Origin of the sequence: Campylobacter sp. 19-13652, from assembly GCF_019702925.1 — a bacterium.
Lineage (GTDB): Bacteria > Campylobacterota > Campylobacteria > Campylobacterales > Campylobacteraceae > Campylobacter_A.
In genome coordinates, this window is sequence record NZ_AP024713.1 from 230,687 (window position 1) to 346,029 (window position 115,343).

Consider the following 115,343-nt stretch of genomic DNA (forward strand, 5'->3'; position numbering starts at 1 on the left):
ATCTGCGATACGCACTCTATATCCTCGGTGTCTTTTATGCTGATTATATTGTAGTTTTTGCCTGAGTTTGAGCCAGTTGATACCTCTATATTTAGTGCATTTGTGATAACAGGCAGTAGGAAAAATAGGGCGGCTATAATCTTTTTCATTGCAAGATTATAGCAAATTCGCCTTAAAATTCGAATACTTCAGTAGATGTTATTATGAAGTTAAAGACTGTGAGTATGCCGTCTGTAAAGGCAAGCCCACAAGCGACCATTATACAAGCTACCCCTATACTGATTTTTTGAGCTAGACTTAGTGATATTTCTATAGCTTTTTCGTTTGGCTTTAAAAACATTGCTACAACAGGCTTTAGATAATAAGCCACCGCTATGGCCGAGTTTATTATCATTATTATGCCAAGTGCTAGCTCAGAGTGGCTTATGGCTGTGGATATGAGTAGTGCTTTTGCCCAAAAAAGCCCAAGTGGCGGTATACCAGCTAGAGTAAATGCAAATAGTCCAAAGCATAGCGCAAAGGCTGGGTTTGTCTTTATGGCGCCATTAAATTTATCTGCTGTATGGGTGTAGCGCTCACCTTCATCTATCTTGACTGCACTCAGTAACCCAAAGGCTCCAAGGTTTGCAAAGAGTAAAATCGTCCAGTAGAAAAATAGTGCCGTAATAGAATCAGCCGATCCTATAAGCACTCCAACTAGGATAAAACCAGCATGAGAAACAGAGCTATATGAGAGCATCGAGCGTAGGTCTTTTGAGGCTAGGGCGGCTATATTTGCCACGCTCATGGTAGCTATAGCTAGCACGCTTAAGGCTAGGCTAATATAGCTAACTCCAGCGTCATTTAATAGCTTAAACACCCTAATGGCTACAACTGAAGCAGCGACTTTAGGCACTACTGAGATAAAGCCAGCAAGCTCTAGGCTAGCCCCCTCATACACATCACGCACCCATGTGTGAAACGGCACAAGTGATAGCTTAAAGCCCATAGCAGCTATTAAAAAGCTAGCCCCTAAAAGTACTATCATATTTTTACTTAGGTCATTTTGTGAGATATTTTGGCTAATAGTGGCTATGTCTAGGCTACCTGAGGCTAGATATAGCATGGCTGCCCCAAAGGTAAATAAGCCAGCGCTTAATGCGCCAAGGCTAAAGTATTTAATCGCAGCTTCAGTTGCTTTTATGTTTGAGCTTATGGCTATTAGGCTATAAAGTGCTAGTGAGCTAGTCTCAAGTGCAATAAAGATAAATATAAGATTAAAAGAGCTCACCATAAACAAAAGCGCGCCTACCATAAATAAAAATAGCGCATAAAACTCCCCAGGCTTTTTATCGTCAAGGCGTAAGAATAAAAGTAGATATAAAATACTAGCAAGCATGATAATGGATTTTGCGATAATGCTAAAGCCGTCTTGATTAAACAGCCCATAAAAGCCGCTGCCAGCTAGGGGATATAGATTATTTGCCAGTATTATGCCAAGGATTGAAAACGGCACAAAAAATCTTGCGTTTAAATTCTTAATAAAAGCGCTAACTAAGAGCATAACCCCAGCAAAGCCAAATAACACTAATGAGGAGGTTATTATCTCTAAATTTATCTCATTTAAATCGATAAAGCTCATTCTGCCGCTCCTTCATTTAGGTTTTTAATCAGCTCTTTGGTGCTTTGGCTTGAGTTTTTAAGCATCTTAAAAATACTATCTTTAGCCGCTATATTTATATCATCTAATAATATGGCTGGATATACCCCAAGAACCAAAACTACCGCACAAAGTGGAAGTAAGATAAGCTTTTTAACATAGCAAATATCTTTAAATTTAAAGCCGCTTTCCTCGTTAAAAATAACCTCTCTGAATAAATTTAGCATATAAGCTGCACCCACAATAATTGCAATCGCACCAAATAAACCGTAATAAAAGCTAAGCTTAAATGCTGCTAGAAGGGCTAAAAACTCTCCAACAAAGCCAGCAGTAAGCGGTAGTCCGATATATGAGAGCATCATAAGGGCAAACACACTAGCAAAGATTGGCATGCTCTTTGCGACTGCTCCAAAGTCTTTTATCTTTCTACTACCTCTTTGATCTGCTAGTATGCCTATTAGCATAAATAGCACAGTAGCCACTAATCCATGAGCTAGCATGAGATAAACTGCCCCAGCAATACCTTCGTAACTAAGCGCAAATATACTAAGTACGACTAAGCCAGAGTGTGAAAATGTCGAATAGGCGATTGTCATTTTTATATCATCTTGAGCAAAAGCGACAAATGCGCCGTAGATTATGGTGATTATAGCAAGTACTGCTATAACTGGATAAAAATATGCAGCCGCATCTGGAAAAAGCGGTAGAGAAAAGCGGATAAATCCGTAAGTTCCCATTTTTAAAGCTAGAAGCATAGACGCTACTGTTGGGGCTACTTTGTGAGCAGTTGGCAGCCAAGTGTGAAATGGAAATAGCGGACTTTTAACGGCAAATGATATACCAAAGGCTAAAAATAGCCAAATTTGAGCGTTTGTCGGTATGTCAAGCTCAGTCCAGTCAAGCAGACTAAAGCTAAAGTTACCATTTTGCTCCATACATAGGTATGCCATGTAGATTATGCCAAGGAGTAAAAATACAGACCCCGCAAAGCCGTAAACGAAAAATTTAAACGCCGCTTTACTTGCGTCTTTTGATTTTGTATAAAAGCCGATGAGGTAGAAAGTAGGGATTAAATTTAGCTCCCAAAACATATAAAAAAGTATCCCATCAAGGCTAGAAAACGCCCCTATCATGCTTGCCTCAAAAGCCAAAACGCAAACTGCAATCATCTTAGAACTAGGTGCAGCTAAAAGCGAGATAAGCACAACAAGTGAGGCTAAAAGTATAAGTGAGTAGCTAATGCCATCAACTCCAACTAGATAATTTACCCCAATTGATGAGACTAGCTCAGAGCTTTGCATTAGCGCATAGCCTTGAGTAAAATCGCCTGCACCAAAGCCCCAAAGCACAAAGACAAACTCAAGCAAAGCCGCTAAAACGCCGTAAGTCTTTGCATTTTTATCGTCTATAAAAAAGCCTAAGAGTGCAGCCAGGGCTGGAAAAAATATAATTAAACTAAGCACTTACTCTCCTTAAACGATAAATATAAAGCCAAGCAAAATTGCAAGAGCTAGCACAACAAGTCTAAGCATTAGGCTTAGGTTGTTATTAAGGGCTGAATTTATAGCCGAACCTAGGCATTTTGTGCCTTTTGCCACCGCCATTACTATGCCATCTATGAAAAACTCATCTACTATTTTTGTTACTACTCCAAGGGCTTTAAAGCCGCCTACAAAGACAAAGTTATAAATTTGTGGTATATAATAGGCGTTTGCTAGGAGCTTATAAATGCCAGTATTTGCAAGCTTTGGTGGGAAAATTTCTTTTTTGTAGGCAAAAATGGCAAATAATATGGAAGCAATCACAAGCCCACTGGTAATTAATACAAGCTTTATCGCCTCATCGTGAGCTAAGTCTATGCTTAGCTTTGGTAGGCTGAGCATAATAAAATGCTCAAAGCTATGCTCGAAAAATCCAGCAAATATAGCTAGTCCAGCTAGTGGAATGAGTGCAACTAGCATAAAATTTGGAGCCTCGTGCGGAGTAAAGCTAAACTTAGACTTGCCAAAAAATACAAGCATAATAAGCCTAAAGCTATAAAATGCAGTTAGCACAGCGCCTGCTAAAAGCACAGCCCAGATAAAACTATGCCCGCTAGCAAAGGCGACTTCGAGAATTTTATCCTTTGAGAAAAAGCCAGCAAATGGATAAATCCCACAAAGCGCAACTGAGCCAATCGCCATTAAAATCGCAGTTGGACGCATAAATTTAAACAGCCCGCCCATTTTGTGGATATTAAGCTCATCGTGCATTGCGTGCATTACGTTTCCAGCACCTAAGAACAGCAGGGATTTAAAAAACGCATGGGTAACTAAATGGAATAGCGCCACCCAGTAAGCCCCAAGCCCAGCTGCGACAAACATATATCCAAGCTGACTAAGCGTAGAGTAGGCGATTATACGTTTTAAGTCCTTTTCAACGACAGCCATAGATGCCGCAAAAATCGCTACAAAAGCCCCAAGGCAGGCTATAAATGTACTAACTTCAGGTGCAAGTTCAAAGATAGGGTGTGCGCGCAATACGAGATAAACCCCAGCTGTAACCATAGTCGCAGCGTGAATGAGCGCTGATACAGGAGTGGGTCCCTCCATCGCATCAGCTAGCCATGTGTGAAATGGAAACTGCGCTGACTTTCCCATAGCACCGATGAAAAGAAGTGCTGCTATGAGGGTTAGAGTTGGTGCGTCTATGCTGCTTAAAGAGGCAAAAATTTCCTCATATCTAAGCGAACCAGTCTGAGTAAATGCAAGAAAAATTCCAAGAAGCATGGCAAGATCTGCTACACGGTTTGCCAAAAATGCCTCATTTGCCGCCCAGCTTGCGCTTTTTTTCTCATACCAAAAGCCAATAAGCAACCACGAGCAAACGCCCACACCCTCCCAGCCTATAAATAGTCCAAGTAAATTATCGCTACTTACAAGCACAAGCATAGAAAAGACAAATAGTCCAAGGTAGCTAAAAAAGCGGTTAAAACCAGCGTCATGGCTCATGTAGCCTATGGAGTAAATATGCACTACACTAGCCACCACTCCAACAACGCACATCATGGTTACGCTTAGGCTGTCTATGATAAAGCCGTAGTTTATATCCACTGAGCCAACGCTTATAAATTTAAACAAGCCAACGCTCTCCTCAAAGCCACTATAAACGTGTGCAAGGAGCAATAACGAAGCTACTGCGCTTATAGCTACAAGCACGCTAGATACCACCCCAAGGGCTAGATAGCGTCTGTTAGCACCAAAAGCTCCAGAAATTATGGCGCTAACAAGAGGTGCAAAAAGTGCAGTGAAAAAAAGCGTATTCATGCGTCATTCCTTAAAAATTTCATCGATGAAATCTCTATGCTGCCAGTTTTTTTATACCAAAGTGCAAGTAGCCCAAGCCCCACTGCAACCTCTGCAGCTGCGACTGCTATAATAAAAAAGGCAAATATCTCACCACTTGTATCTCCTGTATAGGCTGAAATAGCCACCAAGGCTATATTTACAGCGTTTAGAAGTATCTCTGCTGAGAAAAATAGCGTGATTAAATTCTGTCTTTTCATCACGCCTACAAGACCTAGGGTAAACATAATTCCAGATACTATTAGGTAGTGATTAATCCCTATCACGCACTCTCCTTTTTTGATTTTGATATTAGCACTATGCCAGCAACCATCGCAATAAGAAGCAGCACGGCAGTTAGCTCAAAGGCCAGCAGGTACTTACTAAATAGCAATATGCCTACCATTTGAATGTTGCTAAACTCCCCAGTGCTTGTTATTTCGCTCTTTGCTAGAGTAGGGGCTATGAATATGGCTGTGATAAGTATGCTTATAAAGATTGCTATTAGGTATATGCTGTACTCTTTTTTCTCTTTTAGCTTGCTTGAGACGTTAAAAAACATCATGCTAAAAGCATATAGTACCATGACTGCACCCGTGTAGACGATTATCTGCACCACTCCTAAAAACTCAGCCCCAAGCAGGAAAAACAGGGCAGAGATAAATATCATTCCAGCTGCTAGTGCGCTTAGGGCCAGTAGGATATTTTTACTAAATACGCTAACGCTCACACAGCCAAGTGCTAGTGCGCTAAAAATATAAAATGCGATTACTTCATACATTTGACGGCTCCGTTGTTGGCTTGTTTACACAAGAGATTCCATTTTCTAGCTCTGGTGTGCTACTAGGGGTCTGCTCTATTTTTACGTAGGCATTTGGTGTTTTTTTAACCGTCCTATCTGCAAACTCAGGAAGGCTACCATATCCTGGGAATTCGTGCTGAGACTTTAGCTTATCAAGTGGGGTTAAAAGATCATCTTTATACCCAAAATACGCCCTTTGCTCACTAGCAAACTCATACTCTCTGCCATGTACTATCGCTAGCTCTGGACATACGTCAGCGCAGTCTCCGCAGTATACGCAGCGACCGTAGTTTATGGAGTAGTTTATGACCTTTTTTCGTCCGTCATCACCGAGTGCGGTTTGCATGCTTATGCAGTTGCTAACGCAGATTTTCTCACATAGCCCACATCCTATGCAGCGTTCGTTTTCACTCTCAATAAAGCGCATAAGCCTATGCACCGAGCGATACCTAGGACTTAGCTCTAATTTTTCAAATGGATAATTTAGAGTGTGTCGCTTTTTAAACATCTCTCTTAAAACGACCCAAAGTCCCACAAAAAGCTCGCCTTTAAAGGTGCGCTTTATTAGGCGAAAAAAACGCTCGCTATTTGAGCTATTTTCGTAATTTGGATTAATAAATTTATACATCAGCCTCTCCTAAATAAGCACAAAACCAGTTACTAACACATTAGCCAAAGCAAGTGGCAATAATACCTTATAGCAAAAGCCCATGAGCTGGTCTGCTCTTAGGTGTGGCCACGCTGCCCTAGTCCAAAGGAAAAAGAAAAATATCACGCTAGCTTTTAATATTAGCGCAAGTGCACCAGGGATTATCCAAAGGGGATTAAATCCACCTAAAAATATAAGCACTATAACTATACTAGAAGCTAGCATACTGGTGTATTCTCCGATAAAAAACATCCCCCAGCGCATACCGCTATACTCCGTACCAAAGCCAGCGACTAGCTCAGTTTCATTTTCGGTTAGCGAAAATGGCGTTCGGTTACACTCTACAAATGTAGCCATCCAAAATAACAAAAAAGCAAGCGGCTGCTTAAATACCAGCCAGCCCTCGCTTTGGTAGTTGTTTATATCAATTAATGAAAGCGAGCCAACCATCATAATGACTGAAAGCAGGCTAATGCCGCTAATTATCTCAAAGCTAACAAGACTCATAACAGCCCTTGCAGCAGCGATTAGAGAGTATTTATTATAGCTTGCTAGGCCTGCTAAAAGCGGAGAGTACACACACACGCTAGCTACTCCCAAAAAGTACAAAAGCCCCACGTTTATATCAGCCAAAATAGGACGCACAGTGTGTCCAAAAAGTTCAAACTCAGGTAAAAACGGCACAGGCGCAAGGCTAGCAAAAGCTCCGACAGCAGCAATTAGCGGTGCTATTAAAAAAATAAATTTATTAGCGTGTTGTGGGACTATGTCCTCTTTTGTAAAGAGCTTTATCATATCGGCCACTATCTGAAGTATCCCAGCAGGCCCTACCATAGATGGCCCCACGCGTCGTTGCATAGCGGCTAGCACCTTGCGCTCAGCATACGTAGCAAGCCCAGCCAGCGAGGCTAGCACTGCTACTATGAGCAGGGATTTTATCACAGTTTCTACTATGTAAAAAGTGCTATCACTCATTGCTCTCTCCTTTTATGCTTACTGTGGCAAATCTACTTTTGCTAAATATCAAGCTAGGGTCTATTTTATCGTCAAAATCGCCTAGATATGCGTATGAATTTTTGATATTTTTATCCTCTTTTAAGCTTAAGCTAAGGCTTGCATTAGCCCCAGTAATGGTAACTGGCGTGCCAGCTTTTAAGCCGTGTTTTTCGATAAATTCAGGGCTTGCAAATAGCGCACCGACTTCACCTAGCTGGCTTGTTCTAGCCGTGGTTTTATAAAACTGCTCTATAGGATTTGCCCTGTATATTAAAGCGCCCTCTAGCTCATTTTTGCTAGCCATAAACTCACTAGCAGCTTGCTTAATGCTTGCTTTATTGTCCACCCATTCCACGCCAAAGCTCTCTAGCTTATAGCCACGTCTGTTCTCTCCACCTGTTGTGTAAAAGTTGCTCAAATCATCAAATTTAATGCCCTTATAGCCCTTATTTGCTGGTAGCTTGTCTGTGTAGTCTATGGTGTGGTTTGCCATTATACCAAGCGCATTTGCTAGGTCGTTTAAGAAATAGCCATTGTGCGGCAGTGCTGCGTTTGTAGGGACTAATCTTTGTTCTATATTTGTAAAACTTCCCTCTTGTTGATTTAATGCCCCAGCATCTACATCTGCGCCAAATACACCAAATTTAAACTCACCTTTTTCATTATAGCCTAGCGTTGTGCCAGATTTTGGCTGCTCGCTTAGGCTACATATTTTTGCCACACCTAGGCTATTAGTGCGCGGTGGGATTAGCATTATTTTAAAGCCGCCATCTTTTTGTAAAAGTCCAGCTATGCTGGCTAAGGTTTTAGCATGCTCTGAAGTATAAAAATCCTCTCCTATGATTAGGACTTTGTTTGTCTTAGCGCCTAAAAGCTCGTCAAATCTATCCTCATCTAGCCCAAGTCGCCTTGCAAATTCGCTCCTTAGCACCTGAATAGTCTCTATCTCTTCGTACGCCTCTTCTTTGCTTATATCTTCACTTATTTGCATGCTCTCGCCGTCTGCGCCGTTTATGGTTTTGCTGACAGTTTCGGTAACAGTGCGGGTTTTTTTGGTTTTTATCTCTTTGTCTTGTTTAAATTTAAACTCATCAAGCTCTAAAACTCCGCTTTTTTGCGCTAAAAATAGCATAAGCGCCAGCTCATCGCCTGCCTTGTGGCTAATGGCGTCAAAGTTTTTGCTTATACCCTCTATCACGCCGTCTTTTAGGGGGTGAAAATAAAATCCACTAGCCTTATTTATCTTAAGCGCATTTGTGAGTTTATAGGCGGTATTTGGGCTATCATAGCGCAAAAGGCTACCAGCGCAGATGATAAAATCAGCCTGCCTAATGTCGCTATAATCAGCACTATATGCGCTATTTGCCGCATTTTGGCTAAAGGCGTTAAGAAATTCACTATAGCTTCTTGCTTCATCATTTATAAGCGCTAAGTCATATTTTTTGGCGATTTGCTCTAGGATTAGGGCTTCTTCGTTTGTGATTAGGCTATTAAATTTAATATTTTTTATCTCGCCTGATTTTATCGCATTTACTATTTGACTAAATTTATCCTCATCTTTTTTGGCGTATTCGTTGTGAAAATCATACCCCCAGCGTGCTGCTGCGTGTATCTCGCCAAAGTGAAAATCATTGCTTACACGATAAATTTTTGGTGCCCTATCAGCGATACCTGCTGGCTTTACGTCATAATAGATTAGCTCGCAGTCGCTTGAGTGCGGATTTGAGGCTGGCACACGAGATAGCTCCCAAGCGTTTGAGGTGTATTGAAATTTACTCCCCACAAGCGCACCCACAGGGCACACGCTCGTACACTCTCCACAAAATGAGCAATCAAGCATCTCGCCAGCACTCGGAGCGATTAGGCTTTTTTGAAATTTGCTCCATATGGCGTGGGCGTCTTTTGGCATGGTGTCTTTTAGCTCTTTTGGCACCTGATCGCCGCCGCGCGCAGTCGTTTTTAGGGCACTTTCGCCTATTTTATCCGCACAGACTGTGATACAGCGCTCACAGACTATACAAAGGGCTGGATCATACTGGATAAGCCCCCATTTTTGGTGTGGTTTGTGGGTATCTTTGATTGCGTAGTTTTGAGCATTTACCTTCATCATTGTAGTGAAGTTTTGCAACTCGCACTCGCCACTTTTATCGCATACGCCGCACTCAAGTGGATGATTTATGCAGTAAGTTTGCATTATGGCATTGCGCTCAGCCTCTATTTCTGGGGTGCTTGTAATGACTTGCATGCCATCTTTTACCTTTGCGTTACAGCCATATACACGCTTTCCGTCAGCCTCTACCATACAAAGGCGGCACGCAAGCGTTGGCGAACAGCCATTTAGGTAGCAAATAGCAGGTATAAATATCCCCTCTCGTCTGGCTGCTTGGAGTATGCTCTCGCCCTCTTTTGCCTCAATGAGCTTTGAATTTATCGTGATTTTCATGCCTTATCTACCTTTACAAGCTTAAAATTATATCCTGTGATATTTTTTGTAGCTAGCATCGCCACAGTGCCTTTTATACTATTATCCATCTTTACTTTTACTGTTTTGTTAAAGCCGTCTTTTGCGCTTAGTGTTAGCTCGTTTTCATTTGCGACTTTTGCCACGCTTAGCCAACTTTGATTTGCCCTTAAAAGCTCAGCGTCCTCGCTGGCATATAGATACACCACAGATCCGTCAAAGCTCTCTAGCTCAGCTGGTTCTGCCACCTCGTCGCTGCTAAGCTCATTAGCCAAGGCTTGCGATTTATCATCAGCCCCTCCAGCTAACACCACACTAAGCCCAAGCTTAGATAAAATAGAAAAGATAAATTTACTATCATGATGAGCAAAAAAGCTTTTATCTATTATTATCTGGGCTTCATTACCTGTTTCAAACACCCACTTAGCCAGCCTTTGCGCCTCTTCCTCGCCTATGTTTGACTCGCCACTTAAATGCCCTATATCGTAGCTTTTAAATGGCTCCATTTGGTCAAATTTATAAGCTGCCAGCATGGCTAAAGCGTAGCTAGCTGCGCCTATCTCGCTTTTTATATGCCTGCTTGCATCAAGCGCATTATCATCTAGGTATGATAGATAGTAATAATCTGCCTTTAAAAGCTCATTTGCTAGAGCAAAATCATCAGCACTTAATAAATTTGCTAGGCTTAGGGCTTTTTTGCCTTTAAATTTATCAAACTTCATCACTAGCCTTTTTAAGCACTAAAGTCCAGTCGGTTTGATTAAATTTGAGCGAATTCATAAGCTCATAGCCCCTATCATTAGCATGAGCTATGGCGTTTTCTACTGGGCTAAAATCACCTATTTCAAAGATAAATATTACCACTTCGCCAGCTACGGCTTCGTTCATATATTCATCAAGCTTTCCTAAAAAGTCGCTACCAAAGCCCCTTAAGTCAACTCGCCTCATCTATCTATCTCCCCAAGAATGATATTTGAGCTTCCCACCACTGTAACAACGTCAGCTATGTAATGCCCCACTAGCACCTCCTCATAAGAAGCGCAGTGGAAAAAGCTAGGAGTGCGAAACTTCACACGATACGGCTTGCCTTCACCGATTGAGTTTATGTATACTCCAAGCTCACCTTTTGGGCTCTCAGAAGCAAAGTAAACCTCCCCAGCTGGAGCTTTTAGCCCCTGGGTAACCAGCACAAAATGCTGCATGAGTGAGTAGTTTTGTGTCATTATCTGCTCTTTGCTAGCGCTTACATATTCTGGCGAGTCAGCTAGCAGGCGTGGCTCGCTCTGCTCATAAAGTGGCACGCACTGGCGCAGGATTTTTAGGCTCTGTCTCATCTCCTCCATATATAGCAGGTATCTTGCGTAGCTATCGCCCTTATCAGAGTAAGGCACGTCAAAGTCAAGCTCATCATAGATTAAGTAAGGCTGCTCTTTTCTTAAGTCCCACTTAACCCCACTAGCTCGCAGCATAACCCCACTACAGCCCATGCTAAGAGCATCATCTCGGCTTATAGTGCCGACATTTTCTAGTCTCATACGCCAAATTCTATTTTCTGTTAGGAGGTTTTCATAATCTTTTATATCGTTTGGAAATTTATCACAAAATGCTAAAAGCTGCTCACACCAGCCTTGCGGCAAGTCCACAAAAACGCCACCTATTTTTATGCTATTGTGCGTTAGTCTCGCCCCACAGTAGCTCTCAAGCAGATCAAGTAAGTACTCTCGCTCACGAAAAGCGTACAAAAATACAGTCATAGCCCCTACATCAAGTGCGTGCGTAGCAAGAAATAGCAGGTGAGAGCAAATTCGGTTTATCTCAAGTAGCATAGTGCGGATTATCTGCGCACGGCGTGGCACTTCTATGCCGCAGAGCTTTTCGACCGCTGCGCAAAAGGCGAAGTTATTCGCACTACTTGCTACATAATCCATTCTATCAGTAACGGGCACAAACTCCTGATACGTCATATTTTCAGCCATTTTCTCCATGCCGCGGTGCATAAAGCCCACCTCTGGCATAGCACGCACCACGCGCTCACCGTCAAGTTCTAGTACTAGCTTAAGCTGCCCGTGTGCGCTAGGGTGCTGAGGACCCATGTTTAGGATCATCTTGCCGTCATTTTCCTCAAAGGTAATATTCTCAAAAAACGGCTTTAAGCGATTTGGATTTTGCATCATGGGCGCTCCTTTAGTATCTTTGCACTGCCACGTTTTGGATGCTTTACTAGCTTTACGCCACCCTCTTCTTGGTACTCTTGCAAGTACTTCTCACTCCTTGCTTCTGCGCCTTTTTCGACCTCTGCACCCTTGCGTGAGAAGTTAAAAGTATCCTTATCATCAGCGTACGCACTATCTCTATTTTCAGCCCCAATAACCTCTCTATACTCTTTGCCAAAAATTCTATCTACCTCATACCAGCGTGCATGCTCATCGCCATGCAGTGGGTAGGTTTTTAGCAGAGGATTACCCACCCAATCATCTGGCATTAGTATGCGTTTTAAATTCCTATGCCCCTTAAATAAAATCCCAAACATATCATAAGTCTCTCGCTCACTCCAGTTTGCGCTTTTATAAATTTCGCTCACGCTATTTACCATCTGCTTTGGCACTACATCACAGACCACTCTTACTCGTGAGTTTTTAGAGTACGAAAGCAGCTGATAAAACAGCCTAAAACTACCGTTTTGCGCCAAAAAATCAACAGCACTTAGCTCACTTAGCTGCTCGTATCCACTCTGTTTTAGGGCTTTTAGGGCTTTTAGATTATCATCTGTGTTTACTTTTACTACTAAATCCCCGAGCTCCTCGTACGTCTCTTTTATGCTTACCTCTGCTAGTTCTAGCGCTTTTAGCTCAGCCTTAAATTTATCACTCGGACTTAGCTTTTGGGTCTGCTTTGGTACGTAAAATCTATCGTGCTTATAGTATGGCTCTTTTGTAGGACGCGTTTTTAAATACTCTCTCATATCGCGCCTCCTTGCTCATTTTTGCTAGGCGGCAGTTTTTTGGCTACTCTGGCTCTAAATGCACTTTGTTTTCTTATTTTCTTTTGCAGTATCATTAAGGCGTACTGTAACGTCTCTGGGCGTGGAGCACAGCCTGGCAAGTAAATATCGACTGGGATTATCCTATCCACGCCTTGTACGGTTGAGTAGGTATTAAACATACCGCCAGTATTTGCACAGCTTCCCATGGAGATGACCCACTTTGGCTCAGCCATCTGATCATATAGTCTGCGAGTAAATTCGGCGTGTTTTTTAGTAAGCGTCCCAGCTATTATCATCACTTCAGAATGTCTAGGACTAGCCCTAAAAATCGTCCCAAACCTATCAAAATCATAGCGACTCGCACCAGCTGCCATCATCTCTATAGCGCAACAGGCTAGTCCATAGCTTAAAGCCCAAAGTGAGTTACTTCGCCCCCACTGTACCAGTTTGTCCACAGTGGTTAAAACCACTGGAAGTCCGCCATTTTGTGCGTAATTTATCTGATGTTTTGCCACTCAAACGCTCCTTTTTTCCACGCATATATAAAGCCTACCATTAAAAGTCCGATAAAAAGCACCATCTCAATCAGTCCAAATGCTCCAAGCATCTTAAAATCCACAGCCCAAGGGTACATAAATATGACCTCTACGTCAAAAAGTATAAATAAAATTCCGTAAATTAAATAGTGGATATTTATGCGGTTTGGCTGCTTTACGACCTGTGGACCACACTCATAAATGCTTAATTTTAGCCTTTCTGTATTTCGGTTTGCCATCATTTTTCCGACTTTTGATGAGAGAAATACTATCAGGCTAAAGGATATAGTTGATGAAAGAAGTATTACAAAAGCACCAAAATATGGGTGCGCAAACTCTGAATGGGACATAATTTATCCTTAGACTGGTATTTGAAAAAACCTTGAATTTTATACAAATTTAATTTAAGTTTGGTTGAAGTGGCAAGCTTAATTTTAAATTTACTGTTTTAAATAAATTTAAGCTAAAATAAATGAAACTTTTTTTATAATCACAATCTTTAAAATTTGGTCCCGTAGCTCAGCTGGTAGAGCACCACCTTGACATGGTGGTGGTCGATGGTTCAAGTCCATTCGGGGCCACCATTCTTACTTTTGTAAATTTACGCCTCAATATTAAAGCTTTCGAGATTATAATAAAATATTTAGAATTTAAACCGTCGTCTTTTGGATTATGCAAAGGCAAAAGCCCTTGCAATAAATTTAAAGCACTAAAGCGCCAATCACGCCCATTATTAAAAGCGGTATATTAAAGAATATAAAAGTTGGCACGCAGGTATCGTAGATGTGATTATGCTCGCCATCTGCGTTTAGTCCGCTTGTAGGCCCTAGTGTGCTATCGCTTGCCGGGCTGCCAGCGTCTCCTAGGGCTGCGGCAATGCCGACTAATAATATCGTCGCAGCTGGGCTAAAGTCAAGCGAAACGCAAAGTGGCACATAAATAGCTGCTATAATAGGTATAGTGCCAAAGGACGTGCCTATGCCAATCGTTACTAAAAGCCCAATAGCAAGCATTATGATAGCTCCACCTAGCTGTCCGCCGCTTACTGAGCTTGCAAATGCGATAAGTTCTGCTATGCCACCACTCTCTCTTAGGACGTTTCCAAAGCCAGCAGCTACAAGCATCACAAATGCTATAAAGCCCATCATGCCAAGCCCTTTGTCGACTATGGTGTCCATTTTACCATACTCTATCCCACCAAGTGCTATCATGCTAATAAGCCCCAAAAGCCCACCAAGTGGAATGGAGTCTGAGTAAAGCTGCACGCTAAAAGCGACTATCGCCCCAACTAATACACCCCACTCTTTGCGCCCCATTTTAGGGCTATTTTGGCTTTGGTTTAGCTCGGCTTTTTCTGCGCTAGTTTGGCTGTATTCGCGTGGCTTACGGTAGAAAAATATAGCCAGCAGTAGTCCTACTAGCATAGCCGCACCACCAAGCCACATCACCGATGAAATTTGTCCTAGGCTTACTTCTACGCCGTTATTTGCTAGCTCTTTTTTTAATATATTATGAAAAAGTAGTCCAAAGCCTACGCTAATGCTTACATATGGTGCCTCAAGCCCAAATGTAAGTGCGCACGCCACGGCTCGGCGGTCGATTTTTAGCTTGTTAAAAAGTGCTAAAAGTGGTGGTATGAGGATAGGAATAAATGCTATGTGAACTGGGATTAAATTCTGCGAAAAGCACGCTATAAAGGCGATTGCTAGGATTATCATTGCCTTTTTTTGTCCGAGCAATTTTGCGCTTTGGTGGATTAAAATTGCTGTTAGTTGCGTCTTTGCAATAGCAGCCGCGAGCGCGCCTAGGAGTATGTAGCTTAGTGCGGTTTCTAGGTTTCCTTGCATGCCGTCTATTAATAAATTTGTAGTTTCGATTAAATTTTTACCGCTTAAAAGCCCTGCTGCTAGCCCTGATACCAGTATGCTTAATAAAATATTAAACCTAAGTAGGCATAGTGCCGTCATTAAGATTACGCTTAGTAAGACCGGATTTGTTAACATTCCTCTCCTTCTTTTAATGAAAAGCTAATGCTACCCAAAACAAACCAAATTTTATATTAAATTTGATACAATTTCTGCCTTAAATCTAATAGGAGAATATTATGAAAATAATCCCATTTTTTCTAGCTTTTTTACTATCTGGTTGTGCTAGTTTTGCTGGATTAGGCGGCGATGCAGAGCCAGAGATAAATCAGCAATCATCAAAACACTGCTCATGCTCTGCCCCTACATTGACAAAGCCTAATGCCACGCCTACAAGTAAGTCGTCCGTGGTTAAAAAGGCAAATGAGATAAGCTTTTGCTCGGCTGATGGATTAAGGCTAAAGCTGCGTTCATATGATGAATTTGATACGGCTGTTTTAAGTATTTCTGAGGGTGAGTATAAAGCGCTTAAAAGAGCAGTAAGTGCGAGCGGAGTGCTACTAGTGGGCGATGGGGTGCAGGTACATTTTAAATCCGATGAAGGAATTTATAGTGCCTCTGGCAAGGATACGCCGCTTAAAAAATGTGAATAAATTTAAAATTTGCAGAATTAGGCAAGGAATTTGTACTAATTTTCTAACCCTTGTTTTAAAAGCTAGGCTATAATTGGCAAAATTTAAAGGAGTCTTTATGACAAATAGCGAAAAACAGGGGCTTTCCCTCGCTCTTTTTGCTTTTATTACGTGGGGTTTTGTGGTCATTTTTTATAAATTTATGACTCACATTAGCCCATATGAGATTATAGCTCATCGTGTGATATGGTCTTTTTTATTTTTGTTCATTTTGCTTATCTTATTTCGCCGTTTTGATGCAGTAATAAATATACTAAAAACACCGCAGATACGCTATTTACTGCTATTTAGTGGTCTGCTTATTGTATCTAGTTGGTGTGTTTTTGTTTATGCGATTAATAGTAGCAATATAGTCGAGGCGGCTTTGGGTAATTTCTCGGCACCTATTTTTCAGATGGTGGGTGGGTTTTTGTTCTTTGGTGAGCGGCTTAGCAGAGCTGGGAAGATCGCCTTTGCACTCGTTGTTGCGGCTGTTGCGGTGCAGTTTATTGAGCTAGGAAGTCTGCCTTTTGTCTCTGTTTTTATTGCCATTAGCGTAGCAGCTTATGCTTTGGTTCGTAAAAAGGTGGGCGTTGGTGCATATGAGGGGCTTTTTACTGAGACGATGTTTACTCTGCCACTTGCTATTGTTTATATAATGATAATGCCTAGCCATTTTGGTATGAATTTAGACGGGCTTATGCTTTCTCTTAATGGTGTGGTTACAGTTGTGCCCTTACTTGCTTTTACCGCAGCTACTGTGCGTGTGCGCATGAGCACTTTAAGCTTGCTTCAATATATCACGCCTACTATCGCGCTTTTTATTGCAGTTTTGCTATACGGCGAACCTTTGCCTATGTACAAGGTCGTATCGTTTTCGCTAATATGGCTTGCTATTTTTATAGTAAGCGTTGATAGCGTCGCGAAAAACAGCTCCAAGAGACAGCTTGATAAGTTTAATAAAATATAAATTTCAACAACTCCTAAATTTAATTATGCTAAATTCTTAGCTTTAATTTAAAATATCAAGGATAATGCCGTGTTTTCGTTTTTCAAAGCAAAAGCTCCAAGCGAGCATAAAGTGCCAACTAACGAAGTCGATAGCACCTATCGTCGCCTTCGCTGGCAGGTCTTTGCAGGCGTGTTTATAGGCTACGCAGCCTACTACCTAATCCGCAAAAACTTCTCCCTAGCCATACCGCACCTAATCGAAGAGTATGGCTTTACCAAGGCCCAGCTAGGCAGCGTTGGCGTCGCGCTTAGCATAGCTTATGGGCTTAGTAAATTTTTAATGGGCAACGTCTCAGACAGGAGCAATCCTAAGTATTTCCTAGTCGCTGGGCTTCTTGGCTCGGCTGGGATAAGCCTTATTTTCGGGCTTGTGCCAGCAGTTATGGCTAGCATTAGCGTGATGGTGATATTAGCTGCGCTTAACGGCTGGTTTCAGGGTATGGGCTATCCGCCTGGGGCAAAGACGATGACGAACTGGTTTAGCACGTCTGAGCGGGGCGTGTGGTGGAGCTGGTGGAACGTCAGCCACAACCTAGGCGGCGGGCTTATCGGGCCCTTAGCCATACTTGGCGTCGCACTTTTTGGCACGTGGCACTCGCTGTTTTACCTGCCAGCGCTCATTGCCATAAGCCTAGCTTTTGTCTGCTTTTTTCTTATGCGTGATACGCCTGAAAGCTGTGGGCTGCCATCAGTTGAGGAGTATAAGGGCGAAGTGCGAAAGCACGACAAGCACGCGCACGAGCTAAGCGCAAAGGAGATATTTTTTAAATACGTCTTTAATAATAAATTTCTCTGGTCGATTGCCATTGCCAACGCCTTTGTCTATTTTATCCGCTACGGCATCATCGACTGGGCGCCGACATATTTAAAGGAAGTAAAGCACTTTAGCTTTGATAAGCAAAGCTGGGCCTATTTTCTTTACGAGTATGCGGGCATTTTTGGTATGCTAGCAAGTGGCTATATGAGCGATAAAATTTTCAAAGGCCACCGCGCGCCGCCTATGCTTTTGTTTTTAGTAGGCGTATTTATCGCAGTCATTGTCTATTGGAAAAACCCAGCTGGCAATCCGCTAGTGGATAACATCTGCCTTGTTGCTATTGGCTTTTTGATTTATGGTCCTGTGATGATGATAGGGCTGCAAGCGGCTGATTTAGTCCCACGCATAGCCACTGGCACGGCGTGCGGACTAACAGGGCTTTTTGGCTACTTTTTAGGCTCGGCAAGCGCTGGGTATGTGATGGGTAAGGTGGTCGATATTTACGGCTGGGATGGGGGCTTTTACACGCTAATGCTCTCTTGCGTGCTGGCTTTTGTTTTTATTGCTTTTACGCTGTTGCATAAGCCAAGCAGGGGGTGATGCGACACCAACTACTTTTTATATAAAAAAGTAGTTGGTTTATTTTAATTTGCATTTATTTCTTTATAGGGCTTATAATATTTTCTTTTTCTAAAGTATGAATTAACATTTTTGTCCTTTTATCTCTTGCTTCTGGGAGAACGTGAAACCAGGTATCCATAGTATGACTTTTGTCAAAAAAGCTATCTTGGTAATTACCTATAAATTTAAAACCATTATTTGTTATATATTTTTTTATACTACTTAAAAAATTTTTAAATTCTTTTCCGTTTTTGTTATCAAAATTATAACAATCATCTGCTCCTGCAACTACTGGATATGTAAATACAAATTCGGCTCCTGTTTTATTTTTTATATTTTTAAGCAGTTCTATATTGTCTTTAAATATCGGATTTATAATATTATTTTTATCTATAATTGATTTTGTAAATATATATTCTTGGCAAGGAATTTTTAGATCATCTTTTTCTGCAAGTGGTTCTTTGAAATCAAAATCTCCATTGTCGGCTACATAAAGTTTTCCTTGTTCTTTTATTCCGTTTGGTTGAATGTTTTTAAATTTTGCCAATATGTAGTCTTTTATATATTTTTTATTTATAATTTTTATAGTAGCTTTAATGGTTGATTTGATAGGTGTGTTTAGAATAAAAATTATTTTTTCTTTAAATGGTAAAGCTTTGAAATAATGAGAGTATCCAAAAAATATTCCATCATAGAACATATCTATAGTAGTATCTCCTAAATAGTATCTATATTCCAAAGGAAGTATGATGACGTCACCTTTTTTTATCGCATTTGATAGTCTATATAATTTCAATTTTAATGGCACCCCAGCAAATTCAGCTAAATTTATTGTCTTTTTTTTAAAATGTTTTTCTATTAAGCTGGAGTTAATCCCATGAAAGCTGTTTGAGCCACTTTCTATAATTATTTTTTCTATGTTTTTATTTGTTAAAAGTAGAGTATTTTTATAAGATTGAAATTGTACCGAGCCAATATCAACTAAAAGCATAAAAGCTATTATATAAAGTGACAGAACAATTATTATTGATGTTATCAGCTTTGGTATAAAGGATATATATTTGTTCATGATTTTTACCTAGAAATTGAAATATAAAAAAGGAGATAGCTTTGCACTAAGACTAGATATATATGTAATTACTATTAATGTAGCTATAAAAAATGCTGCTTTGTATCTAAAGCTTGAATTTTGTGTTAGTTCATTTGAATTTTTCATAAAAATACATATGATAAAACATATAATTATGCTTATTATTTCATATTTTTTATCTAAAAAATTTCCAATATTTGCATTTATACCAAACATTGTTTTTATAATATGTGTAGCAGTTGCAAAATCTTTAGCTCTAAAAAACACCCATGTAGTATTTATAAATAAAAAAGTAATTAACCAAGATATTATTTTTGGTATTTTTATTATATTTATACTTGATCTATAAAATATTTGCGCTAATCCGTGCAAAGTACCCCATATTATGAAACCCCATCCAGCTCCGTGCCATATTCCACCTAGTAAAAATACCGCAAATAGATTAAAATATGTATTTGGCGTCTTTTTCTTATTCCCTCCTAATGGCATATATACATAGTCTTTTAAAAATTTACCAAGACTTATGTGCCATCTTCTCCAAAATTCTTGTATATTTAATGATTTATATGGAGAATTAAAATTTATAGGAAGTTTTATATTAAAAAGTAATGCTGCACCAATTGCCATGTCGCAATATCCGCTAAAATCAAAGTATAATTCAAATGTATAACTAAGGCTAGTTGTCCAAGCTGCAATGACGCTGTCTACTTGTGTGTTATCAAAACCATTTATTGCAATAATTGCCAAATTATCTGCTATAACTACTTTTTTAAATAATCCTATTGAAAATATATAAATAGCCTTGCTTATGTTTTCATAATTTATTTTTAAATTATTTTTATTTAAGAACTGCGGCATCATTTCTTTATGATGAACTATTGGACCTGCTATTAATTGTGGAAAAAAACTTATAAATAATGTATAATCAAAAAAATTATATCTTTTTTTATTGTGATAATTATCTATTAGAAAAGCTATTTGTTGAAAAGTAAAAAATGAGATTGCCAGTGGTAGAGCTATATTTACAAGCTGGATATTTTGATCCAAAATATAATTTATATTTTGGATCAAAAAATTTGTATACTTAAAATACCCAAGCAATAATAAATTTGCTGTGATCCCTAAAAATAATATTTTTTTATTTTTATTTATTATATTTGATATTGCATAATTAAATATAATGGAGCCTAAAATTATAGGTAAATATAGTACATTGTAGTAACTGTAAAATATTAATGACGCAAATGCTAAAAATAGTATACTTAGTTTTGAGAATCTTAGTTTTATTAGTCCAAAATATACAAAAAATACAGATGGTAAAAAGATAAAAATAAACTCAAAAGAATTAAATAGCATAAATTCCTCATAAATACATAGTTAAATTTTCTATTTTACTTAAAAGTGTATGAATTTAACCTTTTGTTGCAATAAATAAAGCTGGCAAGATTTACCTTACCAGCTTAAAATTCCTAATACCTCCTATCCTCATCGCTCCATTTGCCTACTGGTGGGTGTTTTACGTCGTGCAGTATCTTGCCTAGGCTCTCATGCCCCACGCTTTTGTGGCAGCTGACGCAGGCTAGCTTTTTGCCGTTTTCGCTGCTTGAATTTTCACCCAAAAAGACTATTTTCACCCCGCCTATCTCGCCACTTAGCCCATTTGAGCTTACGTAGGCTGCGTGCATATCGGCAGCATTTTTATTCTCGCCATGCTCAGCGCCCAACACCTTTGCATGGCAGCTTATACAGCCACTGTCATAGACATACTCAGCGCGCCTTGCCCTGTTTGCCTGCCAGTCCATATCCTTTGCGTCGTGCGTTAACATATGGGTTACCTCGCTTACGCCGTTAGCGGCCTTTTTTAGCAAGTAGGCTAGCTTTGCGCTATCTTGTGGCAGGTGGCAGGTGGTACATTCTACCCCTGCGTGAGAGCCCATTTTGTAGGCATTTACAGATGTGTCCATCCACTCATGGCAGCTTACGCAAAAGGCCGCATCGCTTGTTTTATGCACCGCCAAATTTGTGCCAAAATACCCCACTGCTAGCAAAATTACAACAAAAATTACCTTTTTCACTCTCTCTCCTTATGGCACGATTAAATTTTTTAAGCTCTCTTGGCTGTGGCACATCACGCAGTAGTTTTGGCTCTTTTTGTGGCTGGCGTGACAGAGCTTGCAGTCCATATCTGGGTAGTGCGGACTTGCATGCGGGTTATCATCATAGCCTAGGTGTGCGCTTAAGCTAGCTAATTGCTCGTAGCTTTTGTGGCAGCTTAGACACGTAGCCGTGCTTGCCTTGCCTACTAGATTTGCCTCCTTTTGGCTCATATCGTGGCAGTTTTCGCACTTTATCCCCACTTGCTTATGGTGGCTTTTTATCTGATATTCGCTCTCATTTATTGGCTTTTCTAAGCGGTAAAAGCCCTCGCTTGCGTCTAAATTTATCGCCAAAAATAGGGCGATACAGGCTAAAATTACTTTTCTCATCACTCCTCCTTTACGCCCTAAGCTCTCTTGATCTCTTAGCCGCATTTGCCCCAGCAATACGCCCAAAGACTAGACAATCAGGTATGGCAGCTGATCCTAGCCTACTAGCTCCATGCGGTCCGCCCACGGCTTCGCCAGCTGCGTATAGCCCAGCTATACTGCCTCCGCTTTGGCTTTGCACTTGAGCCTGAGTGTCTATCACCACTCCGCCCATGGTGTGATGCACCTTTGGTAGTGCGCGCCAGGCGTAAAATGGCGGTTTTGAGATATTTACGCTTATGCCATTTAGCTTAAATAGCGGCTTATTAAATTCCAAATCCTTGCCATTTGCGACGTAGCTATTATAGTCATCCACGCTTTTTTTAAGTCCTTCATAAGGTATGCCATAATGCAAGGCTAGCTCTTTAATCGTATCAAAGCGCTTTATCACGCCCTTTTCTAGCCCACGGTAAACGTTTGCCTTTGTCGTGCCAGTGGCGGCTACGGAGTCGCAGATGACGACTGGATGGCTTAAGCTGCCGTCAGGATTTTTGTGGATTTTAATTATGGCGTCGCTTCTTTCTTTGCGATCAGCTAGCTCGTTCATAAATCGCTTGCCAGTGCGGACATCGACAGCTATGCCGTAGCTAAAGGCTGGAATTGCAAAGACAGGGGCTATGCCAAAGCCACGCTCATCAGGGCTACCCCATGGGCCTAGCTGAATTTGATCTAAATGCCGTGTCGCTACGCCATTTTTCATCAGGGCTTTTAGTGCGTATGCGGTCGCGCCGTAGTGGTTGGTGCAGTCTAGATCTGGGGTGATGTTAGCTACTAGCTCTTGGCGAAATTTCACATCATAGCTAAAGCCACCGCTAGCCATCACCACGCCGCCATAGACGCGGTAGTATTTGCTCTGCCCGCTTTTATTTTCGCTCTCGTCGATATTTGGATCAAATTTAAACTCATAATCGTGTCTGATTTTTGCGCCGATTACTTCGCCTTTTGCGTTTAGGATTAGATCGTCAAATATCGTATTTGTGCGGATTATCGCACCTTTGTTTTTGGCGTAGCGTTGCAGTGGGATTGTGATTTTTGAGCCGCTGTTTATCTCAGGCCAAATGGTGCGTGGCACGCTGTGTCCGCCAAACTGCCCTAGGGCGTCTCTGTAGATCACGCCCTTATCTACGCTAAATTTATACGCTGCGTAGCCGTTTTTGGCGATGACTTCAAGCAAGCTTACATCATTCATCCCTCGCCCTGCTTTTAGCAAGTCAGCCACGTAGCTCTCATAGTTATCAGCGACGTTTCTAGCCTTTTGCTGTGGGCTTCCCACTATGGCAAAGGCTCCGCCGTTTATTGCGGAGTTGCCCCCAAGGACTGGCATTTTATCTATCATTATGGTTTTTGCCCCAGCGTCAATTGCCTCGCACGCTGCGGCACAGCCTGCAAAACCGCTTCCTACAACTAGCACGTCGCAGTACTCATCCCAGCGTATATCCTCCGCTCCCAAACGCTCGCCACTGCCTAGCAAGATAGCCCCACCAAGCAAGCTAGCATCACGTAAAAATTTTCGTCTAGCACTTTGCATTTTTATCCTTTGTAGCTTTTAATAAACTCATACGCACGCCTAAAATCTGGCGTCATCACTCTATCTTTTTGCATAAATTTAACCACCTTTCTAAACTCGCTATAAAGCCTTTTTGTCGTGGCTGAGAGCTTTAAATCTGGCTGTGCAGCAAGCCTTAGATAAATGGCCTGTGCGGCGTGGATAAGCTCCATTGCCACGATGTAGCTTAGATTATCTATCGCTTTGGCTAGCTTAATGGCAGCTAGTGGGGCATTTGTGGCGACGTCCTCGATGTCTCCAGCGACTGGGACATAATTAAGTGAGACTGGATTAGCCAAAGCCTCGTTCTCGCCACTAAGTGCGACAAATGGCTTTTGCATAGCGCCAAAGGCATGCACGGTCTCGTCAGTACCCAAAAACCTACTTAGGTGCGTAAATTTATCATCGCTTAGTTTTATTGTCCGCTCGCTTGCGGCCTTTGAGTTGTGAGCTATGGCGATGCTTAGCTTTTCAAGCTCGAGCACCCAGATAATTGGCTCAAAATTCGCACTCGGCACGACTTTACCGTTTGCTACGCCTGGATTATCATCGCTTGAGTTTAGCTGCACGCTAAAAAGCTCAGCTAGCTTTGCAAGGCTCTCATCGATAGTGCTTATAATATAGGCTGCGTCTCGGTAGCTAAGCGGATCTTGCAGTGCACGCTCGGCGCTTGGCTCGTTTAGATAGCTATCTTTTAATATTTCCCTAAGCTCGCTTGATACTTGCACAAAGCCCGCAAACGGACGCAGGCTCGCTGCTGCTTTACTAAAAGGCGAAACGTTGCCGTTTAGGGCTTCTAGGCTTAGGGCATAGACGAGTTTTAGGTTGCGATTTAGCGTTTTTAGCTCCTCTATAGCAAGGCTAGCGATGGCGACTGAGTAGGCGTTTGAGCTTAGTATGCTTAGGCTATCTTTACCAAAGGGCACAAGTGGCTCAATGCCAGCACTTTTTAAAGCCTTTGTGGCACTCATTTTCTCGCCTTTGTAATACACCTCTCCCTCGCCTATCATCGCTAAGCCCAAATGCCCCAAAATCGTAATGTCCGCCTCGCCCATAGAGCCAAAGCTAGGCACGGCTGGGATGATGTCTTTGTTTATAAAGCCAGAGAGCATTTTGATGACTTTGGGCGAGACGCCAGTGTGTCCAAAAAGCATATTGTTTGCTCGGATTGCCATTATCGCGCGCACCGTCTCGCGTGGCAGGTCATCACGCACGCCGCCGCAGTGAGCGTGGATTAGCCCCACGTTAAAACGCTCGCTAGCCTTGATTAGCTCATCACTTAGCTCGCCGTTTGGTTTTATCATCTGGCGGTCTTTATTTAGCCCCACGCCCACGGTTAGCCCATAAATTTTAACCCCACTTTTAGCGGCATTTATTAGCTCATCGTAGGATTTTTGCGCTCTTTTTAGGGCGGCTGGGTCGATTTTTACCGCCTCGCCCTTTGAGATGGCTTGCACCTTTGCAGTATCAAAGCTAGCCCCATCAAGCAGCACATCGGCTCCTAAGCTAGCCGCCAAAGCCGCCACTACGCACAGGCTTTTATAGATTTTCACATCTTTCTCCTTTTGTAAATATTAATTTTGTATTTTAATTTAACTTTTTAAAATTAAAGCTTAAAATGTGTGAAAAATTTAAATAAAAATAAAATTTATTTACTACTTAGTAAGAATAAATTTAAAATAATATGCAACTTTGTTGCAAATAAATGGTGCATAAAAATAAAATTTTAAATTTTATCAAAAGCTCTGTAAAATAAGGGTTTTAGCGGCTTAAATTTGATATAAAATTTCAAAAAATTTGCAAATATTTTTTAAATATGCTAGCATTTGCGCTTAAATTTAAAGGAGGAACTTATGAAACTATCAAAGATAGCCCTAGCGGCACTTTTATTAGTAACGGCATCAAGTGCACATGATTTGTGGGTTGTGGCAAAGCAGGATAAAAACCTAAGCGTAGACTTAATTTACGGACATGATTTTGCAAATCCAGAGCCTATTGCAAAGAAGCGTCTATCGCTTTTTGATACGCCTTATGCACTTGGCAAAAATGGCAAAACAAAGCTAAGTCAAGTGGGTGAAAACTACCACTATGAAGCTACTAAAGTAGGGGATGATACGCACATAATTGTGGCCAGCTACAAGCCAACTGACTGGACTCAAAAAAGCGACGGAAAATGGGAAATGAATAAAAATAGAGCTGACTTTCCAGACGCCAAGCAGTGTCTAAGGTCTAGCTTTAAGGCTAAGTTTATCCTGGCTGGAAATGATGATGGCAGCTTTGCCACAAAGGCGCTAGGAGAGGGGCTTGAGATAACGCCAGTTAGCGCATTAGGCGAGATTAGGGCTGGCGAGATTAGTAGATTTCGTCTCACAAGAGACGGCGAACCTGTCGCAAACGCCGAGATTACAGGCGGTTTTGCTGGGTATGTGAGCGATCATGGTGCGGATAAAGGCGACGGGCATGGTGGCGATAATGATGAGATGAGGGCGTTTTTTAACAAGACTGATAAAAATGGTGAGTTTAGCTTCAAGCCCCTTGTGGGCGGACTTTGGTTTGTCTCTACCGAGGTAGAACGTAGCCTAGATGACTCTAAATGCGAAAAAGAATGGTCGCAAGCAAGCCTTACATTTTGGGTGAAATAGCCTATTTTCTTGGGGGTTTTGCCCCCAAGATTTTATAGTCCGCATATTGCAAAATATTTAACTATTATAATTAATTTTAAAATTTAAGTTATTTAAGGCTAGAGTCAAAGCCTTAAATTTATCCGCTCAAAATCAGAATGTTTATAAATTTAATGGTTTAAGTTTGTTAATTTTTCCTAGGATAAAGCCAAAATTTGCTAAAATCCAAAATGGTTCTGTTTTGAAAATATTGTATTTAAATTTTGATTTGCATTGGCAAGCCCACGCTAATAATTCATATTTGTAGCGTCAGTCATGACTGTTATTGATAGGTATTTGTCGTAAAAATCGGCGTCAAGCACTCATGCATGCAGTGCTTTGTTTGCCAAAAACTTTATAAAATCAAGTTTTTTTAAAACAGAACTAGCCAAATTTAAACAAAAGGCAAAGATATGAGAAGTAATATCATCAAGCAAGGCTACACACGCACCCCACACCGCTCGCTTTTGCGCGCGACTGGGCTAAAAGACAGCGACTTTTATAAGCCATTTATCGGCGTTTGCAATAGCTTTATTGAGATTATCCCGGGTCATTTTTTCCTAAACAAATACGCCCAGATAGCAAAGGATGAGATCCGCAAAAATGGCTGTGTGCCGTTTGAGTTTAATACAATCGGCGTTGATGATGGCATAGCGATGGGGCATAGCGGAATGCTTTACTCCCTGCCAAGCCGTGAAATCATCGCAAACAGCGTCGAAAGCGTGATGAATGCTCACAAGCTAGACGCCCTGCTATGTATGCCAAACTGCGATAAAATCGTGCCTGGAATGCTAATGGGCGCACTTAGAGTAAATGTGCCAACTATCTTTGTTAGCGGTGGAGCGATGAAAAAGGGCTACACCAAAGACGGCTCGCCAGTCGATCTAGCCAGCGCCTTTGAAGCGGTGGGAAAATACGAAAGCGGCGCGATAGATGAAGAGACGCTAAAGGAGATCGAGTGTGCGGCGTGTCCGAGCGGAGGCAGCTGCAGCGGTATGTTTACGGCAAATTCGATGAATACGCTTTGCGAAGCGATGGGCGTGGCTCTGCCTGGAAATGGCACCGTGCTAGCTCTAACGCCAGAGCGAGAGGAGCTGGTGCGCTCAGCAGCAAAAAGGCTGTGCGAAATCGCACTTGATGAGCGCTATAAAATTCGCAACATCATCACGCAAAAATCTATCCAAAACGCCCTAGTTGTCGATATGGCAATGGGTGGCAGCTCAAATACCATACTGCATATGCTAGCCATCGCTAGAGAAGCTGAGGTAAAGCTTGATTTAGCTCTCATTAATAAAATCAGCCAAAACGTCGCTCACATCGCTAAAATCAGCCCAAGCAGAAGCGACGTGCATATGCAAGACGTCGGACGCGCAGGCGGCGTGAGTGCGGTAATGCGTGAAATTGCTAATGCAAGTGGGGGCTATCTCAGCCTAGACGCACCAAGCGTAACTGGCGTAAGTATGGGCGAGCTAGTGGGGGCTAGCGAGATAAAAGATAGCGACGTCATACGTGATATCAAAAACGCCTACTCAAAGGTGGGCGGGCTTGCCGTGCTCTTTGGCAATTTAGCCGAGCAAGGCTGCGTGATAAAGACGGCTGGTATCGTTGGTGAGCGTAAATTTAGGGGGCTGGCTGTGTGCTTTGATAGCCAAGATGAAGCTATTGAGGGCATTAGCAGCGGCAAGGTCAAGGCAGGCGACGTGGTCGTCATACGCTACGAAGGCCCAAAGGGCGGCCCTGGAATGCAAGAGATGCTAAGCCCAACGAGCCTAATAATGGGGCGAGGTCTGGGCGCTAGCGTGGCGCTTATAACGGATGGGCGCTTTAGCGGTGCGACTAGGGGGCTAAGCATAGGCCACGTAAGCCCAGAAGCAGCCGAGGGCGGTATGATAGGACTGCTGCGTGATGGCGATGAGATCGAGATTGACGTGGATAAATTTAGCATAAACGTGCTTTTGAGCGAGAGTGAAATCGCTGCTAGGAAAGCCAGCTTTAAGCCAAATTTAAAGCCGCTAAGCAGCCGCTGGCTAAGTCAGTATAGAGCGCTTGTTCAAAACGCCAGCAAAGGGGCAGTGCTGGAGGGGTAGGCTGGCGTGTGCTAATTTAATAGCCAATAAAATTAAAAAGAAGGATAAAAAATATGAAAGAAATTACTACTGATATTATTGTTGATGACATGGACAACGAAATCGAAGAAGGAGAGACGGATGGAAATTTAAACATTCAAGACTATCCACTGAAAGAGGTAAGAATTGATAAAGGAAGAATGAGTGTTTATGATTTTAAAAGAAAATATGATAATCCAGAAAGAGGAAATATTATCTTAAACCCTGATTTTCAAAGAAATGATGATGTTTGGGGAAAAAGACAAAAGTCAGAATTAATTGAGTCTATTTTAATAGGCATTCCTCTACCAGTAATATATTTTTTTCAGGATGCAAATGGCAAAAAACAGGTTGTTGATGGCAGACAAAGACTTACTTGTATAGCTGATTATATAGATGGTAAATTTACTCTAGATAAATTGAGAATTTTAAGTGACATTAGTGGTAAAAAATTTAAAGACTTAAGTTCTGATTATAAAAATAAATTAGAAGATTATCAGCTGGAAATATATACCATACTTCCTCCGACTCCAGAAAGAGTTAAGTTTGATATATTTGATAGAATTAATAGAGGTGGCACAAAATTAAGCAATCAAGAAATGAGGAACGCATTATATCAAGGCTCATCTACAACCCTAATTAAAGAATTAAGCGAATGCGCTGAATTTAAGGGGGCAACTGACAATACAATAAGGTCAAGAGGGATGAAAGATAGATATATTATATTAAGATTGATATCTTTTTACCTAGTTAGAACAAGGGCTATTAAAGAGCATAATACTGCTAGTGGAATAGATGAATTTTTGGCTAAGACTATGCAAGAGATTAATAAAAAAGATATATCTGCTTATTTGGATCTTAAGAATGATTTTAAAAATGCCATGAAACAAGTAATAAAAAACGGGGGAAGTGATATATTTAGGTTTAAAAGTAAAGATGATAGAAAGCGACCTATAAATATGGGTCTTTTTGAGTGTATATCTTATGGCTTTATGATTGCATTGGAAAACAAGAAGACTATAGATATAGATAGGTTGGAGATTTTAAAATCTAAACATTTTGATAATCCTGACAGATTTACATTTGGTATAGATAGTGTAGAAAATGTAAATTTTAGATTTGGAGAGATTGAAAAACTAATAGGAATTAATAATGCTTCAAGAAATTGAGATTAAAAATTTCAAGTCAATAAAAGACGAAAAATTTGTTTTATTGCCATTAACTATTTTAACAGGGGTTAATTCTTCTGGTAAAAGTAGCGTTATACAGTCAATATTATTAACTTCTTATTGTTATAATAAAAATCAAGATTTAGAAAAAGCTATCAAAAGAGTGAAGAATTTTGAAAGTATTAAAAACGGCAATGAAGAGGTAAGTATAAGTTTAAAATTTTGCAATAATTCTTTTGGATTATTATGTGACGGTATAAACAACAATTCTACGTGGTATACGACTTCTAAAAATAAACTAGAGCTAGTATTTGATAAAAATTTGTTTTATATTACCGCGAATAGAATTGGTCAGGAAGATATATCTGAATATGGAGATGACGAAAGCTTTGATATAGATGGTAAATATGCTTTTGGTTACTTTCAGAAGTATAAAGATAAAACTATTGATGAGAATATTCGTAAAAAAGATGATGTAGATAATACTCTTGCTTGGCAATTAGAGTATTGGGTTAATTATATTTTGGATTTAGATATTAAGCTTTATACAGAAGACATAAATAATGTAAATGTTAAAGTTGGTTTTAAAATTAATAAAGGTATTGTCTCTACGTTTAATGTTGGATCCGGTGTAAGTTATTTGGTTAAAATTCTAATAATTACTCTTTCAATGAGTGAAAATAATGTATTTATTATTGAAAATCCAGAGATACATTTGCATCCAAAAGCCGTATCTAGGCTTATGGAGTTTTTTGTCTTTATAGCCAGCCGTAAAAGACAACTAATAATAGAAACCCACTCTGAATACTTGATAAATAAGTTAAGGTATGAAATATTTAAGGGAAATTTTGATCAAGAAAAATCTATTATTTATTATAAGGATAATGCTTTTGACAAATTTAAAAGTATTAAAATAAATAAGAATGGCAAATTTATTGATATAAATAAGAATATAATAAATTTCCCTAATGGATTTTTAGATACAAATCTACCAGAGCTTTTAGAGATGATGTAAAATGTATTATATGATGCTAGAAGACAATCTACTCGAGTGTTATTTGAAATTTAAAAACGGCGAATGTGACGATGTTGATACCATCAATAGGATTTTGCATTACATAAAAACACCTATACTTTTTACAAAAAGCCAACTATCTAAGGTGGATACCGCTCTACAGAAAAGCATATTGTCCTCCTTGGGTAACTATAGGATAAAAGATAATATTGAAGAAGCGGCAAAAGATACTGTGTTTAAGGTTATTTTATCAGATACAAAGGATTATTTTCCATATGTTAATATAAAAAATGATATTATAGAAAATAATTTTACAGCAACATTTAAGCAAAATATGAATAGAAATAAGGCAAAGTTGCATCTTAAATCATTGTTTGAAAGTTGTAATGAAATATTAATAAGAGATCCGTACCTTTTATATAATAATGTATTTGATAGCATGTTAAATTTTGCTCAGGAAATTTTTAATGATAAAGAACTGAAAGTTTATTTTAGTTTCAATAAAAGAAATAAACAAAAATCGTTTAGAGAATTAAAAGAAGAATTTAATAAAATTAACCAAAATTGGGAAATTAAAGAAGATAAAAATAACACATATTCAGCATCACATGATAGATATATTTTAATAGATAGAAAAATAGAGATAATCTTAACAAGTGGGATAGAGCATCTCTATGATCTAGAAAAAGATTTTACATATATAATTAGACTTCTTTTAAAAAGCAATTAATACGTTTATTGGTTATGCTTGTGAGATAATTTTAACTTCCAATCCGCGCTGCTTAAAAACTTTGGCGTAAAACTGGGCTTTTGCTTCGAGTTGTAGCGGATATGCACGTGAGCTTGAGGGCAAGCGAAAAAGCTCTATTTGTCTGCTGCCTAGCTCGCTAAGAGTGATTTTTACACTTTCGCCAAGCCTTAAGCCCTTTGCAAGCTCGCTACTATTAAGGCTAGCTAGCGCTTCGTTTGTGCTTTTTTCGCCTGCGGTGATGATGGTCTCGCACTGCGGCACGCTACGCAAAATAGCGATTATATCCGTGCGCTCAATAACACGCAAAAAGTTATCGCTTGCGTTATCCTTTAGTCGCACGGCACTGCTTACGCTATCAGCCACGCCGATACCACGCTCACTTAAAAAGCTCGTAATCCGCTGCTTGTCAAAGTGCTTGCTATCCAGCAAAAAGTGCGTTTTATCCCCAAAAAACACAAGCCCCATTATCCGCCACATATCGTTTATAAAATTTGGATAGTAAAACTCCATACTCCACCTACTCCGTGGCGGCGGGAAGCTACCTAGCATTAAAAGCTTCGTATTTTGGGGCAAAAAGGGCTTTAGGGGGTGGGTTTGGACTGACTTATTAATGGCTTCGTTTTGGGAGTTTTTCATTTTTATCCTTTTTAAATTTGATTTTGTTATTTAAGCCAGCTCGTCTCGTGAGTGCTTTTTACGGAGTTTCACCATTTTCAATGCTCACATACTACGTGTATGCTCCGCTTGAAAATGGCTCACAACCCCAAAAATCATCTCACGATACTTCGCATTCTCCGTTCGTTGTTTAGGCTATTTGGCTTAACTTTTTACGTCAAGAAAGGGAAGCCCTTGTTACGAAGTTGCCCCCCTTTCTTTCGCCCCAGCACCCTAAAACCCCCACTAATTCGTGGCAGTATCGTAAAGTATGACCGCCGCTACTTCGCAGCGTCGGCACGATTTTTAGCAGCTCACTTCGTATCGCTGTAAAAATCGGCAATAAGCCACTCATTACGTGGGTTTTTGGGTGCAAAGCTTTTCCGCACAGGTATCGAGCGAAGAATGCGAAGTATTTTTGTCTTAGACAAGGCGAATTTAAAATTTGCGACAGGAGTTACCGTATGGGTAATGACTGAGCAAATTTTAAATTCAACGCAGTATAAGGCAAAAAGACAAGCTGGCTCAATCTTTAGATTTAATCTTTCCAAGCCACTCATCAAGCGTCTTCTCAAAACCCACCCCCTTGCTCTTGTAAAACTCAAGGCTCTCATCGGCCAAATACCGCTGCGCTACCCAGCCGCCAAAGTCGTGCGGATAGCGGTAGTCGCGGCTTTGCGGGGTGTTGTTGATAAGATAGGGCGGTATGGGCAGGGGCGGATTTTCTCGCACGTAGGCTAGGGCGGCATTTATTGCGGCGTAGCTTGAGTTTGACTTTGGTGAGCTGGCTAGATAGACCACGCACTGGGCTAGGATTATGCGGGCTTCTGGGTAGCCGATGTTTAGCACGGCGGTTAGGGTGTTTGTGGCTAGGTTTAGGGCGTTTGGGTTGGCATTTCCCACGTCTTCGCTAGCAAAAATCACAAGCCGCCTAGCGATAAAATCGGCACTCTCGCCCCCATCTATAAGCCTAGCTAGGTAGTAAAGTGCGGCGTTTATATCGCTGCCACGTAGGCTTTTTATCATCGCGCTGGCTAGGTTGTAGTGCTCATCGCTTTCTTTTACGCCGCCGCTTAGGGCGTGGGGGCGCAGAGTTTTTAGGCTTTCTAGGCTTAGCGTTGGGGCTAGCTTTAGGGCGTAGTCTAGCAAATTTAGGCACGCTCTTACGTCGCTAGAGCTTGAGTGGGCTAGATACTCCAGTGCTTCGTCGCTGGCACTCGTGTCCAGATCTGCTAGCACCCTTTTGGCTAGGATGATTAGTGCGTCCTTGCTAATGGGGGCAAACTCAAAGAGGAAGCAGCGGCTGCGAATGGCTGATGTGAGCGTGTAGAAGGGGTTTTGCGTGCTTGCGCCCATTAGCGTGAGCGAGCCTTGCTCTAGTGGGATGAGTAGGGCTTCTTGCTGGGTGCGGCTTAGGCGGTGGATTTCGTCGATGAAAATGAGTGGCTTTAGCAGGGAGTTTTCGTGATTTTTTATCACGCTTCGCAGGCTTTCTAGCTTTAAATTTCCGCCGTCAAATTCGTAAAAGCTAGCCCCCATTTCAGTCGCCACGACCCTTGCAAAGCTCGTTTTGCCACAGCCCGCAGCGCCGTAAAATATGCTGTGCGGGACGGCGTTTTGGGCTATAAATTTGCCAAAAGTCTCTACTAAGGCAGGCTGAGCGATGATCTCAGATAGGCGTTTGGGGCGGTATTTTGTGGCTAGGTTCATTGCTCTCCTTTAAATTTAAACGGCGGCTTAAAAGGCTTTGATTTTATCATAAGCTGGCTTTAAATTTGCCCTTGACTTAAGGTGGCTTTAGCCGCAAAAGCTACTCTAAGGTCTTTAAATTTGTTTTAAGCACGCTTTTTGGGAGACTGATTTGACGCTGTTTTTAGCGTAGATTGTGGGTATTTGGCTGGGGCTATTGGCTTGATTTAATATGGTCGCTATTTTTAGCTAGCTCTGTTTTAAAAAGTATTGCTTTTTAGTTATACTAAAGCAAGCACAGCACCCTAATTCGTGCCAGTAGTGCAAAGTATTACCGCCTTTGTTATACAAGGTCTGCACGATTTTTAGCACTTCGTAAAAACTCAGCGCAAAAATCTGGGGAGCTTCGGCAAGTCCTACGGACTTAGGACGACGGCTGCTGTAGGGCGCACTGTAAGCGAGCAAGCAAGCATATTACAAAGCAATGCGAGCGATGGCTTAGCCGCTCATATATGTGGTGCAGTTTGCATTATGGCTTTAATTTTGCAAGCCAAAGCAACACAATTTTTAAAAGAGCTTTTTAATATGCTTAGTATTTTTTAGCTTGTGTTAGAGCAAATCGCAAATTACCCAAGCCTAAAAGCTCTCATTTTGCCACTCTATCTTGCGTGCCATATCCCTAGCACACTCATCGCCTAAGGCGTCTCTTACAAATTTTAGCGTCATATCTATCCCTGCACTCACCCCAGCACTAGTATAATACTTCCCGTCCTTGCTATATCTTGCCCTGCTTAGTTTTATACTCCTATCTTGCGACTTAACCCACTCAAAGGCGGCGTGGTTTGTGCTAGCACTTTTGCCGCTTAGCAGTCCAGCACGAGCTAAAAGTGCGCCACCTGTACAGACGCTTAGCACGTATGTGTGCGTCTTGCAAAGCCCCTTTAAAAGCCCTATAAAACGCTCATCATCTATCACCTTTCTAGCTCCAGCCCCGCCAGGGACTAGCAGCACATCGCCGCTATTAGCCTCTGCTTTTTGACTTAGCAGGGTCGCACTGCTTGCACCGCTTATCTCGCCACCATTTAGGCTTAGGTAGGATATTTTTGCGTCTAGGTTTTTAAAAATAGCAAGGGCTCCAAATAGATCAAGCTCTAAAAATTCATCATAAATAAGTGCATTTACTATCATAAAATCTCTATTTTTAGCAGATTTTAAAAATATCCGCTAGGTGCGTTTTTAAATTTATCGCCCATTTAAATCCCACTCAATGGGCGACTTGCCTACGCTTGCTAGGTAGGCGTTGGCGCGTGAGAAGTGCCGCGAGCCAAAAAACGCCCCACGAGCGAGCGGGCTTGGGTGGGCGGCTTTTAGCACTAGGTGGCGAGTGGGGTCGATTAGGGCTTGCTTTGCCTGTGCGCCGCGTCCCCAGAGCATAAAGACTATGCCGCTTTTTTGCCTTGATAGGGCGGATATGGCAGCGTCTGTAAATCTCTGCCAGCCCCAGTTAGCGTGAGAGTTTGGCGCTCCAGCGGCGACGCTTAGAGTGGCGTTTAGCAGTAGCACGCCCTGCCTAGCCCAGGAGCTTAAATCGCCGTGATTAGGCGGAGCTATGCCTAGGTCGTCTTGTAGCTCTTTGTAGATATTAGCTAGGCTTGGTGGCACTTTTACGCCGCGTGGGACAGAAAAGCTTAGCCCCATAGCCTGATTTTCTCCGTGGTAGGGGTCTTGGCCTAAAATCACGGCCTTGACGCTGTCAAATGGGGTGAGATTAAAGGCGTTAAAGATTAGGCTTGAGGGTGGATAGACTCTGCCAGCGGCCTTAGCGGCAATAAGCTTAGCCTTAATCTGGGCAAAATAGGCGCTTAAAAACTCATCTTTTAGTGCCTCTTTCCAGCCTGCTTCTATTTTTACGTCGTTTAAATTTATGCTCATCTTCTCCCCCTTTTTGGGGTGTATTTTAGCATATTTTGGCTTAGGAATTTATCTCATATTTAAAACCCAAACAAAATCCATCAAAGTGCAGATTATCCTTTTAAGAAGGAAAAATCTTAATAAATTTGACCACCACTTTTAGATGGCTAGATACGTGCTTGATAACGCAAGTGGCATTTCCGAATGATTTAATAAGATTTAAATTTATAGCTTGCGCTAAGTCTACAGTAAAATCGCCAAAAGCTTAAACTATATCAGCGGTTAAGCTTTTAAAAGAATGCTATAATTTTAGGTAAATCAAATCAAGCAAGTGGCATTTTGTGGTAAAAATTTAAAGTGATTTTAAAGTAGTGGTGTCACAGGGGAGACTTGAACTCCCGACCTCCGGCTTATGAGACCAGCGCTCTAACCAGCTGAGCTACTGTGACAATGTGCAAAGTAAAAAACGTATTTTATCCAAAAAAGCTTAATTTAAAATTTATGCTCTTTTAAACAATATTACTTTACAAATTTAAAAGACAAGCCTTTGTGCGCATTAGTGGCTTATTAATCGATTGCTATGTATTCATATATGACATAGGAACGCATACAACCCGCAAAATAGCTTAGTGGAGTAACTGCTTATTGTGTGCTAATTAAGCTAAAACAAACGAAGTGCAGTTTCTGTGAAAACAAGGCGTAGCCGAAGTTTATTTAAAACAAGCATATTCAGTTGGTATAGCTACGATTTCTAGACAAAGCCTAGCAAAACTGGACGCAGACAGGGCGTATCCCTGCGATGTAAGTCACGTAAAACAGTGGGTTAGGTGTTATCCTAGGATAGTTTTTAAATTTTACAGAACTTTATGAATAATATTGTGTTGATATTACATAGTAATGGCGCTAATGTTAAAAGCTGCTAGCAAAAATTAGTAGTATTAGGTTTGTAAAGTGGTTAAAATTTGTAGTTAAAAATTTAAAGAGTCTAAATCATAAAAGCTTGCAAAGCTGCGCTATTGTGGCTAAGATAGGGGTTTTAGTGCGTCCACGCAAGCCTTTAAAGCTGCTTTTTATCGACTCAGACCTAGTTTTTAGGATACGCCCATGGCAGAGACTTTATACTCATGGGCTTAGCGGTAAAGCATCTTTAAAACTGGCACAGATTTTACCTGTGCTTCTGTGTCAGTTTATGGGACGCTAGCCTACGCCATAGCTTTTGGCGGCTATTTTAGCAGATACTCCTGCGCTGCTGATTTATCCATCTCATGCACTATTTTATGCGCTATTTCGCCCACTTTTACGGTGTAGGTATCGCCCAGAGTCGCCCTTGTGTAGGCAAGGGCAAGTTTTGCAGCCAGCAGGGTGTCTGCTTCGCTTGCGCCCTTGCTTAAAAAGCTAGCAGCGCCCACTACATCAGGGCTAAAGCTAATGGTGTTAAATTTATCATTTATCTCCTCACGTAAGGCGATATTATCGCCCTCATCACGCCCTATTATCATCTTTGCGCCGTCTTTTAGGCGTAAGTGTCTGCCAATTTTTAGCCATTTTGCGTCTATTTCGCGTACCTCGCTATCAAATTTAAGATAATCCCTCATCTTATGCGCAAAGCTCTCAATCGTAAGCAAGCAGCCTCCTCCAGGTGTGGCGTAATCACTTATACCAAGGCTTGCAGCAAGCGCAAGCTGGGGCTTTCTGTCTCGCCCAGACAGTCCTAAAAGCCGCTCTCTGTCAACCCAGCCCTCGCGCTCAGGACGTGTCGGCGGTAGGAGCTTTGCGCTCATGGGACGCAATATTAAATCATCGCTATCGTCGGCTAAGTTTTTCACCTGCGCCATTGCCTCTTTTCGTTGACTCATAGGGCGCTGACCGATGACTTCGCCTGTGATTATAAAGCTCGCATTGCGCTCAGGTAGCATCGCAAGTGCAGTTTTAAACATATATGCGTGGCAGTCTATGCAGGGGTTAAATTTACTCCCATAGCCGTATTTTGGGTTTAGTAGTACGTCTTGAAGGTAGCTACTGCGTATATCAACAACCTCAAAGCTAGCCCCCACTAGCTCAGCCCGGCGCTTTAGGGTGTCAAATTTCTCCTGCTCAGGCCCAAAGCCAGTATCGATATGAAGCGCTATGACGTCAATGCCCTGATCTGTTAGAAGTTTCATGGCTAGCATGCTGTCTAGCCCGCCTGAAAATAGTGCTAAAGCTCTCATTTTATCCCTTGTCTTTTTCTATTTAATTGATCTATTATTTTATTTATTTTTTCTAAACGTTTTATAACTTCGGCGTCATTTAGCCCCGCACTTAGTGCTAGGCTGCGCTGTCTCTCAAAGTGTCTTACTTGTAGGTGTATGAGCGCATCCTCTAGGTTTTGTCTTTGATTAAATGCCTTAAACTCGCCACTTATTGCAAGCTCTCTGACAAAATCATCACTCATATCTCCAGCAATTACCGCGTCAAATTTATCATGATACACTCGGAAAAATCTCTTTGCGTTCATGCTTAAAAGCTCGTTTCTTAGAGTTTTATTATCCAGCACACTTTTTAGTACGCTAGCTTCAAGCAGGTCTTTTTGCGTATTTTGCACGACTTCACGCTTTATGGGGGTTTTTTCGCCGCTGTTTGTATAAATTTGCTGGATTTTGCGCTCATTTTGCGCTGGGCTAAGGCGCAAAAACGCATCAGGCGCAAGCCCTAAAAGCCTACCCGCTAAATCCGCATATGCCCCAGCTGCAATGCGCGGCAGCGTGCTTAGATATTCGCTTATTGCCTTAGCGCACTGCTGCTTTTGCACTGGGCGGTTTAGCTCAAAGCCAGCCATTACCCGCCTGATGTAATACTCCCCTATCTCTGTGCCAGAGTTTAGCATCGCTTCAAGCTCGCCTATGCGCCCAGCTAGCACCATATCGGCTGGATCTGCGCTATCTGGTAGTAGTACTACGCTTGCGTCTATCTCATTTTGGCTGAGTAAAAGCGCACTTTTAAAGGCCGCATTTTGTCCTGCCTCATCTCCATCAAAGCAAAGCACTACCTGTATATTTTCTCGCTTTAAAAGCGGCAGGTGCTTTGGCGTAAGAGCTGTTCCAAGTACGGCTACAGCGTTATCAAAGCCAGCGTGATGAAGCATGATGACATCTAAATAGCCCTCTGTTATGATTATGCGCCCTTTTTGATGAATTTGCTTTTTGGCTAGGTGGTAGCCATATAGTAGACGTGATTTGTCAAACACATCAGATTGAGGGCTGTTTAGGTATTTTGCTATGTTTTTTTCACTTGATAGCGTGCGACCTCCAAAGCCAGCCAAAGCACCGTTTGGGCTGTAAATGGGGAAAGTTATGCGGTTTGTAAAGCTAGGGTAGACGCCGCGCTCGTTTTGCTTTAATGCCCCAACTGCTAGGGCTTGCTTTATATCCACACCCTCAGAGCTTAAAAGTGACGTCGTAAGTCCAGCCTCCCCAGCCCAGCCTATTTCAAATTTTTCTATTAACGCCTCGTTTATGCCGCGCTTTTTTAAGTATTCTAGTGCGTTTTGCTCTCTCCACAGATGGGCGCGGTACATCGCGTTTAGGCTAGGTAGTATGTGGCGACTTGAGATTTTAGCCTCATCTTCGTGGGTGTTTTTGGTGTATTCTAGACTGAAATTACTAAGGCTCGCTAGCTTTTCTATCGCCTCAGGGTAGCTTAAATGCTCATACTCCATGACAAATTTAATCGCATCTCCGCCAGCCTTGCAAGCAAAGCAGTGATACATGCCTCGTTCAGGAGATATGCTCATGCTAGGGTCGTGATCATCGTGAAAAGGGCAGACGCAACGGTAGTTTGAGCCCATGCGTTTAACTGGGATATACGAGCTTATTACCTCTAGTATGTCGATACGTTCTTTTAATTTTTGTATTGAAGCTTGACTAATCATAAGCAAGATTATACTCCCACTTTGCTATAATATCGATAAATTTAATCAAAGAGGCATTTTGGATCTGTTTTTTATAGAGTATAGAGACCCGATTTTTGGGCTTATATTACTGAGTGCTATTGTCTTTGTCATTGCTTTTAGTAGCTATATATGGGGTATTTTTTATGGTAGAAAAAAAAGGCGGCGGCTTGTTAGATTTATAAATAAATTTAACTCCCAAACCAGCCTTAGCCAAAAGCATCGCGAGATGCTCTCTAGCTTTGATGTGGACACGCAAACACTAGGGCTTTTGGCAAATGCCTTTGTAAAAAGTGGCGATTTTGATAAAGCCATAAGCGTATATTTAATCGCTCTTGATAAAGCGAGCAATCAAGCCGAAAAGGAGTGGGCGCTAACTGAGCTTGGTAGCGCTTATTTTAGGGCTGGGTTTTTACTGCGAGCGGCTGAGGTATTTACTGAGGCGCTTAGTTTTAGGGCTAGGAATTTAACCGCTCTTAGGCTTTATGTCGTCGTTTGTGAGCGACTTAGACGTTTTGATGATGCTCTTGAGGCTTTACGTGCGCTTGAGGAGCTAGGAAGCGATGTAAGCAGCGCAATAGCATACATAAAAGCCCAAATCATCATCTCAAACCGAGAATTATCGCTAAATGAACGCATAAGCGAGGTTAGCAAGCAGTGCTCTAGCTTTGAGCTATATAAGCGCATGTGTATGCAAGCTTACATGAGCGAAAATGGCTCACTTGCGGGCTATGCTTTTGAATTTGCCCCATTAAAAGATGTGCTTGATATAGTCTATTTTCAAAGCGATGGGGTAAATTTAAAAGACCCAGAGTATGCTGCGCTATTTTACGCTAAAAGCGAGCTTGATACGCCAGAGCTAAGCGCAAAAAATGCACTTAGTGCGATGAGCTTTGAGCTTCGCTCACTTAGTGCGCTAAGAAAGGCTAAGCTAAGCTACGCTACGCTTAGCTTTGGCTATGTTTGTGCCTCTTGTAAAGCAAGCTTGCCTATGCACTTTTACCGCTGCCCTGTATGCCATGAGTTAAAAAGCTGTAAAATACTCCCTCATCTAACGGAGAAAAGCGATGAAAACAGTATGCCTTTTTAGTGATGGAAGCTGCCTAAATAACCCAGGCGCAGGGGGCTGGGCGTATATATTAGAGTATAAAGGTGCTGTGAAAAAAGCAAGTGGGGCGCAGGCAGATACTACAAATAATCAAATGGAACTTAGAGCCGTCATTGAAGGGCTTAGGGCGCTTAAAGAACCATGCAATGTCTTGCTTTATACAGATAGTTCATACGTGGCAAATGCGATAAATTCATGGCTATCTGGCTGGAGTAAGAAGAACTTTAAAAACGTAAAAAACGTTCCACTCTGGCAAGAATACATAGCCGTCGCAGCCCCGCATAATATAAGCGCAACATGGGTAAAAGCCCACGCAGGACACCCGCAAAATGAGGAGTGTGACACTATGGCTAGGGCTATGGCAGAGAGCATAAAGGAGAGTAGATGAGTAAGCTTGAGGATAGATTGGGGTATAAATTTAAAGATAAAAATCTCCTAAAAGAGGCGCTAACTCACAAAAGTAGCAAGAAAGATTATAGTAACGAAAGGCTTGAGTTTTTAGGCGATGCGGTGCTTGATTTAATCGTCGCTGAGTATCTTTTTTTAAAATTTACAAATATCGCAGAGGGGGACATGAGTAAGCTTAGGGCTGCGCTTGTAAATGAGGCGAGCTTTGCTAAGATGGCCGATATTTTGGGTGTTGGCGAGTGTCTTTATCTCTCAAGCGCAGAGGAGCATAATGGCGGCAGAGGCAAGCCAAGCCTGCTAAGTGATGCTTTTGAGGCTATAATAGGCGCTATCTACCTAGAGGCTGGGCTTAGTACTGCTAGTGGTGTGGCTGTGGGGCTACTTGAGCTATGCTACCCAAAAATAGAGCTAAATACTCTTACAAAAGATTATAAAACCACGTTGCAAGAGATAACTCAAGCAAGCTTAGGTGTAACGCCAAAATATGAGCTAATAAGCGCCTCTGGACCAGATCATAAGAAAGAATTTGAAGTCGCACTTTTATTAAATGATAAAGAAATTTCACGTGCCTTTGGCAGTAGTAAAAAGCAAGCCCAGCAAGAAGCGGCGCGTATCGCAATAGAGGTACTTAAGGGGGAAATCGATGAATAGCTTTGGCAATAAATTTAGACTTACGACATTTGGCGAAAGCCACGGAGTGGCAATAGGCGGCGTCATAGATGGTATGCCATCAGGTGTAAAAATCGACCTAGAACTTGTCCAAAGCGAGATAAACCGCCGCCGTGGAGGGCAGAGCGTGTATGCTACACCTAGGGCTGAGGCGGATAGGATTGAGGTTTTTAGCGGAATTTTTGAGGGCTTTAGCACGGGTACGCCCATAGGATTTGCTATATATAATGAAAACCAAAAATCAAAAGATTATGAGAGCTTGCGTGATATTTTTCGTGCAGGGCATGCTGACTGGGGGTATTATCAAAAATACGCCGTGCGCGATCATCGAGGTGGCGGCAGGGCGAGTGCGCGCGAGACTGCTGTACGCGTGGCTGGTGGGGCTTTTGCTAGGCTTTTGCTCGATAGCTTTGGTGTGAGTGTAAAAAGCGGCGTTTTAAGCGTGGGTAGCGTAGATATAAGCGGCGAGCCTGACTGGGATTTGGCGGCTAGGTCTGAGATATTTGCACTAGGGGCTGAGGAGGCGATGAAGGCTGAGATAATGAACGCTAGAAACGCTCATGATAGTGTGGGCGCGTCGGTGCTAACTATCGCACAAGGCGTCATGGCTGGGCTTGGCGAGCCGCTTTATGGTAGGCTGGATGCGGCTTTGGCTAGTGCGCTTATGGGGATAAATGGCGTAAAAGCAGTCGAGATAGGCGAGGGGGTGCGAGCAAGCCGTCTAAGAGGCTCTGAAAATAACGACAATATGGGTGAAAATGGCTTTTTAAGCAACCACTCAGGCGGTATTTTAGGAGGCATTAGCTCTGGTGAGCCTATCGTGTTAAAGAGTCATTTTAAGCCCACTCCTTCTATCTTTAAGCCACAGATGACGCTTGATAAAACTGGCGCAGTACGTGAGTATGAGCTGCGCGGTCGGCACGATCCTTGCATAGGTGTACGAGGAAGTGTCGTGGCTACTGCTATGGTTAGGCTAGTACTTGCTGACATGCTTTTATTAAACGCAAGTTCAAAGCTTGAAAGCCTACAAAAGCTCTATTAAATTTAATAAGATAATAATTTATTATTAAAATATTTGTGATATAATTTCTTAAAATTTGGTTTTATTTAAAAGTGCGCTTATAATTTAATTAGCTTTTGCTAGGATTAGGCTGAGTTTATCTAGAATTTATGCGAGCTAATCTCCTATGCCAAGTGGCTTTATTTTGTGGGATATTTTGGTGCACTTTAAGAATCTAGACCTTAAGCTAAAGCCATATTTTACCTAAAACGTAGCTGTGCTTAAAAGCGATAAAATAGTGGCATTGTATGCAGGGCTAGTTTTGTTTTGTACATAGTCATTTTTAAAGCTTAAGGTTTAAATTTGCATTTAAAGCCAAGATTTAGCCGTTTATCTAGCGCATTGCGGCAAAATCGGTATTTGGGTAAAAAGGTAAGTTTATGAATGAATTTTTAAAAAACTCATATATAAATATGGTTGATTTTTTAGCAGCTGTTTTGGGGGAGAATTATGAGATAGTTTTGCATGAAATAAGCGAGCAAAACTCAAGTGTGATAGCTATCAAAAACTCTCACATAAGTGGGCGCGATATAGGTGCGCCGCTTACTGATTTCGCGCTTAATATCCTAAAAAATGAGGAATTTAAACATAGTGAATATGCGCTAAATTACAAAGCTTTGGCAAAGGGTAAGAGAATAAATGGCTCTACATTTTTTATAAAGGAAAATGGCACAATTACAGGAATGCTTTGTATAAATTATGATGATGAGGGCGCAAAAGATGTGCTTGAAAGGCTTGCAAAAATTCTTGGATTAAACTGCAGTTTTGACGAGACAAAAAGTGTAAGCCAAGAGACACTAAGCGCTAGCGTAGAGGAGATGATAGGCTCATTAGTTGGCGATAAGGTAGAGCTTGTAAATAGCGGCGCCATCCTCACCCCAGCGCAAAAAGAGGAGGCTATTCAAATCCTTTATCAAAACAGTATATTTAGTGTAAAATCAGCCGTAAATATAGCCTCAAAAATGCTAAAAATATCAGAGCCAACCATATATAGATATTTAAAAAACATTAAAAATTAAGCCATTTTATCTATATGGATAAAAATTTATTATTATTTTGCTTTTTGGTATTTTTCATGCTAAAGCTTTAAAATTTGCATAAATTTATATGACTTGGATTTTATTTAGTGCTAGCCAAACATTAATCATACTGTGGCGCAGCGACAAAGTTGTTATGAGTTTAAAAAACCTTTTAAATTTTTAAAAGGTAGGTCATGTATGTTAAAAGTTTTGGGCGTAGATAGTATTAGCCCCACCTTCCTTATTTTTTAGAATGCCTTATAATTTTTAAATTTTAAGCTTTGTTTTGCAAATTTTTGATGATAAAGGCTTTATAAATTTAATAGATTATACTAAGAATGGTTTTATAGATAAAGTGGGCAAAAATAGTTCTTATGTGCTCATGAAAACCATCAAAATCGTGTGATATATAGGCTTTTGGTATTTTCATATTGTCTTGTAATGTCGGCATGATTTTTAGAATGCTGGATTTATGCATTCCTAAAATCTGTGCTAAACTATTCATATGCGCGGTACCGTCTTACTAAAACTAACTTAAGCTTTAAAAAGAGACATTTTATAAAACATAGCTAAAATCATTTAAAATTTAAACTCTACTATTCCTTTACCTACAAATTTAATCCATAATAAAGCCAAACACCACTACCTTATACGTCTAATATCACACCCAACTAGACTACATAGTAAAAACTATATGTTTGTCTACTCACACTTTATTTACAGTTATCCTGCTAAGCCACCTTATGGCCTTTATGCACTCCTATGCCGTAAGTCAAAGCTTAGCTTTTTGTACCACTTCATGGATTAAACCACTAAGTCTAAGTAAAGTAAAGCTAAACTAGATGTTAGTAAGTATATTACAATGCAATGCAAGTAAAATAAATAAGCCACTTATATATGTGACATAGGGATTGCTTTTGGAGTTTTATAAAGCGAGGTTATTGGTTAAAGGAGCCAAAATAAGAATACACACTCAGGATTATTAAGTGTTTGATTTATCATTTAAAATTTGACTAAATGCGTTATTAGCCTATTTTGCAGGCAAAAAATCTAAAATAATTTTTAGCTTTAAATTAATGCCATTATGATAAGGTTTAATTTTTAAGCCCTATTTTATAGTTTTAATTAATACTAGCTCTTTTAAACAATAGTATTGCTTTAAAATTTCATAAAGAAAATACTATGCTGCGTAGTAGTGTGTCTGCGTTATTTTTAGATTTTTTGTCGTGTTTTAAAAGTACTAAATAATTGCGCAGCTTTAACCACTGGTACGAATTTATTGATTTGTAATTAAAACAAAACAAGCCTTTAAAAGAGCCTTAGTGCCTTAACGCTTAAATGGTTCAAGAAGCCAAAAATATGTAGCAAATAGCAAGAGTCGTCTGTTTATTAGGAGTGTGGCGCTATAAACCTAAAATAGTCATTTGACAAAGCCATAAAGCCTCCATTAAGCGCCCCAAAAGCCCTAAAATCTCTATTATTAAAGCCTTTATGACAGGCTATTATGCAGATTTTACCCAGCTTTAAATTTAAAATCTTAACCCTAAAACACTTACTGCGCAAAATTAGATACAAGATAAAGGTCTGCATTGATTTTACGTTTAATTGCAAAGTCAAACTTGTAAAATGCGACATAGAGCGAAAACGCTAAGTGTGGTAATGGTTGTTTTAAAATCGGCGTTTTATCGTAGATAAATTTATCACGCAGTTTTATTGATGCGGCGATATTTAGCTAGTAGCTTTTGTCATGTTTTTTGCTTTTAAATGCGACAAAAGACTGTAAGCTTTATTAATTAATTTAGCTTGTGCGCCTCATTGCTTTATACGTTTAAAAATATAAAATAGCAAAATAAAGCATTTTTAGGGTGTTGCTTGTTAGTAGTTTTTCTGCGTAATGATTGCAAAAATCTTGCAATCTTGTTGGCTAAGATGGAAGCATTTTAAGTTTAATACGCTAAATCATGCTTGAGATTTGTGGCGTCTTTAAATTTGCAATTAGCACCTAAATATTTATAAATTGAGTAAATATATACAAATATTTTTTAAATATTAAAAAAACAATAATAATTTATTATTAATTAAGCAGCGATATGATAAATTCTAAAATCTACTTTTAGGAGGGAGTGATGAGGGATATAAAGCTTGGGCTGGAGACCGAAAGCCTACATCTATTTTTCCAACATCGAGGGCTTAATCTCTTTGAATTTGCTGATATTACGGCTGATTTAGGGCTTGATGGGGTACAGATTAATATCATTCCTGATCTAAATTTAAACCAACGTTTTGGTACATTAAAGAGTAATGACGAGAGCTATTTAAAAAATTTGAATGATAAAATTTTATCTTTAAATTTATACTGTGAGATAGATACGCGCTGGAGTGATTATGAGCTTTTAAAAGAGGATATACTGATAGCCAAAGCATTAGGTGCTAAGCGAGTGCGTAGCTATTTAAAGCCACAAAATGGCGAGATTAGTAGGGCTGATTTTTTAAAAAGCATAGATGATTTAGAGCGGATTTGCGAGCTTTTAGAGCGATATGACATAGAGCTGGCACTTGAAAATCACGAGTATGAAAGCAGTGATGATTTGCTTTATATCATTGAGAAAATTGGCTCAAATAGGCTTGGCGTGCTTTATGATACGGGAAATTCGATGATGGTGCGCCGCGACCCCATAATCGAGGCAAAAAAGCTCCTTCCGTACATAAAAATGGTGCATTTTAAAGATCACATAGTCTGCCTTGATGGCGATGAGCCAGTAGTGAGTGGGACGTTTTTAGGTGAGGGAAGCATCGATATAGAGGCGATGTTTGAACTTCTTGCTGATCACACAGACGCAAATATCAACCTAGAAACGTGCTACCCATACTCAGCCACTTTTAAAGACCCAGCCATAATCGCAGCCAGAAAAAGTGGCGCAAAAATCACAAAAGAGCTTTTAAAAGCTCTGCCTTTAAGCTCTATTTCAGATGAGCTTTATGCGGAAATGGAGGCAGAGCTAGCGCAGGCCGGGCTAGATGGCGTAGATTTGTCTAGCTTTTTTAGTGATTTTTATGCGGTTAATGTAGCCAATAAGATATGCGAGGGCGGCAAGAATTTGCAAGAATTTGTTAGAGCAGACGCTAGCGGCTTGCATCATTTGACAGGCTTAGGTAGCGATAAAATGCAAGATTTTGCTAGTGCGAGTAGCGATAATGTGCACGCTTTGGATATGCAAGGCGGTGAATTTTTGTGTAGTGGCAAAACCTCGGCGACTTTGGCTATGCGGCGCAATGAGAGCGATAGTTTTGATATTTTAAGCAAGCCTGACATTGGCGACGCAAACTCAAGCCACACAGGATTTAGTGGCGTATGTGAAAATAGCTCAAAAAGCGCATTTGAGCCTGAAAATGTGGTATCTGCAGTTGAAATTAAAAGCGATAAAAAAGTTAGAGGCAATGATTGCGGCAGCGTAGGTGGTGCTTTTGGCGTCTATTTTAACGAGTATTTAAATTCCAACGTGCAGGCGTGTTTAAGCGAAGCAAAAAGTGGAGGTAATAGCAAAGACAACACGCTTAAAAAACGCTCAGCGCAAGCTACTAAGCTTTTAATGGCAAGGCACGCGTCAAATATCAGGGCTTACGCAGGCAAAAACGCAGTGCATAATCTCACGCTAAAATCGGATAGTGTGCGCTTAGATAGCGTAATAGGCGAGGCAAACGACGCAGCTTGCGAAAGTAGTGAAAGTCTCGTGGTAAAATCAGGTAGCGCAGATGGCAAGCATATCGTAAAGAGCGTGCAAAAAGCAGCCGTGGCGCAAAATATAGGCAGCAAAAAGGGCGCAAGTGATTCCCTTGAAATAGGCAAAATAGTCCACGCTGCACTAAAAGCTAAGAGTGCTGAGCGGTTTGAATTTAAAGGCGTATTTGAGATTAAAAAAGCTCCGCTACCAAAATATATAAACCCTATGAGCTATTACTATCCGCACACCATCAGCGAGCGCGCATTAGAGGAGCTTTTAGCTTTTCAGATTAGTTGTGTGCGCCAAAGTGCAGTGCGGCTTATAAATTTGAGAAAAAAATATCTACAAAAGGAGGCAAAATGAGAAATAAGTGGCTTTCGTTAGCGTTTTTGATACTTGGCGCTGGGACGGTTTTTAAGTTATCGTCGATTAAGGACGTATTTTACGTACCTATGCAAGACGTTTGGGGGCTTACAAACACCCAAATTGGACTTGCGTTTACCTTTTATGCGATAGTGCAGACGGTGGGGTATTTTACCTCTATGTATATAGCCGATAGATTTTCGAAAAAAATTCTACTTCCCATCGGACTAGTTGGCGTGGGGCTTTGTGGGGTGTATATGACAACCCTGCCTGGGTATGTGGGCTATTGCGTGGCCTTTGGTGTGATGGCGCTTTTTGGGGAGGTCATCTACTGGCCTTCGCTTTTAAAAGCAGTCAGGCTTTTGGGTGATAAGAGTGAGCAAGGCAGGCTTTTTGGCTTTTTGGAGGCTGGTAGAGGGATAGTGGATGTAATAGTCGCTTTTGGGGCGCTTTTTGTCTTTGGCTATTTTGGCGAGGGCAAGGCTGGGCTTATGGCTGGGCTTTGGTATTATACGATAGTTACTAGCTTAATTGGCGTGATAACTTACTTTTTAATAGATAATGATGACGCAATAAAAGATAGAGATAATGCTAATAAAATCGTCTGGCAAGGAATTTGGTGGGTACTAAAAGATGCTAAGACTTGGCTTGCGGCGTTTGTGATATTTTTTGTCTATTCAGCTTATACTGGGCTTACTTATTTTATACCATTTATGAAAGACATCTACGCTCTGCCAGCCGTTTATGTGGGCGCTTATGGCATTATTAATCAATACGGGCTTAAGCTATTTGGCGGCGTGATAGGAGGCACTTTAAGCGATAAGGTATTTCACTCGCCGCTTAAGTATCTGCGCTTTACATTTTTAGTCGCAGCTGCGGCAATAGTGGGCTTTGCGTATTTGCCGCACGAGAGCATAAATATTACCCTTGGCATGGTTATTACGCTTTGTATAGGTGCGATTATTTTTACTCAACGTGCTGTGTTTTTTGCCCCTATGGATGAGATAGGTACTCCACGTGAGTACGCAGGCTCGGCTATGGCGCTAGGATGTCTTATAGGCTATATGCCGTCTATGTTTGGGTATTTAATTTATGGCTATATTATCGATACTTTCGCTGGCATGGCTGGGTATAGGTATGTGTTTTTAATTATGGCTTCTTTTGCGCTTTGTGGCTTTATTTGCGCGAGTTTATTGCTTAGTAAACTTAGAAAAGATAGCTGATTTTGGGGGAGCTTTCCCCTATATTTTTAAGTTGTAAAATGTTTTGTTAAATTTTATCCCTAGCAAAATGCCCACCGTTTGCTTGCGCAAGAAAGATTAAGTTTGTTTTGGATAATTTTTGGCTAAAATACCACTCTTTTAAATTCTAAAAATTAAAAATTTAATAGATTAAAGTTGAGTTAAAGGTAGAGTAAATGAAAGTCATAAAACGAAACGGACGAAGCGAAGAGCTAGACATCTCAAAAATCAAAAAATACACCACTGAAAGCGTACTAGGGCTTGAAAACGTAAGTCTTTCAGAGCTTGAAGTAGACGCTAAAATCCAGTTTCGTGATAATATCACTACCGAGGAAATTCAGCAAACTCTAATCAAAACTGCAGTCGATAAAATCGACCTAGATAGACCAAACTGGACCTTTGTTGCGGCTCGTCTTTTCCTTTATGACCTTTACCACAAGGCCACAGGCTATAACGGCTATAATCACCTGCGTGATTATTTCACACGTGGCGAAGCAGAAGGGCGCATAATACCAGGGCTAAAAGAAAAGTACGACCTAGACGAGTTAAACGATTACATCGTGCCTGAGCGGGACTTGCAATTTACCTACCTAGGCATAAAAACCCTTTATGACCGCTACTTGATAAAGGATAAAAACGCCCAGCCTATTGAGCTACCGCAGCAGATGTTTATGGCGATCGCTATGTTTTTAGCACAAAATGAGCTAGACTGCCAAGAGTGGGCGAAGAAATTTTATGATTTAATCAGCAAATTTGAAGTAATGCCTGCTACGCCGACCCTAAGCAACGCTCGTACCACACGCCACCAGCTAAGCAGCTGCTATATCGGCAGCACGCCTGATAATATCGAAGGCATCTTTGATAGCTATAAAGAAATGGCGCTTCTTTCTAAATTTGGCGGCGGTATCGGCTGGGACTGGAGCAAAGTCCGAGCCATGGGTGGTAGCATTGACGGGCATAAAAACGCCGCTGGGGGTATCATACCATTTTTAAAAGTAACAAACGACATCGCAGTCGCCGTCGATCAGCTAGGCACTCGCAAAGGCGCAATAGCCGTGTATATCGAGCCGTGGCATATGGACGTGAGCGATTTTCTAGACCTGCGTAAAAACTCAGGTGAGGAGCGTCGCCGCGCCCATGAGCTTTTTCCAGCGCTGTGGATAAACGACCTGTTTATGAAACGACTTGAGGCAAATGAGCGCTGGACGCTGTTTGACCCAGCGCAGGTAAGCGACCTAACCGACCTTTACGGCGAGGAATTTGAAAAACGCTATGAGCAGTACGAAGCCGATCCAAATATTCAGAAAAACTCAGTCCTAGCCAAGGAGCTGTGGAAGAAAATATTAACGAGCTATTTTGAGAGCGGAATGCCGTTTTTATGCTTTAAGGATAGCTCAAATAAAGCCAATCCAAATGACCACTCAGGGCTTATTAGAAGCTCAAATTTATGCACGGAGATTTTCCAAAATACAGACCCAAACTACTACCGCATAAAAGTAAGCTTTGCCGATGGGACTTCAGTGCTTTTTAACGAAGAGGACGAAGTCGTAACAGATGGCGGCATAAAGAAAAAAGCCAAAAAGCTAAGTAGTCTTGATAGCATATACTCAAAAGAGATATTCATAGTAGAAAAAGAACCAAGCGAGGGTAAGACTGCCGTATGTAACCTAGCTAGTATAAATTTAAGCAAAATCCACACTCCAGAGGATATAAAGCGCGTTGTGCCTATTGCTATTAGAATGCTTGATAATGTGATAGATCTAAACTTCTACCCACATAAAAAAGTCAAAAATACCAACCTAGCAAGCCGTAGTATAGGGCTAGGCGTCATGGGCGAGGCTCAGATGCTAGCGGAGGCAGGCTGTGAGTGGGGCAGCTACGAGCATTTTTCAAAGATTGATAGTATTATGGAGCATATTAGCTACCATGCTATTTATACAAGCTCAAATCTAGCTGTCGAAAAGGGCAAATATCCTACCTACGAGGGTAGTAAATGGAGTAGGGGAATTTTCCCTATAGATAGCGCAAACGCTGAGGCTAAGGCGCTTGTAAATCGTGGTGGGCTTTTTGACGAGGTGGGATGTGATTGGGAAAAGCTAAGACAAAAGGTAAAAGCTGATGGTATGAGAAACGGCTATTTAATGGCAATAGCGCCAACTTCAAGTATAAGCATACTCGTGGGTACGACGCAGACTATTGAGCCAGTTTATAAGCGTAAGTGGTTTGAGAAAAACCTAAGTGGTATGATACCAACTGTAGTGCCAAACCTAAGCCTAGATACGTGGAATTACTACACTCCAGCCTATGAGCTAGACCAGCGCCAGCTAGTGCGCGCAGCCGCCATACGCCAAAAGTGGATAGACCAGGGGCAGAGCTTAAATATCTTTATGAGCCTTGATAAGGCAACGGGCGGCTATTTAAACGATATTTATACCCTAGCGTGGCGGCTTGGGCTAAAGTCGACTTATTACCTACGCAGCGAAAGCCCAGACAGTGAGAAAGTAAGTAGTGTGGCTGATAGAAGTATAGAGTGCGAGGGCTGCCAGTAATTTTGCTTTTCTTTGCCTTTTAAGCCAGCTTGTCTCGCACGTCATCTTTTGCTTCGCCACTTCGTGGCTTGCACCCGTTGGGTCAATGAGCTAGCGATTTTGCTTAGTCACATACTATCTGTATGCTCCTTTGCAAAATCACGTCGCAACATTAAAATCTAACGCACGATACTTCGCATTTGCCGCTTGATATCTGCGTGGAAAAGTCTTGCACCCAAAACCCCATGTAATGAGTGGCTTATTGCCGATTTTTACGGCGATACGAAGTGAGCTGCTAAAAATCGTGCCGACGCTGCGAAGTAGCGGCGGTTATACTTTACTATACTGCCATAGGAGCGTATGCAAGCCACACAGTGGCTTAGCACAGTAACTGCTTGCTGTGCGTGCATAAAGTGAGTAGGCGAGTATATCGCCCTGCGATACGAGCCGCATAGACAGTGGGGTGGGTTAGGGTGTTGGGATAAAAGAAAGTGGGCAACTTCGTAACTAAAGTCTCCTTTCTTAACGAGAAAACAAATTTAAATTAAAATCCTTTTCCTCTAGCTTAAAACAAAAGCTGTAAAGTTAACAAGCTATCTCTTAGCTTAAAAATAAATTTAAACAAACCAAAAGCACCTATGGTTTCTACCCTTTTTAACAGAAAAATAAGGCTTAAATTTATTCTGCAATATTTCGTATATGGCCAGTTCTTAACACATAAGCCTACCTAGAATGATGACTGCTTTTAGACAGCGAGTATTTACAGGGCAGCGCAAGCAACAATACCCATAAAAATGGGCGAGGCGGTTTTGCAACCAAAACTGCGCTAATGGTGCAAAAAATGGTAAAAATAAATTTAAATTGGTGCTTTATCGTGAGAGTGTCCGTAGGCTTGCAGGGCTTAGGATGAGGGTTTTGTCGTTTGTGCTATAATCAAAAACAAGTGAAAATCTACTGTGTGCATTTGCCACATATTATCCGAGCTTTAAAAATGGCCTAGGATTAATCTTATTTTTGCGGACTTAAATTTATAAAGATGGCGTGCTTTACCAGATTTAAGCATCTACTATCTGCAAAGTCTACAAAATAGCTATCATTTTGCTTAATTTACAAGCAAGTACAAATTTATCCCAGCTCTGTACCTAGTCTTTCAGCTAGCTTTATTAGAGTTTTGGCAGCTCGTTAAGCAGCTTGCAAGCCTCGTTGTGCGCCATGTCGCACGCCTTTTGCAGGTAGGTTTTTGCGTTTTCTAAATCCACGACATCAAGATACGACACCCCTAGGAAAAAGCAGCCAAATGCGGTGTCATGCTCGCAGGCGCGAAGGGCTAGATTTTTTGCTCTATGCCAGTCTTTATCTACCCCTTGAGCTAAAAAATATATCCCAGAAAGCAGTCCACACGCCTCATACGATGGGCTGGGTGCAAAGCATGCTAGCTCAAACATCTGTCTAGCTTTAGTATAATCCACACTCTCGCCGTATCCTTCATAATACATCACGCCCACATCTGTGCAAGCAGCGGATATAGGTTTATCCTTGTCGTAGCAGGCGCTTTGTAGGTACTCTTTGGCGATTTTATAATCCTTGCTTTTGCCATTTGTGCCTAAAAAATACTCAACGCCTAATTTATACTCTAGCTCGCTTTTTATGCCCTCATCGGCTAAAATAGCGCTTTTAAGCCCAAAAACAGCGCTAAAAAAGATTAGCCAAGCGATAAACTTTTCACTCCTAATCTTTTTTAAATTTAATAAAGTCCCATAAAGCAAGCTATTTTTTGGCATTTTGGTATATCGGCTCTAGCTTTTGGGCTATTTTGCTAAGCTCATCTATCCTAGTTTGATTTGATGGGTGAGTACTTAGTATCTCTGGTGTGCTTGTGCTTGAGAGGGCTTGCATCTTTTTCCATACGTTTACCGCAGCTTTTGGGTCATACCCAGCGCGCGCCATTAGCTCCGTGCCTATGGCGTCCGCTTCACTTTCGTGTGAGCGCGAAAATGGCAGAGTGAATGTGTATTTTGCCGCTATATTTAACCCAGTTTGAGCCACGCCACCTAGCTTAAATATGCTAGCAACTGCCACAAGTCCTAGGTTTTTTATCTCCTCGCTGCTGGCTTGTTCTCTGCTATGCTCTCTTAGTGCGTGAGCCATTTCATGCCCTAAAACAGCCGCAAGCTCAGCATCGTTTAATCCAAGTCTTTTAATTATCCCACTATACACCACTATCCTGCCGCCAGGCATACACCAAGCATTTAGTGTATCCTCATCTATGGTATGCACCTGCCATTGCCAGCTTCTAGCGTCAGTGCGAAATGCCCCTACTTGTGCTATTAGACGCTTTGCTACTCTGTTTACTTGCTGTGTAATTTTGACGTCTTTATCAAGCGTACCGGCGGTTTTTGCTTTTTGCAGGACTTCTGAGTAGGCGAGACTTGATTGCTTATTCATATCATCAGCACTTACTAGCATAAGTTGGCTTCTATTTGCCCCTACCACTCCGCCAGCTGTGCTTGAAGCGCAACCTGAAATGATGAAAATAGCCAGTAAAGATAGTAAAATTTTAAGCATTTTTTACCTTTTAAATTTGATATTTATCTGAAATTCTTTCAAACGTTTATAGATTGAGCGAAGCTCGGTTACCGTCGTCCAATTATCTATAAATACACTGAAGCTCTCTCTAACTTGAGAAAATGCGTTTGAGACCTGCACTAGCGTCCCAAGCGTTATAGCCCCAGTAAAAAGACCACCACCCATAAGCACGTAAGGTACGATGACAAGCACTTGTGAAAACGAAATCAGCCAGAGGTTAAAGTAACCATAGTGCAAAAATAGCTTGTAGTAATTTGCCTTTAAGGCGCTAAATAAATTTGATATTTGCTGCTGGCTTGCGTATTTTTGCTTGTCATCTTCGGCTAAGACTAGCTCTTTGCGAAAGGCGGCTTCGGTTTTTTGGTTATTATACTCAAGATGAGGTAGTTTTATGCCGACAAACCACGACACTCCAAGCCCGCCTATGCTAACTAAAAGCGCGACCCAGACTAATGAACCTGGAATATCTTTTAAAACAGGCAAGGGCATATGCTCGCTAAGAGCCCAAAGCACTGGGATAAATGCGATTAAAGTCATAAGGGCTTTTACTGCCTTTATCCCCAAATCCTCCAAAATCTTAGCCAGCCTGTAAACGTCCTCTTGTATGCGCTGGCTTGAGCCTTCTATGTCTTTTTGTGTATCTCTCCAAAGCTCTATATAAGCAAAGCTCATCGCCTCTCGCCAGCGAAAGACCCAGTGGCTAGCAAAAAATGACAGCAGCATATTTACTGCAACGTATGGCATGGCGATGTATAAAAACTGCTCTATGCTATCCCAAAAATCCTGCACGTTATGCTCTTTTACATTTTGCATAATGTCATAAAAGCTTGCGTACCAGCTATTTATTTGTACGTTTAAATGGGTGATATAAACAAGCGCAAGCAATATTAGTGCTATGCCGCCATACGCCCAAAGCGCCCATTTTTTACTAGCGAAAAATGATGAAAACATGCTTTCCTTTCATATTTTAAGAGAGTAAATTATACTTTATTTAGATAAATTTAAACTATAATGTAATATTATGTGATTTATTTTTTATTAAAGGAAAAGTATGAAAAAGCTTGCGATTTTAGCGGCTATGGCACTTGCTTTAAGTGCGAACGCAGCGCAGAGTATAGAGGTGCATAAAAGTAAGTATTGCGGTTGTTGTGAGGGCTGGATAAGCTACCTTAAGAAAAATGGCTACGAGGTAAAAGTAGTAAATGCTGAAACAGTCGGCGAAAATCTGGATAAATTTAAACTAGATCATGGCATTACAGATGATACTGCAAGCTGCCATACAGGTATTATCGATGGATATGTAGTAGAGGGACATGTGCCGCTAGTTGTGATAGAGGAGCTGATTAAAAATAGGCCAGCTGATGTCGTAGGAGTGTCTGCGCCTGGTATGCCTGTTGGCTCCCCTGGTATGGAACAAGGTGATGACAAGGATGCTTATGATGTTGTGGTGATTAAAAAAGATGGCTCAGTTGAGAGTCTGGGCACGTATAGAGGCGATAAGAAGGTAAATTAATCTTTACTTTTTGCTGTGGGATTTGCCATGGCTAGCAGCTTTTAATTTATGGTGCGTCTTTAATTTAGATTGCCTTAGTTTTTAAAGAAGCACCATAAGAGAGTGTTTGTTTGTGGCTTAAATTTACGTGCATTAAATTTTAAACTGCGAAAATTTGGTTTTTTATTTTGTGATATTGTTTTTATTAAAACGCCATCGTCTAATTCCGCCTTGCTTTGACTTTACGACGGATGCTAACCTGATGACGCTAAAAGTGTCGCTATTGTTTAAATTTAAAGTTTGTTTTGCTTGCGACTTAGGGGCGAATATAGTCTAAAGTAGCGGCTTAAAAGACGCACCTTTGCGCAAATTTAGTCAAATAAATTTAAACTTAGCTTTGTGATTAAATTAAAGGCTCTGGGAAATAAGGCGCTTGCATGTAATACCGCAATCTTTTAAAATTGCCACATAATGCTTCTGTAAGGCTTAAATTTCATATTTTTATGCTTATAAAATCGGTAAATTAGTATTACGTTAATGAGAGCCTATTGGCGTGAAGGCTCGGTTAAAAATGCTCGCCTTTGCCCCAGTGGCGGTATTTGCCCCTTTTCGCGATGCCAAATACGCTAAGCTTTGTTCTGCTTTTTTGCGCTAGGCGGGCGATTTTATGGAGGTGGCGTGGGCTAAAGGCGACTAGCATCTCATACTCTTCGCCACTACTTAGCTCTTGCTTGCTTTTGGCTTTTTTAAATTTAAACCCAAGCCGATTTATGGCGCAAAGCCTGCCTAAATCCCTGCTAAGCCCATCGCTAATATCCATACCGCAGCGCAAAAATCTAGCTGCCTTGTAGATAAAATCTCCACGCAAAACAGGACGCACGAAGCGGCTTTTGCTCCTAGCTTTTCCGCCATTTAGCAGGGCTTTTAGTCCGGCTAGGCTAGAGCCAAGCTCGCCAGTGTGAGCTATCAGATCGCCAGCCTTTAGCCCCGTTCTACGCAGGGCTTTAGCGCCATTTTCTAATCTTGAAAGCACACTAATGCTAATGTTTAGCTCGCTTGATTTTATCGTATCTCCGCCTACAATCTCGCAGCCAAATTCATCGCAAGCTTGCTTAAAGCCAGCCCTTAATCCATCCACAAGCTCCACATCAGCCCTATCCAGCCCAAGCCCTAAAAGCACGTATTTTGGGCGTGCATTCATGGCGATGGCGTCTGAGATATTTACTATCATCGACTTATATGCTATGGCTTTAGGGCTTAGCCAGCCACGCTTAAAGTGCGTATTTTCGCAAAAAAGATCTTTGCTAGCCACCCACTGCCCAAGCACCGCCCCATCATCGCCTATAAATTTATTCTTAAACCCTGCTATGACGTGGCTTTCAAAGTCCAAGGCTAGCCCTTTATATAGTCTTTGGCATTATAGGGTTTGTTGGCGCTATAGTCTTTTAAAAGCCTGACTACGACGGGGCTTAGGATTAGTATGGCGATTAAATTTGGTACAACCATGAAGCCATTAAAAAGATCGGCCAGCTCCCAAACTAGCTCGACTTTTTGCGTGCTACCTAAAAATATACAAGCCACCACGCCCACTTGTAAGGCCCTTATCCAGCGTGCTCCAAGCAGGTAGCGGACGTTTATCTCCGCAAAATAATACCACCCCACAATGGTAGTAAAAGCAAAGAAAAATAGGCACACTGCAATAAAGACATATCCGCTGCTATGTCCGAAAATATGCGTGCTAAAGGCTTCTTGTACTAGAGCTATGCCACTAAAGGCTGTTTTGCCACTTTCTAAATCGATAACTCCTGAGCTAAGCACGACAAAGACGGTGATATTTAGCACTATAAAGGTATCGACAAAGACGCTCATGATGCCTAGTTCGCCCTGTTCGACTGGGTGGCGGACTATCGCAGCTGCGTGGGCGTGTGGGGTGCTGCCCATGCCAGCTTCGTTAGAAAACAGCCCCCTTGCGACGCCGTATCTCATCGCCGTGGCTATACCGACCCCAGCTGCCCCACCCCAAGCGGCGAGTGGGTTAAAGGCTGAGTTTATGATTAGGTAGATTATATGGGGGATTTGATTTAGGTTAAAGGCGATTATGGCTAGCCCCACGAGTATGTAAAGTATCGCCATGGCTGGGACGATTTTTTCAGCTACCCTTGCGATTGCTTTTATCCCGCCTATAAATACAAAAGAACAAATCGCCGCAAGTACTAGCCCCACTGCCCAGCTAGGCACGTCAAAGGCCGTGGCAAAGCCGCCGCTTATGGAGTTTGCCTGCACCATATTTCCCATAAACCCAAGTGCCAAAATAAGTGCGATAGAGAAAAATCCAGCCAGCCACTTGCCAAAGCGTCCGCCCACGCCACGCCTAATGTAAAAGGCAGGACCTCCTATGATATGCCCGCTATCGTCTTTGCTGCGGTATAGCTGGGCTAGGCAGATCTCGGCGAAATTTGTTGCCATACCCAAAAACGCCGCCACCCACATCCAAAATATCGCTCCAGGGCCACCCATAACTAAAGCCGTCGTCGCTCCGACTAGGTTTCCTGTGCCTACTTGTGCGGCTATGGCGGTGGCTACGGCCTGAAAGGAGCTCATACCGCTTTTGCCAGCGGATTTGCCGTGCAGGCTGAAGTTGCCAAAAAGCCTGCTAGCTGCGTCTTTAAATTTAAAAATTTGGACAAATCCAAGTCTAAAAGTAAAAAACAGCCCAGCTCCACAAAGTAATAAAATGAGAAAATAAGGCCCCCAAATAAAGCTATTTATTGCGGTTACACTCTGCGTTATGTTATTAATAAGCTCGCCCATAAGCTACCTTTCGTTTAGTTTTTGTTTTAAATTTACTCGCCCACTCGTTTTTGGCTTGCTTTTTTGCTGGGTTTAATTCCAGCTAGCTTGCATTTTTATCACTTATTTTTTAGCTTTGCTTGCTTTAGCTTAAATTTTTAGCTTTTGTCTCACGCTTACTTTGGTGTTTCTGGCTTTTGACTCCCACGCCTGCTTTGGCGTACGGACTAGATACCTGCGTGTCGCTCGTGCTTTTGGCTATTTTTGCTAGCTCGCATTTTGCTTGCTTGTGTCTGCGTTTAGCCTATTTCATGCCAGCTTTGCGGCTTTAGAGCGGATTAATAAACGCCGCCCTGTGATTAGGAAAAATCACTCAAAAGCCAAAATCCATTTTTGCCAAATCAGACTTTGCTTTTACTATATTTAGCCACCATTTGCCAAAGCAGGCGGCTAGTCATCTAGTAGGTTTAAAAGTCTTGACGCCACAAGTTTGCTTTAGCCAAAGTCCTTTGGCTTTTACGTTTAAATTTACATAATCCTAAATTTTGTCAAAATCTGCAGGCTAGAACAAGCCTCAAAGCCACGTCAAAAGCATTTAAAGTTAGCCAAATTCACTGCTAAATCTGCCACAAAGGCTTGCTAAAGTAAATGCTTTTAAAACAAAAATTTAAATTCAAAGCCTGATTATACTTAAAAATCTTTTAAATTTAATAAAGCTGAATATAAAATTAAACTTTTTTGGCTAAAATTACGCCCAGCTTTTAGTTTAAAAGAGACTTTTTTACGAGTATTTTTATGCCGACTTCATTTATTATTGGGCTGAGCCTTGGCTTTGTTTTTCAGCGTTCTCAGTTTTGTTTTTATTCTGGTTTTAGCGCACTTTTTAGGGGCGAGTTTAAATTTATCACAGCACTTTTAGCCGCCATTTTCATTCAATCAATTGCGATTTTTACCCTAGCAGATTTTAGGCTCTTAGCCGTGCCTAGCAGCGATTTTTCAGCGCTTAGCGTGGTGCTTGGGGCGGCGATTTTTGGCTTTGGTATGGCACTGGCTAAAACCTGCGCAAGCGGGGCGTTTTTTCGCATTGGCGAGGGGAGTTTGGCGGCTTTAATCACTGCTATATTTTTTATTCTTGGTGTCATTGCTTCAACATCTGGACTTATTTTTAGCCTGCTTAAGCCGCTTTTTAAGCACGCCCAAATAAGCGGCAATCTAAGCGATATTTTGGGTGTTTCGCCTTGGGTTTTGGTGGGCGTTTTGGGGATTAGTCTAGCTTTTTCGCTCTGGCTTACTAGGGTCGAGTTTGAGCGAGCAAGATGGGATAAATTTAAGCTTTCTCACCTGCGTTATTACGCCCTGCCGCTGCTAGCTGGTGGCGTTGTGGTAGGCGTTTTGGCGGTGTGGGCGTGGCTTGATAGCTTTAGTGTGGGGCGATATTTTGGCTTTAGCTTTTCGCTGCCCTCGGCTAATTTGCTTGAGTTTGTGCTCACCGCCCAGCACCGCTATTTAAACTGGGGCAGCCTTTTTGTGCTGGGCGTGCCGATTGGAGCGTTTATCTCGGCACGGCTTAGTGGGGAGTTTTGCCTGCACGCTGGCGAGAGTGGTGAGCTTTGGCAGCGGATTGTCGGTGGGCTTGCGATGGGCGTTGGGGCTGGGCTTGCTGGAGGGTGCAATGTGGCAAATGCGCTAATCGCACCGGCGTATTTTGGGACGGCGGCAATTATGGCTACACCAATAACCATAATTGCCTTTTACTTTTCAAAAAGAATTTTTAAAATTTAAGTTGGCTTGTCTCGCTTCGCTATGCGTTGTTGGATTTTAAATTCACTCAGTCACATACTATCGTGTATGCTCCTGTCGTGAATTTAAAATCCGCCTAGCCTAGCTGTGCGATACTTCGCCTAATTTGTTCCCGTCTCGTTGATTTGACTGCTCCGCCATAAATTTAAAATGGCGACAAAGCTAAATAGCAGGACAAGAACGGAGAATGCGAAGTATCGTGCGTTAGATTTCAATGTTGCGACGCCGTTTTTAAGCGGAGCATACACGTAGTATGTGAGCATTAAAAACGGCTAGCTCATTGAAAGATGACGTGCGAGACAAGCTGGCGAAAAAGGCAAAGTCAAGCAAAAGCGAGACGAGCTGGCTTAAATAAATTTAAAAAGGATAAAAAATGAAAAAATCTTTACTCTCGGCACTCACTGCCGCTTTAATTCTCGCCGCTTGCTCTCAAAGCGACGGCGTCAAATCCATCACCACAGCAGAGCTAGCCAGCCACCTAAATGATCCAGCCTACGTCATAATCGACGCAAGGGATGATAGCCTATTTAACGGCTTTAAGGAAAATGGCGCAAAGCGTGGCGGACACGTGGCTGGGGCGGTGCAGTTTTCTAGCACGTGGCTGGGGCGGATAGATGATGATAAATTTATCAGTTTTGCCGCAGCAAAGGGAATTACAAAGGACAAAACGCTCATCATCTACGACACCGACCCTGACGCACTAGCTAGGGTGGCAGCGGAGTTTAAGGCACGTGGGTATAAGGTGGCTAGCTATGATAAATTTATTGAGTATGCAAACGATGAGAGCCTGCCTATGCAAAGCTATGCAAACTACGAGCTAGCCGTTTCTGCAAAGTGGCTAAAGGCAAGGCTAGACGAGCCAAATCCGCCAAAAATCTACGAAGTCAGCTGGGGCAGCGTGGAAAAGTCCGCCGCCTACCTTAGCCACATCGTGGAGGCGTATCATTTTGATACCGATTTAATCGAAGCTGACCCCGTGTGGAACCTGCGTCCGCTTAATGAGATACGTGCAAATCTCGCCAGCATAGGCATAGCCGCCGATACGCCAGTAGTGCTATATTCGGCCAATCAGCTAGCCGCACTTAGGGTGCTTTTTGCCCTAAAATACGCAGGCGTAAAGGACGTGCGGTTTTTAAACGGCTCGATATATGCGTGGCAGGAGCTGGGCTATCCAGTCGAGACGAAGGTAAATACCCCAGCCCCGCTGCCTAGCTTTGGCGAAGCGGCGGCGAATTTAAATATTAACGTAAGTATGCCCGATGACGTGATAAAAATGCAAAAAAGCGTGGGGCTAAAGCTAGTAAGCAACCGTAGCTGGGACGAGTATGTGGGCAAGATAAGCGGCTATGACTACATCCCAGGCAAGGGCGAGCCAGCTGGGGCGATATGGGGCTTTGCGGGTAGTGATAGCTCGAATGTGGCGGATTATTACGACCCTGATGACACGCTTAGAAACCCAGATGAGATTTTCGCCCTGTGGCAGTCTCAGGGGATAAATAGCGATGATTACGTGGCGTTTTACTGCGGCACTGGCTGGCGGGCTAGCGTGAGCTGGTTTATGACCGAGCTTGCAGGCTGGAAGCACGCCTACGTATATGACGGCGGCTGGAATGCGTGGCAGATGCATAGCCGCTACCCAGTGCAGCTAGGCGCACCAAATGGGGCAAGCAAGCCTGATAGTGGCAATGACTATGGTAAGGTGTATAAGGCTGGAGGCAGCTGCAGGGGGTAGCTTGATTTAGTTTATTTGGGTCAAATTTTAAATCTAGCATAAATTTAAACTAAATATTAGCTTAGTTTTTATAAAATGCAAGTTCGTTCTGCTATCGTAAAGCAGACAGATAGGTAAAAAGGAAATCAATGAGCGATATAATCGCCTATAAAATAGGTAACGAAATAATAGACACTCAATCAATCGACGCACGTGCTGATAAGGCGAGTGCGACACCGATATATTTTGACAACTCAGACGACGCACTAGAGGTCATCCGCCACTCCTGTGCGCACCTTATGGCGGAGGCTATCACGGCACTTTATCCTGATGCTAAATTCTTTGTGGGCCCCGCGATAGAGGACGGATTTTATTACGATTTTAGAGCAAGCAAAGAAAATGGCGAAAAGCTAGGCGAAGCCGATTTGGACGCAATAGAAAAGAAAATGAAAGCCCTAGCAGAAGCTAAAAATGACATAGTAAAAAGCGTTTTTAGCAAAGCAGAAGTGGCGGATAAATTTAAAGATGACGATTTAAAGCAAGAGGTGCTAAAGCGGATACCAGACGGCGAAGTAAGTATCTACTCTCAGGGCGAGTTTTGCGATATTTGCCGTGGGCCGCACGTGCCAAATTCAAAATTCCTACGCTTTTTCAAGCTCACTCGTGTGGCTGGGGCGTATCTGGGCGGCGATGAGAGCCGTGAGATGCTTACACGCATTTATGGCACGGCTTACGCTGATAAGGAGAGCCTAAAAGAGCATATCCGCATAATCGAAGAGGCCAAAAAGCGAGACCACCGCAAGCTAGGCAGTGAAATGCGGCTATTTACCTTTGATGAGCAGGTAGGGGCGGGCTTGCCGATATGGCTACCAGCTGGAGCTAGGCTAAGAGCGAAGCTAGAAAAGGCGCTTTTTAAAACCCACCGCAAGCGTCGCTACGAACCAGTGCGTGGGCCAGAGCTGCTTAAAGCGGACGCGTGGAAAACGAGCGGACACTACGCAAACTATAAAGAAAATATGTATTTTACTCGCATTGACGATGTGGAGTATGGCATAAAGCCGATGAACTGCGTGGGGCATATTAAGGTATATGCGAGCGAGATACGCAGCTATCGTGATTTGCCGCTTAAATTTTTCGAGTATGGTATGGTGCATAGACACGAAAAAAGCGGCGTACTACACGGGCTATTTAGGGTGCGTGAATTTACCCAAGACGACGCACACATTTTCTGCACCCCAGCACAGATAAAAGAAAACGTCATTGAAATTTTAGGCTTTGTCGATAGCATAATGAAAACCTTTGGCTTTAGCTATGAGATGGAGATTTCAACCAAGCCAGCCAAGGCAATAGGCGATGATGAAGTCTGGGAAGTAGCGACAAATGCACTAAAGCAAGCGCTCGATGAAAACGGCTTTAGCTACGGCATAGACGAGGGCGGCGGAGCGTTTTATGGCCCTAAAATCGACATTAAAATCACAGATGCCCTAAAGCGAAAGTGGCAGTGTGGCACTGTGCAGGTCGATTTTAACCTACCTGAACGCTTTGAGATAAGCTACATCGACGAAAATAATGAGAAAAAACGCCCCGTAATGCTGCACCGCGCGATACTGGGTAGCTTTGAGCGCTTTGTGGGGATACTGCTTGAGCATACGGCTGGGGAGTTGCCATTTTTCATAGCCCCTACGCAAGTAGCCATCGTGCCTATCGGAGAAGCGCACCAGGAGTATGCAAAGGAGCTGGCCTCTCTTTTAAGCGAGCTTGAAATAGATAGCGAAATATACAATAAAAACGAAACATTAAATAAACGAATTCGAACGGCAGAAAAGGCAAAAGTGCCACTAATCATCGTCCTAGGCGATAATGAGGTGGCTAACCGCAAGGTCGCTCTGCGTGATCGCACATCTCGCAGCCAAAGCGAACTAAGCGTAGATGAGTTTTTAAATTTCACAAAGGACAAACTAAATGAGGTGCATTTTTGAGTAGGGAAAAAGACGTTTTTTTAAACGATGAGATAAGGGCGGTTGAGGTCAGATGTGTGGGCGATGACGGGGCAAGTTATGGCGTGATAAGCCGTGATGAAGCCCTAGAAATCGCTAATCGTATGGGGCTAGATCTCGTGCTAATCGCCCCTGACGCCAAGCCTCCAGTGTGCAAGATAATGGACTATGGCAAGTACCGCTATCAGCAGGAGAAAAAGCAAAAAGAGGCTAAGAAAAAGCAAAAAACCATCGAGATAAAAGAGATAAAGCTGGGCGTAAAAATCGCGCAAAACGACATAAATTACAAGGTCAAGCACGCTAGGGAGTTTTTAGAGTCTGGCAAGCACGTGAAATTTAGAGTTTTCTTAAAAGGGCGTGAGATGAGCTCGCCTGAAGCTGGCGTCGTGCTGCTAAACCGCATATGGGAGAGCGTGAGCGACATAGCCGATAGGGACAAAGAGCCACTACTTGAGGGTCGATACGTCAATATGCTCGTCGTGCCTAAAAAATAACGCACTAAGCGGATAGGCTAAGTGGCTTATCCGCCTCTACCACTTTTAACTTGCAAGGCTTATTCCGCTTTATAATTTGGCGCATTAAAGACAAGCAAAATAATTAAATTTAATCAAAAAATTATATTGCGTGCGGCATTATATTTTGACTGCTTGTGGCAACAAAACCAAAAATACCATCATCTCACATAGACAATTCACGTGCAAAACTGGCTATTAAAGGGGGATACAAACTAATAAATTTAGCCTTGTTTTTGGTATCCAATATTTTACTTGGCGCAGAAAAAAAGCAACTTAATCTAATTTATAAATTTAGCGCAAGAGACAATTTTAGCGATTTTACTAGCCGTGCAAAAAGATACAAATACCATCCAAAGCACCAAAAATTCAGCAATACGCACGGGAGAAAATTTTAAATTAATACAAGCTACGCTAGCAAGCGACAGCCAAAAAGTGCAGGACAGAAAATGCGCTCTTTAAATTATTTGACCCTAGCATTTGATAAGCTATAGCGGCTCTTACAAAAAGTAGCCATATTTAAATTTATAGGATTAGGCAAGAAAATTGCAGATTTTTTCTAACGCCAAAGGGCTTAAAAACGCTAAAATATGAGCAAATTTAAAAGGAGAGCAAATGCAAAATCTAAATGAGAAAATAGCCCTAAAAGAGCTAGTCGATACCTTTTCAATCCTAGCCGATGAGCTAAAAATCAGCGAGCAGATGAGGCTCTTTACTCCCAAAGCCAGCGTAACCACATACATAGGCGGCGAGCTTTTTGCCAAAGCTTGTGGCAGGGCTGAGATAGAAAAGGTCTTTAGCAATTTTTTATCAAATTTTAGCAAGGCCTACCACCTAAACGGACAATTTGTCGTTAGTGTTAGCGGCGAGTCTGCCACAGCTAGGCACTACTGCCAAGTTACACTTTTAGGCAAGGACGGCAAGCTTATGGTTTATGGCGTAAGATACCTTGATGAGTATGTAAAATCAAGCCAGGGCTGGCAGATAGCAAGCAGAGTGGCTGAGTTTATGATAAGCGATGAAAGGCAGGCGTTTAATCCTTGAAGCAAGCAAAAGCCTAGGCAGGTGCGTCGTAGATGGGCTTTTAAGAGATAGTAAAGCAGGGCTTGTTTTGCTTGGTAGGAATGCGGTTGGACCTAGCAAAAGCGAGCGAGCTAGCACCATAGAAGCCGGTGCTGCCAAAACGAATGCCATAAAGCAGGCTCTATCAGATGTATATGCGGTCTTGCCGGGCTGGCTGGCGAGCTAGAAAGGCTGGCAAGTAGCGTGGCAACGGCGATAAGGCGTAAAAAGGCTAGCTTGGATTAGCACATACGGCAAAGCAGACAGCACCCCACCAGCTAGCTACGCCAAATCCGCCGCCATAATCGAAAACAGCAAGCCAGCCTATGCCGTAATCGCAGTGCTTTAGCAGCACAGATGAGATAAATTACGGCGCAAAAGGGCGAGGAATTTAAAAATCCGCACGCCCTAATCTCACGCAAAAGCGTGGCTCATCTAATCAGGCGTTGTGTCTTTGATGATTTTGGCATAAGGCAAAGCCTGGGTATTAATCGTACAAATTAACTCCTAAACTCTAGCTAAAAGCCCTAAAATACGCTATAATATAGTAAAAAAAGGATTAAATTTGCTTGTACATATCTGTTGTAGCGTTGATAGCCATTATTTTTTACAGCGACTTAGGCAGGAGCTACCTGATGAGCCGCTTGTGGGCTATTTTTACGACCCAAACATCCATCCATACAGCGAGTATATGCTACGTTATCTTGACGTGCGGCGAAGCTGCGAGAAGCTGGGTGTGGAGCTTATTTTGGGCGAGTATGATTATGAGGCGTGGCTGGCTGGTACAAAGGGGCTAGAAAATGAGCCTGAAAAGGGGGCTAGGTGCGCTTACTGCTTTGATTTTCGTGTGGGAAATAGCGCTAAAATCGCCCAAGAAATGGGACATACAAGCATCACGACCACGCTTTTAATGAGTCCTAAAAAGGACTTTGCGCAGCTTAAATCCGCCCTGGATAAAGCGGTGGCTGGCACGTCCATAAAGCCCTATGCGGTGGATTTTCGCACTGGTGGCGGGACGAATGAGCAGTTTGCTATGGCAAAGCGTGAGCAGCTCTATCATCAAAATTATTGCGGCTGCATTTTTGCTCTAAGCAAGCAACGTCAGGCTCAGAAACTGCCAGCCGTTGAGCTAGCTAGCGAGCTTTATGGGCGTACTCTGCCTGGAAGCATTGAGGCTAGGCTTGAGCTTTATGAGCGGGTGAGAGAGCTTGAGGGGCAGGGTGAGCGTTTTAGGCTAAGCCGCAGGAGCTTTTTAAACTACCGCCTGCTTAGGGGGCTGGTGCGACGTGATGGGACTAGCGTGCCTAGCTATTTTATGCTTTATTCAAATTTTAAACGTCATTTTATGAAGCTTGGCCTAAAAAGCGAGCAAATTTATGACGGTGCTAGTGAGGTACTGGCAAATGGCGTGATATTTTTAAGCCTTAATAAATTTAACGCACTTTTAGGGCGAGAGTATGCCGATGTGATGGGGCTTTGCAAGGCACCGCCTAGCGTGGATGACGAGCTTGCTTTGCGACGAAAAATAGCAGGCGAATACAGCCTAAATCCGATAATCATCCTGCCAAGCCTAATCCCAGCAAAGCATGAGATCGTCGCTTATAGCGAGCTTTATGAGGATAGCTGTGAGGTGCTAGGGCTCGTTTAGTTTTTTGGCTAGCTCTTTTAGGCGCAGCATTTGATTAAAAGGGTCGTTTTGCTTTTTATCCCCTATGCCATAATTAGCAAAAAACATCTTATTAAGCTCGCTTTGAAGCTCGTAATTTAGCATGGTTTTATTCCACTGCTTTAGCTCTTTTTCTGCGGTGGCATAGGGCGAGCTATTTTGCGTTTGCTGGGTGCTTTGCTCCACTTTAGGCTTTATACTTTCAAGCACGTCGCTAAAGCTTGTGGCACTATTTTTTGCCTTTGCTAGGCTTGCGTTTATGGCGTGATTTAGCGTGTCGTATATTTTCATTATTTTATCCTTTTGGCTAGGATAAGCACTTTTTATTCCTTTTTTAAATTTTTGGTTTAATGGGGCGAATCCACAGAAACTTTTGGTTTTTGGGTTTAAATTTTTATAATATGAGTTTCGTTTTTGTGTTAAGGGGAATGGCTTGAATTACGAAGTTGCTCTCTTTGCGTTGACGCTCATCGCTAGTATTGCAGTGGCGATATGCTTGCTCACTCGTTTATGGCACGCAAGCCAAGCAGTGGGCTTGCACCTGCCGACGCCCCTAACGACATTAGAAGTGTCTCTGTCGTTTAAAATTGTTTGGCAACAAATTTAAATTGCGACGTTTAAAATTTGTTCTGTGCTATTGAGCGGAGAATACAAAGTATCTTGAGATGATTTTTTGCTAGCGCCACTTTCGTGGCTTGCACCCGTTGGGGTAGGGTTGTGAGCCATTTTAAAGCGAAGCATACATGATAAAACAAGCGAAGCGAAGTTTCTGTGAAAAATGGTGAAACTCCGCAAAAAGCACTCACTAGACAAGCTAGTTTTTAAGCCAAAAAAAGAGCGTCAGAATGCAAAGTATTGCAAAGCTAGGCTAGGCGAATTTAAATTTTGCGATTGGAGTTGCCTAATGGGTAATGACCGAGCGAATTTTAAATAGGCGACGCATAGCCAAGCGAGACAAGCTGGCTGGAATAAGAAAAACATCAGACTAAACCAATCCTAAAATTTTCCTTACCGCTAAGCTAGCTAAATTTAACCCAAAAACAGCCGTCACGCCCATAAAGCTACCAAGCCCCACGCAGTTTGGCAGCTCCGTGCTAAAAACCACTGGGTAATCCCCGCCAAATCCAGCCCGCTTTAGCTCGCTTCTAATCTTTCTGGCAAAGGGATCTGAGTGCGTCTTCCACACGCTAGCCACTTTTACCGCCGTCGCATCGAGCCGCTTTGCACCACCCATAGAGCTAATGAGCCTGTCCTTTGGCGTCCGCAGGGCTAGGGCGATTTTGGCTGGGACATCATCGATTGCGTCGATTATCACGTCAAATTCACTAAGCCTAATGCTCTCTAAAAACGCCACGTCAACGACCGCCTTTATGCCACGGACATTCTTATACCTGGTGGCAAATTCGCCCACCTTATCCGCCCCCACAGCCTCGCTATAAATTTGCCTGTTTTGATTAGTAATATCAAATACATCCTTATCCACCAGCACTATCTCACCCACTCCGCTGCGAGCTAGAGCGTCTGCGCACACACCGCCCACGCCCCCAGCGCCTAGCACCAGCACGCGAGCATTTTGCAGCCGCTCCCACTCATCGCCCAAAAGCCACCGCACTCTTGTGTAGCGATCTGTTTCGTTTTTCAAAGAAACTTCGTTTTCTAAAGAAGCTATGCTTTCTAAAGAAGCTACGCTTTGAGTATTGCTATCTGCGTCGGTTTTGCTGGTGTCGCTTTTTAAATTTTCATCGCCAATGACGCCACTTCGTCCGCTGCTAGGCGCGCCAAAATCCCCAATTTCTGCCGTTTTTAAATTTATCTCACTCACAAATCCCCCTTAATCCCTCCAAACTCTCATAGCTAGTCATATCCATTTTTACTGGCGTTAGGCTCGCAAAGCCCGCATTTATGGCGTCTAGGTCGCTACCAAGCCCCGCTTCGTAGCTAATGTCCGCTTCACCCAGCCAAAAATACCGCACGCCGCGGGGATTTACCCCCACGCTAGCCCTAGTATCATACCGCCGCTTGCCCGCTCGCACCGCGCGAAAGCCTTTAAATTCACTCAGGCTAACGGCTGGGATATTGACGTTTAAAAACTCCCTCTCGCCCCATTTTATTGCCCCATTTTGCACGCTTTTTACCACGCTTTTTACCACTTCGCAAGCTAGCTCAAAGCCAAGCCCACTCAGGCTATCCCCCACGTAATACTGCGAAAACGCCACGCTTTTTATGCCCTGCAAAGCCCCCTCCATAGCCGCTGCGCACGTGCCTGAGTAGGTGATGTCCTCGCCTAAGTTTGAGCCGTGATTTATGCCTGAGATGACTAAATCGGGCTTAAAGTCTTTATAAAACTCAAACAGCCCAAGATATACGCAGTCGCTTGGCGTGCCGTCATCTAGGGCATAAAAGCTCTCGCTGACTGGCTTAAAAACCAGCGGCAAAGAAAGCGTCAAAGAGTGCGCACAGGCTGATTTTTGCCTAGCTGGGGCGATTGTTAGCACCTCATGCCCAAGCTGGATTAGCGTCGTCCTAGCCGCTGCTAGCCCAGCTGCGTCAAATCCGTCGTCGTTTGTTAGAAGTATTTTCAAGCTTATCCTTGTTTAAATTTAAAAGCCGATTGTAGCAAAATCAAATTTAGAAAACGCTAACAAATTTAACGCTATAATTAGAGCTTTTAGCAAAGGTAGGATAGTGAAAAAGATACTGATTTCAGCCCTAGAACCAAGCGCAAACCTGCATTTGGGCGAGGTTTTAAAGCACTTAGCAGGCTATGAAATATGCGGCATTTTTGACGAGCGCTACGGCGTGCCAGCGTATAAAAGCAGTGAGTTTTCTGCGATGGGCTTTGCTGGCGTGCTGGGGCTGGTTTTTAAGGCTAGGCAAGCGATAAAAGAGCTTGTCTGCCTTGCAAAGGACTGCGACGTGGTGCTTTTAATCGACGCTCCAGCCTTTAATATCCCCCTAGCTAAAGCCCTAAAAAACGCCGGCGTAAAGGCTAAAATCATTTATTATATCCTGCCAAAAGTCTGGGCGTGGAAGCGCGAAAGGGCTAAGGCGGTGCGGCAGTATTGCGATGAGCTTGCTAGCATTTTGCCCTTTGATGAGCAGTTTTTTGTGGGCGCAAAATACGTGGGAAACCCCCTGCTAGATGAGATAAAGCAGTTTAAATCCGCCCCAAGCAAAAGCGGCGTAGTGGCGTTTATGCCGGGTTCTCGCAGGGGTGAGATAGCTAGACTTATGCCTGTTTTTAAGCAGGTGGCGGGGCAGATAGCGGCTAAAAAGGTGCTAGTCGTGCCGCCATTTTTCCGTGATAGGCTAAGCGAGATTTACGGCGATGTGAGCGAGTTTGAAATCTCTAGCGACACGGCTAGCACTTTAAATTTAAGCGACTTTGCCTTTATCTGCTCTGGGACGGCTACGCTTGAAGCAGCACTTATCGGCACGCCATTTGTGCTGGCTTACAAGGCGCGCGCAGTGGATATAATGATAGCTAAAATGCTCGTTAAGATTAAATTTATCGGACTTGCGAATATTATGTTTGATTTTATGGGTAAACCCCCACTAAATGTGGAGCTAATCCAAGATGACGTGAGCGCAAAGTCGCTCTTAAACGCATACGAAAACCACGACGCAGATAAATTTATCACAGCCGCTAGTGAGCTTAGGGATTATTTGGGTCAGGGCAGTAGCCAAAATGTGGCAAATTTGATAAAAGAGATTGCTGTGGAGTAGTGTTGTTTTAAATTTTAAGTTGCCAGCAAGCCGCCACACACGCTTGCTTTGTGGCAGTATCGTAAGGTATGACTGTCATTGCAAGGCAATGTCGGCACGATTTTAGCGGTTCATCTTGTGTCGCTCTTAAAAATATGGGGAAGCTATAGCATGCGTGAGCTTAGGATGATGACTGCTTTTTATGCGGCTTGTATCGCTTTGCGATATACTCGCTTTATGCACGCATAGCAACTGCTTGCTGTGCTAAGCCACTTTGTGGCTCCCGTGCCGTAAGCGAAGTTTATATGTGTAGCGTAGTAAAACTGGACGTTAGCGAGCATATCGTCCTGCGATGTGAGCGATACATAAGCCACTTGCGACGCTGTGCTGGGCTTGCTTAAAAAACCTTTGTAAAACAACACTATTTACAACAAAAAATTTAAAAAAGGAGAGTAAATGTCTGAGCCGATGACAATTTATGGTTATACAAAAATAGAAAACGAACTAAAGCACCTAAAGCAGGTCGAACGCCCAAATATCGTGCAAGAAATAGACATAGCACGCAGTCACGGCGATCTGAAAGAAAATGCCGAATACCACGCCGCAAAGGAAAAGCAGGCTTTTATAGAATCCCGTATAGCCGAGCTTAGCCAGCTTTTAACAAACGCTGAGGTCATCGACCCCGCTAGCTACAAGCACGATAGGGTGCGGTTTGGCTCGTTTGTTACGATTATGGACGTGGATACTGAGATAAAGAGTAGCTACACGATAGTGGGGGTGAGCGAGAGTAATTTAGAACGAGGGCTAATCTCCATTAGCTCCCCACTTGCGCGCCAGCTACTGGGTAAAAAAGCAGGCGATGAGGTAACGCTTAGCCTACCGCGAGGCAGTAGCGAAGTGGAGATAATTAGCGTGGAGTATAAGGAGATTAAATTTGATTAAAGCTTTTAGGGCTAGATAGTGGCAAATACGCAGGGTATCGTGCTAAAAGAGGGTGCCGTACTAGTCGCTGACGCGCATGCAGACTTTAACCGCCGTGAGTTTTTATACTTTTTGCGTGCGGTTAATTGTGGCGAAATAGCTGCAAGCCAGCTTATAATGATGGGCGATATGTTTGATTTTTATGCTCCGCAGTGCGATTTTGCTGCTCGTTTTGCAAAGCCATATCTAAGCCTAATATCCCAAATCGCAAGCAAAATCCCAGTCATCTACATCGAGGGCAATCACGACTTTTGTCTTGAAAAAAGTGCTTTTGATTTGGCGGGCTTTAAGGGTGCAGATTATCCCTGTTCTAAGCCCAAGTTATGTGCAGACGGACTAGAAAGTGCTAGGCTTAATGCGGCTTTTAATAGGTGCGCGGCGGATTATAAAAGCGAGAAAATAGCTAGTTATGAATTTTGCAGTGCCTTAGATAGCGATAGTGCGACTAGCAGCGATTATGAGCTGGCTAGATTTTCAAACCCACTCCACGCTAATTTTAACGATAACGAGCCAAATAGTACGGAAAATAGCAATAGTGCTACACAAAGCCAAAGCGCCGCATTAAATTTAAATTGCTTTAAAAATTCGCACCATTCCACACAAAACGCCTCAGCCAGCGTTCTGCAAGCGGATAATTTATTAAGTAAAATCAGTGGGGGTTTGTCAAATTTAAATTTGCAAGATAAATCTAGTGGCGATGAGCTAAAAAATCAGGCAGCCTTTGCTAGGTTAGAAAACGCCAAGCAAAATAATCAAAGCGATTTATTAAGCTTAAATCCGCAAAATGAGCCAGCTAGCGACGCCCAAAGTAGCAAAGCTGCATTGAATAAACAAGAAAAGCCTACACCAAGCCAACTAAAGCAAGGCGACCTATTAAATTTAGGCTCGCAAAATAATCCCCGCCAAAACGAGCTGCAAAGCACACCAAAAGCTAGCCAGTCGCATAATCTTACCCCCCAAAGCCCCCTACAAAACGGCATTTTTATTATCCCATTCTCCGCCCAGCCGCTGCGGCTGCGCACCCCGTTTGGTGCTAGCGTCGCCCTAGCTCACGGTGATAATCATCTGCCCTTTTTTACCCAGCGTGCCCTGCTTTTTCTGCGTCAAAGATGGCTTTTAAGAAGCTTAAATTTTATAGACCGCCATTTGCGTTATAAAATTTCAAGGCGGCTTTTTAAGCATCTTTTAAGAAAAAGACTAGACTATAAAATAGAAAATTTCTCCCAAATTGCAGATGAAAAAATGCAAAAGTATAGTGACGAAATCGTTATTGAGGGGCATTTTCATCAGGGAGAGATTTTTAAATTTAAAGATAGAATTTACGCAAACGTACCTAGTTTTGCGTGCCAGTGCAGGTATTTTGTAGTAAAATACGCTGACGAAAAAATAAATTTTGCTCAAAAGAGCTTGAAAGGACATTGATGTTTGGCGATGACGTGCTAAAGACTGGGTCAAACGAGATGGAACTTGTCGATTTTCGTATCTTTAAAAAGACTGAAAGCAAAGTGTATGAGGGTATATACGGCGTGAATGTCGCAAAGGTGCGAGAGATCATCAAGATGCCAAATCTGACTGAATTACCAGGCGTACCTGAATATATTGAGGGTATATTTGATCTGCGTGGGGTTGTGATACCTGTGATCAATCTCGCAAAATGGATGCATATAAAAGAGCCAACTGATGAGGTCGTGATAAAGCCACGCGTAATAATCGCTGAGTTTAGCGGCATATTAATCGGCTTTATTGTGCATGAAGCAAAGCGAATACGTCGCATAAACTGGAAAAATATAGAGCCAGCAAATTTTGCTGCAGGCAGTGGCACAGGCACGCTTGATAAGGGCAAAATCACAGGCGTAACACGCATAGAAAATGACGAAGTCCTGCTAATACTTGATCTTGAAAGCATAGTTGAGGAGCTTGGAATTTACTCTCCAAAACTAGATATAGACACAAAAGATATAGAAAAACTAGAGGGCATTGCTTTAGTCTTAGATGATAGCTCAACAGCTAGAAAGCTCGTAAAAGACGCACTTGAGAAAATGGGATTAAATGTAGTAGAGGCTAAAAATGGCGTTGAAGGCATAGAGAAAATGAACGAGCTTTATGAGCGATACGGCGAAAGTCTAGCAACAGAGCTTCGCATAATCCTAAGTGATATAGAGATGCCTCAAATGGACGGCTATCACTTTGCCTCAAATATGAAAAATGATGATAGATTTAAGAGCATTCCTATAGTCTTTAACTCATCGTTAAGTAATGAATTTAGCGAAATCCAGTCAAAAGAGGCTGGTGGGGCGGCCTATCTTACTAAATTTGACGCTAGCGTATTTTATCAAGAGGTGCTAAAGGTGATACAAGCACACTCAAAATCTGCGAAATAAGAGGTGAAAAATGGACGATATGAAAGAAATAATGGAAGACTTTTTAGTTGAAGCCTTTGAACTTATCGAGCAGATAGACCACGACCTAGTCGAACTTGAGGCAAACCCTGAGGATCTTGAGCTTTTAAATAGAATTTTCCGCGTCGCTCACACCGTTAAAGGAAGCTCATCGTTTTTAAATTTTGACGTGCTAACAGAGCTTACTCACCATATGGAGGACGTGCTAAATAAGGCGCGCAAGGACGAGCTAAAAATTACTCCAGATGTAATGGATGTGGTGCTTGAGTCTGTGGATATGATGAAGGGGCTACTGCACGGCATTAGAGACTATGGCAACGACACCGATGTAGGTATAGATATAAAGGATATTTGCGCAAGACTTACTGCCATTAGCGAGGGCGATGCTATCCCAGCGGCTAGTGCAAATGTTGGCGAGGTAGTCGAGATAGAGCAAAGCAAAGCAGGAGAGAGCGTAGAAGTTATTCAGCCAGAGCGCGAACTAAGTGAGGAGGATCTATCAAATTTAAGCGATGATGAGGTAGAGGCTGAAATAGAGCGCCTTTTAAACATGAGAAAGGCTGAGGATAGGGCTCGCCGTGAGGGCAAGGCTGCAGCTGCTGCACAACCTGCTCCATCTGTAAAACAAGAAGCTCCAAAGCAAGCCCCAGCAAAGGCCGAGAAAAAAGACGATGATAAAAAGGTCCCAGCCCAAGCAGGTGGCGCAGTCGCACAAGAGCAGACTATTCGCGTTGAAGTAAAGCGTCTTGATCACTTGATGAACTTAATCGGCGAGCTAGTGCTTGGTAAAAACCGCTTGCTTAAAATTTATGATGACGTTGAGGAGCGATACGAGGGCGAGAAATTCCTTGAAGAGCTAAATCAAGTCGTCTCAAGCCTAAGTCTAGTAACGACTGATATTCAGCTAGCCGTGATGAAAACAAGAATGCTGCCGATTGCAAAAGTATTTAACAAATTCCCACGTATGATAAGGGATTTAAGCCGAGAACTAGGCAAGCAAATCGACCTAGAAATCTCAGGCGAAGAGACTGAGCTAGATAAGTCAATCGTTGAAGAAATAGGCGATCCGCTAGTGCATATCATAAGAAACTCTTGCGACCACGGCATAGAAGATCCTGAAACTCGCCGAGCAGCTGGCAAGCCAGAAAAGGGACTAGTGCAGCTAAAAGCCTACAATGAAGGCAATCACATCGTCGTTGAGATAGTCGATGATGGTAAGGGCTTAGACCCAGATATGCTAAAGCAAAAGTCTATCGAAAAAGGCATAATCACTGAACGAGAAGCCGATACGATGAGCGATAAGGAGGCTTATGGACTTATCTTTAAGCCAGGCTTTTCAACGGCGGCTAAGGTTACAAACGTGAGCGGACGTGGCGTGGGAATGGACGTGGTAAAAACCAATATCGAAAAGCTTAACGGTATAATCGATATAGAAAGCGAAGTGGGCAAAGGCACGGTGATGAAGCTAAAAATCCCGCTAACGCTAGCTATCATTCAGTCCCTGCTTGTCGGTACTCAGGAGGAGTATTATGCTATACCGCTAGCAAGCGTGCTTGAGACGGTGCGTGTGCCTATTGATGATATTTACACCATTGACGGCAAAAACGTCCTTCGCCTACGTGATGAAGTGCTAAGCCTAGTAAGACTAAGCGATGTCTTTGGGGTAAATAAAGTCTTTGACGGTGGCGATCAGACCTATGTCGTAATAATCGGCGTAGCTGAAGCAAAACTTGGTATCATCGTAGATACTCTTGTGGGACAAGAAGAGATCGTTATTAAATCAATGGGCGATTATTTGCAAAATATCCCAGGCATAGCTGGAGCGACGATAAGAGGTGATGGACGAGTAACGCTAATTATCGATGTGGGCGCGATGATGGAGATGGCGAAAGACATCAAAGTAGATATACGCGCTGAAATGGAGTCAGAGGCCTCATCTAGCAAAAAAGAAAAGCCGAGTGATTATAAGGTGCTAATCGTAGATGATTCAAAAATGGATAGAACGATAATGCAAAAGTCCCTTGAGCCAACTGGAGTAACTATAATAGAAGCGACAAACGGCGTTGAGGCTTTAAATTTGGTAAAATCAGGCGAGCATAATTTTGACGCTATTCTAATAGACATTGAGATGCCTAGAATGGATGGATACACCCTAGCAGGTGAGATACGTAAATACTCAAAATATCGTAACCTGCCACTAATTGCCGTAACCTCAAGAACGAGTAAAACAGACAGGCTGCGTGGCGTGGAAGTGGGTATGACTGAGTATATCACTAAGCCTTACTCAGCCGAGTATCTTGAAAATGTAGTACGTAAAAACATAAAACTAAACTAAGGTTGCAAGAATGAATGATAAATTAAATCAAGTATTGCAAAAGCAAAAAAAGCAGATAGAAGAGCCAAACGTAACCAATAGCGAAGACATAGTGCAGCTTGTGGGCTTTGTAGTGGGTGAGGAGGAGTATGCTATACCTATTTTAAATATACAAGAGATAATCAAGCCTATCGAATTTACCAGAGTACCGAGCGTACCTGATTATGTTCTTGGCGTGTTTAATCTGCGTGGAAATGTCATACCACTAATCGACCTTAGAAAGCGTTTTAGTCTAAGCGCTGGCAAACAGACCTCAAGCACTCGCTATATCGTGATGAAAGAGGGTGATAATATCGCAGGCTTTGTCATAGACCGCCTGACCGAAGCTATCCGCATAAATAGAAATAGGATTGATCCGCCACCAGAGACTCTGGTAAAGGATAAAGGCATGATTTATGGTATCGGCAAAAGAGATCAAAATATCCTCACTATATTAAAAGTCGAGGCGCTTTTAAAGAGAGATTTTTAAGGGCAGAGATTGATAAAGCTTTGTATTTTTGACTTTGACTCGACGCTGATGGATGGTGAGACTATAAATTCTTTAGCTAAAGCTTATGGCGTTGAGAGCAAAGTCTCTGATATAACGCACCGCGCTATGGCTGGAGAGCTTGATTTTTTTGACGCATTAAGGCAGCGAGTGGAGCTTTTAAGAGGTATGAGCCTTGGTTTAGCTAAGGAAGTTTGTGAAAACCTTCCCTTTATTACTGGCGCAAAAGAGCTTATAGATAGCTTAAAAAGTCATGGTGTAAAAGTCGTCGTCTTTAGCGGTGGCTTTCATCTAGCTACGGATGCTGCGCAGGCTAAGCTAGGCTTTGATGAGAGCTACGCTAATATCCTGCACCATAAGGATGGCGTACTAAGCGGGCTGGTGGGCGGCGAGATGATGTTTGGTTTTTCTAAGGGGGATATGACCCAAAGACTACAAAGGCTTTTAAATATTAGCAAAGACCAAACAGCCACAGTAGGAGATGGAGCTAATGACATCTCTATGTTTAAACATGCTAGTTTGGGTGTGGCATTTTGCGCTAAAGACGCCTTAAAGCCCCACGCAACGCATATTGTAGATACAAAAGACCTACGAGAATTAATAAATTTAATAAGGTAAAAAATGGGTAAATTTTCACTTTGGTGCGATTTTATTGAGCGTGATTTTGTGGCTGGTGAGTTTTTAGATATGGTGCGAAACGGCGATGTAAATGGCGCTACTTCAAACCCAGCTATCTTTAACTCAGCCTTTAAATCAAGTGCTTATAAACTACAAGCCGATAAAATGACAGATAAAAGCGAAAAGCAAAAGTACGAGACCTTGGCCTGCGAGGATATAAAGGCTGCGGCTAGGGCTTTGATATTAAATTATGAAAATGGCGATGATGGCTTTGTGAGCATAGAAGTCGATCCAAATTTATCAAACGACACAGCCGCTACAGTGGCTGAGGGTAAGCGTCTGTACGCACAGATAGCAATGCCAAACGTGATGATAAAAGTCCCAGCCACACAGGCAGGCTATGAGGCTATGAGCGAGCTAATAGCAAGCGGCATAAGCGTCAATGCCACGCTTATTTTCTCGCCAGATCAGGCTGCATCGTGTGCGGCGGCTTTTAGAGCTGGAAGCGATAAATTTAAAGCGGCAAATCCAGATAAGCCCCTGCCACAGGGCGTCATTAGCATATTTGTAAGCCGCTTTGATAGGCTGCTTGATGAGTGTTTAGCAAAGCAGGGGTTAAAGACTTCAAAATTTGGCATAGCAAACGCAAGCAAAATTTACAAGCAAATAATTGCCCAAAACCTGCCAAATGTGCGAGCGCTTTTTGCTAGCACTGGGGTAAAGGGCGGGGAGCTATCGCCTAGCTATTATGTTAGCGAGCTAATGTATGAAAACGCCATAAATACCGCTCCGCTTGAGACGATAAAGGCATTTTTGGCTAGCAATTCAAGCATAAAAGAGCCTATGAGCGATACTGAGATTGAGCTTGCTTTTGAGAGTGTGAGGCTGGCTGGATTTGAGCTAAAAAGCGTGTATGATAGACTTCTTAGCGAAGGGCTAGAAGCCTTTGAAAAGGCCTTTGCTGATATGCTGGCCGCACTAAAATAAAGCTTAAATTTATAAATTTTTAGATAAAATCAGCACCTATTTTTTTATAAAGGACAGAAATGTTAGAAGGTATCGTTAGAGAGAGTATCGGTAAAAAGTCTGCTAAGGCTTTAAGACGAGATGGTTATCTAATTGCGAATATTTACGCAAAGGGCGTAGAAAATATCGCTTGTGCGTTTAAAGTCAATGACTTTATCAAAGAAGTTCGCAAAAAAGAGACCCTTGCATTTGACGTAAGCGTAGGTGGCAAGACCTATAAAGTAGTCGTGGTTGATTATCAAAAAGACCCAGTTACTTCAGCCCTAAAACACGTCGATCTAAAAGTAGCACTACCAGGCGTAGTAAGCAAATATCTTATCCCAGTTAAGCCAGTTGGCACTCCGATAGGCTTAAAAAACAAGGGCGTATTGCTAACGCTAAAACGCCGCTTAGCGGTAAAATGCACCGCAGAAAACCTACCAAATGCGTTCGAGCTTGACGTTAGCAAGCTTGACATAGACGACACTATCTTAGTTCGCGATATCGCAGTGCCACAGGGCGTAACTATGGTGGATGCGGAGCGAATAGCGGTTCTAGGCGTAGTTAAAGCCAGATAAGGGCTTTAGCGTGACGCTAATAGTGGGGCTTGGTAACCCCACCCCCAAATATGAAAAAACTCGCCATAACGTCGGCTTTATGCTGATAGATAGCCTGCTTAGCGGTGGCGGATTTTTTGATGTTTCTTCTTTGAAATTCCAAGGCGAGCTTTATAAAAAGGGCTCGCTCCTACTCTTAAAACCAAGCACTTTTATGAATTTAAGCGGCAACAGCGTAAAGGCTGTGGCTGATTTTTACAAGCCAGAGCGAATTATCGTCATACACGACGACCTTGACCTTGCCTTTGGGGCGGTTAAATTTAAAAACGGCGGCAGTAGCGGCGGACATAACGGGCTAAAGTCGATTGATGGCTTAATGGGTGCGGGCTATGACAGGGTGCGAATAGGCATAGGCAAGCAGGGCAATGCGGCTAACTGGGTACTTTCTGATTTTAGCGCGGCTGAGCTAGATAGCTTAAAAAGTGAGATTTTACCGCACGCAGCAGGGGCTGTTATGGCGCTTGTAAATGGTAGCGAAATAAGCCAAGTGAGCGCTAAGTTTAGTCTAAAGCCAGCTAAAGAAAAACAACAAAAGCAATCTAGGCAAATAACCACTCATAAATCGGACGAAATAGGCAAAATAGCTTTTAAAATAGATGATAAAGTCAGTACAGAATATAACAAGCTAGCTAAAAATCATGAAATCTTACACACAAATAAAAGCGCTCAAAAAAGTGAGTCAGATAAAGCATCCTTGCAAGATGCCGCAAACTCAGCCGATAATTTAGTGGATAGCAAATGAAGGCCTTAAATTTATCACAAAAAACAAGCCTTTTGTCGCAAAGCTTTAATGTAAATAAAGTTTTAAATTTATCATCAAAGACTGGCTATTTGACCTTAAAATTTAAATTTTTTAATTTATCGGCTTTAAAAATGATTTTATCTTTATATAAAAAATCTATTTTTAGCACACTTTTGGTAAAAAATTTAAACCATTTTTTCACCAAAATAGAGGGTAAAAGCAGATGAATAAAATCTACATTCGCTTTATATCGTCTGTTTATCTTAAGTATTTTTTTATAATATTTGCTGCGCTTGAGCTTTTTTATGTCGGTATAGACGTGCTGACAAATTTAAAAGACCTTCCAACTTCAGCAAACTTGCAGCTACTTTATGCCTGTTTGCTAGCACTTTCTGCGGCCAGCTACACCTTGCCTTTGTCTCTTATTTTTGCTCTTATTGTTTCAAGCATAAATTTAATCCGTTCAAACGAGCTAGTGAGCTTTTACGCTCTAGGCGTTAGCAGGCATGCGTTTATTGCTCCGCCGTTTTTTATAGCCTTTTTTATTACTGCCATTTTTATTGGGCTAAACTTCACTCCATTTGCCTACGCACAGACTTATCAGCGTGATTTGATTAAAAGTGGAGGGATAAGTCAAAGTACCTCAAGCGATGTTTTTTTGAAATTTGATGGTAGGTTTATCTATATCAAAAGCCTAAATCAAGCCAAAAAAAGCATGCAAAATGTGCGAATATTTGAGCTTGATGGGATAAATTTAAAGTCATTTTTAACCTCAAATGAAGCCATGTTTAAAAACAACAAATGGCAGCTTAAAGATCCGATTATTACAATGTTGCCTGAGAATATGCAACTAGGCTCTACCTCTTTTAGTGTAAAAAAGGAGCAAAGCCTTGAAGCGCTTAGTGGATTTAGCCCAAAAAGCATAGAACAAGCTAGCCAAGCCCAAAGTGCTATGAGTGGCGCAGATGCGCTTGAGTTTATGTTTACTTTTAAGGACGAGGAGGTAAGTTTAGAGGGTATTAGGGCTAGCTTTTATATGCTCGTTTTTACGCCACTTTACGCACCTTTGCTTGTGTTTATATTTTATTGTCATATGCCAATAATCGGCAGATTTTTAAACTTAGCTATGGCAAGCTTTGTTATGGTTGTGGCTACTTTTGTGGTTTGGGGAGTGATATTTATCCTTGCACGTTTTGCTCTAAATGGTATTTTAAATCCTGAAATAGCGCTTTTAAGCCCTGTGGCTTTACTTTTAATTTACTCTATTTATCTATGGCGACGTTTGGCGTAGTTAAGCAAATTTTTTGTAAATTTTAAGTAAAATCAAACCATTTAAAATAAGGTTTGACATGGATTTTAAAGCACTGGCAAAAACTTACTCTACTCCGCTTTACATTTACGATTTTGACGATATAACGTCTCGCTATACTGCGCTTAAATCAGCCTTTAACGCACATAAATCCCTAATCTGCTATGCTGTAAAAGCAAACTCAAACTTAAGTCTGCTTAAGCATTTGGCAGGTCTTGGGGCTGGCTTTGATTGTGTTAGCGGTGGTGAAGTAAGGCGCGCCTTATTAGCTGGAGCAAAGCCTTATCAGGTGATATTTAGTGGCGTTGGCAAGAGTGATGAGGAGCTTGAGTTTGCTATAAAAAGCGACATTTTATTTATCAATGTCGAAAGTGATTCAGAGCTAGAAGCCCTTATGAAAGTGGCTAAAAACCTCGGTAAAAAGGCGCGCATAAGCATACGAGTAAATCCAAATGTAGACGCCAAAACTCACCCTTATATCTCAACAGGGCTAAGTGAGAATAAATTTGGCGTTAGTATAGACGTGGCTAGGGCTATGTATTTAAAGGCAAATGAAAGCGAGTTTATAGAGCCTGTTGGGGTGCATTTTCATATAGGCAGCCAGCTTAGTGAGCTAGCTCCGATAGCTGAGGCAGCTGGTATAGTGAGTGAGTTTATGGCTAGTCTTAAAGCGGCTAAGATTGATATTAAATTCTTTGACGTTGGTGGGGGTATAGGCATAGTTTATTACGATGAAAAGACCATTAGCCTTTACGAATACGCCCAAGCCATACTAGCTGCGCTAAAATCTCAAGACGTTACTATCGTGTGCGAGCCAGGGCGCTTTATAGTGGGCGAAGCTGGGTATTTTTTAACAAAGGTGCTTTATGAAAAGCAAAATGATAAAAAGCGCTTTGTCATAGTCGATGGGGCTATGAATGACCTGATCCGCCCAAGCCTTTATAACGCTTATCACGAAGTAGTCGCTGTAAGCGATGGCTTAAGCGTGAGTGAGCTAAAAGCAAAATGTCAAAATGCAAAAAGTAGACAAGAAACCAGCGGGCAGAGCAAGGAGACCAGCCAAAATCAGGATGAAAAAACGTCTGGCTTAAATTTAATCCCAGCCGATGTGGTAGGCCCAGTATGCGAAAGCGGCGATTTTTTAGCTAAAAACGCTCCTCTACCTCCACTTAAAAGCGGAGATTTAATCGTGTTTAGGTGCGCTGGGGCTTATGGTTTTTCTATGTCTAGTAATTATAATACAAGAGCTAGAGCAGCCGAAGTGGCTATAATAGGCGACGAAAGTAGGCTTATTAGAAGCAGAGAGAGCTTTGAGGATATGGTTAAAAACGAGATTGAGTTTATCAAGGCACAAAAATGAAAGATGAGCAAATTCTAAAACAACTGCGCGATAATATAGACAGAATTGATGACGAAATTTTACGGCTTTTAAACGAGCGTATGGGCTATGTCTCTCGCATAGGTGAAGTCAAGCAAACAAGCGGTACTGCCATATATCGCCCAGAGCGCGAAAGGCAAATTCTAAAACGACTAAACTCAAAAAGCACGGTGCTAAACTATTCTGCGATTGAGGCTATTTATCTTGAGATTTTTGCCGTCAGTCGCAACCTAGAAATGCCCCAAAAAGTTGCCTATTTAGGGCCTGAGGGCACCTACACTCACCAAGCAGCTGAAAGCCGATTTGGTGCGATGAGTGCGTATTTGCCCCTAGCTAGCATTGAGGCTATTTTTACCAAGCTAAGCCAAAAAGAGGTAAAATATGGCGTCGTACCTATTGAGAATAATACCGAGGGCGCGGTGGGTATCACGCTTGATTGCCTGCGGCGGTTTGATGATGTTAAAATCATAGCCGAGCTTTATCTTGACATACATCATAGCTTTGCAACTAAGGCAGAAAGCCTTGATGATATTAAGGTAATTTACTCTCATCCGCAAGGCTATAATCAGTGTCGTAAATTTCTAGAAGATCATCTTTTAAGTGGGGTTAAATTTATCGCCACGCAATCAACTGCACAGGCTGCGCAGATGGCGTCAAATGAGCAGGGTGCAGCGGCAATTTGCTCTAAAATAGCAGCTAAGATAAATAATTTGCCTATTTTGTTTGAGACAATTGAGGACAATATGGCAAATCGCACGAGATTTTTTGTGCTGAGCGATTTTAAAAATCAGCCAAGTAGAAACTGCAAAACCTCCATAATGGCTATCACAGATCACCGTCCTGGTGGGCTTGTGGAGCTGCTTGAGATGTTTAGGGATGAAAATATCAATCTAACAAAGCTAGAAAGCCGCCCTGTAAAGCAACTTGAGTTTAAATATGTCTTTTATATCGATTTTGACGGACATATCGATGATAGTAATGTAATGAGGGTCTTATCTGAGGCTAGGGAAAACGGCATAGAGATTAAATGGCTAGGAAGCTATCAAAAAGGTGATGGAAAATGATTTATAATGATATTTTAGATGGCTTAAAATTTTACGAAGCAGGTAAGCCAATAGAGCTAGTCGTGCGTGAGTATGGTATAAAAGCAGATGATGTTATAAAGCTAGCAAGCAATGAAAATCCGCTAGGTTGCTCACCACTAGTAAAAGAGGCAATAGCTAAAAATGCGCACCTAGCTAGTATCTATCCAGATGATAGCTATTATGAGCTAAAGGGTGCGCTTGCGGATAAATTTGGCGTAAAAAGAGAAAACTTTATCATAGGCGTGGGAAGTGATCAAGTCATTGATGTGTGCGTAAAGGCAGTCGCAAATGAAAACAGGGCTGTTTTGCAGTCTGGTATTAGCTTTGCAATGTATGAAATCTACACCCTCCAAGCTGGTGCAAAGCTTATTAAAACGCCTACACCTACGCATAATTTGGCTGAATTTAAAGAGCTTTATGAAAAGCAAAAAGATAATATAGGCGTGATATTTTTATGCTTGCCAAATAACCCACTAGGTGAGTGTCTCGATTTTAGCGAGGTTTATGAGTTTTTAGGCTGTGTTAGCGAGGATACGCTTGTAGTGCTTGATGGAGCGTATCAGGAGTATGCTAGCTTTAAAGACAGCGCAAAGAGCATACCTGTTAAAAGCGTTATTGAAAAATTTAATAACGTCATCTACCTAGGCACATTTTCAAAGGCGTATGGATTAGCAGGGCTTAGAGTGGGCTATGGTATTGCTTCAAGCGAGCTTATAAAGGGCATTAGTAGGATTCGCCCTGTACTAAATGTCGGCTCAATCTCAGCCAAGGCGGCAGTAGCTGCTTTGGCTGATGAGAAGTTTTTGCGTGAAAGCCTTAGTTTAAATTTTTCGCAAATGCTTGAATATGAAACTCTTGCAAAAGAGCTGGGCTTAGAGATTATCCCAAGCTATACAAACTTTATAACCCTAAAAATAAAGGATAGCTCAAAGCTAGCTTTAAATTTATTGCGCAAAGGCATAATAGTAAGAGACCTCGCTAGCTATGGGATGGATGCCTTGCGTATAAGTATAGGAACAGCCTCGCAAAACTCCCGAGTAATCGAAGCTATAAAAGGTGAAATCGGCTAATGGATTTTAAGACTATTTTACAGCAGATTAGCCAACTATACTCAAAATTAAGCCTTAGACAGCGTATAGTGTCTGCTGCTTCGATAGTTATTGTTGTTGGATTTTTGGTAGGATTAAGCCTTTTTAAAACTGGCTCAAAGGGCGAATTTGACGGATACGTAGTGCTTTTTGAAAACATTAGCGCAAACGACTCAAATGCCATAATAGAGCAGCTTAATAAAGACGGTGTGGAGTACAAGCTTGCAAATGAGGGTACGATTTTAGTGCCAAAGGCTGATGTTTATAAAGAGCGTATCGCAGTTGCAAGTTTAGGAATCCCAAAAGATAGTAAGGTTGGATTTGAAATATTTGACAAGCAGGATTTTGGCTCTACTGACGCTGAACAGCGTGTGAAATATCAGCGTGCGCTTGAGGGTGAGCTAGCCCGCACCATACAGAGCCTTGAGCCTATAAATAGGGCAGTAGTAAAAATAGCAATCCCAAAAGAGAGCGTCTTTACCGAACGCCAAGCCCCACCAACTGCCTCAGTGGTGCTAAGTATCAAGCAGGGCATGAGCCTAAGCCAAAAGCAGATATTTGGGATTAAAAACCTAGTAGCTGGCGCAGTGGCAAATTTAAGCTTAAATAACGTAAAAATAGTAAATAGCGAAGGTGTGGCTCTAGGTGATGAGGAAGCCGGATTTGATAGCGATGTAATCGCTGCTCAAATGCGCTATAAGAGAGAATTTGAAAATAGCTACGAACAAAAGATAATAAACGTCCTAGCTCCAATTGTGGGCGGCTATGATAGGGTTGTGGCAAAGGTAAATATAGACTTTGACTTTGATAAAAAGGATACAAAAAGCGAGGTTTATGACCCAAATAACGTCATAAGAAGCGAGAGCAATATAGAGGAAAAACGCCAAGGTAGAGGCGCAAATGACATAGGTGGAGTACCGGGGGCGGTTAGCAACATAGGGCCAGTACAGGGGCTTGATGATGGCGGATTAAAGGAGCAGTACTCAAAAAGCTCACAGCAGACAAATTATGAAATTTCAAAAAAAATAACAAACATAAAAGGACAGTTTGCCACGATAAATCGCGTAAGTGCAGCTGTTGTCGTAGATGGAAGTTATAAAAAATCCACAGACGAAAACGGCAATGAGATAATGGAATTTGTCCCATTAAGCGAGGCGCAAAAGGCTAGTATTACAAATTTAATCAAGCAAGCAATCGGATATAACGCAACTCGCGGTGATGAGGTGAGTGTTGATAATTTTGAGTTTAAACTCAGCAAAGACGAAAGCCCTAGTAAAAAAGTCGTGGGATTTATGCAGGCTTATGTAGAGCCGTTTTTACCGCTATTAAAATATATTTTTGCGGCACTTTTACTCTATCTTTTTTACAAAAAAGTTATCGTTGTGTTTATGCATAAGATGATGGAAGACATAAAAGAAGATGACAATATGCCTGAGTATGAGGAATTTGAAGATTTAGGCGATGCTGAGGATACCATAGAAAAAGCTCGCGCTGCACGCAAGAAAATGGAAGAGCAGCTTGGGCTTGATGGGGATTTTAACGAGGATGAGCTACGCTATGATGTACTGCTTGAAAAGATGCGAAAGCAGGTGCTAGAACAGCCCGAGGATTTTTCTGGGCTTTTGCAAGATCTTATTAAAAACGACAGTGAATTTAATATACGCAAGGAGATGTGATGTTTGTCAAGCTTAATGACCAGCAAAAAATGGTATATGAAGACCTCTCCACTCCTGAAAAAATCGCCATTTTGCTTATTCAACTAGGCGAAGAGGCGACTAGTCTTGTATTTTCCCACATGGATGTGGACGTCATTACCGATATTTCGGGGCATATCGCACAAGGAAAAAGCATAGATAAGCAAGTAGCAGCTGCGGTACTTGAGGAATTTTATGCTCTAGTGCAGTCAAATCAATATGTAAGAAACGGCGGTTTAGACTATGCTAAAGAGATACTTTATCGCACATTTGGACCAGAGGAGGCGCAAAAAATACTTGATAAGCTAGCCAAAAATATGGAGAGTAATAAAAGCTTTGGCTACCTTACTAAGATTAAACCTCAAGAGCTTGCTGATTTTATTGTCAAAGAACATCCTCAATCAATCGCTGTAATCCTAGCTCATATGGATCCAAGCGGTGCAGCAGAAACTCTTAGCTATTTTCCAGATGAGCTAAGAAGTGAGGTTATAATTAGGATGGCGACTTTAGGCGATATTACCCCAAGTGTGATAAAACGCGTCTCAACAGTGCTTGAGAGTAAGCTAGATAGCCTTACTTCCTATAAAGTCGAAGTGGGCGGACCACGTGCTACTGCTGAGGTGCTAAATCGCCTAGGGCAAAAGGCTAGCAAAAGCACCATCGAGCGCATAGAGCAGACCGACGAAAGACTTGCTACTACGATAAAAGAGCTTATGTTTACATTTGAGGATATTAGCACGCTTAACTCAAATGCGATACGTGAAATTTTAAAAGAGGTTGATAAAAAAGATCTCATGGTTGCGCTTAAGGGTGCTAGTGAGCCTTTAAGAGAGAAGTTTTTATCCAATATGTCCCAGCGTGCTAGCGAAGCATTTTTAGAGGAGATGGGATATTTGGGCGCAGTGCGTGTGCGAGATGTTGAAGAAGCACAAAGGCGCATAGTAGAAACTGTTCAAAGTCTAGCTGATAAAGGAGTATTCCAAGTTGGCGAAGTTGATGAGATGATAGAATGAAAAGTAGCATAATCACAAACGAAACCTCAAGCAGGCACTTTGTGCAAAATTATAGATTTAAAGTCCTCTCTACAGAGCATGCTGATTTATCTCATGCAAGCGCAGCTAAGACAGGGTCACCAAAAGACGTAAGCGATCAAATGCAAAATGAAGTAATTAGTAGTGAGCATATAAATCAAGATATAACTAATGCTACTTCTAGTATATCGGCCACACCAGCTAATATAAACCAAAACGATAGCTTTGTCGAGGAGCTTTTAAAAAAAGTCGATGAAATGGGCGATAATGTCATTAAGCTTCAAATGCAAATAGAAAATCAAGAGCGTGAGTTTAGCTCTCGCTTAGCTAGCGAGGTGGAGCGTGCTAAAACCGAGGGGGAAGAGGTCGGTAGGGCAAAGGCTGGTGAGGAATTTACCGCTCAACTTGATGAGTTAAAAAGGCAGTATGGCTTAAGTGTGTCTAAGCTAGATGAGGCAAGTAAAAGGCTTGATGAATTTATCGCTAAAAACGAAGCCGAGCTAGGAAATACCGCCATAGAAATCGCAAAAGAAGTCATAGCAAAAGAGCTTCTTGAGGATAGCGCTAAGATAGCCTTAGGGCTTGCTAAAAAGCTTCTTAGCGAATTAGCAGGAGCTAGCGAGATAAAGCTAAGCGTAAATCCAAATGATGCTAGCTTTTTAAAAGAGAGCTTTGCAGATGACGCCAGAATAAGCGTAATAAGCGATGAGGCTATCGCAAAAGGTGGTGTTATAATTACAAGTGATGCTGGAAATATAGAGGCAAGCCTAAGTGCGCGCTTAGATAAAATAAAGTCAATGGTGGGCTAATATGATAGACGTAAAATCTATGAGTGAAAGCGAGCTAAGAGAGCTTTGTGCTAGGATTAGAGAGCGGATATTAGAGGTAGTTAGCAAGCGTGGAGGGCATCTAAGCTCAAATATGGGCGCTATTGAGCTAACAGTGGCTATGCACTACGTTTTTGACGTTAAAAAAGATCCATTTATATTTGACGTAAGCCATCAAAGCTATACGCATAAGTTGCTAACTGGACGCTGGGATAGTTTTGATAGCTTGCGTAGTTTTGGTGGCATTAGCGGCTACACTAAGCCTAGTGAGAGTGAGGCAGATTATTTTGTCGCTGGGCATAGCTCGACTTCGGTTAGCCTAGCAGTTGGCGCTGCAAAAGCCATAGCGTTAAAGGGCGAGGATAGGGTGCCAGTTGCACTTATAGGAGATGGCGCTATGAGCGCTGGTATGGCGTATGAGGCGTTAAATGAGCTGGGTGATCGAAAATATCCTTGCGTTATAATCTTAAATGATAATGAGATGAGTATCTCAAAGCCAATAGGTGCTCTTAGTAAGTATCTAAGTCAGCTAATGGCAGGGCAGACTTATCAAAAATTTAAAAAGCGTGTAGAGCGCATACTTGATTATATGCCTCAAAGTGCTGCGTATATGGCAAAACGTTTTGAGGAGGGCTTTAAACTAATTACGCCTGGAATGCTATTTGAGGAGTTGGGGCTTGAGTATATAGGGGTGGTTGATGGGCATGATATAGGCTCACTCATTAGCACGCTAAAGACGGCAAAATCGATGAAAAAGCCAGTCATTTTACACGCTCAGACTCTAAAGGGCAAGGGCTATGCGCCAGCTGAGGGTAAGTACGCTAAATGGCACGGAGTTAGCCCATTTGATTTAAAAAGTGGCGAGAGTATAAAAGGCAAAGCAAATATTAAAAGTGCGACTGAGATTTTTAGTGAAAATTTAATGCGCCTTGCAAAAGAGCATGAAAATGTCGTGGGTGTAACAGCTGCTATGCCTACTGGTACTGGGCTAGATGCACTTATAGAGCGTTATCCTGAGCGTTTTTGGGATGTTGGCATAGCCGAACAGCATGCGGTAACTTCTATGTGTGCGCTTGCAAAGGAGGGCTTTAAGCCGTTTATTGCTATTTATTCGACCTTTATGCAGCGCGCATATGACCAGCTTATCCATGACGCTTGCCTTTTAAATTTACCAGTCGTTTTTGCCATGGATAGGGCTGGGATTGTGGGTGAGGACGGCGAGACTCATCAGGGTGCGTTTGATATTAGCTTTTTAAACGCTGTGCCAAATTTAATCCTTTGCGCTCCACGTTCTGAGGCTAGTATGGCGCATGTTATGGATTTTGCTTATGCTTGTAGCGGTGCTTTGGCTATGCGCTATCCAAGGGGTGGCTTTTTGCTTGATAAATTTGATGAGTTTAGAGGTGCAAAACCTCTAAGCCTAGGCAAAGCAGAGGTGCTAAAATCCGCAAATAGCGACGTGGTACTTATTTGTTATGGCAACGGCGTAGGCAGAGGTGCTGAGGTTTTGACCTTACTTTTAAATGCTGGGTTAGAGGTTAGTTTGGTGGATTTAGTCTTTATTAAGCCACTTGATAAAGAGCTGCTTTTAGGGCTTGCAAGAGACAAAAAGCGCTGGTATGTAATAAGCGATAGCGCAAAAAATGGCGGCGTGGGCGATATTTTAAGTGCATTTTTACAGGAAAATAGCCTCCATGACGTGGCTTTATATAGTTTTGAATATAAAGACGAGTTTATAAAGCATGGAAATACAAAAGATGTCGAGCGTGATTTAGGAATTAGTGCCGATTTTATAGTTGATAAAATATTAAAGGATAATAAATATTACTTATAAACTTCATTTAATTTTTTTATAGTAGAATTACAATTCGAATTTTAAACTTAAACCCATTAGGATTGTTATGGACTACGTAAATTTATTAAAGACTCACGGCTTAAAGGTTACCCCGCAGCGTATCAGCGTCTTGAGGGTACTAGGGGCTCATACGCATCCGACAATTGACGAGCTATATGAAGAGATAAGAAAAGAAAACCCCTCTATCTCACTAGCTACTGTGTATAAAAATTTAAACACGCTAAAAGATGAAGGCTTGGTTGTTGAGGTTAATATAGTAAATCAAAAATCAAGATATGACATCTACGAAAAGCCTCATATCCACGTCATTTGCGAAAGCTGCGGTGCGGTTGAGGATATTGGAATGAGTGATGATACATTAGAGCAGTATCAGCATATTTTAGAGCGTAAGATAGGAAATATAGTCGAGCGCTTAAACGTAGTAGCCAGCGTCGCAAACTGTAAAAAGTGCTTAAAATAGGGGGAATTTAAGCCTATTATTGCTAAAATAGAGCATTTAGCAAAGGGAGGTCGGTGTGAAACTTAAACGCAGGTACGTTTTAAAAGATAACTCGCTTGCCTCCTTTTTGGCTGATTGTGGCGTAGCTTTGACGCCTAAAATCACCACTCACACCTTTATTAACCCCACTTTAGGATATACAAAATCTGACAAAGAGTTTTTTAAATTTGAGCTAAACTCAAGCTTTAGCATAAGCAAGGACGAGTACAATAACGCCCTTTTAAAAAGCCAGACTTCATCTTTAAGTAAAAACCGAGCCAGCTTTTTTATAGATGAGAATTTATATCACATAGATGAGTATAGCGGCGAGCTTGCTGGGCTTTTTATGCTTGAGGTGGAGTTTGGTGATGAGATGGCTGGGCTTTATTTTAAGCTACCAAATTTCTTAGAAGGCTTTGCGCTAAAAGAGGTCAGTAGTGATAAATTTTTTAGCCAGTATTCGCTAAGTGTTTTTGGGTATTTTAATGGTAGCGATTTTAGTCTTAGGGATACTCTTTTGCGCATTTTGGCCACAGGTGCTGCGCCTTATGCGCCAAGGGGGCTTGATGGCTTAAATTCTTTACTACCTATACTTTTTAGCCTTATTTTGCCGCTTAGAAATTTAAATTTTTCAAATACAAAAGAGTGCTATGAGGCGCTTCTTGAGTCCTCTTTTATCTTGCGAGCCTTTGCTTCAAGCATCTTTGATGAGAGAGTGGCTTTGATTTTTAGTGATTCATTGGAGCGATTTGCTGAGCCTTTGATGAGCTTAACTTACACGGGTGATTTTTTAAAATACATAAACAAACAAAGCAAGAAAAAAGACAAAGACCAAAAGGAGAGCAAAAGTAGGCAGCTTAGCATACTTTTAAAAAAGGCAATCGCGTCCTTGCTTTTAAGTATTGAGAAGCATGACGTCTCTAGCGCGCTTAAAGATTATGAGCTGTTTTTAAGCGATGAGAGCGGATTTTATGCGGCTGGGCATAGCTTTGAGCGTTCCGAGATAATAGCTGCTAGGGTGCTTAGATTTTATCTAATATCTCTTATTAGGCTTTTAAATAAGCTTGATAGTCAAAAAGCAAATGCTGCCTTTTTCATGGCAGCAAATCATGCAAAAACAGCTATGATAATCCTAAAATATTTCTCTCATCAGTGGGTGAGTCTGCCTGTAAAAGAGCTAGAAAATTTATCCAAAAATCTAGAAAAACTTCGCCAAAGTGGCGCTTGGCTAGGGATTTTTATCCGCTCTCCTTATCAGCCTAAAAAGCTTCATTTAAAGCTTTTAAAACGCACTCAAAATTTAAGAAATAGGGTGCTTGAGAATAAATTTATAGCTATAAATGAGCTTAAGATGATGAATAAAAATTTAAAAATATATAAAAGGCCTTAAATGCAAAAGCAAGAAAAAATAGTAAAGATGTTTGACGCCATAGCTCCTACTTATGATGTGGCAAATAGAGTTTTAAGCCTAGGTATAGACATAAAGTGGCGGCGCGAGGCCTGTGAGTTTGCGCTTAGCGAGTACGCAAAAGATGACATTAGTATAGTTGATGTGGCTTGTGGGACTGGTGATATGATGAAAATTTGGCAAGACACAGCCAAAAAACAGGGCGTAAATATAAATAGCCTAATAGGCGTAGACCCCTCAAACGGCATGCTGGCAAAGGCGAGAGAGAAATTTAGTGACTTTAATTTTAAATTTATCGAAGCCTATGCGGATAATACCACGCTTAAAAGCGCAAGCGCAGACATACTTAGCATAAGTTATGGCATACGAAACGTAATCGAGCGAAAAGAGGCACTAAAAGAGTTTAATCGTGTGCTAAAAAACGATGGGCTTGTCGTGGTGCTTGAGTTTACTAGGCGTAGCAAAGAGGGGTTTATAAGCAGGCTTAGGGATTTTTACTTGCAAAAAATTCTACCAAAAATAGGCGGCTTTATCAGTAAAAATAAAGAGGCGTATGAGTATTTGCCAAACTCCATAGAGGGCTTTTTAGACGCTCAGACTTTTTGCGATGAGCTACGAATTTACGGCTTTGAGATAGTGTTTTGCAAGAGCTTTAGTGCGGATATTTCCACGCTTTTTGTCGCTAAAAAGATAAGAAATTGCTAAGCGTTACCCAGCTAAACGAGCAGGCAAAAGCTCTGCTTGAGACAAATTTTGGTCTTGTGGAGGTTAGGGGCGAGATAAGTCGTCTTACGCGCCATGCGAGCGGACATTGGTATTTTGTGCTAAAAGATGAGGGTGCAAGTGTAAGTGCCGCTATGTTTAAAAGTGCAAATTTAAAGGTGGGCTTTAGCGTTAAAGAGGGCTCTAAGGTCGTAGCGTATGCGAAGGTGTCTATGTATGTTCAAAGTGGTGCGTATCAGCTTGTAGTCTCTGCCCTGCGTCCTGATGGCGAGGGTGAGCTAGAAATGGCACTAAATGAATTAAAAGCAAAGCTTCGCGCCCAGGGGCTATTTGAGCCAGCGCGTAAAAAGCCACTACCAGTTCTGCCTATGCGAGTGGGCGTGGTTACCTCTGCTACTTCGGCTGCGCTTGCTGATATGATTAGGGTAGCAAGTAGCAGATGGGGGCTTGCAAAGCTTTATATACACGACTCACTTACTCAGGGTGCAGAAGCCCCAAGAGCTTTAATCTCTGTGCTAAAATCAGCTGATAAAATGGGCTATGACGCTATAGTCTTAGCTCGTGGTGGAGGGAGCAAGGAGGATTTGTGGTGCTTTAATGATGAGGAGCTAGCCCTTACAATTGCTTCTTTGCACACCCCAATAATTACAGGTATAGGACATGAGATAGATGAGAGTGTGGCTGATTTAGTCGCGGATTATCGCGCGTCAACGCCAACGGCTGCTATGAGTGCGCTTTTGCCTGACGCTGCGGGCGTGGCGCAGTATATAGATAGGCTAAGCGATGATATATCATCAGCCTTTGGTGCTAAGGTTTTAGCATGTAAAAACGCTATTGCTAGATTTGATTTTAATGGTGCGTTAAATTTAAAAATAGCCAAAAGCGAGGCCAGACTTTTGGCTATAAGCTCGAGATTTTTGCCGCAAGCCTTAGCTGCTCGCATTGAGGCAAAAGGCTCTTTGGTAAGCTCACTTGCCTCACGGCTAAATGGTGCTTTTGAGCGTAAAATTTTAAGCTTTGAGGCAAGGCTTGCTGGGCTTAAGGCTAGTTTTAGCACGTATGAAAGCTTTTATGAGGCTACTACTGACTTAATCGAGATTAGAAGTAATGGCAAAAAGATAAAGCTAGAGGAGCTAAAATCAGGCGATGAGGTGGTTTTAGTAGGACAAAATATAAGCAAAAAAGCGATAATAAAGGAGTGAAAATGAGAGTGATAAATTTTAGTGCAGGACCAAGTGCGTTGCCGCTTTGCGTTTTGCAAAAGGCCGAGAGCGAGTTTTTAAGTTTTAAAGGCAAGGGCTTTAGCATAATGGAAATAAGCCATCGCTCGGCTGTTTTTGACGAGGTTTATAAAAGCACCGTCGATAGCATAAAGCGTCTTTATGCACTAAGCGATGAGTATGAGGTGCTTTTTATGCAAGGTGGGGCAAGCCTTCAGTTTGCGCTAGCGCCGATGAATTTATCACAGGATAAGAGAGTTGAGTACGCAGATACTGGGGTATGGACACAAAAAGCCATAAAAGAGGTAAAAATTCAAGGCAAAGAGTGCGTTATAGTAGCCTCAAGTGAACAAGAGGCGTATAGCTATATCCCAGAGGTTAGCTTCTCAGATGATGCGGCATATGGCTATATCTGCTCAAATAATACCATATACGGCACGCAGTATCGCACCCTACCAGCCTCAAAGACCCCACTAGTAATTGACGCTAGTAGTGATGTATTATCATATCCTATTGATTTTAGTGGCTCAAACGTGGGAGTTCTTTTTGCTGGGGCGCAGAAAAACGCGGGCATTAGTGGCGTTACGCTAGTTATTATCCGCAAAGATATGCTAGAGCGCGTCCCTCAAAATCTCCCTACCATGCTTCGCTATGACACATATGCTAATAATCAGTCGATGTTTAACACTCCGCCGACATTTGCTATTTATATGCTAGGGCTTATTTGTGAGTGGATAGAGGGGCTAGGAGGTCTAGAGGCGGTAAAGGAGCGAAATGCTAAAAAGGCTTTTGAAATTTATAACGCTATAGATACTTCAGGCGGCTTTTATAAGGGGCATGCTAAAGAAAATAGTCGCTCAAATATGAACGTAAGCTTTAATATAGTTGCTAACCCTGCGCTTGAGCCAGTCTTTGTCGAAGAGGCGAGCAGGGCTGGAATGTTAGGGCTTAAGGGGCATAAGCACATAGGCGGCATACGTGCGTCGATTTATAACGCCATAACACCTAGTGAGGTGGAAACTTTAACCAAGTTTATGAGAGAATTTGTGCGTAAGCATGGTTAAACTTTTGTTTAGGCTTTGAATTGTGATACAATATAGCAAAAAGTAAAAGGTAGCGAAATAATGAAAAATTTAATCATCGTCGAGTCGCCTGCAAAAGCAAGAACTATAAAAAATTTCCTAGGTAAGGACTATGACGTCATAGCCAGTAAAGGGCATATAAGGGACCTGCCAAAGACAAGCTTTGGTATAAAAATAGAAAATGATGAGTTTATTCCAGAGTATCGTGTGAGTGCAGATCACTCAAAAATAGTCAAAGAGATAAAAGAGCTAGCAAAGTCAGCAGACGCCATATATCTAGCAACGGACGAGGATAGAGAGGGAGAGGCGATAGCCTATCACATAGCAAACGCCATCGGCAAAAAGGCTCAAAGCCTGCCTCGCATAGTCTTTCATGAGATTACTAAAAACGCAATAAACAAAGCCCTGCAAAATCCTCGCATAATTGACATGGATAGCGTAAATGCTCAGCAAGCACGCAGGCTTCTTGATCGCATCGTGGGCTATAAGCTAAGTCCACTACTAAGCCAGAAAATTCAAAAAGGGCTAAGCGCTGGACGCGTACAAAGCGCGGCGCTAAAGATAATTGTTGATAGAGAGCGCGAGATACGGGCGTTTGTACCTGTAAAATATTACAGCATAGACACTGTGTTTAAAAAGGACATTGACGCTGAGCTTGTTAAATTTGAGAATCAAAAGATAGAAAAGCTAACAATCACAAATGCTGAGCGTGCAGAATACATAGTCTCGACGCTTAAGAGCGAGAAATTTAGCGTAAGCGATCTAATCAGCAAGCAAAGAAAGACTCAGCCAAATCCACCGTTTATGACTTCTACACTTCAGCAAAGCGCCTCAAATGCGCTAGGCTTTAGCCCTAAAAAGACGATGATGTTAGCGCAAAGCCTTTATGAGGGTGTGCAGACACACGAGGGCTTTATGGGTGCGATTACTTATATGAGGACAGATAGTCTAAATATCGCAGCTGAGGCTATAAGTGCAGCTAGGGAGCTAATAGAGAGTGAATTTGGTGCGGACTATCTACCGCCAAAACCAAATTATTACTCCACAAGCTCAAAGGGTGCACAAGAGGCACATGAGGCGATACGTCCAACAAATTTAGTCTTTACACCAGAGATTGCTGCTAGATTTTTAGAAAAAGATCTGCTAAAACTTTATACATTAATATACAACCGTTTTTTGGCCTCTCAGATGAGTGCTTGCGTGAGCGAGACGCAAACTCTAGTTATAACAAGTCAAAGTGCAGAGCTAAAAGTGGGCGGCAAAAAGGTACTTTTTGACGGATTTTATAAGGTGTATGGTGATATGGATAAGGACAAACTCCTGCCAAATTTAAATATAGGCGATGAGCTAAGCTTGCAAAGCTTAAAAGCGAGCGAGCATTTTACAGAGCCGCCGACACGTTACTCTGAAGCTGGGCTGGTTAAAAAGCTAGAAAGCCTAGGAATCGGACGTCCATCGACATATGCGCCGACTATTTCGTTGCTTACAAGCCGCGATTATGTGCGTGTTGAGAAAAAGCAGCTTGTGCCAAATGAGGTCGCTTTTGATATGATTGATATGCTTGAAAAGCACTTTAGTAATATTGTAGATAGCGATTTTACTTCGAATTTAGAGCAGACGCTTGATAAAATAGCTGAGGCTAAGGCAAACTGGCAGGAGGTGCTAAATGACTTTTATCATCCATTTATGGAGCGCATAAAACACGGTAAAACCGACATAAAAAGCCTAAAAGTCGCCACTCCAATAGGCGAAAAATGCCCAGAATGTGGCGGTGAGCTAGTAAAGCGCAAGGGTAGATTTGGCGAGTTTGTGGCTTGTTCAAATTTTCCAAAATGCAAATACTCGCGCAATATAAAATCACAAAGCGAGGAGCAAGGCTCGCAAAAACCACAAAAAGAGCTGGTTACAATAGAGGCTCCTTGCCCAAAATGTGGTGGCGAGATAGTGCAGAGATTTAGCCGTAGAGGTAAGTTTTATGGCTGTAAAAACTATCCAAAATGTGATTTTATCTCAAATTACGAGCCAGTGGTAGAGGCCTGCCCTGAGTGCGGCGGACGAATGGTAAAAAAAGAGCTAAAAAGAGGGACATTTCACGAGTGCGTGGAGTGTAAATTTAAGCAACCTTTAGGAGAGCAGTGATGAAAATGGTAATGTTACGCGCGATTAGCTCGCTTTCAAGCGGTATATGTGGAGAGGATTGTGCGTACTGCACCCACCCAACGGGGGGTGCTTTATGAAAATGGTAATGCTTTGTGCGATTAGCTCGCTTTCAAGCGGTATATGTGGAGAGGATTGTGCGTACTGCACCCAAAACGCCAAAGTAAAAACAGACATCGACCGTTATGATATAAAAACTCCTGAGGCGGTGGTAAATGAGGCAAAGCGTGCTGCGGCAAATCATGCGCTGGGCTTTTGCCTAGTTACAAGCGGCGCTGGTCTAACTGACGCAAAAACTGAAAAAGTGGCAAGAATTGCTGCTGCCGTGCGAAAAGAGGTGCCAGGCTTAATGCTAATTGCCTGTAATGGACTAGCCAGCGAGCAACAGCTAAGAGAGCTAAAAAATGCTGGGGTATTTAGCTATAATCACAATTTAGAAACTAGCCGCGAGTTTTACCCACAAATCTGCACCACACATAGTTGGGATGAGCGGTGGCAGACAAATTTAAACGCCAAAGCTGCCGGGCTTGAGCTATGCTGCGGAGGAATTTATGGGCTAGGGGAGAGTGAGGCGGACAGGATAAGCATGAGAAAAAGTCTTGCCGAGCTAAAGCCATTTTCAAGTCCGATAAATTTTTTCATTTCAAATCCAAAGCTAAATCTCCAAGTCTCTCGCCTAAGTGCAGATGAGGCGCTTAATATAGTAAGCGATACGGTGCGAGAGCTGCCTGAGTGCAGGATCATGGTAGCTGGAGGGCGTGAGGTGGTGCTGGGAGAGCGTCAGTATGAGGCGCTTGAGCGTGGGGCTGCGGCTGTCGTTATAGGGGATTATCTCACGACAAAGGGCGAGGTAGCAAGCCGTGATATAGTAGAGCTACAAAAGCGGGGATATACTTTTGTTACCGAGTGCCACTAATGGATTAAGCATACTCATAACTCTTGCTTTTATCATTTTTGCCTCTCCTTATTTTTCCAGGCTTTTACGCATACCCATAGCGCCTATTGAGATAATGCTAGGCGCAGTGGCTGGGTATGCTGGGCTTATCGGACATAGTGATATATTTGAGCTAGTAAGCGAAGTGGGATTTTTCTACCTTATGTTTTTAGCTGGAACTGAGGTGGATTTGCGGATATTTTTTAGTGCGGATAAGGCTGTGCTTAAACGCGGATTAATCTATATATGTTTGCTTTATCTACTCTCTGCACTGCTTACTTTTGCGCTGGGGTTAAATCCACTTTTTATTATAATTATCCCACTTATGAGCGTGGGTATGGTTTTTACGCTGATTAAGGAGTATGGCAAGGATTTGGGCTGGTTAAGCCTAAGCATGCTAATAGGCTCAATCGGCGAGGTTATTAGCATTATGCTTTTGACATTTATTGCGGCTTATTTTCAGTTTGGTGCGAGTATAAATTTATGGCTAAATATCGCGTATTTAATCGCATTTTTAATCATCGCTGCATTTGGTTTTAAACTGCTTGATGTGCTTTTTTGGTGGTATCCAAAGATTAGGGTTATCCTGATGCCACATCACGATAAGGATGAAAAGGGCATTAGGCTTTGTATGGCGCTATTTTTTGCCGTGATTGCACTAATGCTTTATCTTGGGCTTGAGATAGCCTTTGGAGCGTTTATCGCAGGTAGCTTTATAGCGACATTTTTTGATCACAAAGAGGACTTGCCGCATAAGCTTAGCTCATTTGGCTTTGGCTTTTTGGTACCGACATTTTTTGTATATATAGGTTCTACTTTTAGTCTCGATGCACTTTTGCGTGATAGGGTGGCGCTTGATGCAGTGCTCATTAGCGTTGTGATGATAGGATTTCGCTTTATTTCTAGCTTTATATTTTTAAATTTATTAAAGTTTAAGGGTATTGCGCTTTATGCCCTATCTCACTCTATGCCGCTTACTTTAATCATAGCTGTTGCTACCATAGCACACAAAACAGGAGATATTAGTGAGAATTTTTATTACTCTTTCATACTTGCAGCCCTTTTGCAGGCTATAATATCTATGATAAGTATAAAATTGCTTATGAATACAAATAAGGGGGCAAGATGTCAAACACAGTAACTCTAACGGATAACAGAACAGGCGCAAGCTATGAATTTCCGATACTTGATGGCACAAAAGGACCGAGTGTTATAGATATTTCTACGCTTTTTACTCAAACTGGCATGTTTACTTTTGACCGAGGATACACAAGTACTGCGATGTGTCGTAGCTCTATTACATTTATAGATGGGCAGAAGGGCGAGCTTTTACACAGGGGTTATGACATAGCCTATCTGGCTGAAAATCATACCTTTTTAGAGGTGTCTTATTTGCTTTTAAATAAAAAGTTGCCAAACGCACATGAGCTTGAGGCTTTTAGACTTGAGATGAAAAAGCGTTCATTTATTCATGAGGGTATGATGAAAATTTTTGATGCTTTTCCTGATAAGTCTCATCCTATGGCGATTTTGCAGGCTGCTGTGGCGTCGCTTAGCTCATTTTATCCAGATCACTTAAACGCAAACAAGCCTGAGGAATTTCACGAAATGGCTATGCGAATAATCGCCAAAATGCCGACAATTGCAGCATTTAGTTATCGCTTTAAAAAGGGCATTCCTATCATATACCCAAACCTAGACCGCGGCTTTACGGAGAATTTTTTATACATGCTACGCTCATATCCTTATGAACATGTGGACTTAAAGCCTATTGAAGTCAAGGCGCTTGATACGGTGTTTATGCTACATATCGACCACGAGCAAAATGCCTCTACTACGACTGTTCGTACGGTTGGTAGCACCCATGCACATCCATATGCGTGCATAGCAGCTGGTATAGGTGCACTATGGGGACACGCCCATGGTGGTGCAAATGAGGGTGTTATACGTCAGCTTGAGGCGATCGGCACGCTTGATAATGTTGATAAATTTATTGCTAGAGCAAAGGATAAAAATGACCCATTCCGCTTGATGGGCTTTGGACATAGGGTGTATAAGAACTTCGACCCACGTGCAAAGGTACTTAAGAAAATGTGCGCTCAACTAATTGATGAGATAGGTATTGATTCCGAGCTTTTAAAGGTAGCTAGACGCATAGAGGAGATAGCACTAAGTGATGAGTATTTTATCAGTAGAAATTTATATCCAAATGTCGACTTTTACAGCGGACTTATCTTAAAGGCGCTTGGTATTCCAAATGACATGTTTGCGGTGATTTTTGTCATAGGTAGGGTTAGTGGCTGGATAAGTCAGCTAATCGAGTTAAAAGAGCAAGATAGCATAAAAATAGTCCGCCCTAGACAGCTTTATGTTGGCGAAAGTAATAGGGTGTAGATGAATAGCCTGTTAAAACTTGCTAAGAAAGCAGCCGTTGAGGCTGGGCGAGCCATCATGTTTGAGTATGATAAGTCCTTTAGTGTAAGGCTAAAGGGCGATCGCTCGCCAGTAACGAGTGCTGATCTTGCTGCAAATGATAAAATTTATGAGATACTCTCTGCTAGTGGCATTTCTATTTGTTCTGAGGAGAGCGTGCTAGAGACTAGACAGAGGCAGGAGGCGGAGATTTTTTGGCTTGTTGATCCGCTTGATGGGACGAAAGAATTTATCGATAAAAATGGCGATTTTTGCGTGTGTATAGCTTTGATCGAGGCTGGCAAGGCGGTGCTTGGCGTTATATTTGTACCTACGACGGCCGAGCTTTTTTACGCTTCTAGCGCTGGCGTTTTTATGGAGCGACTAGGGGCTGGATATGGGCTTTTGGAGATTTTAAATTTAAACAAATCTGCCAAAAATGAGAAAAATATCTACCTTTCAAGACGTAGTAAAAACGCAGTAGGCAAGGAAATAGCTAGTACGCTCGGACTTAAAACGCACACCATAGGCTCGGCCATAAAGTTTGCTCGCCTAGTGCAAAATGGCGGAGCATATGTGCGCATAAGCCCAAGCTATATCTGGGATAACGCAGCTGGCGATGCGCTCGTGCGCCTAAGTGGGGGCGTGGTACTAGACGCTGATAGCCTAGAGCCGATTAATTATGCCAGCAAGAGCTTAAAAAGTCCTCATTTTATCTGCCTAAGCAAGGATATGACCTTTTTACTCGATGATATAGTCTCCATTGTGGGTAGATTTAACCTTAAAAGCTAGGCTTAGCTTAGAGCTATTTTGTGGCAGCTTTGGTTTTTCTATGTCAAATTATTAGGCTTTGTTTCTGCTTGAAATTTATGCCATTATTGCTTGTTGTAGAGTTTGTTTAATTTAAATTTTTGGATACATTTAAGAAAAATGCTATATCTATAAAAACTTTCAACGATTTAAATTTGTGTCTGACGTTTATTGATTATTATCCCCCCCCCCCCTGTTTATTGTGCTACGGAGCTTGAGTTTTGGTGAGTTTAATTATGAAATTTTACGGTGCAACTTAATTATCCATAAAATCGGCTTTTTATAATTATAGGATAATCAATTAAAATAATTTAAGATTTCATTAAATAATAGTATTTAATTATTATTTATGCTTTTTAAAAAATTTAGATTTTTAGCATAGAGCTTTAAGGTTAAAATATAGCTAGATAAATGGCTAAATTTCATGATAATTTTTTGGTGTTTTTATGTTAAATTTATCTTAATATTAAGGTTTTAATGCTTGAGCGATAAACAATTAATAGCTTGAGGTATTAAAATTTAGCTATTCAAACAAATAATGTTGTTTTTAATTACAAATTTAAGCCATAGTATAAGTCTAGCACCACCAATTGCTATTATCGCCATAGTATATAGCGTCATAAAATTTTTGGTACTTTTGCAGGTGCTTGACACGTTAACCCACTCGCATACGTGACTAGGACTTAACTTTAAAATTTACAAAGCAATACTATTGTTTAAAAGAGTCTAAAATTTTTTAAATACCGAGACCATTAAACGAATAATCTTATTATTTTTGCGTAGCTTTAGTAGAAAATATGCAATCTTGTTAAAGTTGGTAGAGCTTTGAATTTAAAATTAAGGCTATCAAAGCCCAGCTGCTAGCATTGCCTCTGCTTGATGGTGAGCTATTAGAGGGTCTATTATTTCGTCAAATAACCCCCCAGCCATTATCGCATCAAGTCTGTATAGAGTGAGGTTTATGCGATGGTCGCTTATTCTGTTTTGTGGGAAGTTGTACGTGCGTATACGTCCGCTTCTATCGCCTGTGCCGACTTGACTTTTGCGCTCGCTACTTTCTTTTTCAAGTCGCTCGGCTTCTTGCATTTCATAAAGTCTAGCCTTTAGGACTTTCATGGCAGCTTCTTTGTTTTTATGCTGAGATTTACCGTCTTGGTTGGTTACGACTATACCTGTTGGTATGTGTGTAATTCGTACGGCGCTATCTGTAGTGTTTACACTCTGTCCGCCGTGCCCGCTTGAACGCATGACATCAATTCTTAAATCATTCGGATTTATCTGTATCTCGCTGTCTTCTACCTCTGGCATTATTGCCACAGTTACTGCGCTTGTGTGCACTCTGCCTTGGCTTTCAGTTTCTGGGACACGTTGTACCCTGTGAGTGCCACCTTCGTATTTTAGTCTAGAGTATGCACCACTGCCTTTTATTAGCAGGATTATCTCCTTAAATCCTCCTACACTTCCCTCGCTTTGGCTTACGATTTCATATTTATAGCCTCTAGCTTCGGCATATCTGATATACGCACCAAAAAGATCTCCGACAAATAAAGCCGCCTCATCTCCGCCTGTACCAGCTCGAATCTCTAAAAATATATTCTTATCGTCATTTGGATCTTTTGGTAGAAGTAGGATTTTAATCTCGTTTTCTAGCTCGTCTTTACGTGCCTCGGCCGATTTTAGCTCATCTTTTGCGAGTTCGCCGAGCTCAGGATCTGTTAGCAACGCTTTGTTGCTTTCTATGTCATCTAAGGTTTGTAGGTACTCTTGTGCGACTTCTTTTATCGGTTCTATGCTTGCCTGCTCTTTTGAGAGCTTTGTCATCTTTTCTATGTCATTGATGATAGCTGGATCGCTAAGGAGAGAGTTTATCTCGGCATAGCGATCCAAAAATGGCTTAAGTTTATCGGCAAGCATTATGGGTTATTAGGCTACTTTTAGAGTATTTACAAGTTGTGCTAGGCGGCTTACACGGCGTGAAGCTGTTTGCTTTTTCAAAAATCCACGACTTACGAAGCTATGAATGCTTTTGTTTGCTACTTTTAGTGCTTCTGTAGCAGCACTTAGGTCTTTTGCTTCAACTGCTACGCGTACCGCTTTTGTTATATTTTTAAGTCTTGTGCGGTAGAATCTATTTCGCTCAGTTTTTTTAATAGTCTGTCTTGCTCTTTTTTCAGCAGATTTGTGGTTTGCCATAACTTACCTTTATTTTTGATAATTTTAGTCGGCAATTATATACAAAATAAATTTAATTATAGCTTAATTTAAGCCTATTTTAAAGCTTAGTTATAAAAGCAAATTTAAATTAACTTCTGCTATAATTTAGCTTTAATATTTAAATTTAAGGAAAAATGTAGAATTATGAAGCTTTTTGGCACAGATGGAGTAAGAGCTATGGCCGGAAAAGAGCTAAGTGCAAACGTGGCTATGCGCCTAGCTATGGCAGCTGGCATATATTTTCGCAAATATTCGGTAACAAATACCATAATGCTAGGAAAAGATACGAGAAAAAGTGGCTATATGATAGAAACGGCCATAGTTGCAGGGCTTACTTCGGTGGGGTATAATGTGCTACAAATTGGTCCTATGCCGACCCCTGCGGTGGCGTTTTTAACAGAGGATATGCGCTGTGATGCGGGCATAATGATAAGCGCAAGCCACAATCCATACTACGATAATGGCATTAAATTCTTTGATAGCAAAGGCAACAAGCTAGATGCTAGCGTAGAGAGTGAAATAGAAAAAATTTATAATGATGACGAAATTATTAAAAACTCCCTAAAAAGTGGCAGCGAAATAGGCGCGAATAAGCGCATAGATGATGTCATCGGACGCTATATCGTAAGTATTAAAAACTCCTTTCCAAAAGAGCTAACCCTAAAGGGTGTGAGGATAGTCCTAGATGTGGCAAATGGTGCTGCTTACCGCGTCGCACCTACTGTTTTTAAGGAGCTTGGTGCTGATGTGATAGTCATAAATGACAAGCCAAACGGACTAAATATAAATGAGGAGTGCGGTGCACTTCACCCACAAAATCTCGCAAGCGAAGTGGTACGACTGCGTGCTGATATAGGCTTTGCGTTTGATGGGGATGCTGATAGGCTTGTAGTGATTGATGAGTGTGGTGAGGTAGTACATGGAGATAGTTTGTTGGGTGCACTTGGGCTTTGGCTGGCTAAAAAGGGCGATCTAAAAGGTGGTGCGATGGTAGCAACTATAATGAGTAACGCTGCTCTTGATGATGCGCTAGGTGATGTGGGATGCAGGCTTTATCGCAGTGGTGTGGGCGATAAGCTCGTGCTTGATCTTATGCGCGAAAAAGGTGTAAACTTTGGCGGAGAGCAGAGCGGGCATATTATATTTAGCGATTTTGCAAAGACTGGAGATGGCGTAGTTTCGGCACTGCAAGTAGCTGCCATGATGTTAAAAACTGGCAAAAAAGCAAGTGAAATTTTTAACGTCATTAAGCCATATCCGCAGATTTTGATAAATTTAAAAGTATCACAAAAAGTGCCTCTAAGCGAGATAGCTGGGCTTGGCGAGCTTGAGGAAAAATGCATCAAAATGGGCGTACGTACGCTGTTTCGATACTCTGGGACGGAGCCGCTTATTAGGCTTTTAGTAGAGGGTAAAAACGAACAATCTGTACAAGAGGCCGCAAATATTGCGCGCGAGTTTTTCGCAAAAGCGCTTGTGTGAAGGCGGATTTTATGGGGGTTAAATTTATCCTCGCTTTTTTTGCGGTTTTAGCGATAGATCAGGGCGTAAAGCAGCTTTTTTTAGGTGGCTTTAGATACGATGGGGAGTTTATCTCGCTTGTGCTTGTCTTTAATGACGGCGTTGCATTTTCTATGCTTTCAAGCCTTGGGGAGTGGCTCAAATACATTCAGCTATCACTTGTTGGAGCTATAATCTGCTATCTATTTTATGAAAGAAAGCTCTTAAGAGAGTATGCCATAGCAATAGGCGTGCTTTTAGGAAGTGGTGCGTCAAATATACTTGATAGATTTATCCATGGTGGTGTGGTTGATTATGTCTTTTGGCACAAGTGGTTTAATTTTGCAGTCTTTAACCTAGCAGACGTTTTAATAGACTTAAGTGTTGCATATATCCTAATATCAAGTCTAAAAAGGAGAAAAAATGGCTGAGTATTATCTTTATTTTAAATTCCTGCATTACATATTTTTCGTTTCGTGGATGGCAGTGCTATTTTATCAGCCTAGGCTTTATGTTTATCATGCCGAAAATTCTTCAAAGCCTGATTTTATCAAAGTCGTAGAGGTCATGGAGTATAAGATGTATCAATACATCGGCTATCCAGCGCTTATTGGAAGCTTCGTTACTGGCGCGCTTATATTAGCGGCTATGCCAGAGCTTTTAAAGACGGGGCATATACATTTAAAGCTCCTTGTCGTGGTGCTTTTGGCGGCTTATCATTTTAGTTTGGGGTATTATATGAAGGCGTTAAAAAACGGCACCTGTAAAAGAGATGGTATGTTTTTTAGAGCTTATAATGAAGTTCCAACAGTCGCACTTATTGTGATTATTTGGGTGATGATAGTAGATCCGTTTTAGTGCTATTTTACTTTAAATTTATATTTTTAACGCTTTACTTTTATCTGTAAAGTGGGACAAAATTTAAATTTTTTACTAAAAGTAATTGCAATAAATTTGCTAAAATCAAGCTGGTTTTAGTAGAGCAAAATGGTGTTTGGCTTTTATTTAAGCCAACAAGAGTAGTAATCGTTAAGATAGCCCTTAAAATTAAGGGCGACAAACCAGCTAGGCTCAGGCATAAAATATAGCAAAAGCTAGATTGCTATGCAAAAAGGCGGTGCAAATAAGGTAAAATTATGTCTTTGACGGCATGAGGCAAGACCAAATTTGTGCTTAAAGCTGCTTAGACTGTCCTTATTGTGTAGTCTCTGACGCACCATAGCTTTTAGGAGTGATTTTATACACTCCGTTTTTAATGCGCTTTAGAATTTTTACCGATTTTAGGGCGTTAAGTGTGGCGATGACGGTTGGTTTGCTGGAGTTTGAAAGCTCCATAATTTCAGCTATATTTAAGCGAATTAGCCCATCGTCATCGGCGTTTTTGGCTAGGACTTTTATCACTTCTAGCTTTTTAATCCCTAAAACCGCCCCCAGCATCTCATCATAAAACTTAAGGCTTAAAGCTTCGTAATAATCGCTGCTATCCATACAAACCCAACGAAAAAATTGCCTATCATCACAGCTGCGCTACCTGCGTCTTTTGCATGTTTTGCTAGCTCATGATAGTCGTTTGTTACTAGATCTACCACGCGCTCAACGGCTGAGTTTACGCACTCAAGAGCTAGTACAAAAACCTGCGCTGTGATGATTAAGATATTATAAACGCTATCAAATTTAAACCAAAAAAGCAAGAGTGTCAAAACGCTAAAAATAGCCACCTCAAGCCTAAAACTCTTTTCGCTTTTATAAATTTGCGCTAGCCCAGCCCTTGCGTAGGCAAAGTTGCTAAAAAATGAATACTTAGGCTTCACACAAGCCCTTTTAAATCTATCTCAATCCCCACAGGGCAGTGATCTGAGCCTGTTATATCACTTAGGATAAATGCGTCTTTTAGCCTATCTTTTAGTCCTGCTGAGATGAAAAAATAATCAATCCTCCAGCCCACGTTTTTAGCTCTTGCATTAAAGCGATAGCTCCACCACGAATAAGCGTCCGCCACATCGCCATTTATCTGCCTAAAAGTGTCAACAAATCCATGCTCTAACACCCTGTCTATCCACGCCCTTTCAATAGGCAAAAAGCCCGAAGTTTTGGAGTTTGCCTTTGGGTTTTTTAGATCTATTTCGCGGTGAGCGGTATTTACATCGCCGCAGAAAATCACGTGCTTGCCGCTTTTTAAAATTTCATCACAGTAGGCTAGGAATTTATCATAAAAGTCCATTTTATACGCAAGCCGCCCATCATCTTTTTGTCCGTTTGGAAAGTAGATGTTAAAAAGCACCACATCGCCAAATCTATGTTCTAGCACACGCCCCTCATCATCGTCGTTAAACTGCGATTTTAGGCTTACGGCGTCAAATTTAGCCAGGCTCATCACCCCAGAGTATCCAGCGCGAGCGGCTGAGTTTACACTTATGTCTTTAAAGCCAAGTTCATACATCTGCTTTGGTACGTTATCCTCGCTTACTTTTATCTCTTGTAGCCCTATAAAATCAGGATTTTGCTCGCTTAGCCAGCTAAAGCCGTCCTTGCCTACAACAGCCCTTAGTCCGTTTACATTCCAGCTTATTAGTTTCATTATATCTCCTAAATATATCCTAAATGTTCAAGCGGTATCTTAATCCCAAGCGCTATTAAAATCACGCCCCCAAGCACGAGCGCGCGCGCTTCTAGTCTCTCGCCCATTTTTTTGCCGATAAAGCATGCTATAAAGCATAGTAAAATACAGGTTAGGGTTATTATAGCAGAGTTTTGCCAGATATTTGAGCTATCAAAGCTAAAGGTAACCCCAACTGCTAGTGCGTCTATGCTAGTAGCCACAGCACCAAGCACCATATCGCGAAGCGGCAAGTCTATAATACAGCTTTCATTAGCTACGCTCTCCTTGCTTTCTTTTATCATTTTTATGCCTAAAAACACAAGTATAGCACAGGCTATAAAGTGATCCACTTCAGCCACAAAAGAGGCAAAGCTAAGCCCCAAAAAGTAGCCAAATATCGGCATAATCCCCTGAAATATGCCAAATATAGCTGCTAGATAAAACGCCCTTTTTATAGTTAAATTCTCGCACAATCTAGCTCCGCTTGCGATACTAAGCGCCACGCTATCCATGCTAAGTGCTACTGCAAGTAAGAAAATTTCCATTTTAGCTCCAAATTCTAAAAAAGCGTTATTTTATCTTAAAGTGCATTTGGATATGATTAAAGCTTTTTAAGGAGAGGTTTTTGGGGTATTTTAGGGGTATGGAATTTCGTGCTGATTTGGCACTTTTTGTAATTGCTATTATGTGGGGAGTTACGTTTTTGCCGATGGCTGAAGCGCTTAAAACTAATGGCGTATTTACCATTTTATTTTATAGATTTAGCATAGCCACTTTATTAATGCTTGTAATTTTGCTAAAGATGAGGCATAAATTTGATAAGCCATCATTTTACCGTGGTGTGGCGCTTGGGGTTTTGCTATTTTTTGGATTTTGGACGCAGACTGAGGCTCTTAAATACACTTTTAGCTCGACTGTGGCTTTTATAACGGGGCTAAACGTCATTTTTACCCCATTTATCGTGCTTGTGCTTTTTAAAGATAGGCTTAGTGTGTATGCGCTAGTGGGCGCGTTTTTGGCGGCTTTTGGGCTATATTATCTAAGTGCGGCTGAGCTAGGAGTGGGGCTAGGCGAGGTGCTTTCGACTGCGTGTGCGATATTTTATTCGTTCGAGATTATATTTGCTGGGCGTTTTGTAAGGAAGTATAATCTTTACACTTTGGTTATAACTGAGCTTTTTGTGGTTGCTGTGCTTAGCTTTTTTGGTGCATTTTTTACCGAAAATAGGGCGATTGCTGTGTGGGATAGTGTATTTATAAACACCTTGATAATAACCTCATTTTTTGCCACTTTTGTAGCGTTTTTAGTCCAAAATTGGGCGCAAAAATTTACAAGCTCAGCCAAAACCTCCCTCATTCTTACCTTTGAGCCAGTAAGCGCTGGATTTATAGGATATTTTTGGGGTGCAGAAATGCTTACAAGTACCCAGCTAATGGGCGCTGGGCTTATTATGCTAGGAATTTTAATAAGCGAGCTAGGAGGTGCGGTATTTTCTAAAAAGGCTAGCGATAAAAAATGAAACACTTGCCACCGCTATTATGCTAGCTCCGCTTGTGAGATTATAAGACACGCTCAGGCATAGCCCTAAGGCGCAAAAAATGACCGCCAAAAACGATGAAAACGCCATCATGCTTCCAAGGCGCAGGCTAAAGCTTTGTGCGATAAATGGCGGTATGGTAAGAAGTGCGATGACTAAAATAAGCCCAACCACTCGAATCATGGCAACCACGCTTAGGCATACAAGCGCAACTATGGCGTAGTAGATAAAGCCACTTTTTACCCCTCTTAGCCTTGCAAATGGCGCATCAAAGCTAACGGCGACTATTTGGCGGTAAAAAAGCACGACAAAAATTAGCGCAAGCACTAAAGTGCTTAGGATAAATTTTAAATCATCATCGCTAACTGCTAAAATCGAGCCAAAAAGATAGCTTATAAGATCGCTCCTATATCCAGGGGTAAGATCTAGTAAAATAATGCCAAAAGCCATTCCAAACGCCCACATGGCACCTATTGTGGCGTCTAGTCCGCGCTTGTCGTTTTGCGTTAAAAAAGCTATGCTAAGCCCAAGTGCTAGCGCAAAAAAGCTTGCTCCAAAAAGCGGCGAAAATCCAAAAAATATAGCAAGCCCTACGCCCCCATAAGCCCCATGAGCTACGCCTCCAGCGATAAAGCTCATTCGATTTATTACCACAAGCGAGCCTATTACGCCAGATATTATAGATACTAAAAGTGCAGCTAAAATCGCTCTTTGCATAAAGCTAAACTCCAAAAGCTCCATCATACCGCGTTCCTTATTTTGCAGCCGCACTCTTTTAGCGCGATTTCTACGTCGCAAAAGTGGCTGTGTTCTTTGGCTAGGTGGCTTATAAACTGCGCCTTATTTGACGGGCTTATTTCGTGCATATGCAAGGTTTGATTTACATATGCGACCTTTGATGCAAAGCCTAAAGCGATGTTTAAATCATGGCTTACTAGCACGATGCCTTTTTTGTTTTCGTTTAGAGATTTTAATAGCATATAAATGTCCGCTTGCCCTTTTGCGTCTATACTTGCTGTTGGTTCATCTAGCATTATTATATCGCTTTTGCTTACTAGCGCACGGGCAATGTAGACCCTTTGACGTTGTCCTCCACTTAGCTCGCCTACTCTGCGGTTACTAAGCTCTGCTATGCCCACTTTTTCAAGTGCATTCATGGCTCGCTTTTTATCATTTGCGCTATAAAATCCAAAAAATTTTTCATTTAAAAGCCCAGTTAGCACGACCTCGATTGCCCTCATGGGAAAGTCTGGATTTGCATTTGTGGCTTGAGGGACGTAGCCGAGCCTGACGCACTCGCTAAGTGGGGGTTTACCATAAATTTCTACGGTTCCGCTTGTGGGGTTTAAAAGTCCTAGCATGAGCTTTAAAAGGGTGCTTTTGCCTCCACCATTTGGACCTATGATGACTAAAAAATCCCTGCTATTATACTCTAAGTTTACGTTTTTTAAGACCTCTACGCCATCATACTTAAAGCCTAGGTTTTTAATGCTAATATCGCTCAAGTTCTATCCTAAATTTATACTTAACATAAATACCCCAAGACAGCCCATAAATAAAAGGCTAAAAAGCTCAAAAGCCCTAAGCCATTTGCCGCCATAAACTCTCTCGCTAAGCCCTCTAAGTCCGCCCCCAGCCAGTGCTGCTATAAAAAGCAACACGCTCATACCAAGGGCTATTGCACTTGCGCTTGTTATGCCAGCTATCGCATCTCCAAGCTCAAAACTAAGCACAAATACAAGCAACACCCCAGGGCAAGGCACGAGACTAGCGGCTAGGATAAGTCCCCATGCAAGCCCTTTTTGCTCTTTGGGAGCGGAGAATTTAAATCCTGTTTGAAAGCTTTTTAAATTTGAAGATGGGATTTTATCAAATTTAAGGTTAGTTGCAGCTTTTGTGCCATTATTAGCTACACAAAGTACACATCCACACTGGGCTAGGTGTGGCGATTTTAGCTTTTTATAAATCATAAAAATGGCTATGGCTAGTACGGCCGCACCTCCTATTTTGGTGCCTAAATTTGCCAGGTAAGCACCTGAGATTAGTAGGCTTTTTTTAAGCACTAAAACTATAATAAAGCCGCTTATTACGTGCGCTAGCCCTATAAGCAGTGATACGCTTAGAGCTTTTAGGGTGCTGTTTTTATTAGCGGCAAAGTAGCTTGCCACTAAGATTTTTGAATGCCCTGGTGCTGCTGCGTGAAATACTCCGTAAATAAAGCAAAGCAGCCATAGCGCACCGAGCCCGCCATTTTGGCTAAAATGCGCTTTTATACGTATGTAATAATCAATCGCTATTTTATTTAAGCTTTGCAAAAAACCCTCTGTGTCGATTTTGTTCTCTGGTTTGTTTTGAGGGTTTTGCTCGATTTTCTGGACTTTTTGCTCTGCGATTTTTAGCTTTTTTGAGGTTATGTTTAAAATTTCATAAAAGCCTATGTTTGCGTTTAAATTTTCACTAATCCCTAGACTGTTTGGCAATTTAAAATTGGCATTTTGAAGTACAAATTTAAAAAAACCACCAGGATCAATCATCTCTATAGCAAATGTCCTATCAGCCCTAAGCGTGGCCGATGTGCTAAAATTTATTACAAAGCCAAGCCTACCATCAGAAAAGCTTGCTGTAGTGCCAGCGTGGGATAGCTTTAGGCTTTTTGCCTCCTCTCCTAGGTCGAAGTAGCTTAGCTCAGTTAGGTAGTGATTTGGCACTAGATAATCAAGCAGTGCACCCTTAACTTCAAAAAGCTCCTTTTTATCTAGTGTTTTATCTCCATTTTCATCATAATTTGTAAGTGTGATAGTAGAAAATGTAGGCGAAAACTCAAGCCTTAGACTTAGTCCTGTTAGCTTATCATTATCTGTTAAAAATGTCGGATACACATGGGCTGTGGGTGCGTAGGCAGCGCAGAGAGCACAAGCGCTTAATGGCAAAGGGGATAAAAAAATAGCTAGCAGGAAATAAATCCTGTTAGCTATTTTTAAAAGTGCGTTTTGTTTTTTGTTGTTTATGTTTGACATTATTGTTTACTTAGGGCTTTTTTAAGTAGTCTTGCAGTCTGCCTCATGCTATCATCCCACTCGTATGCTAGCTGATCTATCACTGCTACTTCCGCACCAGTTTGCGTGGCTATTAATGTGGCTGCCTTTTTAGAAAAAGCAGGCGCAATAAACACCATTTTTATATGTTCCTCTTTAGCTTCATCTATTATCTTTGCAAGCTCAGTTGCACTTGGTTCTTTACCTTCGACTTCAATTGCGATTTGCACAAGATCATATCGCTTTGCAAAATACCCCCAAGAAGGGTGATATACTATAAATTTACTACCCTTTACACCAAAAAGCTCATTTTTTATAAATAAATTCAACTCTTTTAGCTTTTGTTTGAAATTTGATAAATTTAAAGCGTATAAGTTTGCATTTTGAGGATATGCTTTGCTTAGGGCTTCGGCGATATTTTCAGCCTGAGTTTGCACTAGGATTGGATCAAGCCATACGTGAGGGTCAAGTCCGTCATGGTCGTGGTGGTGATGTCCGCTATGATCGTGTCCATGGCTATGGTCGTGATTATGCTCTGCTATATGCTCTGGCGCGTCATCATCGTCATCATCATCTTGCATAGGGATTTTTTCTATGCCTTTTGAGGTATCGACAAATTGCAAGTTTTTAAAGCTATCTTTAAATTTAGGTAGCCAAACCTCCTCAAACTCAATCCCAACCCCAAAGTAAATATCCGATTTAGCAAGCGCTTTTACCTGCTCTGGGCGCGGTTCATAGGTGTGTGGATCGTCGCCATTTCCTACCATAGAGACGACATTTACGGTATCTGCAGCTATTTGCTTTACAAAATAGGCGGTCGGCAAGATTGAGGTGCTAACTGTTGGCTTTGCATAAAGCGATAGAGTAGCTGCGATTAAAAATAGTAATTTTTTCATTACTCTCTCCTTTTGTGAAAATAATTCGCAAAGTCTAGCAAAATGCAACTAAGTTGCAACTTAAATATAAGGCTAATCAAATTTTTAGTTTTTTAAGGCTATCATATGGCTTATGAAAACAAGCGAAATTTTAAACCAACATGGCATTGCTACAACGGAGTTAAGGGTGGCTATTTTGCGTCTATTGCGGCGAGCGCAAAGCCCACTATCATATGATGATATGCTAAAAAAGCTAAAGGCGAATAAGACGACTATTTATAGAAATATGCAGCTTTTTGAGGATAGGGGGCTGGTTAGTAAAACAGAGCTTGGTGGCAAGGCTAGATATGCGCTTTCAAGCAAGGCAAGTGCGCATTTTGTCTGCAACGTCTGCCATGGTGTGCATGCTATAAATATGCCATTGTTTTTAAATGGAGATGTGGCTACAAGCGCTGTGATAAAAGGCATTTGTAGGGAGTGTGCTAGATGAGCGAGCCTTTGAGCTTATGGGATAAAAAGGCGGCAAATTATGCTAGATTTAGCCCAAATATGAGCGATTTTGAGGCTAAATTTTACGAAGCTTTAGATGAGTTTGGGGTTAGCTTTTTGGATAAAAGTGTGCTTGATGTGGGCTGTGGAAGCGGAGTTTATAGCCTGCGTATCGCTTCTAGTGCCCAGGAAATAGACTGCGTAGATGGCTCATATGCTATGCTTGAAATTTTAAATGAGGATGCGCAAAAACTAGGGCTTAAAAATGTAAAAACCTACTTTAACCTTTGGGATGATTTTATGCTTAAAAAGCCCTATGATATAGCATTTTGCACGATGTCGCCAGCTCTTGATGATAAGCCTAGCTTTGATAAATTTATCAAAAGTGCAAAAAACCACGTCTACCTAGGTTGGGCAAGCCCTAGAAGTTCTGATGTACTTGAGCCATTTTTTAAAAAATATGGCAAAAAGCAGGATAAAAAGCCAGCTGCTATAAGATTTCAGGAGTATTTAAAAAGCCTTGACATTAATCCTAAAAGCAAACTTTTAAGCGAGGAGCGAGTTGCGGTGCGTAGCTTTAGCCAAATGTGTGAAAATATCTGCTGGCATCTTGAAATTTCAAAGCTTGAGTTTAGCCATGATGAGGTGGCTTTTGAGCTAGAAAATCGCTACGGCAAAGGGCTAATAAGCGAGAAAATTTCATCTTTAATGCTACTTTTGGTCTTTTAGTGGTAAAATCATAAATCTAAAATTTGGAGATATATATAAGTAATGAAAAAGATAGTCTGCCTATTTTTTGTTTTTATGGCTGCGCTTTTTGCTAGCGCTAGTGGCATGGAAGGTACGAATAAGGACGATAGTCGCTATTTTGTTGCCGTTACAAAGATAGATTATGACGAGGCAAAAGCTAAGCTAGGCAAGAAGCTATTTTTTGATAAAAGGCTAAGTGAGGATGGTAGGAGTAGTTGCGAGAGCTGTCATAATCTTTACTGGGATTTTAGTGGCACAGTAAGGCATGTAGAAGATGGCGTACTAGATCCAGTAAGTGTGCTTAGCGTGGGCTTAAATTATATGTTTTTTAACGATGGTAAAATCCGCTCCATATACGATCAAATCGACAGATCAATAACCTCCATAGATGAGCTGGCCACAGATCCAAAAAGGCTAGCAGTGAAGCTTTCAAAGATAGATGAGTATACTAGTGCCTTTTCGAAAGTTTATCCGACTGGGCTAAATTATGAGAATATACGAGACGCTTTAGTGGAGTTTGAAAAGTCAATAACATCGGTAAATTCGCCATTTGACCGCTATTTATTAGGCGACGTAAATGCACTTAGCCCAGAGCAGAAAAAGGGGCTTGCTTTGTTTAAAGATGTAGGTTGCGTGGCTTGTCATAATGGTGTAAATTTAGGCTCAAATGTCGAACAGATTGTGAATTTTTACGAGTTTGTTGTAAAAAGTGAGCATAACGAGACTTCGGATTTAGCCGATGATGCTAAAAATCACTTCATACATCCACCAAAAGACGGTAATGAAGTTGATGTATTTTTATGCAAGCATAGCATTACGGGAAAATTTTATAAA

Annotated in this window: 107 protein-coding genes, 2 tRNA genes and 1 pseudogene (2 of these 110 running past the window's edge); 61 read left to right on the forward strand and 49 right to left on the reverse strand. The window is 41.8% G+C overall.

Translation table 11 applies throughout. From position 1 onward, the window contains the following. The 15 genes in view from LBC_RS01055 to LBC_RS01125 are tightly spaced (at most 23 nt apart) and all read right to left on the reverse strand, a layout consistent with a single transcriptional unit that may run on beyond the window. On the reverse strand, positions 1 to 149 hold the start of the coding sequence (locus tag LBC_RS01055; protein ID WP_221254281.1) for a tetratricopeptide repeat protein. The gene continues 2,236 nt to the left of window position 1, outside the view; only the first 149 of its 2,385 coding nucleotides appear in the window; the start codon lies at positions 147 to 149; its stop codon lies beyond the left edge, outside the window. A 23-nt stretch (positions 150 to 172) separates the two neighbouring features. Continuing rightward, positions 173 to 1,621 (reverse strand): NADH-quinone oxidoreductase subunit N, encoded by a 1,449-nt coding sequence (locus LBC_RS01060; RefSeq protein WP_221254282.1) that lies wholly within the window; start codon positions 1,619 to 1,621, stop codon positions 173 to 175. Beyond that, positions 1,618 to 3,102 (reverse strand): NuoM family protein, encoded by a 1,485-nt coding sequence (locus tag LBC_RS01065; RefSeq protein ID WP_221254283.1) that lies wholly within the window; start codon positions 3,100 to 3,102, stop codon positions 1,618 to 1,620. Before LBC_RS01065 ends, LBC_RS01060 begins: the two co-directional genes overlap by 4 nt. Positions 3,103 to 3,111: 9 nt before the next feature. Then, entirely contained in the window at positions 3,112 to 4,944 is a 1,833-nt protein-coding gene (gene nuoL / locus LBC_RS01070) for an NADH-quinone oxidoreductase subunit L (RefSeq protein ID WP_221254284.1), read from the reverse strand. Next, positions 4,941 to 5,249, reverse strand: coding sequence for an NADH-quinone oxidoreductase subunit NuoK (gene nuoK / locus LBC_RS01075; RefSeq protein ID WP_221254285.1), 309 nt, complete (start codon positions 5,247 to 5,249; stop codon positions 4,941 to 4,943). The genes nuoL and nuoK overlap by 4 nt, the downstream gene beginning before the upstream one ends. Beyond that, on the reverse strand, positions 5,246 to 5,743 hold the full coding sequence (locus LBC_RS01080; RefSeq protein ID WP_221254286.1) for an NADH-quinone oxidoreductase subunit J: 498 nt from the start codon (positions 5,741 to 5,743) through the stop codon (positions 5,246 to 5,248). The genes nuoK and LBC_RS01080 overlap by 4 nt, the downstream gene beginning before the upstream one ends. After that, the gene (nuoI, locus tag LBC_RS01085) at positions 5,736 to 6,392 is read right to left on the reverse strand and encodes an NADH-quinone oxidoreductase subunit NuoI (protein WP_221254287.1); all 657 of its coding nucleotides are present in this window, start codon (positions 6,390 to 6,392) and stop codon (positions 5,736 to 5,738) included. The genes LBC_RS01080 and nuoI overlap by 8 nt, the downstream gene beginning before the upstream one ends. A 9-nt stretch (positions 6,393 to 6,401) precedes the next feature. Further along, the gene (nuoH, locus tag LBC_RS01090; RefSeq protein ID WP_221254288.1) at positions 6,402 to 7,388 is read right to left on the reverse strand and encodes an NADH-quinone oxidoreductase subunit NuoH; all 987 of its coding nucleotides are present in this window, start codon (positions 7,386 to 7,388) and stop codon (positions 6,402 to 6,404) included. Further along, complete coding sequence (locus LBC_RS01095) at positions 7,381 to 9,852, reverse strand: NADH-quinone oxidoreductase subunit G (protein ID WP_221254289.1); 2,472 nt, start codon at positions 9,850 to 9,852, stop codon at positions 7,381 to 7,383. The genes nuoH and LBC_RS01095 overlap by 8 nt, the downstream gene beginning before the upstream one ends. Further along, positions 9,849 to 10,592 carry a hypothetical protein gene (locus LBC_RS01100; protein WP_221254290.1) on the reverse strand — a complete coding sequence of 248 codons (744 nt, stop codon included), beginning with the start codon at positions 10,590 to 10,592 and terminating at the stop codon, positions 9,849 to 9,851. The genes LBC_RS01095 and LBC_RS01100 overlap by 4 nt, the downstream gene beginning before the upstream one ends. Then, complete coding sequence (locus LBC_RS01105; RefSeq protein WP_221254291.1) at positions 10,582 to 10,818, reverse strand: NADH-ubiquinone oxidoreductase subunit E family protein; 237 nt, start codon at positions 10,816 to 10,818, stop codon at positions 10,582 to 10,584. The genes LBC_RS01100 and LBC_RS01105 overlap by 11 nt, the downstream gene beginning before the upstream one ends. Continuing rightward, entirely contained in the window at positions 10,815 to 12,044 is a 1,230-nt protein-coding gene (nuoD, locus tag LBC_RS01110; protein ID WP_221254292.1) for an NADH dehydrogenase (quinone) subunit D, read from the reverse strand. The genes LBC_RS01105 and nuoD overlap by 4 nt, the downstream gene beginning before the upstream one ends. Then, on the reverse strand, positions 12,041 to 12,832 hold the full coding sequence (locus tag LBC_RS01115) for an NADH-quinone oxidoreductase subunit C (RefSeq protein WP_221254293.1): 792 nt from the start codon (positions 12,830 to 12,832) through the stop codon (positions 12,041 to 12,043). Before LBC_RS01115 ends, nuoD begins: the two co-directional genes overlap by 4 nt. Continuing rightward, entirely contained in the window at positions 12,829 to 13,368 is a 540-nt protein-coding gene (locus LBC_RS01120) for an NADH-quinone oxidoreductase subunit B family protein (protein WP_221254294.1), read from the reverse strand. Before LBC_RS01120 ends, LBC_RS01115 begins: the two co-directional genes overlap by 4 nt. After that, a complete protein-coding gene (locus LBC_RS01125) occupies positions 13,350 to 13,739 on the reverse strand; it encodes an NAD(P)H-quinone oxidoreductase subunit 3 (protein WP_221254295.1) in 390 nt (129 codons plus the stop codon). Before LBC_RS01125 ends, LBC_RS01120 begins: the two co-directional genes overlap by 19 nt. A gap of 158 nt (positions 13,740 to 13,897) precedes the next feature. Between LBC_RS01125 and LBC_RS01130 the strand changes: the two genes are divergently transcribed. Continuing rightward, positions 13,898 to 13,973, forward strand: a tRNA-Val gene (locus tag LBC_RS01130). A 117-nt stretch (positions 13,974 to 14,090) separates the two neighbouring features. Here LBC_RS01130 and LBC_RS01135 read toward each other — a convergent pair. Beyond that, positions 14,091 to 15,392: a Na+/H+ antiporter family protein gene (locus LBC_RS01135; RefSeq protein ID WP_221254296.1), complete on the reverse strand. Its 1,302-nt coding sequence runs from the start codon at positions 15,390 to 15,392 to the stop codon at positions 14,091 to 14,093. Between the two features lie 101 nt (positions 15,393 to 15,493). On the opposite strand from LBC_RS01135, the gene LBC_RS01140 reads away from it, so the two are divergent. The 3 genes from LBC_RS01140 to pgtP all read left to right on the forward strand — a co-directional run bounded on the left by LBC_RS01140 (position 15,494) and on the right by pgtP (position 18,293). Further along, the gene (locus LBC_RS01140) at positions 15,494 to 15,907 is read left to right on the forward strand and encodes a hypothetical protein (RefSeq protein ID WP_221254297.1); all 414 of its coding nucleotides are present in this window, start codon (positions 15,494 to 15,496) and stop codon (positions 15,905 to 15,907) included. Positions 15,908 to 16,004: 97 nt separating this feature from the next. Continuing rightward, on the forward strand, positions 16,005 to 16,895 hold the full coding sequence (gene rarD / locus LBC_RS01145; protein ID WP_221254298.1) for an EamA family transporter RarD: 891 nt from the start codon (positions 16,005 to 16,007) through the stop codon (positions 16,893 to 16,895). Between the two features lie 69 nt (positions 16,896 to 16,964). Next, complete coding sequence (pgtP, locus tag LBC_RS01150) at positions 16,965 to 18,293, forward strand: phosphoglycerate transporter protein PgtP (RefSeq protein ID WP_221254299.1); 1,329 nt, start codon at positions 16,965 to 16,967, stop codon at positions 18,291 to 18,293. 55 nt (positions 18,294 to 18,348) lie between these two features. On the opposite strand, the gene LBC_RS01155 is transcribed toward pgtP, so the two are convergent. From LBC_RS01155 to hutH, 6 genes are all read right to left on the reverse strand, one after another. After that, positions 18,349 to 19,383 carry a hypothetical protein gene (locus LBC_RS01155; RefSeq protein WP_221254300.1) on the reverse strand — a complete coding sequence of 345 codons (1,035 nt, stop codon included), beginning with the start codon at positions 19,381 to 19,383 and terminating at the stop codon, positions 18,349 to 18,351. A 9-nt stretch (positions 19,384 to 19,392) separates the two neighbouring features. Further along, positions 19,393 to 20,760: an MBOAT family protein gene (locus LBC_RS01160; protein WP_221254301.1), complete on the reverse strand. Its 1,368-nt coding sequence runs from the start codon at positions 20,758 to 20,760 to the stop codon at positions 19,393 to 19,395. A 113-nt stretch (positions 20,761 to 20,873) separates the two neighbouring features. Further along, positions 20,874 to 21,479 carry a NapC/NirT family cytochrome c gene (locus LBC_RS01165; RefSeq protein ID WP_221254302.1) on the reverse strand — a complete coding sequence of 202 codons (606 nt, stop codon included), beginning with the start codon at positions 21,477 to 21,479 and terminating at the stop codon, positions 20,874 to 20,876. Between the two features lie 9 nt (positions 21,480 to 21,488). Then, complete coding sequence (locus LBC_RS01170) at positions 21,489 to 21,890, reverse strand: cytochrome c3 family protein (protein ID WP_221254303.1); 402 nt, start codon at positions 21,888 to 21,890, stop codon at positions 21,489 to 21,491. A gap of 10 nt (positions 21,891 to 21,900) precedes the next feature. Beyond that, positions 21,901 to 23,457 (reverse strand): flavocytochrome c, encoded by a 1,557-nt coding sequence (locus LBC_RS01175; protein WP_221254304.1) that lies wholly within the window; start codon positions 23,455 to 23,457, stop codon positions 21,901 to 21,903. 2 nt (positions 23,458 to 23,459) lie between these two features. Continuing rightward, positions 23,460 to 25,028: a histidine ammonia-lyase gene (gene hutH, locus LBC_RS01180; protein ID WP_221254305.1), complete on the reverse strand. Its 1,569-nt coding sequence runs from the start codon at positions 25,026 to 25,028 to the stop codon at positions 23,460 to 23,462. Positions 25,029 to 25,328: 300 nt separating this feature from the next. On the opposite strand from hutH, the gene LBC_RS01185 reads away from it, so the two are divergent. From LBC_RS01185 to LBC_RS01205, 5 genes are all read left to right on the forward strand, one after another. Then, complete coding sequence (locus tag LBC_RS01185) at positions 25,329 to 26,117, forward strand: DUF4198 domain-containing protein (RefSeq protein WP_221254306.1); 789 nt, start codon at positions 25,329 to 25,331, stop codon at positions 26,115 to 26,117. Between the two features lie 431 nt (positions 26,118 to 26,548). Next, a complete protein-coding gene (gene ilvD / locus LBC_RS01190; protein WP_221254307.1) occupies positions 26,549 to 28,222 on the forward strand; it encodes a dihydroxy-acid dehydratase in 1,674 nt (557 codons plus the stop codon). 53 nt (positions 28,223 to 28,275) lie between these two features. Next, positions 28,276 to 29,409 (forward strand): DUF262 domain-containing protein, encoded by a 1,134-nt coding sequence (locus LBC_RS01195; RefSeq protein ID WP_221254308.1) that lies wholly within the window; start codon positions 28,276 to 28,278, stop codon positions 29,407 to 29,409. Beyond that, positions 29,393 to 30,424, forward strand: coding sequence for an AAA family ATPase (locus LBC_RS01200; protein WP_221254309.1), 1,032 nt, complete (start codon positions 29,393 to 29,395; stop codon positions 30,422 to 30,424). Before LBC_RS01195 ends, LBC_RS01200 begins: the two co-directional genes overlap by 17 nt. A 10-nt stretch (positions 30,425 to 30,434) precedes the next feature. Then, on the forward strand, positions 30,435 to 31,154 hold the full coding sequence (locus tag LBC_RS01205; protein ID WP_221254310.1) for an MIT C-terminal domain-containing protein: 720 nt from the start codon (positions 30,435 to 30,437) through the stop codon (positions 31,152 to 31,154). A gap of 12 nt (positions 31,155 to 31,166) precedes the next feature. On the opposite strand, the gene LBC_RS01210 is transcribed toward LBC_RS01205, so the two are convergent. Beyond that, the gene (locus LBC_RS01210) at positions 31,167 to 31,811 is read right to left on the reverse strand and encodes a uracil-DNA glycosylase family protein (protein WP_221254311.1); all 645 of its coding nucleotides are present in this window, start codon (positions 31,809 to 31,811) and stop codon (positions 31,167 to 31,169) included. Positions 31,812 to 31,858: 47 nt separating this feature from the next. Here LBC_RS01210 and LBC_RS08985 point away from each other — a divergent pair, with 47 nt between their 5' ends. Further along, the gene (locus LBC_RS08985; protein ID WP_260173418.1) at positions 31,859 to 31,984 is read left to right on the forward strand and encodes a hypothetical protein; all 126 of its coding nucleotides are present in this window, start codon (positions 31,859 to 31,861) and stop codon (positions 31,982 to 31,984) included. Between the two features lie 23 nt (positions 31,985 to 32,007). On the opposite strand, the gene LBC_RS01215 is transcribed toward LBC_RS08985, so the two are convergent. The 7 genes from LBC_RS01215 to dnaG all read right to left on the reverse strand — a co-directional run bounded on the left by LBC_RS01215 (position 32,008) and on the right by dnaG (position 39,339). Continuing rightward, positions 32,008 to 32,172, reverse strand: a complete 165-nt coding sequence (locus LBC_RS01215) for a hypothetical protein (protein WP_221254312.1) — start codon at positions 32,170 to 32,172, stop codon at positions 32,008 to 32,010. Between the two features lie 182 nt (positions 32,173 to 32,354). Then, positions 32,355 to 33,539, reverse strand: a complete 1,185-nt coding sequence (locus tag LBC_RS01220; RefSeq protein ID WP_221254313.1) for a replication-associated recombination protein A — start codon at positions 33,537 to 33,539, stop codon at positions 32,355 to 32,357. Positions 33,540 to 34,154: 615 nt separating this feature from the next. Continuing rightward, complete coding sequence (locus tag LBC_RS01225) at positions 34,155 to 34,706, reverse strand: DJ-1/PfpI family protein (RefSeq protein ID WP_221254231.1); 552 nt, start codon at positions 34,704 to 34,706, stop codon at positions 34,155 to 34,157. 54 nt (positions 34,707 to 34,760) lie between these two features. Further along, the gene (gene ung, locus LBC_RS01230) at positions 34,761 to 35,450 is read right to left on the reverse strand and encodes a uracil-DNA glycosylase (RefSeq protein ID WP_221254314.1); all 690 of its coding nucleotides are present in this window, start codon (positions 35,448 to 35,450) and stop codon (positions 34,761 to 34,763) included. Between the two features lie 351 nt (positions 35,451 to 35,801). After that, positions 35,802 to 35,878, reverse strand: a tRNA-Met gene (locus LBC_RS01235). 774 nt (positions 35,879 to 36,652) lie between these two features. After that, entirely contained in the window at positions 36,653 to 37,639 is a 987-nt protein-coding gene (locus LBC_RS01240; protein WP_221254315.1) for an argininosuccinate synthase domain-containing protein, read from the reverse strand. Then, complete coding sequence (gene dnaG / locus LBC_RS01245) at positions 37,636 to 39,339, reverse strand: DNA primase (RefSeq protein WP_221254316.1); 1,704 nt, start codon at positions 39,337 to 39,339, stop codon at positions 37,636 to 37,638. The genes LBC_RS01240 and dnaG overlap by 4 nt, the downstream gene beginning before the upstream one ends. 58 nt (positions 39,340 to 39,397) lie before the next feature. Between dnaG and LBC_RS01250 the strand changes: the two genes are divergently transcribed. The 8 genes from LBC_RS01250 to LBC_RS01285 all read left to right on the forward strand — a co-directional run bounded on the left by LBC_RS01250 (position 39,398) and on the right by LBC_RS01285 (position 51,496). After that, positions 39,398 to 40,447 (forward strand): lipopolysaccharide assembly protein LapB, encoded by a 1,050-nt coding sequence (locus LBC_RS01250; protein ID WP_221254317.1) that lies wholly within the window; start codon positions 39,398 to 39,400, stop codon positions 40,445 to 40,447. Further along, positions 40,425 to 40,853: a ribonuclease HI gene (gene rnhA / locus LBC_RS01255; RefSeq protein ID WP_221254318.1), complete on the forward strand. Its 429-nt coding sequence runs from the start codon at positions 40,425 to 40,427 to the stop codon at positions 40,851 to 40,853. Before LBC_RS01250 ends, rnhA begins: the two co-directional genes overlap by 23 nt. After that, complete coding sequence (gene rnc / locus LBC_RS01260) at positions 40,850 to 41,524, forward strand: ribonuclease III (protein WP_221254319.1); 675 nt, start codon at positions 40,850 to 40,852, stop codon at positions 41,522 to 41,524. Before rnhA ends, rnc begins: the two co-directional genes overlap by 4 nt. Continuing rightward, complete coding sequence (aroC, locus tag LBC_RS01265; RefSeq protein WP_221254320.1) at positions 41,517 to 42,584, forward strand: chorismate synthase; 1,068 nt, start codon at positions 41,517 to 41,519, stop codon at positions 42,582 to 42,584. The genes rnc and aroC overlap by 8 nt, the downstream gene beginning before the upstream one ends. A gap of 398 nt (positions 42,585 to 42,982) precedes the next feature. Continuing rightward, positions 42,983 to 43,621, forward strand: coding sequence for a transcriptional regulator (locus tag LBC_RS01270; protein ID WP_221254321.1), 639 nt, complete (start codon positions 42,983 to 42,985; stop codon positions 43,619 to 43,621). A 2,126-nt stretch (positions 43,622 to 45,747) separates the two neighbouring features. Next, positions 45,748 to 47,706 (forward strand): sugar phosphate isomerase/epimerase, encoded by a 1,959-nt coding sequence (locus LBC_RS01275; RefSeq protein WP_221254322.1) that lies wholly within the window; start codon positions 45,748 to 45,750, stop codon positions 47,704 to 47,706. Then, positions 47,703 to 48,929, forward strand: coding sequence for an MFS transporter (locus tag LBC_RS01280; protein WP_221254323.1), 1,227 nt, complete (start codon positions 47,703 to 47,705; stop codon positions 48,927 to 48,929). Before LBC_RS01275 ends, LBC_RS01280 begins: the two co-directional genes overlap by 4 nt. A 194-nt stretch (positions 48,930 to 49,123) precedes the next feature. After that, on the forward strand, positions 49,124 to 51,496 hold the full coding sequence (locus LBC_RS01285) for a ribonucleoside-diphosphate reductase subunit alpha (RefSeq protein WP_221254324.1): 2,373 nt from the start codon (positions 49,124 to 49,126) through the stop codon (positions 51,494 to 51,496). A 1,142-nt stretch (positions 51,497 to 52,638) separates the two neighbouring features. Here the strand turns inward: LBC_RS01285 and LBC_RS01290 are convergent. The 3 genes from LBC_RS01290 to LBC_RS01300 are packed head-to-tail and all read right to left on the reverse strand — an operon-like array spanning position 52,639 to position 55,012. Beyond that, on the reverse strand, positions 52,639 to 53,256 hold the full coding sequence (locus LBC_RS01290) for a tetratricopeptide repeat protein (RefSeq protein WP_221254325.1): 618 nt from the start codon (positions 53,254 to 53,256) through the stop codon (positions 52,639 to 52,641). After that, positions 53,243 to 54,040 (reverse strand): M48 family metallopeptidase, encoded by a 798-nt coding sequence (locus LBC_RS01295; protein ID WP_221254326.1) that lies wholly within the window; start codon positions 54,038 to 54,040, stop codon positions 53,243 to 53,245. The genes LBC_RS01290 and LBC_RS01295 overlap by 14 nt, the downstream gene beginning before the upstream one ends. A gap of 3 nt (positions 54,041 to 54,043) precedes the next feature. After that, complete coding sequence (locus LBC_RS01300) at positions 54,044 to 55,012, reverse strand: putative transporter (RefSeq protein ID WP_221254327.1); 969 nt, start codon at positions 55,010 to 55,012, stop codon at positions 54,044 to 54,046. Between the two features lie 100 nt (positions 55,013 to 55,112). Between LBC_RS01300 and LBC_RS01305 the strand changes: the two genes are divergently transcribed. Beyond that, positions 55,113 to 55,574, forward strand: a complete 462-nt coding sequence (locus tag LBC_RS01305) for a DUF411 domain-containing protein (RefSeq protein ID WP_221254328.1) — start codon at positions 55,113 to 55,115, stop codon at positions 55,572 to 55,574. A 544-nt stretch (positions 55,575 to 56,118) separates the two neighbouring features. Here the strand turns inward: LBC_RS01305 and LBC_RS01310 are convergent. Together LBC_RS01310 and LBC_RS01315 are read right to left on the reverse strand one after the other, a co-directional pair. Further along, positions 56,119 to 56,943 carry a thiamine-phosphate kinase gene (locus LBC_RS01310; RefSeq protein ID WP_221254329.1) on the reverse strand — a complete coding sequence of 275 codons (825 nt, stop codon included), beginning with the start codon at positions 56,941 to 56,943 and terminating at the stop codon, positions 56,119 to 56,121. Between the two features lie 2 nt (positions 56,944 to 56,945). Further along, positions 56,946 to 58,364 carry a sodium:alanine symporter family protein gene (locus tag LBC_RS01315; RefSeq protein ID WP_221254330.1) on the reverse strand — a complete coding sequence of 473 codons (1,419 nt, stop codon included), beginning with the start codon at positions 58,362 to 58,364 and terminating at the stop codon, positions 56,946 to 56,948. Positions 58,365 to 59,138: 774 nt separating this feature from the next. Here LBC_RS01315 and LBC_RS01320 point away from each other — a divergent pair. The 7 genes from LBC_RS01320 to LBC_RS01350 all read left to right on the forward strand — a co-directional run bounded on the left by LBC_RS01320 (position 59,139) and on the right by LBC_RS01350 (position 67,073). Then, on the forward strand, positions 59,139 to 60,125 hold the full coding sequence (locus LBC_RS01320) for a YeeE/YedE family protein (RefSeq protein WP_221254331.1): 987 nt from the start codon (positions 59,139 to 59,141) through the stop codon (positions 60,123 to 60,125). A gap of 391 nt (positions 60,126 to 60,516) precedes the next feature. Beyond that, positions 60,517 to 61,875, forward strand: coding sequence for a rhodanese-like domain-containing protein (locus tag LBC_RS01325; protein WP_221254332.1), 1,359 nt, complete (start codon positions 60,517 to 60,519; stop codon positions 61,873 to 61,875). Between the two features lie 128 nt (positions 61,876 to 62,003). After that, the gene (thrS, locus tag LBC_RS01330) at positions 62,004 to 63,833 is read left to right on the forward strand and encodes a threonine--tRNA ligase (RefSeq protein ID WP_221254333.1); all 1,830 of its coding nucleotides are present in this window, start codon (positions 62,004 to 62,006) and stop codon (positions 63,831 to 63,833) included. Beyond that, positions 63,830 to 64,345, forward strand: a complete 516-nt coding sequence (infC, locus tag LBC_RS01335; protein ID WP_221254334.1) for a translation initiation factor IF-3 — start codon at positions 63,830 to 63,832, stop codon at positions 64,343 to 64,345. The genes thrS and infC overlap by 4 nt, the downstream gene beginning before the upstream one ends. A gap of 633 nt (positions 64,346 to 64,978) precedes the next feature. Next, the gene (locus tag LBC_RS01340; RefSeq protein ID WP_221254335.1) at positions 64,979 to 65,407 is read left to right on the forward strand and encodes a nuclear transport factor 2 family protein; all 429 of its coding nucleotides are present in this window, start codon (positions 64,979 to 64,981) and stop codon (positions 65,405 to 65,407) included. Next, on the forward strand, positions 65,382 to 65,612 hold the full coding sequence (locus tag LBC_RS01345) for a hypothetical protein (protein ID WP_221254336.1): 231 nt from the start codon (positions 65,382 to 65,384) through the stop codon (positions 65,610 to 65,612). Before LBC_RS01340 ends, LBC_RS01345 begins: the two co-directional genes overlap by 26 nt. A gap of 378 nt (positions 65,613 to 65,990) precedes the next feature. After that, entirely contained in the window at positions 65,991 to 67,073 is a 1,083-nt protein-coding gene (locus LBC_RS01350) for an epoxyqueuosine reductase QueH (protein WP_221254337.1), read from the forward strand. On the opposite strand, the gene LBC_RS01355 is transcribed toward LBC_RS01350, so the two are convergent. The 3 genes from LBC_RS01355 to surE form a co-directional block, all read right to left on the reverse strand. Continuing rightward, positions 67,059 to 67,382, reverse strand: coding sequence for a hypothetical protein (locus LBC_RS01355; protein WP_221254338.1), 324 nt, complete (start codon positions 67,380 to 67,382; stop codon positions 67,059 to 67,061). The genes LBC_RS01350 and LBC_RS01355 overlap by 15 nt on opposite strands. Positions 67,383 to 68,076: 694 nt before the next feature. Continuing rightward, positions 68,077 to 68,733 (reverse strand): ThiF family adenylyltransferase, encoded by a 657-nt coding sequence (locus LBC_RS01360; protein ID WP_221254915.1) that lies wholly within the window; start codon positions 68,731 to 68,733, stop codon positions 68,077 to 68,079. A 172-nt stretch (positions 68,734 to 68,905) separates the two neighbouring features. Beyond that, entirely contained in the window at positions 68,906 to 69,673 is a 768-nt protein-coding gene (gene surE, locus LBC_RS01365; RefSeq protein ID WP_221254339.1) for a 5'/3'-nucleotidase SurE, read from the reverse strand. Between the two features lie 103 nt (positions 69,674 to 69,776). On the opposite strand from surE, the gene lpxB reads away from it, so the two are divergent. After that, positions 69,777 to 70,817, forward strand: coding sequence for a lipid-A-disaccharide synthase (gene lpxB, locus LBC_RS01370; RefSeq protein WP_221254340.1), 1,041 nt, complete (start codon positions 69,777 to 69,779; stop codon positions 70,815 to 70,817). Between the two features lie 179 nt (positions 70,818 to 70,996). On the opposite strand, the gene LBC_RS01375 is transcribed toward lpxB, so the two are convergent. After that, positions 70,997 to 71,170, reverse strand: a complete 174-nt coding sequence (locus LBC_RS01375; protein ID WP_221254341.1) for a hypothetical protein — start codon at positions 71,168 to 71,170, stop codon at positions 70,997 to 70,999. A gap of 82 nt (positions 71,171 to 71,252) precedes the next feature. On the opposite strand from LBC_RS01375, the gene greA reads away from it, so the two are divergent. The 27 genes and pseudogenes from greA to LBC_RS01510 all read left to right on the forward strand — a co-directional run bounded on the left by greA (position 71,253) and on the right by LBC_RS01510 (position 101,492). Continuing rightward, positions 71,253 to 71,738, forward strand: coding sequence for a transcription elongation factor GreA (greA, locus tag LBC_RS01380; protein WP_221254342.1), 486 nt, complete (start codon positions 71,253 to 71,255; stop codon positions 71,736 to 71,738). An 18-nt stretch (positions 71,739 to 71,756) separates the two neighbouring features. Further along, positions 71,757 to 73,199 carry a metallophosphoesterase gene (locus LBC_RS01385; protein WP_221254343.1) on the forward strand — a complete coding sequence of 481 codons (1,443 nt, stop codon included), beginning with the start codon at positions 71,757 to 71,759 and terminating at the stop codon, positions 73,197 to 73,199. Then, positions 73,199 to 74,158: a chemotaxis protein gene (locus LBC_RS01390; protein WP_221254344.1), complete on the forward strand. Its 960-nt coding sequence runs from the start codon at positions 73,199 to 73,201 to the stop codon at positions 74,156 to 74,158. The genes LBC_RS01385 and LBC_RS01390 overlap by 1 nt, the downstream gene beginning before the upstream one ends. A 10-nt stretch (positions 74,159 to 74,168) precedes the next feature. Next, the gene (locus LBC_RS01395; RefSeq protein WP_221254345.1) at positions 74,169 to 76,511 is read left to right on the forward strand and encodes a chemotaxis protein CheW; all 2,343 of its coding nucleotides are present in this window, start codon (positions 74,169 to 74,171) and stop codon (positions 76,509 to 76,511) included. Positions 76,512 to 76,521: 10 nt separating this feature from the next. After that, the gene (locus tag LBC_RS01400; RefSeq protein ID WP_221254346.1) at positions 76,522 to 77,019 is read left to right on the forward strand and encodes a chemotaxis protein CheW; all 498 of its coding nucleotides are present in this window, start codon (positions 76,522 to 76,524) and stop codon (positions 77,017 to 77,019) included. 9 nt (positions 77,020 to 77,028) lie between these two features. Then, the gene (gene serB, locus LBC_RS01405) at positions 77,029 to 77,655 is read left to right on the forward strand and encodes a phosphoserine phosphatase SerB (RefSeq protein ID WP_221254347.1); all 627 of its coding nucleotides are present in this window, start codon (positions 77,029 to 77,031) and stop codon (positions 77,653 to 77,655) included. Between the two features lie 3 nt (positions 77,656 to 77,658). Then, the gene (locus tag LBC_RS01410; protein WP_221254348.1) at positions 77,659 to 78,642 is read left to right on the forward strand and encodes a transaldolase; all 984 of its coding nucleotides are present in this window, start codon (positions 77,659 to 77,661) and stop codon (positions 78,640 to 78,642) included. Between the two features lie 59 nt (positions 78,643 to 78,701). After that, a complete protein-coding gene (locus LBC_RS01415) occupies positions 78,702 to 79,238 on the forward strand; it encodes a 50S ribosomal protein L25/general stress protein Ctc (protein ID WP_221254349.1) in 537 nt (178 codons plus the stop codon). A gap of 10 nt (positions 79,239 to 79,248) precedes the next feature. Beyond that, a pseudogene (pth, locus tag LBC_RS01420) lies at positions 79,249 to 79,788 on the forward strand (aminoacyl-tRNA hydrolase); the annotation flags it as partial. Between the two features lie 454 nt (positions 79,789 to 80,242). Beyond that, positions 80,243 to 81,310 carry an LptF/LptG family permease gene (locus tag LBC_RS01425; protein ID WP_221254351.1) on the forward strand — a complete coding sequence of 356 codons (1,068 nt, stop codon included), beginning with the start codon at positions 80,243 to 80,245 and terminating at the stop codon, positions 81,308 to 81,310. A gap of 58 nt (positions 81,311 to 81,368) precedes the next feature. Continuing rightward, complete coding sequence (lysA, locus tag LBC_RS01430) at positions 81,369 to 82,688, forward strand: diaminopimelate decarboxylase (RefSeq protein ID WP_221254352.1); 1,320 nt, start codon at positions 81,369 to 81,371, stop codon at positions 82,686 to 82,688. After that, entirely contained in the window at positions 82,685 to 83,770 is a 1,086-nt protein-coding gene (pheA, locus tag LBC_RS01435; protein WP_221254353.1) for a prephenate dehydratase, read from the forward strand. The genes lysA and pheA overlap by 4 nt, the downstream gene beginning before the upstream one ends. Then, entirely contained in the window at positions 83,767 to 84,861 is a 1,095-nt protein-coding gene (gene hisC, locus LBC_RS01440; protein ID WP_221254354.1) for a histidinol-phosphate transaminase, read from the forward strand. Before pheA ends, hisC begins: the two co-directional genes overlap by 4 nt. Next, the gene (gene fliF, locus LBC_RS01445; RefSeq protein ID WP_221254355.1) at positions 84,861 to 86,555 is read left to right on the forward strand and encodes a flagellar basal-body MS-ring/collar protein FliF; all 1,695 of its coding nucleotides are present in this window, start codon (positions 84,861 to 84,863) and stop codon (positions 86,553 to 86,555) included. Before hisC ends, fliF begins: the two co-directional genes overlap by 1 nt. Further along, positions 86,555 to 87,586: a flagellar motor switch protein FliG gene (fliG, locus tag LBC_RS01450; RefSeq protein WP_221254356.1), complete on the forward strand. Its 1,032-nt coding sequence runs from the start codon at positions 86,555 to 86,557 to the stop codon at positions 87,584 to 87,586. The genes fliF and fliG overlap by 1 nt, the downstream gene beginning before the upstream one ends. Further along, positions 87,583 to 88,413 (forward strand): flagellar assembly protein FliH, encoded by an 831-nt coding sequence (fliH, locus tag LBC_RS01455; protein ID WP_221254357.1) that lies wholly within the window; start codon positions 87,583 to 87,585, stop codon positions 88,411 to 88,413. Before fliG ends, fliH begins: the two co-directional genes overlap by 4 nt. 4 nt (positions 88,414 to 88,417) lie before the next feature. Further along, on the forward strand, positions 88,418 to 90,265 hold the full coding sequence (gene dxs, locus LBC_RS01460; protein WP_221254916.1) for a 1-deoxy-D-xylulose-5-phosphate synthase: 1,848 nt from the start codon (positions 88,418 to 88,420) through the stop codon (positions 90,263 to 90,265). Positions 90,266 to 90,332: 67 nt separating this feature from the next. Next, complete coding sequence (locus tag LBC_RS01465; RefSeq protein WP_221254358.1) at positions 90,333 to 90,746, forward strand: Fur family transcriptional regulator; 414 nt, start codon at positions 90,333 to 90,335, stop codon at positions 90,744 to 90,746. Positions 90,747 to 90,801: 55 nt separating this feature from the next. Then, the gene (locus LBC_RS01470) at positions 90,802 to 92,154 is read left to right on the forward strand and encodes a hypothetical protein (protein ID WP_221254359.1); all 1,353 of its coding nucleotides are present in this window, start codon (positions 90,802 to 90,804) and stop codon (positions 92,152 to 92,154) included. Next, positions 92,155 to 92,877, forward strand: coding sequence for a bifunctional demethylmenaquinone methyltransferase/2-methoxy-6-polyprenyl-1,4-benzoquinol methylase UbiE (gene ubiE / locus LBC_RS01475; RefSeq protein WP_221254360.1), 723 nt, complete (start codon positions 92,155 to 92,157; stop codon positions 92,875 to 92,877). Then, positions 92,871 to 94,097 carry an exodeoxyribonuclease VII large subunit gene (xseA, locus tag LBC_RS01480; RefSeq protein WP_221254361.1) on the forward strand — a complete coding sequence of 409 codons (1,227 nt, stop codon included), beginning with the start codon at positions 92,871 to 92,873 and terminating at the stop codon, positions 94,095 to 94,097. Before ubiE ends, xseA begins: the two co-directional genes overlap by 7 nt. A gap of 2 nt (positions 94,098 to 94,099) precedes the next feature. Next, on the forward strand, positions 94,100 to 95,179 hold the full coding sequence (serC, locus tag LBC_RS01485) for a 3-phosphoserine/phosphohydroxythreonine transaminase (RefSeq protein WP_221254362.1): 1,080 nt from the start codon (positions 94,100 to 94,102) through the stop codon (positions 95,177 to 95,179). A gap of 57 nt (positions 95,180 to 95,236) precedes the next feature. Then, complete coding sequence (gene topA, locus LBC_RS01490; protein ID WP_221254917.1) at positions 95,237 to 97,336, forward strand: type I DNA topoisomerase; 2,100 nt, start codon at positions 95,237 to 95,239, stop codon at positions 97,334 to 97,336. A gap of 94 nt (positions 97,337 to 97,430) precedes the next feature. Beyond that, positions 97,431 to 98,270, forward strand: coding sequence for a biotin synthase (locus LBC_RS01495; RefSeq protein WP_221254363.1), 840 nt, complete (start codon positions 97,431 to 97,433; stop codon positions 98,268 to 98,270). Further along, positions 98,251 to 99,429, forward strand: coding sequence for a cation:proton antiporter (locus LBC_RS01500; RefSeq protein WP_221254364.1), 1,179 nt, complete (start codon positions 98,251 to 98,253; stop codon positions 99,427 to 99,429). Before LBC_RS01495 ends, LBC_RS01500 begins: the two co-directional genes overlap by 20 nt. Beyond that, positions 99,414 to 100,682: a citrate synthase gene (locus tag LBC_RS01505; RefSeq protein ID WP_221254365.1), complete on the forward strand. Its 1,269-nt coding sequence runs from the start codon at positions 99,414 to 99,416 to the stop codon at positions 100,680 to 100,682. Before LBC_RS01500 ends, LBC_RS01505 begins: the two co-directional genes overlap by 16 nt. Next, complete coding sequence (locus LBC_RS01510; protein ID WP_221254366.1) at positions 100,683 to 101,492, forward strand: 3'(2'),5'-bisphosphate nucleotidase CysQ; 810 nt, start codon at positions 100,683 to 100,685, stop codon at positions 101,490 to 101,492. It abuts the gene before it with no gap. An 864-nt stretch (positions 101,493 to 102,356) separates the two neighbouring features. On the opposite strand, the gene prfA is transcribed toward LBC_RS01510, so the two are convergent. Together prfA and rpsT are read right to left on the reverse strand one after the other, a co-directional pair. Further along, complete coding sequence (prfA, locus tag LBC_RS01515) at positions 102,357 to 103,424, reverse strand: peptide chain release factor 1 (RefSeq protein WP_221254367.1); 1,068 nt, start codon at positions 103,422 to 103,424, stop codon at positions 102,357 to 102,359. A gap of 9 nt (positions 103,425 to 103,433) precedes the next feature. Continuing rightward, positions 103,434 to 103,703 carry a 30S ribosomal protein S20 gene (gene rpsT / locus LBC_RS01520; RefSeq protein WP_221254368.1) on the reverse strand — a complete coding sequence of 90 codons (270 nt, stop codon included), beginning with the start codon at positions 103,701 to 103,703 and terminating at the stop codon, positions 103,434 to 103,436. A gap of 165 nt (positions 103,704 to 103,868) precedes the next feature. Here rpsT and glmM point away from each other — a divergent pair, with 165 nt between their 5' ends. From glmM to hemJ, 3 genes are read left to right on the forward strand one after another with little or no spacing between them, the layout of a single operon-like run. Next, entirely contained in the window at positions 103,869 to 105,206 is a 1,338-nt protein-coding gene (glmM, locus tag LBC_RS01525; protein WP_221254369.1) for a phosphoglucosamine mutase, read from the forward strand. Positions 105,207 to 105,217: 11 nt separating this feature from the next. Then, on the forward strand, positions 105,218 to 105,655 hold the full coding sequence (lspA, locus tag LBC_RS01530) for a signal peptidase II (protein WP_221254918.1): 438 nt from the start codon (positions 105,218 to 105,220) through the stop codon (positions 105,653 to 105,655). Continuing rightward, positions 105,648 to 106,082, forward strand: a complete 435-nt coding sequence (gene hemJ, locus LBC_RS01535; RefSeq protein ID WP_221254370.1) for a protoporphyrinogen oxidase HemJ — start codon at positions 105,648 to 105,650, stop codon at positions 106,080 to 106,082. The genes lspA and hemJ overlap by 8 nt, the downstream gene beginning before the upstream one ends. 336 nt (positions 106,083 to 106,418) lie before the next feature. On the opposite strand, the gene LBC_RS01540 is transcribed toward hemJ, so the two are convergent. From LBC_RS01540 to LBC_RS01555, 4 genes are read right to left on the reverse strand one after another with little or no spacing between them, the layout of a single operon-like run. Next, positions 106,419 to 106,712: a replication/maintenance protein RepL gene (locus LBC_RS01540; RefSeq protein ID WP_221254371.1), complete on the reverse strand. Its 294-nt coding sequence runs from the start codon at positions 106,710 to 106,712 to the stop codon at positions 106,419 to 106,421. Continuing rightward, complete coding sequence (locus LBC_RS01545; protein ID WP_221254372.1) at positions 106,682 to 107,035, reverse strand: diacylglycerol kinase; 354 nt, start codon at positions 107,033 to 107,035, stop codon at positions 106,682 to 106,684. The genes LBC_RS01540 and LBC_RS01545 overlap by 31 nt, the downstream gene beginning before the upstream one ends. Then, a complete protein-coding gene (locus tag LBC_RS01550; protein WP_221254373.1) occupies positions 107,032 to 107,802 on the reverse strand; it encodes an exodeoxyribonuclease III in 771 nt (256 codons plus the stop codon). The genes LBC_RS01545 and LBC_RS01550 overlap by 4 nt, the downstream gene beginning before the upstream one ends. A gap of 8 nt (positions 107,803 to 107,810) precedes the next feature. Then, positions 107,811 to 108,368, reverse strand: a complete 558-nt coding sequence (locus LBC_RS01555) for a manganese efflux pump MntP family protein (protein WP_221254374.1) — start codon at positions 108,366 to 108,368, stop codon at positions 107,811 to 107,813. An 80-nt stretch (positions 108,369 to 108,448) separates the two neighbouring features. Between LBC_RS01555 and LBC_RS01560 the strand changes: the two genes are divergently transcribed. Then, a complete protein-coding gene (locus tag LBC_RS01560; RefSeq protein WP_260173419.1) occupies positions 108,449 to 109,342 on the forward strand; it encodes a DMT family transporter in 894 nt (297 codons plus the stop codon). On the opposite strand, the gene LBC_RS01565 is transcribed toward LBC_RS01560, so the two are convergent. The 4 genes from LBC_RS01565 to LBC_RS01580 are packed head-to-tail and all read right to left on the reverse strand — an operon-like array spanning position 109,298 to position 113,291. Then, a complete protein-coding gene (locus LBC_RS01565) occupies positions 109,298 to 110,104 on the reverse strand; it encodes a metal ABC transporter permease (RefSeq protein ID WP_221254375.1) in 807 nt (268 codons plus the stop codon). The two genes, LBC_RS01560 and LBC_RS01565, sit on opposite strands and share 45 nt — an antisense overlap. After that, the gene (locus LBC_RS01570; RefSeq protein WP_221254376.1) at positions 110,101 to 110,865 is read right to left on the reverse strand and encodes a metal ABC transporter ATP-binding protein; all 765 of its coding nucleotides are present in this window, start codon (positions 110,863 to 110,865) and stop codon (positions 110,101 to 110,103) included. Before LBC_RS01570 ends, LBC_RS01565 begins: the two co-directional genes overlap by 4 nt. A 3-nt stretch (positions 110,866 to 110,868) precedes the next feature. Continuing rightward, on the reverse strand, positions 110,869 to 112,377 hold the full coding sequence (locus LBC_RS01575; protein WP_221254377.1) for a DUF1007 family protein: 1,509 nt from the start codon (positions 112,375 to 112,377) through the stop codon (positions 110,869 to 110,871). Beyond that, positions 112,377 to 113,291: a metal ABC transporter solute-binding protein, Zn/Mn family gene (locus LBC_RS01580; RefSeq protein WP_221254378.1), complete on the reverse strand. Its 915-nt coding sequence runs from the start codon at positions 113,289 to 113,291 to the stop codon at positions 112,377 to 112,379. Before LBC_RS01580 ends, LBC_RS01575 begins: the two co-directional genes overlap by 1 nt. Before the next feature lie 112 nt (positions 113,292 to 113,403). Here LBC_RS01580 and LBC_RS01585 point away from each other — a divergent pair, with 112 nt between their 5' ends. The 3 genes in view from LBC_RS01585 to LBC_RS01595 are tightly spaced (at most 42 nt apart) and all read left to right on the forward strand, a layout consistent with a single transcriptional unit that may run on beyond the window. Next, complete coding sequence (locus LBC_RS01585) at positions 113,404 to 113,760, forward strand: Fur family transcriptional regulator (RefSeq protein WP_221254379.1); 357 nt, start codon at positions 113,404 to 113,406, stop codon at positions 113,758 to 113,760. After that, positions 113,757 to 114,488: a class I SAM-dependent methyltransferase gene (locus LBC_RS01590; protein ID WP_221254380.1), complete on the forward strand. Its 732-nt coding sequence runs from the start codon at positions 113,757 to 113,759 to the stop codon at positions 114,486 to 114,488. Before LBC_RS01585 ends, LBC_RS01590 begins: the two co-directional genes overlap by 4 nt. A 42-nt stretch (positions 114,489 to 114,530) precedes the next feature. Beyond that, a protein-coding gene (locus LBC_RS01595) for a cytochrome-c peroxidase (protein ID WP_221254381.1) crosses the window boundary here: on the forward strand, positions 114,531 to 115,343 show its 5' portion. Its footprint extends 210 nt past the window's final position; only the first 813 of its 1,023 coding nucleotides appear in the window; its start codon is at positions 114,531 to 114,533; its stop codon lies off the right edge, out of view.

Excerpts from the sequence above, each read along its gene's own strand:
- hisC (WP_221254354.1), top strand. The coding sequence starts at position 83,767 with ATGATTTATAATGATATTTTAGATGGCTTAAAATTTTACGAAGCAGGT.
- LBC_RS01320 (WP_221254331.1), top strand. The coding sequence starts at position 59,139 with ATGCCGACTTCATTTATTATTGGGCTGAGCCTTGGCTTTGTTTTTCAG.
- dnaG (WP_221254316.1), bottom strand. The coding sequence starts at position 39,339 with ATGATTAGTCAAGCTTCAATACAAAAATTAAAAGAACGTATCGACATA.
- LBC_RS01105 (WP_221254291.1), bottom strand. The coding sequence starts at position 10,818 with ATGAGGCGAGTTGACTTAAGGGGCTTTGGTAGCGACTTTTTAGGAAAG.
- fliH (WP_221254357.1), top strand. The coding sequence starts at position 87,583 with ATGAAAAGTAGCATAATCACAAACGAAACCTCAAGCAGGCACTTTGTG.
- lspA (WP_221254918.1), top strand. The coding sequence starts at position 105,218 with ATGGGGGTTAAATTTATCCTCGCTTTTTTTGCGGTTTTAGCGATAGAT.
- LBC_RS01195 (WP_221254308.1), top strand. The coding sequence starts at position 28,276 with ATGAAAGAAATTACTACTGATATTATTGTTGATGACATGGACAACGAA.
- thrS (WP_221254333.1), top strand. The coding sequence starts at position 62,004 with ATGAGCGATATAATCGCCTATAAAATAGGTAACGAAATAATAGACACT.
- ilvD (WP_221254307.1), top strand. The coding sequence starts at position 26,549 with ATGAGAAGTAATATCATCAAGCAAGGCTACACACGCACCCCACACCGC.
- LBC_RS01550 (WP_221254373.1), bottom strand. The coding sequence starts at position 107,802 with ATGAAACTAATAAGCTGGAATGTAAACGGACTAAGGGCTGTTGTAGGC.
- LBC_RS01505 (WP_221254365.1), top strand. The coding sequence starts at position 99,414 with ATGTCAAACACAGTAACTCTAACGGATAACAGAACAGGCGCAAGCTAT.
- nuoH (WP_221254288.1), bottom strand. The coding sequence starts at position 7,388 with ATGAGTGATAGCACTTTTTACATAGTAGAAACTGTGATAAAATCCCTG.
- LBC_RS01395 (WP_221254345.1), top strand. The coding sequence starts at position 74,169 with ATGGACGATATGAAAGAAATAATGGAAGACTTTTTAGTTGAAGCCTTT.
- LBC_RS01540 (WP_221254371.1), bottom strand. The coding sequence starts at position 106,712 with ATGGATAGCAGCGATTATTACGAAGCTTTAAGCCTTAAGTTTTATGAT.
- LBC_RS01355 (WP_221254338.1), bottom strand. The coding sequence starts at position 67,382 with ATGAAAATATACGACACGCTAAATCACGCCATAAACGCAAGCCTAGCA.
- LBC_RS01555 (WP_221254374.1), bottom strand. The coding sequence starts at position 108,368 with ATGGAAATTTTCTTACTTGCAGTAGCACTTAGCATGGATAGCGTGGCG.
- LBC_RS01390 (WP_221254344.1), top strand. The coding sequence starts at position 73,199 with ATGTTTGGCGATGACGTGCTAAAGACTGGGTCAAACGAGATGGAACTT.
- LBC_RS01135 (WP_221254296.1), bottom strand. The coding sequence starts at position 15,392 with ATGTTAACAAATCCGGTCTTACTAAGCGTAATCTTAATGACGGCACTA.
- ubiE (WP_221254360.1), top strand. The coding sequence starts at position 92,155 with ATGCAAAAGCAAGAAAAAATAGTAAAGATGTTTGACGCCATAGCTCCT.
- LBC_RS01280 (WP_221254323.1), top strand. The coding sequence starts at position 47,703 with ATGAGAAATAAGTGGCTTTCGTTAGCGTTTTTGATACTTGGCGCTGGG.
- LBC_RS01400 (WP_221254346.1), top strand. The coding sequence starts at position 76,522 with ATGAATGATAAATTAAATCAAGTATTGCAAAAGCAAAAAAAGCAGATA.
- LBC_RS01410 (WP_221254348.1), top strand. The coding sequence starts at position 77,659 with ATGGGTAAATTTTCACTTTGGTGCGATTTTATTGAGCGTGATTTTGTG.
- glmM (WP_221254369.1), top strand. The coding sequence starts at position 103,869 with ATGAAGCTTTTTGGCACAGATGGAGTAAGAGCTATGGCCGGAAAAGAG.
- LBC_RS01175 (WP_221254304.1), bottom strand. The coding sequence starts at position 23,457 with ATGCAAAGTGCTAGACGAAAATTTTTACGTGATGCTAGCTTGCTTGGT.
- LBC_RS01345 (WP_221254336.1), top strand. The coding sequence starts at position 65,382 with ATGAAAGGCAGGCGTTTAATCCTTGAAGCAAGCAAAAGCCTAGGCAGG.
- greA (WP_221254342.1), top strand. The coding sequence starts at position 71,253 with ATGTCTGAGCCGATGACAATTTATGGTTATACAAAAATAGAAAACGAA.
- LBC_RS01285 (WP_221254324.1), top strand. The coding sequence starts at position 49,124 with ATGAAAGTCATAAAACGAAACGGACGAAGCGAAGAGCTAGACATCTCA.
- rnc (WP_221254319.1), top strand. The coding sequence starts at position 40,850 with ATGAGTAAGCTTGAGGATAGATTGGGGTATAAATTTAAAGATAAAAAT.
- LBC_RS01290 (WP_221254325.1), bottom strand. The coding sequence starts at position 53,256 with ATGCCAAAAAATAGCTTGCTTTATGGGACTTTATTAAATTTAAAAAAG.
- LBC_RS01060 (WP_221254282.1), bottom strand. The coding sequence starts at position 1,621 with ATGAGCTTTATCGATTTAAATGAGATAAATTTAGAGATAATAACCTCC.
- prfA (WP_221254367.1), bottom strand. The coding sequence starts at position 103,424 with ATGCTTGCCGATAAACTTAAGCCATTTTTGGATCGCTATGCCGAGATA.
- LBC_RS01575 (WP_221254377.1), bottom strand. The coding sequence starts at position 112,377 with ATGTCAAACATAAACAACAAAAAACAAAACGCACTTTTAAAAATAGCT.
- LBC_RS01315 (WP_221254330.1), bottom strand. The coding sequence starts at position 58,364 with ATGGGCGAGCTTATTAATAACATAACGCAGAGTGTAACCGCAATAAAT.
- fliF (WP_221254355.1), top strand. The coding sequence starts at position 84,861 with ATGGATTTTAAGACTATTTTACAGCAGATTAGCCAACTATACTCAAAA.
- LBC_RS01580 (WP_221254378.1), bottom strand. The coding sequence starts at position 113,291 with ATGAAAAAATTACTATTTTTAATCGCAGCTACTCTATCGCTTTATGCA.
- LBC_RS01220 (WP_221254313.1), bottom strand. The coding sequence starts at position 33,539 with ATGAACCTAGCCACAAAATACCGCCCCAAACGCCTATCTGAGATCATC.
- aroC (WP_221254320.1), top strand. The coding sequence starts at position 41,517 with ATGAATAGCTTTGGCAATAAATTTAGACTTACGACATTTGGCGAAAGC.
- LBC_RS01125 (WP_221254295.1), bottom strand. The coding sequence starts at position 13,739 with ATGTCCCATTCAGAGTTTGCGCACCCATATTTTGGTGCTTTTGTAATA.
- ung (WP_221254314.1), bottom strand. The coding sequence starts at position 35,450 with ATGAGCATAAATTTAAACGACGTAAAAATAGAAGCAGGCTGGAAAGAG.
- rnhA (WP_221254318.1), top strand. The coding sequence starts at position 40,425 with ATGAAAACAGTATGCCTTTTTAGTGATGGAAGCTGCCTAAATAACCCA.
- LBC_RS01585 (WP_221254379.1), top strand. The coding sequence starts at position 113,404 with ATGAAAACAAGCGAAATTTTAAACCAACATGGCATTGCTACAACGGAG.
- fliG (WP_221254356.1), top strand. The coding sequence starts at position 86,555 with ATGTTTGTCAAGCTTAATGACCAGCAAAAAATGGTATATGAAGACCTC.
- LBC_RS01295 (WP_221254326.1), bottom strand. The coding sequence starts at position 54,040 with ATGCTTAAAATTTTACTATCTTTACTGGCTATTTTCATCATTTCAGGT.
- LBC_RS01100 (WP_221254290.1), bottom strand. The coding sequence starts at position 10,592 with ATGAAGTTTGATAAATTTAAAGGCAAAAAAGCCCTAAGCCTAGCAAAT.
- LBC_RS01080 (WP_221254286.1), bottom strand. The coding sequence starts at position 5,743 with ATGTATGAAGTAATCGCATTTTATATTTTTAGCGCACTAGCACTTGGC.
- lysA (WP_221254352.1), top strand. The coding sequence starts at position 81,369 with ATGGATTTTAAAGCACTGGCAAAAACTTACTCTACTCCGCTTTACATT.
- LBC_RS01305 (WP_221254328.1), top strand. The coding sequence starts at position 55,113 with ATGAAAAAGCTTGCGATTTTAGCGGCTATGGCACTTGCTTTAAGTGCG.
- LBC_RS01270 (WP_221254321.1), top strand. The coding sequence starts at position 42,983 with ATGAATGAATTTTTAAAAAACTCATATATAAATATGGTTGATTTTTTA.
- rarD (WP_221254298.1), top strand. The coding sequence starts at position 16,005 with ATGACAAATAGCGAAAAACAGGGGCTTTCCCTCGCTCTTTTTGCTTTT.
- LBC_RS01465 (WP_221254358.1), top strand. The coding sequence starts at position 90,333 with ATGGACTACGTAAATTTATTAAAGACTCACGGCTTAAAGGTTACCCCG.
- nuoI (WP_221254287.1), bottom strand. The coding sequence starts at position 6,392 with ATGTATAAATTTATTAATCCAAATTACGAAAATAGCTCAAATAGCGAG.
- LBC_RS01200 (WP_221254309.1), top strand. The coding sequence starts at position 29,393 with ATGCTTCAAGAAATTGAGATTAAAAATTTCAAGTCAATAAAAGACGAA.
- LBC_RS01240 (WP_221254315.1), bottom strand. The coding sequence starts at position 37,639 with ATGAGAGCTTTAGCACTATTTTCAGGCGGGCTAGACAGCATGCTAGCC.
- LBC_RS01205 (WP_221254310.1), top strand. The coding sequence starts at position 30,435 with ATGATGCTAGAAGACAATCTACTCGAGTGTTATTTGAAATTTAAAAAC.
- LBC_RS01140 (WP_221254297.1), top strand. The coding sequence starts at position 15,494 with ATGAAAATAATCCCATTTTTTCTAGCTTTTTTACTATCTGGTTGTGCT.
- LBC_RS01170 (WP_221254303.1), bottom strand. The coding sequence starts at position 21,890 with ATGAGAAAAGTAATTTTAGCCTGTATCGCCCTATTTTTGGCGATAAAT.
- hemJ (WP_221254370.1), top strand. The coding sequence starts at position 105,648 with ATGGCTGAGTATTATCTTTATTTTAAATTCCTGCATTACATATTTTTC.
- nuoD (WP_221254292.1), bottom strand. The coding sequence starts at position 12,044 with ATGATGCAAAATCCAAATCGCTTAAAGCCGTTTTTTGAGAATATTACC.
- LBC_RS01565 (WP_221254375.1), bottom strand. The coding sequence starts at position 110,104 with ATGATGGAGCTTTTGGAGTTTAGCTTTATGCAAAGAGCGATTTTAGCT.
- LBC_RS01160 (WP_221254301.1), bottom strand. The coding sequence starts at position 20,760 with ATGCTATTTAATTCTTTTGAGTTTATTTTTATCTTTTTACCATCTGTA.
- LBC_RS01425 (WP_221254351.1), top strand. The coding sequence starts at position 80,243 with ATGAATAAAATCTACATTCGCTTTATATCGTCTGTTTATCTTAAGTAT.
- LBC_RS01225 (WP_221254231.1), bottom strand. The coding sequence starts at position 34,706 with ATGATAGTAAATGCACTTATTTATGATGAATTTTTAGAGCTTGATCTA.
- LBC_RS01185 (WP_221254306.1), top strand. The coding sequence starts at position 25,329 with ATGAAACTATCAAAGATAGCCCTAGCGGCACTTTTATTAGTAACGGCA.
- pheA (WP_221254353.1), top strand. The coding sequence starts at position 82,685 with ATGAAAGATGAGCAAATTCTAAAACAACTGCGCGATAATATAGACAGA.
- LBC_RS01510 (WP_221254366.1), top strand. The coding sequence starts at position 100,683 with ATGAATAGCCTGTTAAAACTTGCTAAGAAAGCAGCCGTTGAGGCTGGG.
- LBC_RS01415 (WP_221254349.1), top strand. The coding sequence starts at position 78,702 with ATGTTAGAAGGTATCGTTAGAGAGAGTATCGGTAAAAAGTCTGCTAAG.
- rpsT (WP_221254368.1), bottom strand. The coding sequence starts at position 103,703 with ATGGCAAACCACAAATCTGCTGAAAAAAGAGCAAGACAGACTATTAAA.
- LBC_RS01495 (WP_221254363.1), top strand. The coding sequence starts at position 97,431 with ATGAAAATGGTAATGCTTTGTGCGATTAGCTCGCTTTCAAGCGGTATA.
- LBC_RS01155 (WP_221254300.1), bottom strand. The coding sequence starts at position 19,383 with ATGAACAAATATATATCCTTTATACCAAAGCTGATAACATCAATAATA.
- LBC_RS01275 (WP_221254322.1), top strand. The coding sequence starts at position 45,748 with ATGAGGGATATAAAGCTTGGGCTGGAGACCGAAAGCCTACATCTATTT.
- LBC_RS01300 (WP_221254327.1), bottom strand. The coding sequence starts at position 55,012 with ATGTTTTCATCATTTTTCGCTAGTAAAAAATGGGCGCTTTGGGCGTAT.
- LBC_RS01115 (WP_221254293.1), bottom strand. The coding sequence starts at position 12,832 with ATGAGAGAGTATTTAAAAACGCGTCCTACAAAAGAGCCATACTATAAG.
- LBC_RS01095 (WP_221254289.1), bottom strand. The coding sequence starts at position 9,852 with ATGAAAATCACGATAAATTCAAAGCTCATTGAGGCAAAAGAGGGCGAG.
- nuoL (WP_221254284.1), bottom strand. The coding sequence starts at position 4,944 with ATGAATACGCTTTTTTTCACTGCACTTTTTGCACCTCTTGTTAGCGCC.
- LBC_RS01210 (WP_221254311.1), bottom strand. The coding sequence starts at position 31,811 with ATGAAAAACTCCCAAAACGAAGCCATTAATAAGTCAGTCCAAACCCAC.
- LBC_RS01590 (WP_221254380.1), top strand. The coding sequence starts at position 113,757 with ATGAGCGAGCCTTTGAGCTTATGGGATAAAAAGGCGGCAAATTATGCT.
- serC (WP_221254362.1), top strand. The coding sequence starts at position 94,100 with ATGAGAGTGATAAATTTTAGTGCAGGACCAAGTGCGTTGCCGCTTTGC.
- LBC_RS01340 (WP_221254335.1), top strand. The coding sequence starts at position 64,979 with ATGCAAAATCTAAATGAGAAAATAGCCCTAAAAGAGCTAGTCGATACC.
- LBC_RS01325 (WP_221254332.1), top strand. The coding sequence starts at position 60,517 with ATGAAAAAATCTTTACTCTCGGCACTCACTGCCGCTTTAATTCTCGCC.